This is a genomic window from Pseudomonas sp. NFIX10 (assembly GCF_900111955.1).
Classification (GTDB): Bacteria; Pseudomonadota; Gammaproteobacteria; order Pseudomonadales; family Pseudomonadaceae; genus Aquipseudomonas; species Aquipseudomonas fluorescens_AA.
The window spans coordinates 57237-172579 of sequence record NZ_FOKH01000001.1; the positions used below are offsets into that span (position 1 = coordinate 57237).

The following is a 115343-nucleotide window of genomic DNA, read 5'->3' on the forward strand; positions in this document are numbered from 1 at the left end:
TGTGATCGGTTTCGCTCAAGACAACGGCGAGCAGCTTGCCGTAAGGACGATCAATCCAATTGAAACCAGGTCTTACCCAACACCTGCGCGCCGCCCTCTGAATTCGCGTTTGAATACCCAGAAGCTGCGTGACAACTTTTCTCTACACTTGCCGGATTGGCAAAGTGGCGTAACCCGAATGCTTAGGGAAGTTTTGAATAAATGAGCACCACAAATCGTAAAGGCATCATCCTCGCTGGCGGTTCGGGCACGCGTCTGCATCCGTTGACCCTAGGTGTCTCAAAGCAGATGCTGCCGATCTACGACAAGCCGATGATCTTTTATCCGCTGTCGGTCTTGATGCTCGCAGGTATGCGGGAAATTTTGATTATCTCCACGCCGGAAGACTTGCCATGTTTTCGCAAGTTGCTGGGCGACGGCAGCCTGTATGGCATCAAGCTCACCTACGCCGAGCAACCTAGTCCTGATGGCTTGGCGCAAGCCTTTATCATTGGCGAAGAGTTTATTGGCGAAGATCCTTGCTGTCTGATTCTGGGTGACAACATCTTTTATGGTCAGCATTTCTCGGATAACTTGCGTTCCGCCAGTACTCAAGAGCACGGCGCGACTGTATTTGGTTACCATGTATCGGATCCGGAGCGTTTTGGTGTCGTCGAATTCGATTCTGCCGGTCGCGCGTTGAGCATCGAAGAGAAGCCGCTGAAGCCAAAATCCAGCTATGCGGTGACTGGCCTTTACTTCTACGACAACCAAGTCGTCGAAATTGCCAAGAACATCAAACCATCCGAACGTGGCGAGCTGGAAATCACCGACGTTAACCGTGCCTACCTTGAGCAAAAAAACCTAAACGTCGAAATGCTCGGCCGCGGCTTCGCCTGGCTCGATACCGGTACCCACGACTCCCTACTTGAAGCCAGTCACTTCGTGCACACTATCGAGCAGCGCCAAGGCCTGAAGGTTGCTTGCCTGGAAGAGATCGCTTATCACAACGGCTGGATCACAGCCGAGGAGTTGAGGGCTCAGGCTGATGCACTGAAGAAGACGGGGTACGGGCAGTATCTGCAAAAACTGCTGGACTCGCCTTCCCACTGATTCGAAAGCTTGAACCTTTCGAGCGGTAGCGTTTAACCAGTGCGGGCAGGTACGGCAATGCCAGTAAAACATCCCAAGGTTGCGGTTTTGCTGGCTGCCTACAATGGCATGCGGTGGATCGAGGAGCAGATGGCCTCGATCCTAGGCCAGTCGGCTGTCGACGTAACTGTTTATATCAGTATCGATCCCTCCACTGACGGTACCGAAGCTTGGTGTGCTGCTTATGCGGCTGCGCACCCCGAAGTTTTCGTCTTGCCGACCGCTGGTAGTTTTGGCGGTGCCTCCCGCAATTTTTTCCGTCTCGTCCGCGATGTTGATTTTGAAGGCTACGACTTTGTCGCCTTTGCCGACCAGGATGATATTTGGCATTCGAATAAACTCCAGCGTGCGACTCAAGCCATCCAGACCCGTCGTGTAGAAGCCTATTCCAGTAATGTCACGGCCTTCTGGCCAAATGGCAGCATTCACGTGCTGGACAAGGCGCAGCCTCAGGTCGCATGGGATTTTCTATTCGAAGCGGCTGGGCCTGGCTGTACCTATGTGATGAGCAAAAAATTCACGGACTCACTAAAGGCTTCGATGCTTGCCAATTGGCATCAGCTGCAGGATGTCAGCTTGCATGACTGGTATTGCTACGCCTTCGCACGTAGCCATGGTTATCGCTGGTATATCGACCCTGAGCCGTCCATGGACTACCGCCAGCATGAGCGTAACCAAGTAGGCGCCAACAAGGGCTTGAGCTCATTAGTTGCTCGGTACAAAACCATTCATGACGGTTGGTGGTTCAATCAGGTTCGGTTGATTGCGCTGTTGGTGGGACAGGAGGACGATCCTTTCGTGCAGACGTGGCTGAAACTGCGACGCAGACAGCTCATTACGCTTTCCTTCAGCGCCTGGCGTTGCCGGCGGCGAGTGCGGGATAAAGTGTTTTTCTTTTGTATTTGCTGGGCTACAGCATTGATAGGGAAGAAGGCCAAATGACCGTCCCAAAGGTGTTGGTCACTGGGGCAAGTGGGTTTGTTGGAGAGGCGTTAGTCTTGAAGCTGTTGGTGGACAAGAAGTTCAGCCCGATCGCAGCTGCTCGCGGTGTTACGCGGTTGCATGGGCTGTGTCCCGTGGTGCCATTCGATCTCACTCATGCAAAGGTCTTGCCTGCACTCGACGATCTTCAAGTAGTCATTCATGCCGCTGCTCGAGTGCATGTCATGAATGAAACGGCGGGGGATGCATTGGCCGAGTTTCGCAAGGTTAACGTGGAAGGGACGGTCAAGTTGGCTGAGTACGCCGCAGCATCGGGAGTAAGACGATTTATTTTTATCAGCTCGATCAAGGTCAACGGCGAAATCACTCTCCCAGGTAGGCCATTCAAGGCTGACGATCATCCGAATCCGCAAGATTCTTACGGTGTGTCCAAGTGCGAAGCTGAAGAGGCTCTGAAGCAGCTGGGCCACGACACCGGTATGGAAGTAGTGATCATCCGTCCGCCCTTGGTCTATGGACCAGGAGTGAAAGCTAATTTTCTGAGCATGCTGGGCTGGCTGAATAAGGGCATGCCACTGCCACTGGGTGCGATTCGAAATCAGCGAAGCTTTGTAGCGATCGACAATCTAGTGGACCTTATCGTGACATGCATCGATCATCCTGCAGCAGCTAATCAGATCTTTCTGGTCAGCGACGGCGACGACCTATCCACTACCCAGCTGTTGCGTCGGTTATCCAAGGCGCTGGGCAAATCTGCCCGACTGCTGCCTATTCCCGAGTGGCTATTGAAAGTCGTGGCCACAGCACTCGGTAAACAAGCTATTGCTCAACGCATTTGTGGCTCCCTGCAAGTCGATATCAATAAAAATCGTGAGCTACTGGGATGGACGCCACCCATCAACATAGAAAAAGCCATGAGTCAGACAGCTGGCCATTATCTGGAAAAGCAAACGAAATGATTGTTTGGTGGTTGTTGTTGGCGGTATTCGCTACCTCTTGGCTGTTGACGCTTGGGTTGCGTCGTTATGCCTTGGCCAGGAGTTTGATGGATATACCTAATGAGCGCAGCGCCCATTCAGTACCAACTCCGCGTGGAGGAGGGGTGGCAATAGTCGTCTCCTTTCTGTTGGTGTTGCCCGTACTTGCGGAGCTGGACCTGCTTGGCACTGCGGCATTGTACGGGTTGCTGGGCTCGGGGGGGATCGTTGCGCTGATCGGCTTCGTCGATGACCATGGGCATATAGCCGCCAGATGGCGCTTGCTCGGTCATTTTATCGCCGCAGCTTGGGCACTTTTTTGGCTGGATGGTCTCGCCCCGATGGAATTATTCGACACAACTATTGCGCTCGGGTGGTTTGGTCATTTACTGGCATTGATATATTTGGTTTGGATGCTGAATCTCTATAATTTCATGGACGGTATCGATGGTCTGGCCAGTGCTGAAGGAATCAGTAGCTGCCTGGGCATGTGCCTAGTTTATTGGTTTAGCGACGGCGTTGACTTGACTTGGGCGCCACTCATGCTGGCAGCTGCCATGGCGGGTTTTTTTTGGTGGAACTTCCCTCCGGCGCGGATTTTTATGGGCGACGCTGGAAGTGGTTTTCTGGGTCTAATCCTTGGGGTGTTTGCGTTGGAGGCCGCTTGGCATAAACCTGAATTACTTTGGAGCTGGATTATTCTGTTGGGTGTGTTCATTGTTGATGCGACATGGACGCTAGCTCGCCGGTTGATTCGGGGTGATAAGGTGTACCAAGCTCATAGCAGCCATGGCTATCAACATGCAGCGCGCCGTGTAGGACATAAAAGTGTCACGCTGACAGTCGTCGCGATAAATGTAGTATTTTTGCTTCCTGTTTCAATTATGGTGGCGCTGAATCAATTGAGCGTAGTGGTTGGCTTGCTTGTTGCTTTTGTTCCTCTGGCTTTCATAGGGTATCTATCTGGGGCGGGTGAAGCCCAAATCGTATAGTTGCATCAGCCTGGCTGGTCTAGAATTGCTGCTCAGGTCAGTATTCTTACCAGTCGACGTAGTGCGCCACTTGTTATGGTCAAGACATTAATGATGAGAAATTATGCAGAATAATCTCACCTCCCAGCGTATCTCGACGACCGGTCGTATACGGGGCGAGCAAAAGAACCAACGTCCAGTAGTGATTTGGCTGACCGGTCTCAGTGGCTCAGGGAAGTCTTCCCTTGCAGACGCCCTCGAGCAACGACTCGTAAGCAAGGGGTGCCATACTTATCTGTTGGACGGTGACAACGTCCGGATGGGGTTGTGCAAGGATCTTGGTTTCGGTGATCGTGACCGCGAAGAAAACATCCGGCGGGTTGCTGAGGTGGCGAATCTGTTTGTGGATGCAGGGCTTATTGTCATCACCTCCTTTATCTCTCCCTTTCATCGTGATCGAGCCTTAGCACGCAGTGTGATTGGTGATGAGTGTTTTATTGAAGTTTATGTCGATACACCGCTCAGCGAATGTGAACGACGAGACCCCAAAGGGCTTTACAGCAAGGCACGGCAAGGTCTGATCAAAAACTTCACCGGTATTGATTCACCCTACGAGGCCCCTGACTCTCCACAGATTATAATCGATACATTGACTCATTCAGTGGACGACGGCGTGGACGCTGTCATGGCCTATCTAGAACAATGGAATGCCAAGTGAAAAGGCTAGTCATTATCGGTGCAGGTTTTAGTGGGGCCGTAACAGCTATCGAGTTTCTAAAGCGTGCGCCTGAAGGGGCGCACCTTACCATCATCAATCGATCAGGGAAAATGGCGCGGGGTTTGGCCTATGGCACAAACAGCGCTCATCATTTGCTGAACGTGCCTGCGGGAAATATGTCCGCTCTGGTTGATCAGCCAGACTCATTCCTTGCCTTTTGCCAAAAAATTGATCCTGAAACTCATTCTGGCAGTTTCGTTTCGCGAAAGCTGTACGGCACCTATCTAAGTGAATTGTTGAGCCAGGCCGAAACGCAGTCGAGGGTAAAATGTTCGCGCATTACAGGAGAAGTCCTCTCGATCCAGCCTGAGGGCGCAGGTGCGATAATAGATGTTAGTACCGGTGAGCGAATTATTGCCGATCACGTTGTGCTGGCGTTCGGCAACTTTTCTCCCGCCAGACCTCAAGGGTTACAGCAGCTCGATACCTGCTCGGCCTATACAGAAGATCCTTGGTTACCGTCGATACAGGGCCCTTCTAATCAAGCACCACGCGTTCTGCTGGTCGGTAGTGGTCTGACGGCGGTCGATACCCTGGTCTCCTTGCGTCAATCCCATCCGGAGGCCAAAATTACAATGGTTTCGCGTCGGGGATTATTGCCTACAGCGCACCGTGATCGGATGCCTCCTGCAGGTTTTTCGACAACTATTTGCGCGGAGTTGTTGGTCGCTGCGCCTAAAATCTCCTCGTATATGAGACTGGTTCGTCAAGAGGTGGCCCGATCGCCGGAGCACTGGCGGGAAGTTGTAGCCGCACTCAGACCGATTACGTCCGAGTTGTGGGGGCGTTTGCCTCTTGATGAACGTAAACGTTTTTTACGCCACGTACAGCCCCATTGGGATGTTTATCGGCATCGAGTGGCACCACAGACTTTTCGTATTTATCAGGAGGCGTTTTCGACCTCCAATGTCAATTTGATCGCGGGACGGATTCTTTCAATATCGGTTGAAGAGGCATGCGTTTCGGTGCATATCAAAACAAGAGGCACAGATAATATTGTGGAAGGTAAGTTTGATCAGATTATTAACTGCACCGGGCCATGCACGGACATCAGTAAGATCAACGATACTTTCATTTCCTACTTGTCGAAAAAAGCAATAATTTGTCCTGATGAGTTGAATATCGGAATTAATGTTGATAAACACTATGGGGTAATTGATCATTCTGGAAAAAATCTGAATTGGCTAAGTTATGTAGGCCCTATGCTCAAGGCTCAATTATGGGAAGCCACGGCCGTTCCCGAGCTTCGCCAGCATGCTCGTGCACTGGCCATTGAAGTTGCTAAAAGCTTCGCGCCAGTTAAATCTGATTCGATATAAATCTATCCGAGGTTGGTTAGCGCACGCTCGGCGGAAAGAGGCTCGCCTTAGTAAGCCCACCTCAACATCCAAAGTCGTACCTATTGCTTTTGACAAAAGTGTGAATGAGTTGAAACAAAATCCGCTTTGACCTGTGGCCCCATTACCATCAGCTCTCTAGACACAAAATACGAGCCCGCGCAAGTCTCCAACACTACGACCCAGGTAGGTAGATTGCCGAGGAATCTGTAAAGTAGTTCGTAAGCTCCATAAACCCCACCGATTTGAAGGTGGTCGGCGCAATCAGCTAGATGACGTCGGCGAACAGTTCCGTGGCAGTAGGGCCTCGTAATCCTCAACCGAGGACGCCATTGGCAAGCGCTCAAGTGCGTGGCGCAGCCACGCATAAGGCTCTTGGCCGTTGGCTTTGGCAGTCTCGACCAGGCTGTAAAGTTGAGCGCTGGCTTTCACGCCTCTAGGCGTGTCGCTAAAAGCCAGTTCTTTCTCTCGATCACGAAGGGGCGGATGGCTCGTTCGGCGGCGTTATTGTCCATAGGCAGGTAGCCTTCCTCGACATACCGTTCAAGCTTGTCCCAGTTGTTTGCCAGGTAGGTAACTGCTTTGCCAAGTGCATTCTGCGTAGTCACATAGGGCAGTGTTTTGCGCAGCCACCCTCTGAGTTGTCCCATTACGTGGAGGCTCAAGTCCTGGCGAGCATTTTTGCGCGCCTCATCGCTTTTCTCTTTGTAAGCGATTTCGATACCGTACAGTTTGCTGATCAGTTCAACGCGATATCTGCGCGTCCCGTCTTGCCTTTGGGTTGCACTTTTTGTGCTTCAACGAACTTGCGACGAGCATGGGCCAGCATCCCAGGCGCTCAACGCCAAGTTGAGCACCCAGCGCGTTGTAACCGGCGTAATCATCGGTCATGAGATAGCCACGATAGCCATCAAGCAGACGTGCAGGTACATCCTGCGCTCGGCTGGTGGAGTAGTCGAAAAGAATCACAGGCTTATCGGGCGGGCCGCCGGTTTGAACTCACATCCATGACTGGCAGCTCGGCTCTCGGTCAGGCTCTTTCAGCACCTGCACGCGATTTTTATCGCAGTGGATGACACGGCTGGCCAACAGGTTATCGCGCATTAAATTCAGGAGTGGCTGGAAGTGCTCGACGCACTGGAGAACCCAGCGTGCCAAGGTCTGACGAGGGATATCGATGCCATGGCGACCCAGTACATTTTCAAAGCGGTGGAGCGGCAAGCCATCTACGCATTTGGTGGTCAGCTGCATCGCCAGAACGCTTGGACTGGCCATCCTTTTTTCAATCAACTGGGCTGGTTTATCCGCAGTGACCGGCACCGTTTCGCAGTCACGACAGCCGTAGACTTTACGAACGTGTTTGATGACACGAATCTGCATTGGCACGATTTCAAGTTGCTCGCTGACTTCATCGCCAATCGCGTGTTTAGGGCAGCCGCAGACGCAGGTCAGTTCATGCTCGGGAAGTTCGTGGATGGCTTCGATACGTGGCAGGTCAGCAGGCAGCGGCTTGCGTTTATCCTGACGTTTGATGGGTGAGACGACCCCTTCATCAGCATCTTCGCCGGCAGGTTCGGCAACGCTTTCCGCTTCGTTGAAAAGGGCCATCTGTGGCGTAGCAGGGTCGGCCGCTTGCTCGGACTTGCGGCCAAACAAACGCTGACGTAGCAGCGCGTTTTCCTCCTCTAGCAAACCGACCCGCGACTGCATCTTCGCAAGCATTTGCTTGAGCAATTGGGGATCGTCGGGGAGGTTTTCGGGCATGGAGTGTATGCCCTGAATTATACCGAATCAGGCCACAAATCGCGGCGTCAAAACCTGATGAGGGCGGTTACGCCAGAGGTCAAAGCCGTCGAGCATCCAGTTGAGTTCCTGAACAGTCAGGACAATCGCCGCGTCGGTGGCATCTGGCGAAGTTTTGAATCGCTCGGACTCCAGGCGTTTTAGCCAAAGGCAGAAGCCGTTGCGCTCTCAGTACAAAATTTTCACTCGATTACGTGGCTTATTGAGGAAGACGAAGAGCGCCGGGTCGAACACGGCGACCTTGATGTCCAGCTCGACCAAGGCAGCCAGGTCGTCGATGGATTCTCGGAAGTCGACCGGCTTGGGGTACAGATACACTTTTTTGACTTTGACGTCGGGTCGCATCATGGCGAACGGGCTCCTGAGAGAATTGGGAGCACAGCATCCGACATCAGCTTAGCGCTTTGAATGTGGGGTTCATGGAGCGCTTACAGAAAACTCAGCCACAAGTGACGGCGCAAAATGCACTGGCCAAAGCCATCAGCTACCTGGCCAGCAACTGGACCAAGTTGATGCGCTACACCGAAGCCGGTTACTTGCTGATCGGCAACAACGCCGCCGAGCGTGCGATCCGGCCCTTCCTGATCGGACGTAAGAATTGGCTGTTCAGCGACACGCCCAAAGGCGCGACGGCCAGCGCTCAACTTTACATTTGGTCGAGACGGCTAAAGCCAACGGCCAAGAGCCCTATGTATGGCTGCGCTACGCACTTGAGCGCCTGCCACGATCCTCGAACGTAGAAGACTTCGAGGCCTTGTTGCCGTGGAACTGCACGCCGCAAATTTCAAGATGGTCGTAGATCTTACCTTAAAATGTGGGGTTCATGAGCGCTTACGATTCAGGTAGGGCAGAATAAGACCCGCCGTAGCGGGTCTATCATAACTATTCGATCAGTTTGTTGTAGTCGGTGCCTGGCGTCTTTGCCGACCGCCCAAATAAGCAAAAAAATTCTTCAACTGTACTTGAGCAGGCAATTCGATAAGTCTCCAGATCATGTATGAGGAAGCAATAACTATCGTTAGAAGAAACGGAAAAGTCGCGTCTTCAGAGAGAAAAGAAAAAGTCGGACGGTGAGAACTGTAATACCTGAAAATAATTTGGTGAATCATATACATCGAAAAGCTAATCTCACCCAAAATTATGAAAACGCGAAGTTGCAGCAGCTTAGATACCAAACCTTTGTTGATGGCAAAAAACAAGATAATAAAGCCAAACAGTACACCCATTGAACAGTGACTCCAGAACTCAGCCGTTGCACTGTTGCCCGCGCCAGCAAGGGCGTAAGGGATGCCGACAGCTTTTTGCGTCCATAACATAACGGCCAAAATGCAAAATATTTCAAGCACTGTGCAAGAAATTAAACCGAATACACGCCAGACTTTGATGTGGTCGAATAACTTGAAAAACAGCATGCCGATGAAAAATTCTTGGATTCTGGATAGTGGGCTTATATAGGAAAGACCATGCCCTGAAAACGCTGTTAATTTGTCAGGGGAGTAATAGTTAGCATTATGGATGTCAAATAAATAAGCTATCGCGCCGCCTAGAAACAGCAAGCTAACGAGTTTGAAAATCCAGTTTCTACTAAGTCCCAGTAGTAGGAAAGGAAACGCAGCATAGAAAAAGAACTCCGAGGATATGCTCCAGGAAACGCCATTAAAGGAAAAATAATAGGCTGGAACCGGTACAAGGGATTGAAGTAGAAAGCCATTGAGTAATGTGACAATCCAAACATTCTGCGCGCCGAGCGTCCATTCGAAGGGCGGGAATAGAGCGATCACCAACATCATAGTGAAAATATGGGCGGGCCATATTCTCGAAAAACGTGAAGTGTAAAATTTATAAAGACCTACGGACTCCATTTTTCCAGTGTACACATAAGCCAAAATAAATCCGGATAATACGAAGAAAAAACTGACTCCTGCAGATAACGGAACTCCCGGTAAAAACTCATTCGGGAAAACCAAACCTCTAGCGTGGTGTAATACAATAGCAAATGCTGCGAAAAATCTAAGAGAAGTCAGGCTCTCAATAACGCCTTTTTGTTCCATTTAGCCCTACTCCCTAGCAGGTGTTACAGTTTATTGTGGGATTTTACTGGATTTTTCTGCTGCTTTGGCTAAATTGTTTGCTCCTATCCTCCGATGTCAGGATAGTTATCGCCTCTCAGCACTGTCCTGAAAGCAGATCAGGGGCGGAAAGAGACTGCCGGTGCCCATAATAGGGCTGCAGGTCAGCAACAACTCGGAGTCAGAGTCAGTGCCCTAGACGCCACGCCATATCCGAACCGTGCGTGATCGTAGGGTATTACCTACGCTCGCTTAGCCTTATGTGGTAAGCATTACTATTTTTATCGGATCGAGGATATGTATAGCCGCAAGGCCGTGGGTTGGGAGATTTATGAGGAGGGAAAGCGGCGAGAGAGCGGCTGCGCTACTCTAACGTAGCGTGATCAGCGAGCAGTGTTTGGATGAGGCCGTTGGCATAACTAGGAGCATTGGCATACTGAATTCGCTTCGTGACACGGTCCGAACGTACCTTGTTCAGGATTATCAGATCCTGGCTCGGTGCCTCATAATTGGTAGGAGCAAGGCTGAGAGGGATGCCCGAAGCGCTGGTTTGGACAGCATGAAGCTGGTAGCTGATAGGCGGCGGTGCGGCTGGGACCCGGATCAGGAACAGCAGGTTGAGGAAGCAGCGGGTTGGTTAGACGGTGAAGCGACAGATACCTTGAAAAAAGTCGCTATAGATATAGGTGCCGGGTGATACGAAACACTTTTCAGGTTCAAGACTCGATCTGCAACAAAGGAGGTCCGTTTTCCTTCCTTCGGTGTGCCAACCCCATATGGGGCTAGGTAATTTCAGCTGGAGCCTTAACTGGACGGAGTCTTTTGTTGACGTACGAGAGGGGGACTGACCCTAGAACAGAGGTCACGCTATGAGTAGGAAATTTTGGTAAAAAGGTGCTGCGTGAGTCGATCCTTTTGTACCGCTTTCTAAATATTCACGCTGATGAAGATGTCGTACAATACATCTATATTTAAATGGATTTGTGGCGGGAGGCAATAAAAAGTTAAAATCGAAAGTTATAATTCCAGTTTGTCACGAGGATGTAAGTTACAGGGGGGGGCGATAACAATCTTAAATGTAAGAGGCGATCAGTCGAATGCCATTGTTTTGCAAGTGGAAATTATTAAAATTTAGATGTGTATGGGGTGGGACATTGAAATACGGTTTTTTTTCAGAGGAAGGTTCGGCGAGAGATATGCTTTTAAAGTCAGTAGCAGCTCTGGCTTTTTTATATGCATTTTTCATTGCGATATATTACGCTGGTCAGCCAGTGTTGGAGCAGTATGGCTTTAGACAGACGCAAACAGCGTTGACGTCTTTATGGTTCGTAAAAGAAGGTTTTAAGCTTGCGTATGAGACCCCCGTTGCTGGCGCTCCATGGTCAATACCGTTTGAGTTTCCAATTTATCAGTTTCTAGTGTCTTTAATATCGAAGTGGTTTGGCTTTGGGTTGGATGCGACAGGACGAGTAATATCTTTTCTGTTTTTGACTGCTTGCTTGTTTCCGGTAAGAGATATCTGTCGACAACTATCCCTTCCGAAGTCTGCATTCTTTATTTTTGTGGGGCTTTTATTTTCCAGTCCTATTTATTTAGAATGGGGTAGAAGCTTTATGATGGAAACGGCAGCGGTTTTCTTTGCTGTGGTTGCAATAAAATATTTTATTGAGTTCCTAGGGTTGGCAAAAAGAACCAGCGTGTTGCTTTTTGTATTCTTTGCTATTTTGTCCGTTCTTCAGAAGGCTACCACTGGGCTTCCGGTCCTAGCGGTGATGGCGTTGTTGTTTCTTTTTCATGAGGTAAGTAATAAAGGTGTGGTAAAAGCTATTACCATAAAAAACGTTTTTCTCTCTGTTGTGTTGTTCGGGTTGCCTATAATTGTAGGGGCAGGCTGGGCCTTTTATACCGACATTGTAAAAGCACAAAATGAGTTTGGCGCTTATATCACGTCAAGTGCCCTATCTCAATGGAATTGGGGCACGGCTTCACAGCGTCTTTCTGAGGCGTTGTACCTTGATGTTATTTGGAAGCGACTTTTGAAGGATAACTTAGGTGGTATCTTGGGTCTGGCGATAATGCTGGGCGTGATGTTCGTGTCTAAAAATAGCAAGCTTAAGTTAGTAGTGGGTGTATCTGTCCTGTTGGGTGTTTTACCGCTGTTCATTTTTACTAATCTTCATTTGATACATTTGTATTATCAATCTGCTAACGCGATTTTCCTAATTTTTGCCTTGTCGGTAGCCCTGGCTGCTATTTATGAGTCGGTGCGCTCGACAGGGGTGCTGCTCGGTTTATTTCTGGTTTTGATGATGAGCAACTATATTGCATTTAGTGGAAGTTATTATGGTGATATAAAAACTTCTTTTAATGTGAGCAATAGTCAAGATCTGGCTGTCGCATCGATATTAAAAAATAATGTAAAACCAAGTGAGGCATTTATTGCATTCGGGTACGATTGGAGTTCCGCCTTATCCTACTATTCTGAACGTAAATCTTTCACTGTTCCGAATTGGTTTAAAAACTATAATAATGCGCTCGCTAATCCGGAAAGCTATCTGGGTGGATTACCGCTCGGCGCTATCGTCGTATGCCAAGCAGCCCCAAGACCAAAAGGTCGTGATTTATTAGATTTTTCCGTTAATAACGAAAAACTCAAGCTCATGGAGACGGCTGGGTGCTTTATAGGCACACCAGAGCATCCGATCGACCTCAGTATGAAGAAGCTTGCCGCTAACTGTGAGGGCTCTCTCGACTACATAGCGGAGCTCGAAAGCATCCCCCAGACTTTGTCAGTAAGTGGTTGGACAACGGTTTCTGGTGCTAAAGCCGAACTGGCTGACGATGTTTACGTTACCCTGACGGACTCAAAAGGGACGATTAACTATTACGAAGCTGCTTCCGTTTTAAGGCCCGACGTAAGCGCATATTTCAATCAGTCCAGTCTTGGACCAGCAGGGTTCAGTCGAGTGATTGACGTAAAATCTTTAGCAGGGGATTATTCTGTAGGGGTTGCAAGGGTTGTCAAAAGTTCGCTTGAACTTTGCCAGTTCAAGACAAGCTTGAAAATCAATCATTGAGTGTGTAGGCGTTTTGATGAAGCCTCCTGCCAATCACTGGCAGGAGGTGCAATCTCAATTTTTAACCTAATGTGGAAGTTGTATCAATCCGGATAAACCAAGGCGACTTACGCAATAGAGGTAGTCGGATGAGGCTACGCAGTCCGCAAAGTTTATTGCGATATATTAGCGGAAGGACCATCGTTTATGTCCAAGATAACTTGTGAACACCGGTACAACTACACCTATGGCATGGGCTATTTCCGGTGCCAGTGTAGTGACTCCCAGTTTCGGTAGGACGTAATACGCGAGTCCTATGCTGATCAAAAAGGTTTGCAGTACTGCAACCAGATTAACCAGTACAAAGAACATCGCAGATTTATGTACCGATTGTTGGCTATCCGAAAAGACAAAAAGTCTTGAGAGTATAAAGGCGGTAATCATTCCTGTGATGTAAGCCAGAATAACTGCGGTGGAAAAACTCATCCACAGGTTGTATATCACCCTGGAGCCAAAATTTACGGCCGCTGCAGTGCCTCCTGTCAGTAGAAAGGTCAGGAACTGTTTGGACACAAATTGGTGTATCACGAAGTTATATCCCGCGCCATTTTACGACCAAAATCGATACTTTCGGAAATCCCACGATCTTCTGGGTAGTAATAAGAAGTATCAGCAACCCACAGCCCTTCAACAGGAAGAGAGACGGGAGGTAGCTTTTCCAGATAGCCCGGATCACAGATAGGTTGTGCGTATCTGTATCGGCTTGCACGCAGCTCAATGAAGTCGTCATCCTGCAGTGCAGGGTTGATTTTTTTCAAATAGCGCTGGACTTTGTCCAAGAAAGCCTGGTCCGGCTCAGAGAATAATGGGTGTTCTCCAGGTACGTAGAATGGAACATATACAATATGCTGATCCAGTGGTCGTAGGTTTGAATACTCCACTAAACCAGGAATATCCATCTCTGGATCGTTAGTATTAAGCCAGAAGTTTTCCGTTACAGACTTTCGCAGTTTAGCGATAACGCAAACAACTGCAATGTTTTTCACAGCTTTGAATTTGGTCAAAATCTCACTTGGCAGATCTGGCATTACTCGAGGCACATAGGGCAGTGGAATCGTGCTGATAACCTTATCAAATGCTTCCACGGTGCCGCCCACTTCGAGGCCTTGTACTTTTCCATCGCTAAGTACCACGCGGGTTACCGGCGTTTTCAACCGGATTTCACCACCATGTGTTTCGATATCGGCTTTCAGTGCATGTAAAAGGGTATCTGATCCGCCTTCCAGATAGCCGAGCTTTTCTTTGAAAAGACTGTATCGAGAGCGTCCAATCCTACGGATACGGCTCCAGATCCAGGCAGCCGAAAGATTGCTGCTGTATTCATAGAATTTGTAGTCGAACAAGCGCTGCCAGAGCACTTCCCAGGCTTCTGGCCCAACCCATCGCTTGATCCATCCAGTGGCCTCGACATTGTCCAGAGGCTTCCAGTCATTGCGTTTGGTGCAGAGAAACGCATGCAACCCGTAGCGTACTTTAGCTATCAGGCTGAGCCCGCGGAATTTCAGCAAGGCCACAGGGTTGCCCCAAGGCTGGAGGCGGTTCTGGTACCAGTACCCCATCTTCGTTTCGACCCAGCGCATTTTGTCCGCCAGGCCTAGTTCAGAAAGAACAGTAAGGAATGCGTGGTCGGAAATGCAGTGGAAGTGGTAGTAGCGTTCAATGCTTAGCCCAGAAAAATCAAATGAGGCGGTCATGCCTCCTACGCGGTCGTCAGCTTCGAACAGAACCGGGTGGTGGCCGTCACGCGCCAGTTGATAGGCAACCGCCAGCCCCATGGGCCCCGCGCCCAGTACCGCAATACGCTGGCCCATGGTTAAAACTCCAGAATGAATTTACTGTATTTAGGATCGTTGAAAGTTTCATCCACCGCTTTAGCAAACGGAGTGAATGGCACATTGAAAATAGTTGGCCAGTCAATCACCTCAAACTCATCTTTAGCGCTGAGTGCGGCCAGTTGTTGAGTGGTAAAAGGAGGATTTTTATCAAATTGGCCCCAGATCCAGATCAACGCGTAAAACAATGCATAAGGAATTTTCACAATAGGGGTCTTGACCCGAGTGGCTTTCTTGATCTCACGAATTATATCAATGTAGTCAACTTTTTCATGGCCGGAAATATTGTAAATACCGTTATGAGCGCGATTTTCCATGCAGTTGATAATTACGTTGCAAAAATCACCCGCATACAATGGCTGTCGCATGTATCGGCCATGACCGGGGATCGGAAAGACCGGAACTTTTTTCATGAATCGAGAGAGCCAGCCTAAATGTTTGCGGTCGAACCAGCCAAACATCAGGGTGGGGCGCAGAATCGGGCATGAAATATCGCTTTCTAGCACTATGCGCTCTTGATCTTTCTTGGTTCTGGTATAGAAGTCGTCCGCAACAGATTCTACAACGGAGGAACTGATGTGTATGAGTCTAGGCACATTATTTCCTTTAATAGCTTCAAGGATCAGACGCGTAGAATCGACATTGTTGCGGACAAATTCCTGATAGTCATTACCGCCAATTTGCGCCTGAAGCATAACAACCACATCGGCGTCGATAAAGTACTGCTGCCATTGGCCCGGCTCTGCCAAATCAGCATATTCTACGGTTATGTCAGGTTGCACCTGCTTTAATACTTCGATGTTTTTCTTATGCTTATCTAAAACAACAATATTGGTGTAGCCTTTGGTTTTCAATCTGGCAACGAGATTCTGCCCAACTAGACCAGCGCCACCAGGTAGAACAATCTTATTTGTATGCATAATATAACCAATTATTTATAGTTGCGATGTTCCGAAGTTGTAGGCAAATGTACACTTGGTCTAAGTGCTCGGATGCCAAGCTTGAAGTGTATTCGTCATCGGGTTTTGTAACGTTCGCCATTGAAGCATTCCGCTGGCTTAAAATGCAGTGATTCTGTATTCAGAGATTTGCTCTTTTGAATAAGAAGTTAGGTATACTTTTAATAATCAGCATGATGAAAGCCCAGAACCCCGGTGCATAAAGAATATCCACTTTGCGTTCAATACCCATCACAATGCGCAGGCCGACCTGTTCGGGCTTGCTGACCAATGGTCCCGGCAAAGGCAAACCTTTAGTCATCGGGGTATCAACAAAGCCAGGCTTGATGTCAATCACGTGTACGCCAACCTTGAACATGCGCGCACGCAAGCCTTCACAAAATGTCGACACAGCTGCTTTGGCCGTGCCGTACAAGTAGTTCGAAGGACGGCCTCGATCTCCCGCAACGGACGAAATGATAGCCAGTGTGCCGCAATGCTGCTGTTCAAAATGATTGGCCAGCAGTGTCAGCAATGCAATGACGGATGTACCGTTGTTAACAAGCTCTTTAAGCGCAACCTGAACATCTTTTTCGCAAGCCTTCTGGTCTGGAAGAGTACCGTGGGCAATCAAAGCAATATCTATCTGGCGTAGGGCTGCCAAGCAGCTTTCCAGCATCGAGGCATGGGCCGAGAAATCAACTGCATCCATTATGTATATAGTCACTGCCTTAGCGCCCTGCGCGAGCAGGTCGGCACGAGTCTGTTCAAGTTTCTCGGCATTACGGGCAACCAGGAAGAACTCACCTCCTTGTTGAGCCCACAGGCGTGCGCAGGCGCTGGCAATGGACGAGGTTGCTCCGACAATCAAAACCTTTTTCATGAAATGACTCGTTTCCAAAAACGGGATATTAGGGACGGATCGCGCAGTGCTTCCAGCTGTTCCCAGGCCGGATAGGCTTGGCGGAAGTCGTCGCCTTTCATATGTGCATCCTTTGCGGGATAAAGTCGACCGCCAGCCTGATGCACGATGGCGTCCATACGTTTGAACAAGGCAGCCAAATCCGCTTTTTGCGGGAAGTCCAATGCTAGTGAAGTGCCCGGCAGCGGGAACGACAACAGTCCCGGTGAGATAGCATCGCCACAGCGCTTGAGTACGGCCAGAAACGACCCCTGCCCGGAAGCTGCAATTACGGCCAATAACTCATCCATGGCGACCTCGGCCACAGCGTCAGGTATGACGCACTGATATTGTTGAAACCCTTTGCGTCCGTAAATACGGTTCCAATCGAGAATACGATCCAGCGGATAAAAGAACGGCTCGTAACTCCCCCATCTACGTGAAGGGGTCGTGGGGTGCACGCGCCAGTAGGCTTCATTAAACGCGTGTAAAGAGAGGTTGTTGATCAGGGAAAGTGGCGGCGTTATCGGCACCTGCAGTTTCTTACGCTTTTCAATGCTCAGTGAGCCGTAAGATGCATGGTCGCCAACAATGAACACTCCGCGCCCTGTTTTAGCGCCTTTTGCCAGGCAGTCGATCCAGGCCACGCTATATTCATGTTGATGATCCAGTTCCGCAGAAAGCTTGAAGAATTCGGCGAGGTTATCGAAGCGCACTACCGTGCTGTCGATTTGGCTCGAATGTATTGGCATCAACTGGATTTTCGCCCAAGTAATAATACCAGTTAGACCAAGCCCTCCGATGGAAGCTGCAAAAAGCTCTGGATTCTCCGAAGGGGAGCAGGTCAGCAGATCTTGGCCGTGTCGAAGTAAACCGAAACTGTGAACGTGATTGCCAAATGTTCCTCGAAGATGGTGGTTTTTGCCGTGGACGTCGTTTGCGATAGCGCCGCCCAAAGTGACGAATTGAGTTCCAGGAGTGACGGACAGGAACCATCCTTGTGGGATGCTCAATGCCAGAATGTCCGCGAGGGTGACACCCGACTCGGCGACTACCACGCCTTGCTCCCAATCGACTTCAATAAAACGATCTAAAGTGCGGAGTTGCACGACCTGATCGCTAGTCGCCAGACAGCTGTCTCCATAACTGCGTCCATTGCCAAACGGAAGGGTGGAGCCATGGTCGGAAATCACCCTACTCATCAAGTCGGATATTTCACTACGCCAGCTGCAGGTGTGCGCATTTTGAGGGGCGCAGGGGTAGTGTCCCCATGAATAACGACTGTTGCTCATGCCGCAACCCAGAACACTAAGGCGAACAATGCGCCGACAATCAGACTGATTCTGTCACGAACAGCAAATACTACTGGATCATCATGCATCTGTCCGCGGTGGGTCAGCATCCATATCCGAGTAATCCAGAAAAGCAGTAGAGGGCAGGCAAGCCAGATTACCTGTGGATGGGCATAGAGCGCATTAGTCGACTGATCATGAATGTATAGAGCAAGCACCATCACAGCCAAGTAGCCGGAAGATGCACCAAGCGAGGAAATCATTTCTAGGTCGTCTGGATAATAACCACGACCGCGGGTTTTTTCAGTATGTCCCTTTTTGCGCGCCTCGCGTAGCTCTGCGTAGCGTTTGACAAGCGCCAAGCTGAGGAAGATGAACATCGAGAACGCAAGGATCCAGAAGGTGAGGTCAAGGCTAGTAGCGGCGGCGCCTGCAATAATCCGCAGGGTATAAAGTATGGCGAGTGAGATGACATCAATTGCCATGTGCCGTTTTAGTGACAAAGAGTAGGCCAGTGTCAAAATATAGTAAGCAGCTAGGACTCCAGCAAATTCCCAAGGTAAAAGCATTAGCGCGCCAGTAAACGCAGCAACAAGCAGTGCTGGAAATGCGATAAGCCCCGATTTTATTGAAAGGTGGCCTGCCGCGAATGGGCGATTGCGTTTGGAAACATGGTGGCGATCATCAGCGAGGTCGAGAAGATCATTTAATAGGTAAACACTTGACGCGCATAAGCCGAAGAGGAGGAATGCCAGAATGCCTTGCCAGATCAACTGCAGGTTGGTTATCTGGTGCGCGGCGAGCAATGGTACAAAGACAAGGGCGTTTTTCATCCACTGGTGTAGGCGAAGTGCCTTCATCCAGTAATTCAATCTTGCAGGATTAGACTTAATGACTTGTTTAACATTACCCTGTGCTGCAGCGCGCCGTTCCACACCGGATTCAGGGTTTACGACATAGGCTTCACGGGCGGACTTCCATACCGAGATATCATCGAGCGAGTTTCCAATGTAATCGAAACCTTGATCCCCATAGAGTGTAACTAACAGTGCCCGTTTTTTATGGGATGATAGATTTCGATCACTGTCAGAGGCTAAAACGCTGTCAAACAATTTTAGGTGGGCGGCGATACGTTCAGCCAGCGAGTGGTGACTGGCGGTCGCCAGAACTATGGTTCGTCCTTTTTCACGTTCGCCCTCAATGAGAGCGATCACCTCTGCGTCATAAGGTAAATCGGCCACGTCGAGATTGGTCGCGTTTGCAAGTCCTTCTTTTAGGGTGGCTTTGCCTTTGAGTAGCCAATAAAGAGGTTTGAACAGACTCATCGGCTTATGCCTGACGAAAGCCATTCCGGTTTCCAATAGCAGGTCGGAACGCAGCAAGGTGCCATCCAGATCGACAACGAGTGGAGGCAAGGAGGGGATTAGATGGGCAGTCACAGGAGTTCTTCCCTGAATACTGGGCAGACAACTGTCCCAGCAAAGTGAATCTAGGAAAACAACAGGCTCTTTAGTAAACGCTACCAAGGTGCAAGCAGGCTTTCAGGTGCGCAAAAATTTAGCATAAACGTCGCCTTTTTCATAGCAAACACTTATCTCGGACGAGTCTAAAGGCTTATGCAATGCGGCGAACCCCCGCTACCCTTGCTCAACTTGGTACGGCATCGACTGCTAGAACGTCGGCCACCCACTGCCGGAAAACGCGAGTACGGGGCGATGCTTTGAGATCCTCGGATTCGAGATGCCTACGACGAAGGCAGCAACCGTTGCGCTCCAAGTACAAAGTCTGGACGCATTATTACGTGCGGGCTGCTTATAGAGGCCCGGACCCCAGCATCAACCTTCAGCTTAGGCTTAGGATGTGTGATTCAGGCCAATGCCAGCGTTGAAAAAGTGCACTTACCTTGCCCGAGCATTCAGCTAGAGGTCGTACGCAGCACCTCGACGACGCGATCCTGCTGCTCATCCGACAAACCAACCCACATCGGTAAGCGAACCAGTCTTTCAGACTGCTGGGTAGTGACTTCTAAGTCACCGTACGTACGACCATAGCGCACTCCCGCAGGGGATGAGTGGAGGGGTACATAGTGAAAAACCGACCAGATTTCGTTTCGCTTAAACTCATCGAGAACTTTTTGGCGGTCTATTTCTGGCGACAGCAGTACATAGTACATGTGGGCATTGTGCTCGCATTCCTCGGGCACTACTGGGCGCCTTAACAGCCCCTCGGCTTCAAGCGGTCGGAGGATATTGTGATAGCGCTGCCAGCTCGCCAGCCGGGCGCTTGTGATTCGATCTGCTTCTTCAAGTTGCGCCCAAAGAAAAGCAGCGATCAGTTCACCCGGAAGGAATGACGATCCGACCTCTTGCCAGGTGTACCTATCCACTTCACCCCTAAAGAACCGGCTGCGATCAGTGCCTTTCTCACGGATGATCTCGGCGCGCAATGCCAGTTCAGGGGTATTGACCAGTAGCGCTCCGCCTTCACCCGAAATCACATTTTTGGTTTCGTGGAAGCTATAGGCACCCAAGTCACCGATACTGCCCAGAGCGTGTCCTTTGTAGCTCGCCATCACCCCCTGCGCCGCATCCTCAACGACTTTCAAACCGTGCTGTCGGGCTATAGCCATGATCGTATCCATCTCGCACGCAACACCCGCGTAATGGACCGCTACTATCGCGCGGGTGCGGGGCGTAATTGCAGACTCAATCAGTTTTTCGTCTAGATTCAGTGTGTCTTCTCTGATATCAACGAACACCGGAACACCACCGCGGAGCACAAAAGCATTGGCGGTAGAGACGAAGGTGTATGACGGCATGATGATCTCATCGCCCGGCCGGATGTCTAATAACAAGGCAGCCATCTCGAGTGCAGCCGTGCAAGAGTGGGTAAGTAGCCCCTTGTGACAACCAGTGCGATCCTCTATCCAGCTATGGCAGCGCTTGGTAAAAGGCCCGTCGCCAGCCAAACTGCCGTTAAAATGCGCCTCAGCAATATAGTAGAGCTCCTTGCCCGTCATGTGAGGCCAATTAAACGGAATGCGGTTATCTGTCTTTTTCATAAATTCCTATTCATCGTATAGCCTGTAGAAATCCACATCCAACCAAGAGCGTCAGTCAAAAAAAATATACTTCCATGCCGTGCAGACTCAGACTTTTCGTGCCGCAATAAGTCTGGAACCGCCAACAGGATATTTTAGTCCAAGCTTAATCCCGAAAAGCTCGAGCATCATTAGTGAGTAAAATAATTTATTAAAAAACGGATTAATTTTTAGCTCATCAGTAGGGTTGGAACTACCTGGGTTTCTTTTTTGCAATTCTCTAGAAAGCATCATTGCCGGAAGAAGAGTCGTTACAAACGATGTGCTATGTAAAAGCTCAAAACCACAGGTTCGAACTTTGGCCTCTATTTCCAGGCGAGTGTATCGTCGTACATGGCAGGCGTACTCATCGGAAGCGCTCCATAGCCAGGGATGTTGGGGTACAGTCAATAACAAAACTCCATTAGGCTTCAAGGCTTTATGAAGTTGAGCGAGGACAGCTTCATCTTCTTCAATATGCTCCAGCACATCAAAGACTCCTATAGCATCGAACTCATTCACGAACGGCACATGGCGCGCGTCCATTTGCATGAAGTTCGCAGAGTTTATTCGTTTAGTAGCATGGGATAAACCAGTAGCGAAAATTTCACTGCCACTCAATGCTACTTCCGGATGCGCTTCAGCGATGCCAGACAATACAAAGCCAGTGCCGCATCCAACCTCCAAAAAATTTTGAAGTTCTGGCATGTATGTACGGAGGGCCCAAAGAATAATTTTGTTGCGGGCCCGAAACCAGAAGTTAGTAGCTTCTAATCTGGCTAGTTCAGAAAAATACTGGGGCTTGAAACCGCCACCATCATTTGCTAGGTCTGGTGCATGAGCCACCACGCCGTTCAACAAGACCGGAGCATAATCGCATACTGGACAAATCCATCCGTCCGAAGAAAAAACATGTTCGCACTTAAGGCAGCATCTCATGACTGTGTTACTTCCTTTTCGGTCGGTTGCGGTGCGAACACGAATACTCGCGACAACACAAACAAGAAGACGGCAACCACAATGATAGATACCGCTTGGACGAGTTGATGTGTAAAACCCATCCAGTCCACAAACAGCGTCAGTAATAATAAATTCAGTAGATAACCTGTTAGTTGTACCAACAGGTAGCGGCTACCGGCTATGCCAATGTGCCCGTCATGTCGAAAGGTAAAGCGTCGGTTAGCAATGAAACCGATCAGAGCACCCACCGAATATAACAATGTCATTGTTAGCTTAGGAGCGCCCCATAAATAGGTCAGGAAAAGGTAGACGGCATAACCACAGAAATTAGTCAGCACACCAATCATTGCATATCTAAAAAACTGCCGAAAAACCATCTGAGACGGTGAACCCGATTCAGCACTCATCGCGGACCGCCAAACCAAAACCAGTTTTACCATACCCATTGCCGTTGTAAAGCATGTACAAAGCTCCTGAGTGATAAAACGCAAATGGGTATTCGATCATCTCAGAGTCCCACCCACTCGATGAGACGTCAATCCTCGCACTGTTCAGGTCCAATTCCCACTTTTTTCCATCCATGGAGCGTGCGTGTCCTATGCGGTACTTCTCGCCGGCGCCGCTACGATATGAAAACCACATCTCAAAATCCCCGCACTCGCTCATCACTACGGTAGGCCGTGAAAAGGCTTGAGCTCGTCCAAGCTCGTAGGGGACGGCTAAACCATTTCGATTCCAGTTTCTCCCGTCATCAGATGAAGCGTGCTGGATTACATGCAACATCTCGCTGTTACCGGCATCCCAAGTAAGCGTAGATCCGTACCACATATGGAAACCACCTGATGGCCTCGCAAGTACCCAAGGATAGGACAAGCTGATAGGATCGACTGGATTGTTGCCCATGAAGGGTTCAAGGCTATCCAGTTCCAGCGTGAGTTGTGTGGTTAGGATCAGGCGGCCAATATCTCCCCGCCAATGTCCGTTTGTGGGATTTTGCCAGCCCATGAACAACATATATCGGACGCCATCAGCTTCGTAACAGTTGCCAATGCTTACGCCATCAGAAAAAAAACTCCCGGTCGGACCGTGCTCAAAAAATGGGAAGTGGTGTTCTTTAATAACTTTACGCTGGACAATATCGACATCGACAGCACCTACAGAGGAGCGATTGAGCTCATCACGGCCACTGAAAAATATACGATAAACATCGCCTTCCATATATACAGGCAAAGGATTCGCCGCATGCGAAATTAGTTTAGGGTGCCGGCCGCCTGGCTTGGGGGTGTAAAGCTGACCTAGCTTTTTCCAATATTTTGTCATATGCCCCTTAACCTTGTGCTCGGCACCCTTGAGCGTTCTGTAGGTACACCGATATAAACTCCATCGGGAGCTGCGTTCTCGAGCAACAGGGTCCCTGCTCCTACAACACAACGATCTCCAATTTTAATATGGTCCCGTAATGTGGCGTTTACCCCGACAAAACATTGCTCGCCAATTTCTACACCGCCTGAGACAACTACATGTGACGCAATGAAAGTATGATCACGAATAATCGAGTGATGGCCTATGTGATTACCGCTCCACAACGTAACATTGTTACCAATTTTCACAAATGGTTGAATCGTATTGTCTTCAAAGATGAAACAGTTTTCGCCGATTTCTCCGCTGTTGAGCACTGTTGCGTGAGAGCTGACGAAGCTCGCTAGCTTGTAACCTTTTTCTTTCGCAGAAAGGAATTTCTCCTTGCGGATGGCGTTAAGCTTCGAATAGCTCAGTGCAACGAAAAAATCATTATTTTCGGGCGGATATTTCTTGGTAATGTCTTCAAATGCGACGATAGGTAAGTGGCAAAAGTTAGATTCCTTGATATAACAGGAATCGACGGTAAAGGCGACAACCTGATAGTCGGAGTCAGCGCTGAAGTAGTAATGTGCAAGTTGTGCGATTTCTCCAGAGCCAAAAATTACGAGCGATCTTTTCATGGCGTTTTCCTGACTAGGATAGTGAACTCATAAAGCCCATAGTCATGGATCAGGGCGACCTGTGGGGAATAGCGGCGCTTGCATAAATCAAAAAGCAGGCACGGGTCAGCGTAGTACAAGTAGTCGCGTTTCTTGTCCTCATCGGAGTATGAGGTCAGGCAGTTGAAAGAGAATCCCAACCTGCTGGTGCTATCCAGCACGTCCAGGGTGCTTTGCAGGTAGTCATACCATTCGGCATTTGATCGACCTTGACGCACGTTGAAGATCCCGCTGGCCACGCCATAGTCGGATACGTGGTCTGGCTTTGCTGAGGAGATGAACCTGGCGCGAGGTGCAGCAGCATGCCTTTGGCCCGCAGCGCGGATCATTTCGGGGGAGACGTCTACTCCAAGGTACGTAAGAGTCGAGTACTTGTCCTGCAAATAATCCAACAAGGCGCCGTAGCCGCAACCAAGGTCGTTCAGTGTGAAATTGTTTTTATCAGAGCCAATTATTTTGCAAAGTTGTTCAAATCGTATGGTTTGACTTTCTTCACCATTCCAATCGACGCCACGAGGTGTATCTCCATGCTCTGCAAGTTTTTCGGCATAGTAAGTCGCTACCTCGTTGAGCAAATCAATCTTGTTGTTGTGCATAGATGTGCCTCACAATGGTATAAGGACGTTGCTTCGTTTCGGAGAATATCTTTGACAGGTAGATTCCAACCACGCCGATAAAAGATATGACCATGCCGCCAAGTAGCCAAATTGAAGCCATCACAGAGGTCCATCCACTTAACGGCTTTGAAAGGAAGAGCCAGTGCGTAACCAAGTATGCGATATATGCTAAGGAAAATAACGAAATCGAAACGCCGATGTAAAAAATACTCACCAATGGTGCATTGCTGAAAGACGTCACCGAGTTGACCAATAAGGACATTTTGCTACGAAAGGTATATGTGGTTTCGCTGGTATTATGTTTTTTTATAGCATGTGGGCGCTGATCAAAACCAGTGATATGCCACAAACCTGCCATGAAAACTTCCCTCTCTTCATGGAGTAACAGTGATTCAACATAGCGACGTGTCATCAAACGAGCAGTGACAATATTTTCCGCTAATGCTAGACCTGTCAGTGCCTTAAAGAAACGATAGTACCACTGACCGCTCCAGCGCTCGAACCAGCTTCCTTTCCTGCGTTCCTGAACGCCGTAGACCACATCGCAGCGCTCGATATCCATCTGTTCACCAAAGCACATTAGCCATTCAGGTTCTTCCTCAAGATCGCTGTCAATTAAATAAATTCGCTCCCCTTTGGCGTGCGCTAAGCCAGTCATCATCGCTTTGTGATGACCGAAGTTGCGCGATAAGTCGACGACTACGACGTGTACATCCTGCTCCGTGAGTTTAACGGCCAGATCCAAGCTATTGTCTGGCGATCCATCGTTTACAAGAACAATTTCAAAATCTTCTCCAACCAGCTGCTGTGCGGTGGTACTTGCCCGCTCATAAAACTCGTTGAGATAAGGCCCAGATTTGTAGAGAGTTGCAACGATTGAAAGCTTCATGCCACGTACCTCATGTATCGAGGGGCATCTTTGCCACAGTTGAATAAGAGATCGAGGATGGTAACACCATGTGTAAACTCACCCCACATTTGCTGATATTCCGGATAATTCGCATAATTGAACCAGGTGAGTTTAAGGCCTTTATCTAAAAAGATTTTTTCGTCGACATAGTCCTTTGCCGCAGGTCCTGAAATGTACTCAGTGCCGCCGGCCTGTATACAAAGATCGGCAAGTCGCTCGGTCTTACCTTCTTGTAGGCTGTAGTCCCATGAATTGGTGATTACAGTACTGATTCCTAAGTAGTTACAAATAGCTTCAATAAAACGACGGTTCAATTGTGAAATGTGAGTGAAGGTTTCCTGAATGTAGATCGGCTCCAGCCACGCGGCAACTTCAGCAAAATGTGGTGCGCGGCGATAATTCTGTACCAGCGCTTTCCAATGCGCGGCCGCCCATTCAACCCCGTCGATTTCTGTCTCGCGGATCTTTTGGTGGTACTTGCCCTTCACCATAACAGGAACCGTCAGCCACTGAACACCCTGTGGTGTTTTAATTTGGTTGCGGTTACGCCAGTCGCGCCGCGTGTACTGCATGTCGTCGTAGAGAATAAATTCATCCACTGCGGCGATCATGTCAAAATAGCCCTTCCACGGAATATAGTTAGATTGCAATATCGCTACAATTTTACTCACTTACTTACTCCAGGTCTGATAATCAAATCCATCGATTGCGTCCGAGGAATAACCACGCACAGCCAGATAACTGCCTGCCTCGGCACTGTTTGAAGCGTGCGGATTTAGTATTAAGTAATCAGGTTTGTATTGGTCGACAAATTTATGAAAAGCGTCCCTCGCAGCGGGATCCGTTGAGCTACCGTACAAATAGCTGGCAGTTAAATTGCGTTCCAGGGCATTGCTTTCACCTGAATACTTACTAACAATAAGTCCTAGGTAGTCTTCTCTAAGGTAATACTGTGGGAATTTTGATGAATAAATAATAAGATTGCCAGAAATTTCAAGCGGAGCAAAAACACTTCCAGGTTTCATTGAGTTTGCGAACTTGCTCACATAGGAACGAATTGGCTCGTGGATTTTATAACTAAAAAGATCAAACTCGGCACCGTTTCCTGGCCTGAAGACTGACGAAGGTGAAATAAATGTCAGTCCGCCGAGCAAAAGAAATGTCGAAGAAACTAGGAGTTTGAAATTCCGGGCCTTGTGACTTAGAGAGCAAAATGCAATTGCCGAGATAAGCGGAAATGGCAAAAGGTAAAACATTCGCCAATAAGCATTTTCTGTAGTTATGTATCGTATAACAAAGCCCGAGACAACGGGGTTTAAAAGTACTACAAAGGGAATTAACGTCCATAAAATAAACAATTTTCTATGGGGTGAGAATAGGCCTACAAAAATTAATGAAAGGAAAAAAACAAATGGTGTCAACGGGAACTCGCTGTTTATAAGATAACCAATCTGGTCAAGAAAGTCGGCCGAGAAGCCCGAGTTGATCGAGCTTCCGGCAGGCATTACTTTCTGAGCTTCTTGCCTGAAATCCAAAGCCAGCATTGCAGTTGGGAAAAGCGCAATAAAATAACCAATTCCCACCGTCAAAGTGCTTTTACTAAATAATTCCCCCCTTGATAGAAAAAAGGCAAGGTAGACAGTTAATGCTAGAAATGGAACATAGATAAAGCTGGTTGTCGTCAATGTGGTTAATGCAATGGAAACTATAGATAGATGTAAAATTTGTCGCACTTTTTTTTCGTTGAAATACTTAATTGAAAAATAGACCCAGCTATAAAAACCAAGATAAAACAAGACAAACTTTCCGTGAAATGCCCGGGCGATACTTAAATTGCCGTATGTCCGATGAGTTTCCCCGAGTAACAGTGCTAACATTACAAGGAAAATAGCCCCTGCTAGCCTGATACGAGTCTCCCGATGAAAAAGGCCTAATAGAAGATAGATGGAGCAAAATGCAAGAAAGCCAACTAAGAAGGGGAATATTACATGATATGCAGTAAGAAAATGGACCCCTAGCAACCAAGATGAAGATGCTTGTAGCACTTCGTAATACTGAAAGACAAAAGAGTTTGCTTCGGTCGGAATTCCGGCCACCCAGGTTATTGAGTTGTTTATAAGGCTGCTCGGATTTTCCGTGTAAAAAACCGCTTTCGGAGCATAGACTGAATCATCGATATCAGGTCTATTGATGGATGATGTTATAATTCCAGTTGTGAGCGCACAAAAAAATATCAAGATCGAGCTTTTTTGTTTGAGTGCGCTGGCCACATAACTTTCTTTGTGAGAGAAAATAAGCCCCCAAACAACTGCTAATAGGATAAACACTGCGCCTAAGATATTGGATGCTAATCCGAAAGAAATAGGGATTTTTGCTCCAATTGAAAATACAAAAAATCCTGCTGCCAGAAAAACATAGAAAGATGTCAGCATCAACTCAATCGTTTTGTCCTCTGGATTTACAATAATTTTCATTGTTTATCGGCTTTTTAGTGCTGTCGCAGTTGTTTGGGGTTATTGGCGCCATTTTATCCTTTGGAAGGGTGGGCGTCACCCTTATACCCTTTACGCCATTTCTTTTTCGGATTGGCATGCTAGCAGAGGGGCCTAGCGTACGCCTGCCTTCGAGGGGCAACCCCGGGAAGCGTTTTCCAGATGCCCGTTCCATTCATCATCTCTTAGAGGCTGACTTCGTGCTTACCCGGAGCAATCCCTCATCGAGGTTGAGGCGAGAAAAACAAGAGGAAAGTCGTTCGTCACGATACGAGGAGCCAAAGTCTGATGTGGGACGGCTGCGCCACAGAATAAACCTGTCAAATGGCCGATGCAGTTTCTGACTGCCAGGACAATAGCCCCCATCCGTATCGTCAGGAGATGTTTTGAATTGTTCGAGGTCGATGAGCCTGAGCCGAAGACAGGAACCGTTGCGCTCAAAAGGCGTTTTCCTAGGATGCTACATAGAGTATTTTTCTGGGGCCGCCAAGTGCCGGATAAAAGTTTGACTAGATCTGGCCACCTGTAATGGTGGGGCTGGTTATGCACTTTTGCGGCCCGACTATCAATCGATACAGGTGCAGTTGGGCTACGAGGATTGCGGGCCGGACAAAATCTCCTCAAGTCTTCGAGCCATTTTGTCCCCTTCCACCGACCACGAAGCTGATGCTGCAAACGCGAAGGCGTTTTCCTTGATTTGTCGTGCCAGTTGTGGCGATCGCAAGACCTTTTCCAAGGCATCCGCCAACGTGTTGACTGTAGGTTCAGCCAGCATCGCGATGTCATCATTGAGTAGCCATTCGGTGCATTCAGCGCGATTGCTAACAACCGGTACACCACAGGCCATGATTTCGAGGGGTAACAGCGACAGATTCGTTAGCGACAATACCAGCGCTGCATCGCAAGCACTGTACAGCTCAGCAAGTTGTGCGGGATTCTTCAGCCCAGCGTGATCGCAGGCAAACGGGAATGTGTAATGGTGTACGTCCCATCCTGCCATCACAATTGTTACATCAGGAACCCGCTGAGCAAGCTCTGCCAGAGCCAATACGCCGAGGTCAAAAGCCCTTCGCGCTGTCGGTGGTCGTACATAAAAGAAGACGCGTTTGGCAGCCCCTCGATCAGCCGTGGTATGAGGCTTGTATAGCGCTCTATCATATGAAAAACCAAGTGCAGTCGCCTGCATGCCAAATTGTTGGTTCAGCAGGCTGGACAGCCAGCTTCCAGCTGTAAAGCCATGGAAGCCAAATCGATAGGTTTGCTCTGCTAGCGCGTACTCGGTGCCCGCAGGGTAGAACCAAGGTTCATAATCTTGCACAAAATAGCACTTATGGGTTGTGGCGCTGATGTTCTTTACTGCATAAGCGGTTTGCCACGAAGTAGCGATTGATATGGCAGCTGAGGGAACCACCCCATTGACGTAGTAAATCTCTACATTGTCGACGTCGAACCAAGACCGGATCGTCGATTTGATTTTGGCAATGGATTGTTCGCCATCGTCCTCAACAATGATGACCCGATTTATGAAACCGAGGTTTCCGATATGTTGCATGAACCTGAAAAGATTGAGATGCCCGCCAGAGCCTTTTCCAATGGGAGGTATATACCAATTGACGGTTTTGTCGCCGTTGGCCAAGGCATTGTCTGGTTGCTGAACGGCCGGTGCGAATTTCAGGAAGCGATAGGAATGTACGACGTCAGGCTTGGTGAACAGCGAGCGCGAGCTTCTGAAACGGCGTGACAATATGCTGAGGAAAGAGGAGAGGCCTTCTTGCCTGATGTGGTTCAGAGACTTTTTGATTTGAGCTGCAAGCAAATGAGCATTCACAGTTAACGTTTCACCCGTTTAAGTTTTTTGTCACGCGAGCAAAACGCAATAAGCGCTGGAGATTTGAAGGCAGCCCGGACTCCCAGCCAACTGCCAGATACTCGCATGAGATTATCGATGGGCATTCTGATTGCCAGCAGTATCAACCTCCATCCCTCTTCAGGGAGGTGTTGACGTACCGATTTGAGATCCCTCAGTGTCAATCCGATCCAATTTCTCAATAGCACCAGCAAACCTTTGGGCTGGTTGTAATGAAAGAGTTGATCCAGTGCCATGCTTTCATCGAAGCTTCGTTGGAAGCGTTCCCAAAGACCATAGTTATGCGAGTGATAGACGACGGCATCGTGGCTGTAGGCTTTCTTAAAACCGGCCTCAATGATGATGCGCGCCCATGCCTGATCTTCGGAAAAGTCTACCTCCGGGTAAGGGTGACGCTCCCAGACCGAGCGCCGGATAAGTGCATTGTTGTCGGAGAAGAAGTACAGGAATTGCCGGTAACCAGTGTCGGTCCGGTAACGCTCCGTATCTGTCAGTTGCGATACGGGCTGTTTTTGAAAGCCCGAGAAATGCAGGACCAACTCCTCGCGCGTGAAGATAGACGCATCGTCGTAGGCGATATGCCTGCCGAAGACTCCGGCGATTTGCGCATCTGCTTCGATTGCGTTGACCAGACAGCGCAGCCAGCTATCTGTAACTGGCTGCGCATCCTGAGTAATCATGGCGATAAATTCGCCTTTTGCATGCTTGATAGCAATATTGCGTGTGCGTCCGTGCTGGAAGTCAGTCGGTTCGACATCAATGATGCGAACTGTGGGGTTCGACCGAACAATGGCCAAGGTTTCATCGCTCGATCCGGAATCAATCACAATGACTTCAAAGGGCCAGTCCGTCTGCTGTGCCAGAACAGCCCTTAAGACTAAACGGAAGCGGCTTCCACCATTTTTCGTGGGAATGACGACCGACACTTTGATATCGGGAGATGCCATCATTTCCCCATCGTTCTCTTCATCCAGGCGCTGGTCAGCATCAGGCCTTCTTCAAGACGAACCTTGGGTGCCCATTTCAATTCCCGGGCCGCCAAGCCATTGTCAAGAACGCTCACCGGTACGTCATACGGTCGGCCAGGAAGGTATTGCTTATCTATCGTGTCACCGACGACAGTCTCGATCCTTTCAATCAGCTCATTGATGCTGACACCGGAGCCAGAGCTGATGTTAAAAACGCTGTGGGGACCGTCGTATTTGAGAGCCAAGGCAAAGGCTTCCGCGACGTCCGAAACATAGACGTAGTCGCGAGTGACGCTGCCGTCCCCCCAAATCTGGATCGACTCGTTTTTTAATGCGCGGCTCAAGAACACCCCGACAGCGCCTTGGGCGGTTTCGACACGCTGGCGCTCGCCGTATGGATTGGTCACCCGCAGCACGGTCGCCTTGATGCCATGAAGGTGTTGGTACATAAGAATGTACTTTTCGATGGCTAGCTTGGTGATGCCGTACGACACCTGCGGATCGGTAGGGTGCGCCTCATCGACTGGCAGGTAGTTCGGAGCACCATATACGGTGCCGCCGGAGGAGATGAACAGGATGCGAGAGATGCCCTTCTCAACCATAGCGTTGAGCATTTGCAGCGTCGCGACCAGATTAGTCTGGACATCATAAATCGGATCGTCGTTCGAGGTTTTCGGCAGTGTGGTGGACACCAAGTGCAGTACCGCGTCCATTCCGTCGACGGCTTCGCTGACGTCATGTGTACTCATCAGGTCGCCGGTCACCCATTCTACGGATTCGGTCGGTTCGAATTTCCGATAGGGCTCCACCCTCGGTCGTTCGAAGATGCGCAGCGAATGACCATCAGCCAGCAGGCGGTCGGCGATTGCCGAGCCAATGAAACCACCACCACCAAAGATTAATATTTTCATTTTATCTCGTAATGCTTTTAACGTTGGTCAATGCAATGTCATAGCCATTGCTTTGCACGATGAGTGGAAACAAACGCTCCAGCGCATGCAGCATACTGCCATCGTACGGCAGTGGCTCATCGGGATAGTCCGACCAAGTTAGCTCCAGCGCGTCTAGCGAGCGAAGGCTTTCGGTCCGCGCCCAGAACATAGTCCCAACTGGAAATATGATATTTTCCGGCAAAGGATTCAGGCCAAGGCGCTCTTGGAGCGCTTCGGCGTAAGGACGATTTTTACCCCAGCAGACAATATGTGGGTCATCCGCAAACACCATGCCCATGCGCGAATCACTTAGCAGTCTGGAAGTGATGACATCGGCCATCGGATTGGTTCGTCCCAACAGGTTTTCGATCAGGAAATCGTACCAGACACTGCCTACCTCTGGATTACTCTGATCCTTGCTCTTTTTGGTGTGCAGGTGGCCGACAATGTCATATTCACGTAGATGACGATGATTGAATGCGCTCAAGAAAGGACCAATATCACGGCCTTTGTTCGGCACCACTTCGATTGCGATCACATTGCCAGGGTAATTAGCGCTCACTACGTCCAGTTCTGCCTTGACCTTTTCGTCTGGGGCACTCAGGAATAAGTCAGGACGTACCCTATTAACGGATAGGCAGTCGAGGATATGTCCGAACAAGTCAGCATAGAAGACGTGAACATGTAGCGCAATCCGGCCGCCTTCAACTTCAGCATTGATCGGGGAGGCGGGGGTCAATACCTCATGAATCCAGGGGCCTTCAGGTTTGCCAGCCCGTAGGTAGCAGGCGAGAGGGTTCTGGCCAGCCTTGTAATCGTCGGATTGCTCGGCGAAAACGGCTGGGTGGAAGCCAGGAAACAATCTCCGTTCCTTGATGTTGTTGGCCCAGGATCGGCCATGCATGCGCAATGTGTCGAAGTCGGAAATTGTTCTATGATAACGCGGGATGAAGTCGTCTCTATAGACGCCCGCTTGCTCGATGGTGGTGTGGTCGAGCTTTTCTTGCGCCGCCTGAGCAATTGCTTCCTGCGCAATTGATTCCAAGCCATCCATGTAGGTTTGCATGGCGAATTTACGCGTCGATGCTTCCTTGAGAGTCTCTCCGATAGACGAGGCGACGGCTTCGTTGGCCATCAGGACGCTCAGCTTCTGCGCCATATCCGGGACATGCAGATAGCGTGCTACACAAGCCTCTCGAAGGCCGCACTCAGTGAGGAAGTCAGCGATGCCCGTTGTTTTGTCGAAGCAAAGCACAGGAAGTCCCAGGCTCATCACATCAATGGCCACGTTCGGCAGCGGATCTAGGCGCGAGGTGATCAAGACTGCCGAGGACTCATCGTAAACCACATGAATCGCCGAAGTTTCAGGAATGAACGTAACGTGATCTTGAAGGCCCGCACGCATAATCTGGTCGTGGAGATATGCTGAATACTGCACATCATTTTCCGGGTCATAGCCTTTGCCGACCCAGACAAAGTGCAAACCGTCCATATCACCGTTTTCAAGAGTGCGGGCAGCGCAGTCAATAAAAAGATCCACGCCCTTGCGCAATTGAACCAATCCCGCGCCAAGAACGATTCGTTTATTTCCCTTCTTCAGCGCTTCAAATGTGTTTCTCAGCCGCGCTTCTTCCGTTGCAACTTTCTCTTCGTCCAAGTTGGCAAATTTAACCTCGCAACGCCCCTGAGGAAGAATATGTACTGGATAGGTCGCCAGATTCGGAAAGTCCCGGACAGCGCTCTGATGAATCACCGAGGAAGAAAACACGGTGCGTGTTGACCAGAACATGGTTTCCACAAAAGCTGTTTTGGGGCGGGTGTAGGCGGAAAACTCATGAAGCAAACTGATCGTCGGAACGAAGTTGGCCGCCAGTCCTTGCAACACGACACGGGATTCAATGCTATTGATCAACGCGAACTTGATCTTGTTGAGGCTGCAGATTTTATCGATCAGTACGCGTGCGTGATCTGGATTAAATCGCAGCCCTGAGCAATCAATAAACACAGCGCCGGAGTCCTTGAACTCGTCTGTCAATTCGCCACCACCCAACACCATTGCAATAACGTTGTAGTGACGTTTGAGCATCATGATCAGATTTAAGCTCAGGATCGGGGCTCCGGTCCTGGAGGCCTCATGGCTGACAACAATTACGGTATCCCGTGAAGGATCAAGCTGCACAAGTTCGAGACTGCTCTGATGCAGTACTGGGGAGTGACCGACACGTCCTTCTTTACGACCATGAAAAACGTAGTGACTAAAAGGGTCGGTGCCCGAGTTTTTAATGTCCGGGTACTGGTTAAGATAAAAAACCGGGTCGAAGCCGAGGGCGTCTCCCTTGGCTTTAATGTAGGCTCGCGCATAAAGGCCTTGAGCTATCCTTAAAGCCAATTGCTTCACCTGGCGACCTTTATTGCGCATCTTGTTCTTCAACTGGTTCATTCCATGGACTGCATTAAGTTAGTAGGTGATGCCAGTAACGACAGTTGTGTTTATGAGCATGTTTTTGCTGGCGCAAGCCAACGGTAACATATGCGCCAGAATGCGATCTTCGACCAACGGGGAAAGATGCATTGCCTTGATGGTTGATTTCAGACGCGGTAATTGGTTGACGAGGGGTGATAATGCCGCAGGGACACTCCAGAATACGCCATTTACCGGATACGGCAGGTGTTTATATGGCGCCGGCTGCAATCCAATTGCCCTGCAAAGATTATTGATCAGTGCTGAGTCCTCTGATAAATGGCTGATCGTTGGGTCCTCGGGAAATACAAGTCCAATGGGGGAAACGCTGTCGCGTTCGGTCAGGTGGTTGGCGATGGATCTCAGAGCCAAGTGCTCGCCACCGATCATGTTTTCTATCAGGTAGCGGTGATAGGCAACCTTGCTCGTGAACTCCGAATCAAAAGGTTCGGCTTGTAGGTCGAGGTGTCCGATCAAGTCGAACTCCTGATAGTTGGCAGCCGTCAGCTGACTCAGCAATGCAGACAGCGTCCCTCTTTCGCATACCTGTATATCGAGGGACGGATTGCGATCTTTACTCAGGACGTTTCGCAGGGCAAGCCGAGTGGCTTCGTCGTTTGTCTGGACGATCACCGTCACATCAATGCCGGATAGCGCGATCCGATCAAGAACGTCCAGTAGTTGCTCTATCAACTTGACGCTGACAAACAGAAGTGATCTGTATGTATCTGACGTCTGGTGCGGTTTTGCCCAGTCGAGTTTGTTCGAGTTCCATGGGCCCTGAGGCTGGCCAGCCCGAATGAAATGCGCGAGTGGATCGTGTTGACCCACAGCATCTGCGTTGAGTTCGTGATAGAGGCTTGGGTCAAACCCTGGAAACGGTTTGCGACGGAGTACACCGCGGCTCCACGAACGAACATACCGACGGATCGCCGAGGCCTCATCTTCCAGTACCACTTTTGCAGGGGTGTAGAAGCTGATGTCCAGTAGCCCGGCTTCTTCTATCGTCGCGGTATCCAGTTTTTCACATCGGCTCAACTCGCCCAGATCAGTTGCGATATCAACAAGTTTTTCAACGTAGTCGGCCATATTGAATTCACGTGCTGCAATGGCTTTCATCTGCTCGCCAACGTTCGCCCTGGCACTGCAGGACGATGCCAGCCGAATGATTTTATCCGCCATGCTGCCGGCGTCTAGGTACGGTGCTATGCAGTCTGTTCCCAGATCATTGCGCTTGAGAATGTCAGCGATGCCAGTGGTTCGGTCAAAGCACAGGACAGGCAAGCCGCGAACCATCGCATCAATGGCCACGTTGGGCAAGGGATCCAGCCTGGAACTCAGCAGTAACATGTCGCTCATTGCATAGACTTCTTCGATCTGCGCTGTCTCGGAAATGATTGTAAATTGCTCGGCAATGCCGCTGCGCTGTATCTGATCGTAGAGGTAAACCGAATAAGCGATATCCGTTTCTGGATTGTAATTGTCGCCGATCCAGACAAAACGACATTTGTGGCCAATCGGGGATTTGATGACCCGCGTGGCGCACTCGATAAAGATGTCGACACCTTTGCGGACCTGTACGCGGCCAGCTCCGAGGATGATGATAGTGTCCGCGTCTTGATCCTGTGGGCGCATGGCATGCTGTAGCCGTAATCTTTCGGCTTCGACTTGAGCTTCGTTTTGTGCCTCGGCTGGCACAATGCTTTTACCCTGCGCGAGCACGGGGATGCGGCAGTCGTTGAGCTGCGGCAATACTTGTACAGCGCTGTCCAGTGTGACATTTGAAGAGAATACCGTCTGACTCGCCCACAACAACGCATTCTGGATTGCTGAACGAGGTCGGGTATAAACCGCAAACTCATGGATGAGACTGACCGAGGGGATGTAGCGGTCGGCTAATGGTTTGAGGGCAAGATTGGATTCCAAGCTGTTAACGATCGCGAAATCGATTGGATATTTATCCAGGAATTCGGCTATCGCCCAAGATGTGCCAACGGCGTTGTTGCGATCCAGAGGGCCAGCAACGAGCGCCCCCGCGTCAACGAAAGCATCTGTCAGCGAGCCGGAGCCTAAAAGTAGCGCAACGACATTGAATCGTTCTGTCAACTGCTGGGCGATGTTAAGGCTAAGGATGGGGGCTCCGGTACGAGACGCTTCATGACTGACCAGCAACACGGTCTGCTTGCTGTGGTCCAAGGTATCGATGGACCGGCTTAGTGTGATTGTCGGAACCGATCCAATGCGACCTTCATGCTGGCCGTACATCAGAAAGTGTTGTTGCGGATCCATACCGCAATTTGCGATATCGGGGTACATAGTGAGATAAAAGTTTGCGTCGAACATTCCGCTGGTATCGTTCTCGCAAATTTCCGGCATTTCAATCGAGGCAGATGATGAAGCAGATTCGATCGGGGGTTGAGATTCGCGGTCACTCGTCGAACGATGCACCTCACAAGTCACATTGGCTACCGATTCCGCCCAAGCGGTACGGCCTTCGCGTAGGCCAGCGCCAAGAAAGTGCTCTCGCGCAGACATGCCTGAGGCTGCCACATCCGGATAGCGGCTCAAATATAGATGGTCGTCGAACTGGCTGTCATTAGGCAGCATGATGATCGGCTTGCCTATACCGAAGAGGCGAAGCGCTCGCCAGGTTTTCGATACAAAGAAAGTAGCCCAGGTATTGCTAAGCGTATTGATATGTTCAGTCGCGCTCAGAAGACTATTTTGAGCAGCGTTCAGTGAGCGGGTGAGGTGATTCGCGTGATGCTCCAGCTCTTGCTTCTGGGCAATGACGAGATCAAGCGCAGACTGACGCTCTTCGAGTTCCGACTTAAGCGCAGCATTTATGGCAGTCTGCTTAATCAGAGACTGCTCGAGTGCGGACTTGAGGCTGGTCTGCTTAGTGTGAGATGTAACGAGTGTAATGTAGCGTGAAGTTTGCTCAATCTGGAGTGCGGTGAAGCGCGCGCGCTGTTCGGCATGAGACGCTTCGAGGGCAATATAGCTGGTAGCCTCCTCCTGGTCCGGGGACAAATTGTTGATGTGCGCGTTTAGCGCTTCGATCTGGCGATCTCTGGCGACAATTCCTTCGTTAGCCGTTACGGTGGCGGCTTCGGCCTGCGATATGAGCTGCAGCATAGGCAACATTCTTCGCAAAGCGGACATCAAAGGATCAAGTTGTTGGGCGAACTCGGTACTGTTTATGTCCAACTTATCAAGTGCGCATTCACGCAACAGTTGATAGGTTTGTGCAAGGATGGCTGGGTCGATGTTGCTATTGAGCAACTCATCGTCGTTGTGCTGGCCATGTCGGAGCCCTTTATCCAGAAACTCATCCACATAAATGTCTAACTGCTCTTGTGTAGGAGTGTTGAGGTCCAGTGCTACGGAAATCCGTTGCAACTGCTTGTAGGGATTACTCAGGAGATTATCGTAGCCTACCACCAGGCGATTTTCCGACTGTGTATAGGCTACCGCCTGCAACATATGTTCCAGCCATAATATGTAAGATTTGACAGGAGCGATTTGGTTGCGAGCCGTCAGCGACGCCGCGACATTTAACGGGTTGCGCAAGGCAATTACGTAACCGACTTTGAATCCAAGTTCATTCAGCAGCTTTTTCCAGAATGGCAGCAGCCGCGTAATACGTGGATCCTTCAGGCCCCAAATCGAGGTCGAAGCAGTCTTTTGCTCGACCAGCTCCTTGGCGGTTTGATAAATCTGCTGAATGTCAGGCAAATTGAAGACATCGGCATCAATCACACCCGTGCGGTCATATGTCGCGCCAAGAAGACCGAGAATCTGATTGTTGATCGCGATGACATCGCTGTCTTCCCAGAATCCTGTAGGGTTGTCGGGCCCGGCGGGGTGCAATGTGTCGCCCAAGGCGACGCCCAGGGTGTTCAGACCTCGGGTCAGGGCGCTGGTGCCGCTGCGGTGCATGCCCAGTACGATGATGATTTTTTTAGTACTCATCAATTTAAAATGCCTTTAGAAAATGTCAGCGTCGGCACGCAGTGGAAGTCCACGATGCTGGTGGCCAGGCAGCCAGACTCCGTGATGACGCGGAATGCCGCAACGTCCAGGGCACGATGCAAAAATGTTTCGACTTGGTCGGAAATTCCGGTTACACCAGCGTTTAGAAAGTACAGGCCGGGCGTCAGGTTGCAGGCAAACTCAAACTGAACTTGCACGCTGCTGCCAGCTTCAACCCACTCGACCGATTGCGCTACCGACGGTGCGGAAACCGCGCCACCTAGTTCCGCGCCGCTTACAGTTTTGATCAACATACCGAACCGTACGCGCTCGGCGGTGCTGGCAAAGTCAACATTGTAACGGTAGAAGTAGCTGCGTCCGCGAACCAGATTGTTTACCCTGACGTTAGACAGGGTGTAAATTCCGGCGTCGCGAATTCGTGCGCCTTTGTCTTCGTATTCAATCGTGCTGTTGGGCTTCAGGTCGGGGTCGAAGCTCTCTTCAATGTTGTGTTCGACCTCGATAAGTGCAGATTCTTCTGTGTCCGGTTCCACACCTGTCGGTGCCTGCCCCGAGATGATTTGCTGGCGAATGATCGATCTGCGATCCGCAGCTGCGTACAGCATTTTCTGGTAGTTGCCGACTACCTGCTTCGGCGCCCCTTCGGTCAACTTATCGCCGCTATCAAGCAAAATCGCGCGGTCACAGAGTTCCACAATAGCGCTGCCGGCGTGGGATACGAACAGAATCGTCGCCCCTTTTTGCCGAATGGCTTCAATTCTGGAAAAGCATTTACGCTGGAATAACTCATCCCCGACAGACAGTGCCTCGTCAACGATAAGAATCTCCGGATCGGCGTTGATCGCCACCGCGAATGCCAAGCGAACTGCCATGCCACTGGAATACGATTTGATTTGCTGATCAATGAAGTCGCCAATGTCGGCAAACGCTTCGATTTCGGCGAAGCGCTCATCAATCTCCTGACGACTCAAGCCCAATATCGAACCGTTGAGATAGATATTCTCTCGGCCTGTGAAGTCTGGGTTGAAACCGGAACCCAGTTCCAGAAGAGCAGCGATTCGACCATTGACCTCTACTGAGCCTTCAGTGGCCGTCAGGGTTCCGCAGATAATCTGCAGCAAGGTGGATTTACCGGATCCGTTTTTACCGATAATACCAACTGTTTCCCCGCGGTGTACTTCGAAATTGATCTTCTTGAGTGCCCAGAACTCTCGATAGTATTTGACGTCTGCGTCTTTGATCCGGCTTTTGATAGGCGCCAGCAGCAGTTGCTGTAAACGCTGGCGAGGGCGATCGTAAATATGAAAGCACTTGCTCAGGTTCTCGACACGAATGGCAAGCGTGGATGCAGGTGCCAATGCGGCGGAGTGATCTGCTGTAATCATTTCAGAGGACATCTGCGAAACCCGATCTTGTTTTCTGGAACCACGCATATCCGGCCGCGGCGATAAATACGGAGACGATTAAGTAGACTCCGAGCCCCATGAAGTCAGGTAATCTCCCCCAAATAACGATCTCCCTCATTTGTTCGATAATGAAGGTTAGGGGGTTGAGCAAAATAATGGTCTGATACTGCGCGGGCAGAGAGCTCAGCGGGAAGAACACCGGTGAGAGGAATAGCATGATCGTCGTTATGATGCCCGTAGTTTGTCCCACGTCCTGAAGGTAAACTCCCAAAGATGCCAGTATCCAAGCCAGGCCCAGTGTCAGGATAATCAGAGGGAGCATCACCACTGGGGTCAACAGAATGGTAAGGTGGGGAATCCCTTGAAAAATGGTGTAAGCCAGAATCAATACGGACAGACTGATCAGTCCGTGGAACAAAGCTGCTCCGAGCGTTACGATTGGCAGGATCTCCAGAGGGAAAACCACTTTTTTGACGTAGTTGACATTGCTTAAAACGATGTTCGGAGAGCGGTTGATGACCTCCGCGAACACTGCGTGAACAATCAGCCCGGCAAACAGCATGATCGCAAACATGGTTTTGCTCTCTTCGGTGCCGGGAGGTGAAATTCCCCAACGCGATTTGAACACCACCGAAAATACAAATGTGTAAACGCTCAACATCATAAGCGGATTAAGGAATGACCAAAGCAAGCCCAGTACTGAGCCCCGATAACGGCCAATTACTTCACGTTTGGTCATCTGAAATATTAGATGGCGATGCAATATCAAGTTTTTGGATAGGCCATACAGGCTTGATGTCTTTTGCGGAACACTCATTAAAATATCCAGACGAATAAAAATGATGGGGCGAAGGTACCATTGCTGAGCGGCGTCATTTTAGCTGTGGAGCGTCGCTTCGGCGGCTGGTTGCGCATTTTTCCAGAGGAGGGGGCGCACCACTAGATCCTTTTGACCAGAACAGCCAGGGCCAGACCGAGGTTGCCCAAGAAGGTCTGTCGATAGAAGCGACTACTCACCATGAGTTTTACCCTTGTGACAAGCGGAGCATTGCGAGCCCGCTCAAGACGCTTGAGGGTCACCGCATTGCTTGGAGTCAGCCGGGACAAAACTGTATTAAGCGCTGAGATGTTCGTAGTGTTCCATTCGCTGAGGGAGCCTTTGAGCATGTGATCAACACGGTCCAGTCGGTCCTTGAATGTAGTATTTGCGCCAATGACGTTCTGGTTATGCTGGCGATAATCAAGAGTTGGCATGGGGTCGTAGTAAACGTTTCCACCACAACCGGTCACTAGCAAATACGCCCACCAGTCATGGCATACCAAGGGCGTGTCTGCCGGGGTTTCTCTCAGAAGGGAGCATGCTGCCTGGTTGATCATCATCGTGTTGCCACCTGCCAAGCTTTGCATCAAAGCATTCTCGAAGCTTGGTCGTTTGTTGAACAATGGCGAAAAACCTAACGCTTTTCCGGTGACGTTAATGATTCTCGTACGACCGCAATAAAGCGAGGGTTGTTGGACGGGCTGCTGTTCCAGCCAGTTCAGGGCCTTTTGCAGCTTGGCGGGATGCCAGTAGTCGTCCTGATCACAAAAAGCGTAGTACGCATGTTGCCCGCAAGCCCGTCCCAAAACAGCCAGGAAATTTTTGGTGAATCCAGACTGTGGCCCTTGGCTGAGTACTAGGCGGTCTTCGCCCCACATTTGCTGGTATTGCTGCAGGATTTCGACTGTTTCGTCCGTTGAACCGTCATCCGAAGCATAAATCACCCAGTTCGAATGAGTCTGGGCGGCAATCGACTCCAATTGATCCCTGAGGAAGCGGCCACCGTTAAACGTACACAGCAGTACGGCCACGCTACTGGCGTTTTTTGTCAGGCTGTTCAACGGTGTAGCGGCAGCGGAACGCGAGGGGGTTGACACAATTTTGAACGCTCTTTCCGTGGTGGAGAGTAAGGTATGCAGCAAGCGCGCTAGTTTACCGGCTTTATCAATGTTTTACACGACGCAGTAGTCGATGCCAGAATCCCGTGCTCGTCGAAACATTCCGTGCAGATACGAACGGGTGCGTTGATTTTATTGATTTTACAATACTGATGCTGAAGGTGAAGGGAGAAACCTGGGTGGGGGAGGGATTTATGGATAAGATCAGGGCCTTGCTATTAGGCCTCCCAAGGCGGCACAAGCGACTGATTCAGGTCACCACGGATATCGTGCTTGTTTGGGTAGCCCTCTGGCTAGCCTTTATCGTCCGTCTCGGCGTCGACGATATGTACAACCCCTTGAAGGCCCATTTTTGGCTCTTCGCCTGTGCGCCGATTGTAGCCATCCCCTTATTCATCCGCTTCGGCATGTACCGCGCCGTCATGCGCTATTTCGGCAACGACGCCCTCATTGCCATCATCAAAGCCGTCAGCCTTTCCTCCCTGATCCTGGCCGTCGTCGTCTATTGGTACAGCAACCACCAAGCCGTCGTCCCGCGCTCCATCATCTTCAACTACTGGTGGTTGAGTCTGGTCATCATCGGCGGCCTGCGCTTGTGCATGCGTCAATATTTCATGGGGGATTGGTTCACCGGCGGACAGCATATTCCCTTCACCAACCGTGACGATGGCCTGACGAAGGTCGCGATTTACGGTGCTGGGGTTGCAGGTAATCAGCTCGTCGCCGCGTTGCGCATGGGTAAAGTGATGCGACCGGTGGCGTTCATTGATGACGACGCAAACATCGCTGATCGATCGATTTCCGGACTGCTGGTCTACAAACCCAAGCACATCCAGCAGATGATCGACGTGACAGGCGCACAGGAAATCCTCCTGGCCTTGCCCTCGTCAACCCGTGCTCGCCGTAGGGAAATTCTCACAATGTTGGAGCGCTTCCCTTTACACATTCGAAGTGTCCCCAACTTTACCGACCTCGCCAGCGGTCGGGTGAAAGTCGACGACATCCAGGAAGTGGATATCGCCGACCTGCTCGGTCGCGACGCTGTGCCTGCGCAGCCGGATTTGCTCCAGCGCTGTATCAAAGGCAAGACAGTCATGGTGACGGGGGCAGGAGGGTCAATCGGCTCTGAACTCTGCCGGCAGATATTCGCGTTGGGGCCCACCACGCTTCTTCTGTTCGACCACAGTGAGTTCAACCTCTACAGCATCTTGTCTGAGCTGGAACAGCGTGTCGATCGGGAGTCTGCCCCGGTCAAACTGTTGCCCATCCTGGGATCGATTCGTCACCCGGATAAATTGCTCGATGTCATGAAAACCTGGAAAGTCGACACCGTTTACCATGCAGCTGCGTATAAGCATGTGCCGATTGTGGAGCACAACATTGCCGAGGGCGTGCTCAACAACGTCATCGGTACGCTGAACACCGCGCAGGCTGCGCTGCAATCCGGGGTTGCCAACTTTGTGCTGATCTCCACGGACAAGGCTGTGCGCCCAACGAACGTGATGGGCAGCACCAAGCGTTTGGCGGAGCTGACGCTGCAAGCGTTGAGCCGGGAGATTGCGCCGGTTCTGTTTGGGGAAAAGGCCAACATATCCCGGGTCAATAAAACCCGTTTCACCATGGTTCGTTTTGGCAACGTGCTGGGTTCGTCGGGGTCTGTGATTCCTTTGTTTCACAGTCAGATCAAATCGGGTGGCCCGCTGACGGTCACTCATCCGAAGATCACTCGATACTTTATGACGATCCCAGAAGCCGCGCAGTTGGTCATCCAGGCGGGATCCATGGGGCAGGGTGGGGATGTGTTCGTGCTGGACATGGGCGAACCGGTGAAAATTGTCGAGCTGGCAGAGAAAATGATTCACCTGTCGGGCCTGAGTATTCGCTCGGAGCGTAATCCCCAGGGGGATATTTCCATCGAGTTCACTGGCCTGCGGCCAGGCGAGAAGTTGTATGAAGAACTGTTGATCGGCGATAACGTCGCCGCAACCGAGCATCCGATGATCATGACGGCTAGTGAGGATCATCTGCCCTGGGATGTATTGAAGCTCAAGCTGGGTAACTTGCTCGACGCTTTGGAGAGGGACGATTACGCACGGGTGCGTCAGCTGTTGCGTGAAACTGTCCACGGTTATACCCCCGATGGTGAGATCGTTGACTGGCTCTACCAACAACGCCGACTGGATCCGTGATTGTTACACACCCTGTAACGTAGACATTTTTGACAGCGAGTCATCATCGCCTAAGTTTGAGAAGCAGCTTCGGAAAAGCTGCTTTTCTCTTAACGATGTCATGGAGCGTCACTTATGCGTACAGGCTATTTCTACTCTCTGGTTTTTGCACTGCTGACCAGCGCTTCTATAGCGGTCATCGCTGCGCCTGCGGTCAAGCCCGAGACGACGTCTGCACCGCAGGCATTGAATGTGTCGGCGAATTCGCAAAGCGCCAAGGTGGATCTTAACGGGGCGGATGCTGCGACGCTGCAACGCGAGTTGGCGGGGATAGGCAAGGCTAAGGCTGAGGCGATTGTTGCGTATCGTGAGAGTAATGGAGCGTTTTCGTCTGTGGAAGAATTGCTTGAGGTCAAGGGGATTGGCAAGGCGCTTCTGGACAGGAATCGCGACAAGCTGGAAGTGAATTGAGGTGAGGTAGTGAAGGAGGCCGGTCGAGACGACTGGCCTTTTTTGTTTCTGGCGGATGAAAAGGATACGGCGATGATTGTGGCTGGGCCCCGTAATTCTGAGTTCAGCATGCCGACATGGTACAAATCGTGATAATTCATTGCCATCGATAGTCGCGCAGATGCGCTTGGTGTTTTGCGTTGCGCCCCATGAAGCGATGAGTCTTTATCTCAACGATTCCGAGCACTGCTTTTGCAGTTCTGACCCCGCTATCCATCACTGATCGAGGATGTGTGCCATGTACAAAACTATCCAGCCGCCTATCAGGTCAGCAAAGGATCAGCCCTGCAGATGGACAAGCTCTTCTACGACCGCATACGCGCCGAGCAGGACAAGCGCACCTTGATCGAACAGTTCGAAGTGCCAATCCGCACCGGCCGCGCTTGGCACGTACCCGCCGGTCATGTGTTCCGAGTCACGACTCCGGTGGGCCCGCAGGTGGGGGACTTCAACGTCTGGAACGCCCACGACCCACGGGAGCGCCTGTGGGCGGCGCGCACGCGCCAGCTTCAGGGCGCTCATGTCAGCACTCATGATCGGTTGTGGTCTAACCTGCCATTCCTGCGGCCGCTGGTGACCATCACCGATGACAGCCTGGCCGGCTACGGCATCGATGAGCATGGCGGACGACTGCACGATCTGCTGGGTACGCGCTGTGATCCATACGTGAACAAGATGCTGACCGGCGAGGATTTCCATCATCACTGCCATTCGAACCTGACCCGTGCCGTGTTGCCCCATGGCCTGACGGAGTTCGATGTGCACGACGTGCTGAATATTTTCCAGTGCACCGGACTCAATCATGACGATATGTACTTCATGAAGGCCTGTCCGGCGCAGAAGGGTGATTACCTGGAATTCTTTGCCGAGATCGATCTGTTGTGTGCCCTGTCTACCTGCCCGGGGGGTGACCTGTCGCTGGCGATGTGGGGGCCGGATGCGCAGGATCCTCTCAGCGTCTGTCGTCCGCTGGGGGTGGAGATCTATCGGTTGGAGGATTCATTGCTGGAAGGCTGGAGCCAGCCTGAGCGGGCGGCGTACAACGGGATGCATGGCTTGCACATCGCCAAGGCGGATTGGGAAAAGTGATGCAGCAGGCGCTCTTGTGGCGAGGGAGCTTGCTCCCGCTGGGCTGCGCAGCAGCCCCCAAATCATGACTCAATCAGCCTGGCCCACCGCGTCGGCAGGTTTGAGGGGCCGCTTCGCGCCCCAGCGGGAGCAAGCTCCCTCGCCACGAGATCGGTGTGTGAGGCCGCGGTTAACGATCCTTGGCCTCCTTCGCATCCATTTCCGCGTTGCGCTCAGCCACACGCTTGCGTTGTTCATCCGTCAATTCGACCTTGTTGGCGGTGTCGCGCAGCATCATCAGACCACCAACGATCGAGCCGATTGCAACAATCAGAATCAACCAGGCATACCAGGGCATAGGGCTCTCCTTGAGGGTGCGAGGGACGGACGAGCCTTTCGCCGATCCATCGCACCTACCACTTATGAGCGAAGGTTGTTCGCAGTGGTTCCATACTACGCCCGTTCGGCCGGCTTCACCTTAAAGCCCGGTCAGCATCGCATCGGCGGGCGCGTCCGCACGCAGTTGTGCGGTAAGGATGAAGTAGACGAAGCCTACCGCCATGAACCCGAGGAAGATCAGCCCGATCAGTGCGTTGAACCAGGCCATCGCCACCAGGCACACCAGCGCCAGCAACAGGGCGATCCCCGGTACGATCGGATAACCCGGTGCGCGGAAAGTACGTTCCAGGTTGGGCTCGGTTTTACGTAGCTTGAACAGGCTGAGCATGCTCATGATGTACATGACGATGGCACCGAACACGGCCATGGTGATCATCGCCGCGGTCAGGCTCATGCCGCCGAGGTTGATCAGACCGTCGCTGTAGATCGCGGCAATGCCGATCAGTCCACCGGCAATGATCGCCCGGTGCGGGGTCTGGAAGCGTGACAGTTTGGCCAGGGAGGCGGGCAGGTAGCCGGCGCGGGCCAGGGCGAAGAACTGCCGCGAGTAGCCCAGGATGATCCCGTGGAAACTCGCCACCAGGCCGAACAGGCCGATCCAGACCAGCATGTGCAGCCAGCCGGAGCTTTCGCCGACCACGGTTTTCATGGCTTGGGGCAAGGGATCGTTGATGTTCGACAGGGTGCGCCAATCGCCGACGCCGCCGGCCAGGAACATCACACCCATCGCCAGGAACACCAGGGTCAGGATGCCGCTGATGTAGGCCTTGGGAATCGTGCGTTTCGGGTCCTTGGCTTCTTCGGCGGCCATGGCCGCACCTTCGATGGCCAGGAAGAACCAGATGGCGAAGGGAATCGCGGCGAACATGCCGGCAATGGCTGGGGCGCCGAACACATCCGAACCGGCCCAGCCGTTCAGGGCGAAGCTGCTGAAACTGAACGCCGGGGCGACGACGCCCATGAACACCAGCAGTTCGGCCACCGCCAGGACGCAGACAATCAGCTCGAACGTTGCCGCCAATTTGACCCCGAGGATGTTCAGGCCCATGAACACGATATAGGCGCCGACCGCCGCGTGTTTCGGGTCCAGCGCCGGGAACTGCACGTTCAGGTAGGCGCCGATGGCCAGGGCAATGGCCGGCGGCGCGAAGACGAATTCGATCAGCGTCGCCAGCCCGGCAATCAATCCGCCTTTCTCGCCGAAGGCGCGACGGCTGTAGGCAAACGGCCCACCAGCATGGGGAATGGCGGTGGTCAGCTCGGTGAAACTGAAAATGAAGCAGGTGTACATGGCCGCCACCATGAAGGATGTCACCAGGAAACCTAGCGTCCCGGCCACGCCCCAGCCATAGCTCCAGCCGAAATACTCGCCGGAAATCACCAGGCCAACGGCAATGCCCCATAAATGCAGGGTGCCCAGGGTGGGTTTGAGTTGTGTGTTCATCGGTGGCTCCCCTCGATCCATAGCAAAAGCGCTGGAGAGGGGTAGTGCAGTGGCCGTGCCAGTGTGGCGGGGGCGGTCGTAATGGGTGAAATCGTGTCGTATCGGGGATGTTCGCTGCTGGATGGCCTGGTTTTGTGCCCCAGTTCAGAGCATCGGCACCTGTCCGGGCCTCATCGCGAGCAAGCTCGCTCCCACAGGGTGGACACAGATTCTGTATTCACAACAGACCAAAATGTGGGAGCGAGCTTGCTCGCGATAGGCCAGCCCAGCCAACCAACCCCTCATTTTTTACACTTTCTTTATCCCCCAAGCCCTCTCTCGATCTCGTTCCTTTACAGCCTCCCTGCCGACAATCACCTCCACACGGCACGACGCCGTACCACGGAGAAATCCCATGAGTGTTCTGGACGGGGTGTCGCTGCTGCTGGCAGTGGCGCTGTTCATTTATCTGCTGGTTGCGCTGTTGCGCGCCGATCGGAACTAGGAGCGGCTATGCACGGTTATGACTACGGGCTGATCCTCGCCTTTTTCGCCCTGGTGCTGATTCCGGCACCGTTTCTGGGGCGTTTTTACTACCGGGTGATGGAAGGCCAGCGCACCTGGCTTTCCCCGATCCTCGGCCCGGTGGAGCGCGGTTGCTATCGCCTGGCCGGTGTCGATTCCAGCGCTGAGCAGAGCTGGCAGAAATACACCCTGGCCATGCTCGCGTTCAACCTGGCGGGTTTTGTGTTGCTGTTTGCGATTCTGCTGCTGCAGGGACATCTGCCCCTCAATACCGAGCAACTGCCCGGCATGGAGTGGACCCAGGCCTTCAACACGGCCGTGAGTTTCATGACCAACACCAACTGGCAGTCCTACAGCGGTGAAGCGTCCCTGAGTTACCTGAGCCAGATGGTCGGCCTGACCGTGCAGAACTTCGTCAGCGCCGCCACCGGCCTGGCCGTGCTGGTGGCGTTGTGTCGCGGGATCGGGCGCAAGTCCGCCTCGACGCTGGGTAATTTCTGGGTCGACATGACCCGCGCCACCCTCTACGGGTTGTTGCCGCTGTGCCTGCTGCTGGCGTTGTTCCTGGTCTGGCAGGGCGTGCCGCAGACTTTCGCGCACTATGTGCACGGGGTCACGATGCAGGGCGCCGACCAGGTCATCCCGCTGGGGCCGGCCGCCAGCCAGATCGCGATCAAGCAACTGGGTACCAACGGCGGCGGTTTCTTCGGCGTCAACTCGGCGCATCCGTTCGAAAACCCGACGGCCTGGAGCAATCTGTTTGAGCTCGCGTCGATCATCCTGATTCCCGCCGCGCTGGTGTTCACGTTCGGTCATTACGTCAAGGACCTGCGTCAGAGTCGCGCGATCATCGCGTGCATGCTGGCGCTCTTCCTGATCGGTGGCGCGACGTCGCTGTGGGCCGAATACCAGCCCAACCCGGCCCTGAACGACCCTGCCGTCGAACAGACCGCGCCGCTGGAAGGCAAGGAAACGCGCTTCGGCACCACCGCCACGGTGCTGTGGTCGGTGACGACCACGGCAGCGTCCAACGGCTCGGTCAACGCCATGCATGACAGCCTCAACCCGCTCAGTGGCATGGTGGCCCTGGTGAACATGATGGTCGGCGAGGTGATCTTCGGCGGCGTCGGGGCCGGGCTCTACGGCATGCTGTTGAATGTGTTGATCGCCGTGTTCCTGGCCGGCTTGATGATCGGTCGCACCCCGGAATACCTGGGCAAGAAGCTGGGTGCCCGAGAGGTGCAACTGTTGGTGGCGACCCTGCTGGTGATGCCCGTCAGCGTGTTGGTGCTGGGTGCCGTCGCCGCGAGCCTGCCCGGGCCTGCCGCAGCGGTGAGCAACCCGGGTGCCCACGGTTTCAGCCAGTTGTTGTACGCCTACACCTCGGCGGGAGCGAACAACGGTTCGGCATTCGGCGGGTTCGGCGCCAATACACCCTTTCACAACCTGATGCTGGGCCTGGGCATGTTGATCGGCCGGTTCGGCTACATCCTGCCGGTGCTGGCATTGGCTGGCAGCCTGGCCTTGAAGAAAACCGCACCGATTGGCCAGAACAGCTTTCCTACCCATGGCCCGCTGTTCGTGACCTTGTTGACCGTGACCATCCTGCTGGTGGGCGGCTTGACCTTCCTGCCGACCCTGGCGCTGGGGCCGATTGCCGAACACTTGAGCATGGGCTTCTGAGGATTTGATGATGAATATGCCGATGAGCAAAACCGTCGCCGCCAAGGCGCCGGAGCAACCGAAGACCCACCTGTCAGCCCTCTGGCGGCCAGCGTTGGTGCAAGCCTTCGTCAAGCTCGATCCTCGCCAATTGCACCGTGCCCCGGTGATGCTGGTGGTGGAACTGACCGCGATCCTCACCACCGTGTTGTGCTTCATTCCCGACACTACGGTGCCGACCTTTGTCGCCGCGCAAATTGCACTGTGGCTGTGGTTCACCGTGCTGTTCGCCAACTTCGCCGAAGCCTTGGCCGAAGGGCGCGGCAAGGCCCGGGCCGACAGCCTCAAGGCCGGCAGCGAAGGCCTCAACGCCCGTCGCCAGACTGCCAGCGGGTTCGAAACAGTCCCCGCCACTCGTCTGCGCAAAGGCGATGTGGTGCGCGTCGAGGCTGGCGACATGATCCCCGGCGACGGTGAGGTGATTGAAGGCATCGCTGCGGTCAACGAGGCGGCGATCACCGGCGAATCGGCGCCGGTCATCCGCGAGTCCGGCGGCGATCGCTCGGCCGTCACCGGCAATACGCGGCTGGTCTCCGACTGGCTGCTGGTACGCATCACCAGCAATCCCGGCGAGTCCACCCTGGACCGCATGATCGCTTTGGTGGAAGGCGCCAAGCGCCAGAAAACGCCGAACGAGGTGGCGCTGGATATCCTGCTGATCGGCCTGACGCTAATCTTCCTGTTGGTGGTGGTGACGCTGCAACCGTTCGCCCATTTCGCCAACGCCAGCCTGCCGCTGGTGTTTCTGGTGGCGCTGTTGGTCACCTTGATTCCCACCACCATCGGCGGGCTGCTGTCGGCCATCGGCATCGCCGGGATGGACCGGTTGGTGCGCCTGAACGTGATCGCCAAATCCGGCCGTGCGGTCGAGGCGGCGGGGGACGTGCATGTGCTGATGCTGGACAAGACCGGCACCATCACCTTTGGCAATCGGCGTTGTACGGCGGTCTATGCCGCCCCGGGTGTGAGTGCCAAGGAACTGGCCGAAGGTACGCTGTTCGCCTCGTTGGCTGACGACACGGCCGAGGGCAAGTCCATCGTCGAGTACCTGCGAGGCTTGCACCCACAGCCCGAGCCGGGCGTCGACGCACTCACGGCCGTGCCGTTCAGTGCCGAAACCCGTCTGTCCGGGGTCGACTATCAGGGGCGCATCTACCGCAAGGGCGCCGTGGACTCATTGCTGGATTTCATCGGCCTTGCACGCAATGAGTTGCCGCCGGCCCTGGCACGGGAGGTCGACAAGATCGCCCAGAGCGGCGGTACGCCGTTGCTGGTGTGCGCGGACGGCAAGCTGCTCGGTGCTATCCATCTCAAGGACGTGGTCAAGCCCGGCATCCGTGAGCGTTTTGCCGAGCTGCGCAAGCTGGGGATTCGCACGGTGATGGTCACCGGCGACAACCCGCTGACTGCCGCCGCGATTGCCGCCGAGGCCGGTGTCGACGACGTGCTGGCGGAGGCCACGCCGGAGAAAAAACTGGCGCGTATCCGTCACGAGCAAAATGATGGTCGGCTGGTGGCCATGTGTGGCGACGGCGCGAACGACGCTCCGGCCCTGGCCCAGGCCGATGTCGGCATGGCGATGAACGACGGCACCCAGGCCGCGCGGGAAGCGGCCAACATGGTCGACCTCGACAGCGACCCGACCAAATTGCTGGACGTGGTGCAGATCGGCAAGGAGCTGTTGGTGACCCGTGGGGCGCTGACCACCTTTTCCATCGCCAACGACATCGCCAAGTATTTCGCCATCCTGCCGGCACTGTTCGCGTCGATTTATCCACAGCTCGGCGTGCTGAACGTGATGCACCTGAGCAGCCCGCAGAGCGCGATTCTGTCGGCCATTGTCTTCAACGCCTTGATCATCGTCGTGCTCATCCCTCTGGCCCTGCGCGGCGTGCGCGTGCAAGCGGCAAGCGCGGCGGCGCTGTTGCGGCGCAATCTGTTGATCTATGGCCTGGGCGGGATTCTGGTGCCGTTCGTGGGGATCAAGGCGATCGATATGTTGCTGACGGCGTTGCACCTGGTTTGAGTTCACCATTTGTGGGAGCAAGGCTTGCCCGCGATGAACGATGACGCGGTCTTGCTTGGGATCGAAGTGTCTGCATCGCGAGCAAGCTTTGCTCCCACAAGGCGATTCCCAGGATTTACTTCAATCGAGGATTTTGAAATGTCCACTCTGATTCGCCCGGCCTTGAGCCTGTTATTGCTGATGAGCCTGATCACCGGCGTCGCCTACCCACTGCTGGTCACCGGCGTGGCGCAAGTCGCCTTTCCCACCCAAGCCAACGGCAGCCTGATCGTCGATGCCGCCGGCAAGGTCCGTGGCTCGACGCTGATCGCCCAGGATTTCACCGGCGATGCCTGGTTTCATCCACGGCCATCGGCCGGTGCCTTCGCCACGGTCGCCAGCGGTGCGAGCAATTTCTCCCCGAGCAATCCGGCCCTGGCCACACGAGTGATCGATGACGCCCGCAAGCTTCAGGTGCCTGGTCAGGGCCCGGTGCCGCTGGCATCGCTGACCACCTCCGGCAGTGGGCTGGATCCGCACTTGCCTCCGGCGGCAATTGCCTATCAACTGGCGCGTGTCGCCGCCGCGCGCAACCTGCCGGCCTCGACCTTGCAGCAATTGCTCGACGACAACACCGAGCAACCCCTGGTGGGCCCACCGGTGGTGAATGTGCTGGCGCTGAACCTGGCCCTGGAAAAACTGTAGAACCTGTGGGAGCGAGCTTGCTCGCGATGAGGGTGTATCAGTCACCATCAATGTTCGCTGAGCTGCCGCTATCGCGAGCAAGCTCGCTCCCACAGGGGGGCTGAACCTATCCGAAACAAGAGAATCCCCAGCATGAGCGACTCCGGCCGCGCCGACGCACTGTTAGCCAATCTGCCCCGTAACGGCCGTGGCCGGCTCAAGGTCTTTCTTGGCGCGGCCCCGGGTGTCGGCAAGACCTACGCCATGCTGCAAGCGGCTCACACCCAACTGCGCCAAGGTGTGACGGTCATCGCCGGGGTGGTGGAGACCCACGGCCGAAGCGAAACCGAAGCGCTGCTCGGCGGCCTGGCGCAGCAGCCGTTGGTGCGCTCGGAATATCGTGGCGTGATGCTCGAGGAAATGGATCTCGACGGCTTGCTCGCCGCCCGGCCACACCTGGTCCTGGTGGACGAACTGGCCCACAGCAACGCCCCCGGCAGCCGCCACGCCAAGCGCTGGCAGGACATTCAGGAACTGCTCGCGGCGGGCATCGACGTCTACACCACGGTCAATGTCCAGCATCTGGAAAGCCTCAACGACCAAGTACGCGGCATCACCGGCGTGCAGGTACGCGAGACGTTGCCGGACTGGGTCCTGCAGGAAGCCGATGAACTGCTGCTGATCGACCTGCCACCCCGTGAGCTGCTGGAGCGTCTGCGCGATGGCAAGGTCTACGTGCCGGAACAGGCCCGGGCGGCGATCGATGCGTTTTTCTCCCAGACCAACCTGACCGCGTTGCGTGAGCTGGCGATGCAGACCGCCGCCGCCCAGGTCGACAATGATCTGGCCCTGGGCTATCGACAACTGGGCCAGGCCGCGCCGGCGGTGCGCGGACGTTTGCTGGTGGGGGTGGACGGTGATGTGCAGGCTGAACGCCTGGTGCGCCATGCCAGCCGCGTCGCTCAGCGTCGGCATCTGCCGTGGAGCCTGGTGCACGTGGATAACGGCAGCGCCCGTGACGAAGCCTCGCGCCAGCGCTTGCAGAATGCCCAGCAACTGGCTGAACGCCTCGGCGGCGAAGTGGTGCTGCTGCGGGCCGGCGAGGTGGCCAGGACGCTGATCCAGCACGCCAGCGAACGTCGCGCTACGCTGGTGCTGGTGGGCCAGTCCCGGCCGCGCCTGCGCCGACGGCTGTTTGGCGGCGGCCTCGCTTCGCGCCTGCTGCGCGATGCCCGTGGCCTGGAAATCAATGTGTTGGACAGCGATGAGCAACCGCGTCCCGCTCGCGTGCACTCAGGCGCCGTCCAGACCAGGTTCGATTATGTGCTGGCGTTGCTGGCGACCGTGGTGGCTAGCGCATTGGCCTGGGGCATCTCGGGATTGCTGGCGTTGCCCAATATCTCTCTGGTGTTCCTGATGGCGGTGTTGCTGGTGGCCGTCCGCAGCAGCCTCGGCCCGGCGCTGGCCTGCGCGGCGCTGTCGTTCCTGGCCTACGATTTTCTGTTCATCCCGCCGAATTTTTCCCTGACCATCCAGCGCGAAGAAGACGTGCTGACGCTGGTGTTTTTCCTGCTCATGGCGGCCCTGACCGGCAACCTGGCCGCTCGCCAGCGCCGCCAGTTGCAGGCCCTGCGCGACACCCAACAGGAAACCGGAGAACTGCTGGACCTGTCCCGCAAGCTCACTGCCGCCACCGACCGCCAGGCCGTGATCAGCGCCGCCGCGCAGCACCTCAACGGTTGGCACGACTTGCAGCTCTGCCTGCTCGACCGCGACAGCCAGGGCGGTTGGAAGGTCGAAAGCGGTGAGCCGTTGACCCTCACCGAGGCCGAGCGCGCGGCGGCCGACTGGTCCTGGCAGCACGATCAGTCGGCCGGCGCCGGCACCGGGACACTGCCCTCCGGGCGTTGGTGGTGGTGGCCGTTGTCGGCGGAGGGCGGGCCGCTGGCCTTGCTGGGTGTCTGCCCGAAAGAAGGCCAGCCCCTGAGTGGTCAGCGCCGCCGTTTGCTGGCGGCCCTCAGTCAGCCATTGGCCCAGGCGCTGGCTCGGGCGCAACTGGCCCAGGACCTGGAAGCGGCGCGTCTGCATGGCGAAACCGAGCAACTGCGCAGCGCTTTGCTGGCGTCCGTGTCCCATGATCTGCGCACACCGCTGACCGCCATGCGCGGCAGCATCGACAGCTTGTTGGCGCTGGGGGAGGCGATCCCGCTGGCCGATCGTCGCGAGCTGCTCGAAGGCACCCGCGATGAAGCCGAGCGGTTGGATCGCTACATCCAGAACTTGCTGGACATGACTCGCCTGGGCCACGGCGCCCTGAAGCTGGCGCGGGACTGGGTGGCGCCGGCCGACATCGTTGGCAGTGCGCTGAATCGCCTGCGAGCGGTGTTGGCGCCCCTGGCGCTCACGGTCGAGGTGCCGGCTGAATTGCCCTTGCTGTATGTTCACGCAGCGTTGATCGAGCAGGCCCTGGTGAACGTGCTGGAGAATGCGGCGCGGTTCTCGCCAGCCCAAGGACGCCTGCTGCTGAGCGCCGGGGCGACCGCCAATGAGGTGTTTTTTGCGGTCGCCGATGAAGGCCCCGGGATTCCTGAAGAGGAGCGGGAGAAAATCTTCGATATGTTCTACACCGCCGCGCGCGGTGATCGGGGCGGGCAGGGCACAGGGTTGGGATTGGCGATCTGCCAGGGCATGGTCGGTGCCCACGGCGGGCGAATCAGCGTGGCCGATGGCCTCGACGGACGCGGCACCTGCATCACGTTGCACTTGCCGTTGCAGGCGCAACCGGGCATGGACGATGAAGCTTGAACCCGGCTGAGATACTCTCTTGTCACTTGCGTGCCTTTCCACTGGATTGCAACGAACGAACCCCATGAGCCAGACCGCGACCCTTTTGGTCATCGATGACGAACCGCAGATCCGCAAATTCTTGCGCATCAGCTTGAGCTCCCAGGGCTACAAGGTGCTGGAAGCCGGCACCGGCGCCGAAGGGCTGGCCCAAGCGGCGCTGAACAAGCCCGATCTGCTGGTGCTCGACCTGGGCCTGCCGGACATGGACGGCCAACAGGTGTTGCGCGAGTTTCGCCAATGGTCGACGGTGCCGGTGCTCGTGCTCTCGGTGCGGGCCAGCGAAGCGCAGAAAGTCGAGGCGTTGGACAATGGTGCCAACGACTACGTGACCAAGCCGTTCGGCATCCAGGAATTCCTCGCCCGCATTCGCGCCTTGTTGCGCCAGGCCCCGGCCGGCGAGCCACAGGAAGCCGCGCTGAAGTTCGGCCCGCTGACGGTGGACCTGGCCTATCGACGGGTGCTGCTGGACGGCACCGAAGTGGCCCTGACCCGTAAGGAATACGCCGTCTTGGCGCAACTGGCACGGCACCCGGGGCGGGTCATCACCCAGCAGCAATTGCTCAAGGACATCTGGGGCCCGACCCACACCGAAGACAGCCACTACCTGCGGATCGTGGTCGGTCACCTGCGCCAGAAGCTGGCCGACGACCCGACCCGGCCGCGGTTCATCGTGACCGAGGCGGGGGTGGGGTATCGGTTGTTGGGGGAGGGTGGGCTTTAGTTCTGTGTTGTCCGGGCCACCGCCATCGCGAGCAAGCTCGCTCCCACAGGGTCCACCACAGATTCAGTGTGGGAGCGAGCTTGCTCGCGATGAGGCCCCCACAGCCAGCGCAAATGCCTAGTTCTGTTCACGCTCATAGCGATCCAGGGTATCGCTGGCAATCTCCCGCCCCAGGGCGATCAACTCCGGCGCCTTGTAGAACTCGAAAAAACGGCACACCCGTTTCGGCACGTTGATCAGCACATCCGGCGGGTAACCGGCGATCTTGTACTGGGCCAGCGAGGTCTGCATCACTTCGAAACTCTGGTTGATCAAGTCCAGCAACGAAGCCGGGCCGACGTTATCGATGATGAATGAACCGGTGGCGGATTTCGGTGCGCCTTCGTTCTCTGGCGCGGCAGCCGGTTGTTGGCCCTCGGGCTCGGCCGAGTCGATCCACGGGTTGATCTCGGCGGCCTCGGCCTTCAAGGCTTCCTGTTCCAGCAGCAACAACTGCTCGGCCTGCTTGCGGCGAAACGGCAGGCGCGAGCCCAGGGAACTGACCAGGGTGTCGAAGCGACGCCTGAACGCGGCGGGGCGCGGGATCACCGGTAATCGGTACTGTTTCTGGTTGGTGGCGTTGAGGTTGACCGCGATGATCAAGTCGCAGTGGCTCGACACCACCGGCACGATCGGCAACGGATTGAGCAGGCCGCCATCCACCAGCATGCGATTGCCTTGCATCACGGGTGTGAACAGGCTGGGAATCGCCGCTGAGGCACGCATCGCCTGGTGCAGGCAGCCTTCCTGGAACCAGATTTCCTGCTGGTTGGTCAGGTCGGTCGCGACGGCGGTGTAGGGGATGCGCAGCTCTTCGATGTTGAGCTCGCCGACGATCTTGCGGATCTGCCCAAAGACCTTCTCGCCGCGGATCGCCCCCAGGCGAAAACTGACGTCCACCAGGCGCAGGACATCCAGGTAATCCAGGCTTTCGATCCAATTGCGGTACTCATCGAGCTTGCCCGCCGCATAGATCCCACCCACGACAGCACCCATGGAGCAGCCGGCGACGCAGGCAATGTCGTAGCCACGTCGTTCGATTTCTTCGATCACCCCGATATGGGCATAGCCCCGGGCGCCACCCGAGCCCAATACCAATGCGACACGTTTTGTCATGACCCGGCCTCTTGTCGAACAGACTTCAACAATGCACTCATCGACGGCTCGGCTCAATCGTTGTGGTGCAGACGTCGTTTTTTGACACGCTGCGACGGCATTTGCGTATGCTCGGCCACACTTGAATTTACGCGGTCAAGCAAGGCACTTTTCGCCGTTGCCACCGTCTTACCAGCACGACTGTTGACCTGACCTGAGGTGTTATTGATGAAAGCTCGGATCCGCCTGCCTTTGGTGGCATCTTTGATGATTTTGGCCCTGGCCGGTTGCGCAGGTAAAACCGCTTACCGCGACAGTTGCGGCAGCCAGCTCGACAGCGCCTGGCATGAACTGGACCTGGCCAAGGCCGAAGGTTTTGCCGGCACCGTCAGCTACTCCAAGGCCTTGTCCCTGCTGACGGGCGCCAAGACCCAGCAGCAATTCGAAGCGTTCGAAGGCTGCACCAAGAAAGCCGAGAAGGCGCGTTTCTACATCCGCGAATCCCGCGCGGGACGATAAAGGCAGCCGCAAGCTACAAGCTGCAAGAGGGCGATACCCGCTGCTCCCACTTGCAGCTTGCAGCTCAAAGATGCGTACGGAGTACGTTCCATGATCGATCGGCTGGTGGCCCGCATATTGGGCCTGGAAGTCCGCCTGTTGGCCTGTCAGGCCCGCTTGAATGCCCACACCGACAGCGAAGCGCTGCATGACCTGCGGACCACGGTACGCCGTTTGCGCAGCCTGCTTCGTCCGCTGCGTGGGTTGCCCGGTGTCGAACAACTGGAAACGGCGGCTTCGGCGGTGGGCACCCTGACCACGCCCCTGCGCGACCGGGAAGTGTTGGCGGCTTACCTTGAACAACATGGCCTGGCCGAGGCGGCGCGGCGACGCCAGATACAAATGGCCGATGCCTATCCCGCCGTGGCCGCGAGTGTTGAACTGGCCCAGTTGCTGATGATGCTCGATGCCTTCCCGCGCTTCGTTCGCGCCGCCCAGCGTGAGGGGCTGCTGAAGGGCTTGCGCAAACGCATCGAAAAGCGCCTGGACAAACAGTGGAAGAAACTCGGCGAAGCCCTGCGTGATCCCGCCCATGACCGCCACCGGTTGCGCCTGCTGATCAAGCGCGTGCGCTACGCCATCGAAGCTTACCCTGAGCTCGACCGCCTGCCCGAAGCCGCCATGCCACGGCTCAAGTCCGCCCAGGGCGCGCTGGGCGACTGGCACGATTGCTGGCAATGGCTGGCTAGGGCCAAGGAAGAAACCGATCTGCAAGCTTGCGTGCCCACCTGGCACGCCACGATGGAAAAGGCCGAGGCCAAGTCCGACAAGGTGCTCGACAAGCTGATTGCCAGTTGCTTCGAAAAATCCTGAATCCACCCCATTTCCTCTTGTGGGAGCGAGCTTGCTCGCGATGGCGGTGGGTCAGTTTGCATACCGGTTGACTGATACACCGCCATCGCGAGCAAGCTCGCTCCCACAGTGGGTTGGGGGGATTCAAGATCCTCGGCTTTTCTGCCAGCCTCTTTGGCCGGAATGAGCCCTGTGCCGCCCTGCCTGGGCTGGTTAAGATGCCGTCATCCTTTTCCCCCGTTTTCGAGGTCGTCATGCGCTTTTCCGAGTTGATCGATGCCGTGCGCCGGCAGCCAGGTGCGGTGACCATCGCGCCGGAGTGGGGCCAGGGCCGGGCCACTTTTGGCGGGTTGGTGGCGGCGCTGCAATATGAGGCGATGCGTGCCCAAGTGCCGGCGGATCGCCCGGTGCGTTCCCTGGCGATTACCTTCGTCGGCCCGGTGGAGCCCGACGTGCCGGTCAGTTTCGAAGTCGACGTGTTGCGAGAAGGCAAGGCGGTAAGCCAAGTGTCGGGGCGCGCGGTGCAGAACGGTCAGGTGGTGACCGTGGTACAAGGCAGCTTTGGTGCCTCGCGCTCGTCCGTGGTGGCGGTGCAGGCCGATCCCGCGCCGGAATTCAAGAGCGTGGAGCAATCCCAGGAGCTGCCTTACGTCAAGGGCATGACCCCGGAGTTCATGCGGCACCTGGCGATGCGCTGGAGCGTCGGCGGCGTGCCATTCAGCGGCAATAAATCCCGGAGCATGGGCGGTTGGGTGCGCTTGCGCGGCGATGTGCAGGAGGAGCCGCTGAACGAAAGCCATATCCTGGCCTTGGTGGACGCCTGGCCCCCGGCGTTGTTGTCTCACCTCTCGCAAATGGCCCCGGGCAGCACGCTCACGTGGACCATCGAGTTCGTCCAGCCGCTGCTGGACCTCACGACACTGGACTGGTGCAAGTACCTGGCCGAGATCGAACATGCCCAGAACGGCTACGGCCATGTTGCCGCGAAGTTCTGGAGCGCCGATGGCCGCTTGATCGCCCTGAGCCGGCAGACGGTAACGATCTTTGGGTAAGGCCGCTGCGGCTAAGGTTTACGGTTGTGACGGTGGCGATCACGCCAGGCGCGCCACCAACCACCGCTGAGAAAGAACCGCGGAAAAGTCAGGAACTGCTCCACCAACAGGCGTGATACGGCATCCTGGCGATCGCTGAACGGCTCGGAGGCCTGGGCCTCCAGGCTGTGTCCGTGACGCTGCAGGCCGAGTGCCGCGAGCAGGCCGATGACGCCGATGGCGATGTCCCCCAGGCTCAAGCTGAACACGCCCGTCACAATCAGCAGAAACGCGATGATGAACAGCGGCACGGCAATCAGGTGCAGCACCAGGTTGGTGGGGTGGCGATGATTGTCGGGGTAGGCGCGCCATTGCCAGGCTGGAAGATTGGGGTGACGTTTGCCCATGATGTTATTCCCTCGATTCGTGTGCACTTATGCTTGAAGAATAGGTGCCTGTCAGGGCGACTGCGAATCGAGGTTGGTTATCGAGGCGATAGCGTTTCAAAGGTTACATTTGAGTTGACTGTACTGGCCTCTTCGCGAGCGAGCTCGCTCCCACATGGGGTCTGTCGGGCTCACAAACTTTTGTGTCCGACTCGATCTCATGTGGGAGCGAGCTTGCTCGCGAAGGCGTCCTCAAAGTTTGAGCTGCCCGATCGCCTTGCTCAACTCGCCCGCCAACGTTGCCAATTCATCGCTGGTGGTGGCTGAATCGATGGTCTGGCGCACGGTGTTTTCGGTCACGTCGCGAATGCTCACCACTGCCCGGTTCATTTCCTCGGCGACGTGGCTTTGTTGCTCGGCCGCGACCGCGATCTGGGTGTTGCTCTCGCGCATCTGGGCCACCGCTGCGGTGATCTGTGCCAGCGCGTCGCCGGCCTCGCGGGCCTGTTGCACGCAATCGTCGGCCTTGAGCGAACTCTCCTGCATGAAATCCACCGCATCCCGGGTGCCGGCTTGCAGGGCCGCGACCATGAGGGTGATTTCATCTGTGGAGGCCTGTACCCGCTTGGCCAGGTTGCGCACCTCGTCGGCCACCACGGCAAAACCTCGGCCCATTTCCCCGGCCCGCGCCGCTTCGATGGCCGCGTTCAGGGCCAGCAGATTGGTTTGCTCGGCGATGCTATGGATCACATTGACCACGCCGTTGATCTTCTGACTGTCTTCGGCCAAGCGCTGGATCATTTCGGCAGTCTGCTGCACCCCCGACGACAATCCGGTGATCGACAGTTGCACCCGACCAACCACTTCGTGACCGTTGCCGGCCAGGGTGTCGGCGGTTTTCGACAGGTCGCGGGTGGCGCCGGCGTGCTGGGCGATGTGATAAACCGTGGCGGACATTTCGTTGATCGCCGTGGCTGCCTGATCGGTTTCGCTTTGCTGGCCGAGCATGCCGTGGCGAACATCGTTCATGCTCGACGCCAGGCGTGCCGCACCACTGTCCAACTGCCGGGCAGTGCTGGCGACGGTGTCGACCACCCGTTGATAGCCGGCCTGCATGGCGTTGAATGCCGCCGCCATCTGGCCCACTTCGTCCTCGCAGGCCAGCGGCACGCGGGCGGACAGGTCGCCGGTTTTTTCCACATGCAGCATCACGTCTTTGAGCGTGTTGAGCTGGCTGAGCAAAAAGCGGATCAACAGCTGCGACGCGCCCAACATTGCCAGCATCAGCACGAACACGGCCATGGCGTATTGGCTGAAGCGTTCACCGAACACTTGGCTCAGGCTTACACCTCGGGCCAACACCGCGAGTGACTGTCCGTCATCTCGACGGATCACTTGGGCACCCAGCAACGGATCGTCGCCAAGCAGCGGCCCGGCATCGAGTTCGACCCAGCCATCGGCCTGAGCCAGCGAAGGCAACGGTCGTTCGTTGAACACCGGAACCTGGTCGCGCCGGAAGGCCAAGAGACCGTCAGCCCTGGGCAAGGGTTGCCCGGCAGGCCAGGCATTGAGCACCTGTGCCTGGGACTGGGCGTTCGCCTGGGCTGCGTGGTTGCGCGCTTGCTGTTCGAGGTGCACCGCGTAGAGCACCAGCAGCAAGGTGGTGATAAAGGCGACCGCATTGACCGCCCAGAATTTGTATTTCAACGAGATATTGCTAAGCCAGGCACCCATGGAAGGTTTTCTCTGATAGCGGAAACAGCATTGGCAAGGTGCCATTATTCTGCCGCTATTCAGATGCCGGGGTTTTGATGTGGGTCAACAGACAACAGAGTCCCAGGGTTTGATGTGGGCCAACAGACAATGAAGTCCTCTTGTGGGAGCGAGCTTGCTCGCGATAGCGGTGTGTCAGTCAGCCAATGAGCAAGCTGGTGCGCCACTATCGCGAGCAAGCTCGCTCCCACGGGGATTTGCAGGGTTCAGGAGATCGTGGGCAACCCAAAGAACGCCTGGGCGCAGGCGCTGCTATGGGCTGCCAGGTCTTCCAGGGTTTCACCCCGGTGCAAGGCCACTTCACGCAGGACTTCCGTCAGGTAGGCCGGCTCGTTGCGCCCGTTCTTGGGTTTGGGCCGCAGCGTGCGGGGTAGCAGGTAGGGCGCGTCGCTTTCGAGCATCAGTCGGCCACGGGGTATTTCGCGCACCAATGGGTGCAGGTGCGTGCCCCGGCGTTCGTCGCAGATCCAGCCAGTGATACCAATATGCAGGTCGAGATCGAGGTAGTTGAACAACGCCTTTTTTTCCCCGGTGAAACAGTGCACCACAGCCGCCGGCAATTGATCGCGAAACTCCCGGAGGATGTCCAGCAAGCGCTGGTCGGCGTCGCGCTCATGCAGGAAGACCGGTAATTGCAGCTGGACCGCCAGGGCGAGGTGTTCCTCCAGAACCTTTTCCTGCTGGGGGCGGGGCGAGAAATCTCGGTTGAAATCCAGCCCGCATTCACCCACCGCGCGCACGCGGCTGTGCATCAGCAGGTCCTTGAGGTGCCGGGCGCTGTCGGCGGTCCACTCGCTTGCGCTGTGGGGGTGAATGCCAGCGGTGGAAAACAGTCGTTCCCCGGTCTCGTCGAGGTGTTGGCACAACTCCAGGGCCTGTTCGCTGCCCTCGATGCTGGTGCCCGTCAAGACCAATTGGCAGACCCCGGATGCATAGGCACGCTCGAGCACCGCCTGGTGTTTTTCGGTGAAACTGGGGTTGGTCAGGTTGACGCCGATATCGATGAGTTGCATGGTGCTACCTCGGCCCAAAGGCCGGAAAGCATATCAGAGCTGTAGATTTATAAGAAAAGCCAAGAACTACAATGAGTTGAGGCTGTCTGTTAAGGCCGCGAGACACATAGGGTTGGTATAGAAGCCATCACTGTGCCAGTCTTCCGCACTTTTTCAGCGTCCCAGGCGCTCTGTTTCTGTCGACTCAGCCTCGTTTTTCACGGAGGCGGTCCGCAGTGTTCCTTCCGGAGAGTGGATGACACGTCCCCAGGTATGGTTACTGTTGTGTTATTCGCTGCTGTTGCCGATACCGGCCGAAGCACGGCTGCCCGGGCCGGTGCAGGCGGCGGCGCCGGGCACGGTGCGCGACCTGGCGCAGATCCGCAGCAGCCGTGTGTTGAAGGTTTTGGTCAACCAGAGCCGCAACAGCTCCGGTGAAGTCCAGGGACAACCCATTGGCGTCGAATACCATCGGCTGCGCGCCTTCGAGCAATACCTCAACGGCCACGCCCGGGACGGCCAGGAAATTACCCTCAAGATCATTCCCAAGGCCAAGGACCAACTGCTCGGTGCCTTGCAGCGCGGGGAGGGCGACCTCGTCGCGCCGGGTGAGCTGCTTGAGCCTCAGGCCGGCCATGCCGTCAGCGCCAGCAATCCGATCCGTACCGACGTGCCTTTGCTGTTGGTGGGCATCAAGGGAGAGAAGCGTTACACGCGCGTGGAGCAACTTTCCGGCAAGACCCTGGCCCTGCCCAACGGCAGTGCGGCGGGGGATGCCGTGAGCCAGATCAATCAGAAACTGGCGCTGCTCAAGCTGCCGCCAGTGAAGATCGAATGGGTCGATCCTACCCTGGCTGTGGAAGATGTCCTGGAGATGGTCCAGGGCGGGATTTTCCATCTGACCATCGTCGAGCAACCCATTGCCGAGCGCTGGAGCAAGATCCTGCCCAAACTGCGCTTCGACCGCCAGGTGTTGATCGGCGAGCCGGGTGACGAGTATTGGTTCGTTCGCCGTGACGCCGACATGCTGCGGGCGAGCATCGACCGATTCCTGATGACCTACAAGGTGCCCTCCAACCAGGACGCGGCGTTCCTGCGCATCTACCGACGTTTGTACCAGGTCCACTATCCGCTGGCCCGGGCCAACCGCCAACGCTTGGAAAACCTGCGTCCGGTGTTGCAAAAACATGCCGATGCCCAGGGCATGGACTGGCTCAACCTGGCGGCCCTGGCTTTCAAGGAATCCGCCCTGCAACCCAATGCCCGCAGCGGTGCAGGCCCCACCGGCCTGATGCAGATCACCCCGGCGGCAGCCCAGCGGGTAGGGGTCGATAACATCCAGAACCTGGATGCCAACGTGCAGGCCGGCGCCAAGTACCTGGCCCTCATCCGCCGCAAGTTCTTTGCCAGCCCCAAGCTCAACGAGCGCGAACGCATGGCCTTCGTCCTGGCGGCCTACAACATGGGGCCCGAGCGCGTCCAAGGCATGCGAGCCGAGGCCCGGCGGCGGGGTCTGAACCCCAACCAATGGTTTTTCCAGGTCGAACGCATTGCCATGGAGCAGGTAGGAATGGGCGCCGTCAGCTATGTTAATAGTGTGAATAAGTACTACCTGGCGTTTGATCGTGAACGGGAGTCCTTGGAACCGAAGGAGCAAAAGGTTGCATTGCGTAAGTGATCGAATAAACTGATTGGTATTACGGATTTTTTCCGCTTTTAGCATGAATTTTATTGATTAATATAGCGGCCACTTTCTACTTACTCCCAAGGAATGACCTCATGAGCACTCTCATCAACAAAGTTCTGTTCACTCGCGCCGGCTATGGCTTGACTGTCCTGCGCATCGCCGTCGGTGTCATATTTGCCGCCCACGGCTCGCAGAAACTCTTTGGCCTGTTCGGTGGCTACGGCCTGGCAGGCACGGCGCAGTGGATGGAAAGCATCGGTCTGACCCCGGGCTATATGATGGCGACACTGGCGGGCGGTACGGAGTTTTTCGCCGGGCTGGCGCTGATCGTCGGTCTGCTGGTGCGTCCTGCGGCACTGGGCCTGGCCTTCCTGTCGCTGGTGGCGATTTTCGCCGTGCACATCGGTAACGGCTTGTTCATGGCCAACAACGGTTATGAGTTCGCCCTGGCATTGCTGGCGGGCAGTATGGCCGTGCTGATCGAAGGAGCGGGCAAGCTGTCGGTCGATCGCGCCATCGCGGGTTGAGTGCACGGTTGGAACCCAAGGCCCGTCTTGTACGGGCCTTTTTTATGGGGAGTGATTCTTGACACTGGCCGGTCAGCTTCTCTAGGATGCCGCTCATGCGCCGATTTAAACAGCTACTTGCGGGGCGCCAGGTGACTCATCCCGTTGCCGATAGAAGCCGGAAAGACACGGCTTCGAAATACCGCTAAAGCGCTGGTTCGGTGTTGCCTCTCACCTGCCATGCAGACTTTCGAGGCAGAGACACGACACGATGAACGCACCCAGTCCCCTTGTACGTCTTGCGCCGATCACGGCGAACCTTGTGCAACGCAACCCGAAAATTCTCCTGGGCGGCACTCACCAGCCAACACTCTTGCGTTACCTCGACGGCTGGCCGCGTCGCAACCATGGGCCTGCCGCTTTCCTGATCCAGTTTGTCGAAGACGGTGAGTCACTGGCGCGTTTTGCCAATGACAGCTTTGACCTGGCTGTCATCCAGTCCCCTAGCGCAGCGCACGCTCCTGAAATGATCCGGCAACTGACCCGTGTCGCACGGCAGGGTTTGATCACGCGCCGTTGAGGTGAGGGTCACGGATACGCGATATCCACGATGTAGACCCGTTTCTCGCCTGTGGGCGTCTGGACGCTGACCTCGGCGTCCAGGGCCTTGCCGATCAGCGCCCGTGCCAACGGCGAGTCGATGCTGATCAGGTTCTGTTTCAGGTCCAACTCGTCCGGGCCGACGATGCGGTAGCGCGATTCCTTGCCGTCCTCATCTTCAACCGTGACCCAGGCGCCAAAATATACCTTGTTCGGATCGCTGGGTTTTTCACTGACCACTTTGAGCGCTTCGAGGCGCTTGGTGAGAAAGCGCACGCGACTGTCGATTTCCCGCAGCATTTTCTTGCCGTAGGTGTATTCGGCATTTTCCGAACGATCACCCTGGGCCGCTGCCTCGCTGACCGCCTGGGTCACCTGGGGACGGCGCACATGCCATAGCTCATGGAATTCAGCGCGCATCCGCGCTTCACCCTCGGGGGTGATCAGCGCGGTGCCGGCGGTGCGGGGTGGGCGATAACGGCTCATGGCAACTTCTTGTGATAGCGAAGCCGGGAGTCTATCAACCCTCGCGCAATACTGTCAGCGGGCTGGCGTTGAGTGCCCGACGGGTGCCGAACACCCCGGCCGCGCCGATCAACAAAGCCCCCAGCAGCGGCAATATCAACAGCCAGGGATGCGGATGCCAGGGCAGGTCGAAGGCGTAGCGGTAAAGCACCAGGCTTACCAGTTCCGAACCCAGGGCCGCCAGCAGGCCACTGACGGCGCCCAGCAGGCCGAACTCGATGCGCCGGGCTTTTACCAGCAGCGGCCGTTCGGCGCCCAGTGCGCGCAACAGCGCACCCTGGCGGATCCGTTCGTCGAGGGTCGCCTGCAGGCCGGAGAACAACACCGCCATTCCCGCCGCCAGCACGAACAGCAACACGTACTCCACGGCCAGGGTCACTTGGGCCAGGATGCTGCGCAGTTGTTCGAGCAGGGCCTCGACTTGCAGGATCGTCACCGCCGGAAAGGCCCGGGACAGGTCGACGATCTGTTGGTCGTGGCCCGGCGCCAGGTAGAAACTGGTGAGGTAGGTCGCCGGCAGGTCTTTCAATGTCCCGGGCTGGAAGATCATGAAGAAGTTGGGTTGGAAATTGTCCCAGTTGATTTCCCGCAGGCTGGTGACCTTGGCTTCCCGGTTGACGCCGCCCACGCTGAAGACCAGGCGGTCGCCCAACTTGATCTTGAGGTTCTCGGCCACTTTGCCTTCCACCGAAACCCCCGGAACGTCGTCCGCAGGTTGCTGGGACCACCAGGTCCCTGCCGTGACGACGTTGCCCGCCGGCAGGTCCGCGGCCCAGGTCAGGCTCAGGTCGCGCTGCAGCGCCCGGTCACCCGCCGAGTCCTTGGTGACGAACTCCGTGGCCGGTTCGCCATTGATGCTGATGAGGCGCCCGGGGACCACGGGGTAGAGCGGGGCCGATTGTGCGGACAATTCCAGCAGTTTGTCGGTGAAGGTCTGTTTGTCGTTGGGCAGGATGTTCAGGGCGAAGTAATTCGGCGCGTTTTTGGGCAACTGGTTTTGCCAGGTGTCCAGCAGTTCACCTCGCAGCAGCGCGATCAACGCCATGGACAACAGGATCAGGCCGAACGCCAAGGCCTGACCGGCGGCGGCCAAGGGATGGCGCAGCAATTGGCCGAGGCCCAGCCGCCAGGGCAGGGCGGCGCGGGCCAGCAGGCGACGCAGGCTCTGGAGCAGCAGCAACAACAAGCCGCCCAGCACCAGCGCGGCAACGACGCCACCGCCCAGCAGGGCGAAGGTCAGGACCAGGTCCAGGCTCAGGCGCCACATGATCAGGCCCAGGGCACCCAGTGCGGCACCGTAGATCACCCAGGAGCTGGAGGGGATCGGCAGCATGTCCCGGCGCAGCACGCGCAACGGTGGCACTCGCCCCAGCGCAGCCAGTGGCGGCAGGGCGAACCCCGCCAGTGCCACCAGCCCGGTGCCGATCCCGGCGATCGCCGGCAGCAGGCCGCCCGGTGGAACGGTGGTGGGCAGCAGGTCATGCAGCAGGGCGAACAGGCCCAGTTGGGCGAGCCAGCCGAGCAGGGCTCCGCTGATACTGGCGAGCAGGCCCAGCACCGTCAATTGCAGGCTGAACAGTGCCATGGTTTCCCGGCGTGAAAGGCCCAGGCAGCGCAGCAGCGCGCTGGCATCGAAGCGTCGGGTGGCAAAGCGGTTGGCCGAAAGCGCGACGGCGACTCCAGACAGCAACACCGCCACCAGGCTGGCCATGTTCAGGTAGCGCTCGGCCTTGCCCAGGGCGCCGCCGATCTGACGGTTGCCGTCGCGGGCATCCTGCAGGCGCTGGTTGGCTTCAAGGCCAGGCTTGACCAGGTCGCGGTAGGTTTGCAAGGCCGGTGCCGGACCGCGCCACAGGTCGCGATAGCTGACACGGCTGCCCGGTTGCACCACGCCGGTGGCCTCCAGGTCCTTGAGGTTGATCAGCACGCGCGGGGTGAGGCTGTAGAAATTGCCGGCGCGATCCGGTTCATAGGTCAGCACTCGGGCCAACCGCAGGGTTTGGTTGCCAACGTCGATGCTGTCGCCGATCTTCAGGTCCAGTGCCGTTAGCAGCCGTGCCTCGACCCACGCCTCGCCAGGGTTCGGACGTCCGCCGGTTTCTTCCGGCGCGAACGGGGCGGGGCTGCTTTTCAGCTCGCCGCGCAATGGGTAGCGGTCATCGGCCGCCTTGACGCTGGACAGCTGGATGCCATTGTCGGTGGCCACGACACTGGAGAACTCCACCACCCTGGCGTGTTCCAGGCCCAGTTCAGTGCCGCTGCGGATCTGCTCCGGGCGTGCCGGCGAGCTGCCTTCGAGCAGCAGGTCGGCGCCGAGGAATTCGGTGGCGCGCATCATCATCGCGCCGTTGAGGCGGGCACCGAAGTAGCCGATGGCGGTACTCGCCGCCACCGCCACCAGCAGGGCGAAGAACAACACCCGCAACTCACCGGCGCGGGCATCGCGAAGCAATTGACGGACAGCGAGACTGAACAGGCGCAACAGCGGCAAGCGTGCCATCAAGGCTCCAGAGGGGCGACCATCTCGCCGGCTTCAAGTCGGATCAGGCGCCGGCAGCGATGGGCCAGGCGTTCATCATGGGTGACCAGCACCAGGGTCGTGCCGCGTTCCTTGTTCAGTTCGAACAGCAGGTCGCTGATGCGCTCGCCGGTGTGGCTGTCGAGGTTGCCGGTGGGTTCGTCGGCAAACAACACGTCGGGCTCGGCGGCAAAGGCGCGGGCAATCGCCACCCGCTGCTGTTCGCCGCCGGAGAGCTGGCGCGGTGAATGGGTCAGGCGCTGGCCCAGGCCGACGCGCTGCAACAGTTGCGTGGCGCGTTCACGGGCATCCTTGCGGCCGTCCAGTTCCAGCGGCAACATGACGTTTTCCAATGCATTGAGGCTGTCGAGCAACTGGAACGACTGGAAAACGAAACCGACATGCTCGGCGCGGATCCGCGCGCGCTGGTCTTCATCCAGTGCGCTGAGGGCCTGGCCGGCGAGTGTGACCTCGCCGCTGCTGGGCAGGTCGAGGCCGGCCAGCAGGCCCAGGAGGGTGGATTTGCCGGAACCGGACGCGCCGACGATGGCCAGGCTGTCGCCTTTGTTCAGTTCCAGGCTGAGTTCGTGCAGGATGGTCAGTTCACCTTCCGCGCTGGCGACCACTTTGCTAAGGTCCGTCGCGGTGAGAATGCTTGAGCCCATGGAGAATCCGATGCGTGTGTGGTTTTTGAGTGCCGGCCTGGCCTTGATGTGCATGGCCCAGAACGCAGCGGCGGGTACAGTCCTGATCGTTGGCGATAGTATCAGCGCGGCTTTCGGCCTGGATACCCGGCAAGGGTGGGTGTCGTTGCTCGAACAGCGGCTCAAGGCCGAGGGTTTTGACGATAAAGTGGTCAATGCTTCCATCAGCGGCGACACCAGCGCCGGAGGCCAGGCGCGGCTGCCAGCGCTGCTTGCAGCCCATAAACCGGACCTGGTGATCCTGGAACTGGGTGGCAACGATGGCTTGCGCGGGCAGCCGCCAACGCAATTGCAACAAAACCTTGCAGCGATGATCGACAGTTCCCGCGCAAGCGGTGCCAAGGTGTTGTTGCTGGGCATGCAACTGCCGCCCAATTACGGGCGCCGATACACCGATGCCTTCGCCCGGGTCTACAGCACCCTGGCCGAGGAGAAAAAAGTGCCACTGGTGCCGTTTTTCCTCAAGGACATCGGAGGTGTTCCCGGAATGATGCAAGGCGACGGATTGCACCCGTCCGTCGCGGCCCAGGGCAAGTTGCTGGAAAATGTCTGGCCTACGCTAAAACCGCTGCTCTGACGCTTTTCTACAGGCGGGCTTTCGGCTAATGTGGCGCCCCCGATTTGGAGCCCCCGATGCCGCGTCCCGCCTGGTCCCTGTTTGCCTACCAACTGATCGAGCCCGACGAGCAGCTGGATCTGTTCGCCTGCCAGGAAGTACGGGTGCATCTGGTGACCCGGCAGTTGGAACTCGGTGGCTCGGCCGACCGAACCCTCTGCGGTAGCCTGCTGCCGGCCCAGCCACGCTGGTCGAGCGTCGATCGCAAGATCTTCCAGGATCATCGCCTGTGCTCGCTGTGCCGGGCGATCCTGGAATCCCAGAAGCGCGGCACCTCGCCGATCTGGCCGGAGCTGCGGTTCGAGTTGTAATCGCGCTGTTCCAGTGTGGGAGCGAGCTTGCTCGCGATGACGGCGGCACATTCAACATCGGTGCCGGCCGACCCACCGCTATCGCGAGCAAGCTCGCTCCCACAGGGGGGCTTGCAAAGTCCTCTAACCTGTTGCACATCGGACGCTTGATTGCCGCTCTCCCCGAAATAACGGGTGGCAGTGTACAATCGCCGCTTTCATACCCCTTGTTCGATCTGCGAAGGATTTCCCGGATGTTGCCGCGCTTGCCTGCCGTCGCCCGCTGCCTGTCTCTTGCCGCCCTGTGTATGGCGGGCCCCGTTGCCGCACTCGAGCTGCCTCTGCCGCCACCGGGTGAAGACATCGTTGGCCAGGTGCAAGTCATCAAGGCCAAATACGAAGACACCTTCGCCGACCTGGGCACCACCTATGACCTGGGCTACAGCGAGATGGTCGCCGCCAACCCAGGAGTCGACCCCTGGTTGCCGGGCGCTGGCACCGAGATCGTGCTGCCCACTCGCTTCATCCTGCCGCCGGGCCCGCGCGAGGGCATCGTGATCAACCTGGCCGAGTACCGTCTCTACTATTTCCCCAAGGGGCGGAACGTGGTGTACACCTTCCCGCTGGGGATTGGCCGTGAGGGCTGGGGCTCGCCGATCGCCCACACCAGCATCATCGCCAAGACACCGAACCCGACCTGGACTCCGCCCGCGTCGATCAAGGCCGAACACGCTGCCGACGGCGACCCGTTGCCGAATGTCGTGCCCGCCGGCCCGGATAACCCGCTGGGCCCTTTCAAGTTCACCCTGGGCACCCCGGGCTACCTGATCCATGGTTCGAACAAGAAGTTCGGTATCGGCATGCGGACCAGCCACGGTTGCTTCCGGATGTTCAACAATAACGTACTGGAAATGGCCAGCATGGTGCCGGTGGGCACGTCGGTGCGGATCATCAACGACCCCTACAAGCTGGGCTTGAGCGGTGGCAAGGTGTACCTGGAGGCGCATACGCCACTGGACGACAAGGGCAACCCCTCGGTGGTGGACAAGCACACCGCGGTGATCAATGCGATGCTCAAGCGCGAAGACATCACCAGTAACCTGCGCATGAACTGGGACGTGGTGCGGGACGTGGTAGCGGCCGAAGATGGCCTGCCGGTGGAAATTGCCGTTCCCAATACCTCGGCACCGATGGTCTCGAGCGCGCCGATCGACTTGCAGCAGTAAAACTCGACAGCAACCCGCCGACGCTTTGCGATGTCGGCGGGTTTTTTATCGCCTGCTAAAACACCAGACAATAAAAAGCCGACCCAAAAATGGGTCGGCTCGATAACAATCCCGAAGGACTATTACTTGCGGCTAGCTTTTTCCAGCATGCGCAGAGCACGCTCGTTAGCTTCGTCAGCAGTCTGTTGTGCTTTTTGAGCAGCAGCCAGAGCTTCATCAGCTTTACGGTAAGCTTCGTCTGCACGAGCCTGGGAGCGAGCTGCTGCGTCTTCGGTAGCAGTCAGACGTGCTTCGGTTTCTTTCGATGCGCTGCTGCAACCGGTAGCCAGAACTGCGGCCAGGGCCAGAGCAGAGAATTTCAGAACGTTGTTCATCGTGTTCCCCTTCAAGGACTTTCTATTAGTGACTGTCTCCTCAGACTGAGGAGTTAGCCGGCGTATATACTACCCATTACTTGTAGTAAGTAAACTGACGTAGCGCAAGAAGCAAAAAAATTGTAGGCGGTGATTCTTTTTCGAGCAACTTTTCCAGGAGCTGTTGAAAAAATATGCAGCTTCAGACCTTGTCTGGAGCGCGTCGACGAAGAAAAGTTCCGTTCAGGGATGAACTCTTGCAGCCTGCGCTAACGTCGTTGTTTATTGATTCGTCTAAACTTTTGTTCATTTTTTGTGCAGCGACTCAGGCATCTTTATTGGTATTGGCGGTGACTTTAACTACGCACGCTCGTCTCAAGACTCAACAACTGGCGATGTTCAGCTATTGCACCGTGACCGACTACCGCTCGACGATGGCGCTCAATCGATAAACCCGACCAGGTTTACCTCTTCGTTGACAGGCGTGCCTTGAGCATTTGCGTCATTGGTGCCTACTATTCACGACGTGCTCGGGTTTGAGCGGATCGGTTTTGGCGCTCGGTGACCAAGAAGGCACGGGGTGGCGTAGATGTTCCTTCGCCGGAAAAACATCGGTAAGGTAGGGGTCGGCATTCAGACCCGCGAGGAGTAGTGATGAGCGAGGCGGTTACCATCCACCATGACCAGGCTGGTCATCAGTTCGAGACCAATGTGGACGGTCATCGTGCCTATCTGACCTATATGGACCTGGGCAAGCAGACCCTGGATATCTATCGCACCTTTGTGCCCAACGCCTTGCGCGGCCGGGGCATCGCGGCAGCGCTGACCGAAAGGGCGCTGCAGTACGCTGAAGAGATGGGCTACACGGTGATCCCGTCCTGCTCCTACGTGGAGCGTTACATGGAGCGTCACCAGCGGCACGCGGCGAAGCTCTGAGAAAACGGATTCCCCCATAAAAAAAACGCCGGACTGAAAAGTCCGGCGTTTTTTTATGCCTTAAAGATCGCAGGCTTCGCCAGCTCCTACATCCCCACCCAAATACGTGTAGGAGAGCTGTGTAGGAGCTGTCGAGTGAAACGAGGCTGCGATCTTTTTAACTACGCTGCCGCTTCGGCAGCACGTCCTTGAGTTTGGCGTGCATGCTGCGCAGGGTGTTCTCGGTCGCGCTCCAGTCGATGCAGGCATCGGTGATGGAGACGCCGTACTGCAAGTCGGCGAGGTCTTTCGGGATTGCCTGACAGCCCCAGTTCAAGTGGCTTTCGACCATCAGGCCGATAATCGACTGGTTGCCTTCCAGGATCTGGTTGGCCACGTTCTCCATCACCAACGGTTGCAATGCCGGGTCCTTGTTGGAGTTGGCGTGGCTGCAATCGACCATGATGTTTGGCTTGATCCCGGCTTTGTTCAGAGCCTGCTCACACAGCGCGACGCTGACCGAATCGTAGTTCGGCTTGCCGTTGCCACCGCGCAGCACCACATGACCGTAGGCGTTGCCCTTGGTGGTGACGATCGACACGCCACCTTCCTGGTTGATGCCCAGGAAACGGTGCGGGCTGGAAACCGACTGCAAGGCGTTGATCGCCACGGTGAGACCGCCGTCGGTGCCGTTCTTGAAGCCCACCGCCGACGACAGGCCGGAGGCCATTTCGCGGTGGGTCTGGGATTCGGTGGTGCGCGCGCCGATGGCCGACCAGCTGATCAGGTCCTGCAAGTACTGCGGCGAGATCGGGTCCAGGGCTTCGGTGGCGGTGGGCAGGCCCATTTCCGCCAGGTCCAGCAGCAACTGGCGACCGATGTGCAGGCCGTCCTGGATCTTGAAGGAGTCATCCAGGTACGGGTCGTTGATCAGGCCTTTCCAGCCGACGGTGGTCCGCGGTTTCTCGAAATACACGCGCATGACCAGGTACAAGGTGTCGGAGACTTCCGCTGCCAGCACTTTCAGGCGCTCGGCGTATTCGTGGGCAGCCTTGATGTCATGGATCGAGCAGGGGCCGATGACCACGAACAGGCGATGGTCGGTGCCGTCCAGGATGTTGCGAATGACCTCCCGGCCCTTGGTCACGGTACGCAGGGCAGCGTCGCTCAGGGGGATATCGCGCTTGAGCTGGTCAGGCGTGATGAGGGTCTCGTTGGAGGCGACGTTAAGGTCATTGATCGGTAAATCAGCCATCGTGTTACTCGTCAGGTCACGGGTGCCGGCCGCCAGCGATCCCCGCGCGGCGGTGCACAGCGGATTTTAAGCGCGTCGGGGAGCCGAACCTTATCGCGTTACGAGGTGGCTCGACAATGGGCTGGGACGGGTTAATGCCCTATAGGCTGGGGAAAAGCCCTTGTCGATGGCTCTGCAACAGATTCGTGAGCGGATGTAATGAAGATTGCATGCCATGCTGCTCGCGCCGATAGTGTGCAGGGGCTTTTTACCAGGGGAGTTGCAACGATGCAGGCAGGGGTTAAACCGCGGATCGGGATGATCGGCACCGGGGCGATTGGCGGGTTTTATGGCGTGATGCTGGCGCGTGCCGGTTTTGACGTGCACTTTTTACTGCGCAGCGAGTTTGCTGCCGTGGCCGAAGCCGGTTTGCGAATCGACAGCGCGGTCCATGGCGCGCTGGCCCTCGACCCCGTCCAGGCCTATCGCTCGGCAGCCGATATGCCGCCCTGTGACTGGCTGCTGGTCGGCGCCAAGACCACCAGCAATGCCGACCTGGCGCCGGCCATTGCCCAGGCTGCCGCTGACGGGGCAAAAGTCTTGTTGCTGCAGAACGGCCTGGACGTGGAGGACGATCTTCGACCGTTGTTGCCCGATTCGCTGCATCTGCTAGGTGGCCTGTGCCTGATCTGCGTGCATCGCATCGGTCCTGGCGTCATCGCCCACCAGGCACTTGGCGCGGTCAACGTCGGTTATCACAGCGGTCCCTGTGCCGATCAGGCGCAACGCATGGCGATCGTCGAAGAGGCGGCGACGTTGTTCCGCAGCGCGGGTATCGAGGCCCAGGCCATGCCTGGCTTGCAACAGGCCCGCTGGCAGAAGCTGGTGTGGAATGTGCCATACAACGGTCTTTCGGTTTTGTTGGGCGCCAGTACCACGCCGTTGATGGCCAACGATCATAGCCGCGAATTGATCCAGGCGCTGATGGCTGAGGTGGTCCGCGGTGCGCAGGCCTGTGGGCATCACATCGCACCGGGTTATGCCGAGTATCTGTTCATGATGACCGAGAAGATGCCCGATTACTGGCCAAGCATGTACCACGATTATTCCCACAAGCGAGCGCTGGAACTGGACGCGATCTACGGCCGGCCATTGGCGGCGGCGAAAGCGGCCGGGTGTGAGCTGCCGAAAATCGAAGCTTTGTATCAGGCGTTGGCGTTCATGGATCGCTGTAACCGCTGAGCGGGACGAAAGGGGAGTGGCATGGCAAACAACATCGACGACAAACTGGTGCTGGCGATTTCGTCGCGGGCGTTGTTCGACCTTAGGGAAAGCCACAAGGTGTACCTGTCGAGTGGCGTCGAGGCCTATCGGCAATACCAGATCGAGCATGAAGACGAAGTCCTGGCACCCGGTGACGCGTTCGCCCTCGTGCAGAAACTGCTGGACCTCAACGAACACCTGGGGCGTGCCCGGGTCGAGGTGATCCTGGTGTCGCGCAACAGTGCCGACACCGGCCTTAGGGTGTTCAACTCGATCCATCATTATGGGCTGGCGATTTCGCGCGCGGCCTTCGTTGGCGGCCGCAGTCCTTACCCGTACCTCAAGGCATTCGGCTGCGACCTGTTCTTGTCCACCCACGCTGAAGACGTGCGCAGCGCCCTGGACGCCGGATTTGCCGCGGCGACCATCCTGTCGGGTGGGGCCAGTCGCGCCGCCAGCGCAGAACTGCGCATTGCCTTCGACGGCGATGCCGTGCTGTTTTCCGATGAGTCGGAGCGTGTCTATCAGGCCGATGGTCTGGAAGCTTTCCAGGCCAGCGAGCGGCAGGCTGCCCGTGAACCGCTGCGAGGCGGGCCCTTCAAGGGCTTCCTGGCGGCGCTCAACGCGCTGCAGCGCGAGTTCCCCGAGGATGCCTGCCCCATCCGCACGGCCTTGGTGACCGCCCGTTCGGCACCGGCCCATGAGCGGGTCATCCGGACTTTGCGTGAGTGGGATATCCGCTTGGACGAGTCGCTGTTTCTCGGCGGCCTGACCAAATCGGCTTTCCTGGAGGCCTTTGCCGCCGATGTGTTTTTCGATGACCAGACCGGCCACTGCGAATTGGCCCGGGAGGTCGTCGCCACCGGTCACGTGCCCCATGGCATCAGTAACGAAATAAAGCCCTGACTGCCTCTGAGTCGGGACGCCAGGCCGCACGTCGCAGTCTCCAAGGCGCTGCTAAGCTGAATCAATCTCCGCCATTCTGGCACGTGAGGAGGTCACATGATTCGTTCGATGCTGTACGCCACAGACCTGGGCCTTTATGCCCCTTATGTGATGCAGCATGCCTTGGCGCTGGCACGGACGTTTGAAGCCGAGTTGTATGTGGTGCATGCGGTGGAACCGATGGGGCTGTTCGCCGAATCGGTGTTGCAAAGCTATCTCGATGAGCAGGCGCTGAACGAATTCCATCGCCAAGGTCTGAATACGGTGATGGCCAATATCGAACAGCGGGTGCTCGACAGTTTCCGTGAGGAATTGGGGGAGGGGCAACAGGACTTGAAACTGATCAGGTCGGTCAGGGTGTACCAGGGCGATCCTTCCCAGGTCATTCTGGAGCAGGCTGCGAAACTCTCCGTTGATTTGCTGATCGTAGGCAGTCATTGCCAAGGGGCGAACGGTGAAACCCCCTTGGGCAGGACCGCCGCCCGGGTATTGCAGTTATCCCGGGTACCGGTCTACCTGGTTCCGCTGGTCCAGCGTCGACGTCAGGGCGAGGCTTGAGGCTAAATGATGGCGTTTTATAAAAAGTTCTAGATTTATTGTCGTAACCTTCCATATAGTTATATACCGTCGCTGATGCCCGTGGCGTCCAACTGCTTTGAGGGATACATATGAAGCTTCAACAACTGCGCTACATCTGGGAAGTGGCGCACCACGACCTCAACGTTTCCGCTACTGCCCAAAGCCTCTACACGTCGCAACCCGGCATCAGCAAGCAGATCCGCCTGTTGGAAGACGAACTGGGCGTCGAAGTCTTCGCCCGCAGTGGCAAGCACCTGACCCGCGTGACCCCGGCCGGTGAGCGCATCATCACCACGGCCGGCGAGATCCTGCGCAAGGTCGAAAGCATCAAGCAGATCGCCCAGGAATTCTCCAACGAGAAAAAAGGCACCTTGTCGATCGCCACCACCCACACCCAGGCCCGCTATGCGCTGCCGCCGGTGATCAGCAACTTCATCAAGCAATACCCGGACGTGGCGCTGCACATGCACCAAGGATCGCCGATGCAGATCGCCGAGATGGCTGCCGACGGCACGGTGGATTTCGCCATTGCCACCGAGGCCCTGGAGCTGTTCGGGGACCTGGTGATGATGCCGTGCTACCGCTGGAATCGCTGCGTGGTCGTGCCCCAGGGCCATCCGTTGACCAAGCTGCCGAAGCTGACCCTCGAAGCCCTGGCCGAATACCCGATCGTCACCTACGTATTCGGTTTCACCGGTCGTTCCAAGCTCGACGAAGCCTTCAGTCATCGTGGCCTGACACCGAAAGTGGTGTTCACCGCCGCCGACGCCGACGTGATCAAGACTTACGTCCGCCTGGGCCTGGGCGTGGGCATCGTCGCGAAGATGGCCGTCGATACCAAGCTCGACAGTGACCTGGTGGTGCTGGATGCCAGCGAATTGTTCGAATCCAGCGTGACTAAGATCGGTTTCCGTCGTGGCACTTTCCTGCGCGGTTTCATGTGCGATTTCATCGAGAAATTCGCGCCACACCTGACCCGGGAAGTGATGGCCAAGGCCATCCAGTGCCACAACAAGCAGGAACTCGAAGAGTTGTTCGACGGCGTCGAACTGCCGGTGCACTAAAAACCGCTACCTGCCTAGATCGTCTCGGTGACAGTGAACTGTTGCCGGGCGCCGGCGACCACGATCTCCACCTCATCCCCTTCGAACTTGCCCAGCAGGCCTCGGCCCAGCGGTGAGCGAGGGGTGATGACGGTGATCGGCTGACCTACCAGCAAAACCTTCAAGCCTGCCGCATCCGGCCCGAGGAAGAGCCATTGCTGGCGGCCGTGCTCATCTTCCAGTCCGATCAATGTGCCGACCTGAATGCCGCGCTGCTCGTCGTAAGGCCTCAACGTCAGGTTTTGACAAAGGGTGAGCGCCTGGCGGATTTCTTCCACGCGCCTGGCTTGTCCGGCGGCGAGGTAGGACGCCTCGAGGCCCAGGGTGTCGTATTTGTTCTCGGCGATGTTTTCTTCGTGGGTCGCGGTTTCGTAGGCGGTTTGCGCGGCGCGTTCGGCGATATCGAGATCAATCTCGAGCTTGTCGAGAATCAACTGGTGGACGGTCTGTTTGTTCATGTCATTCGCAGAATTGCAGCACGTTGGCGCGGCTTTTTTCACTGGGCGCATTCTGGTCCTGTTGCAGCCAGAACTGGCACTTGGGGTTGGACAGGTTGCGAGGATTGCTGCGGGCCTGATCAAGCGCCTGACGCTGCTCGTTCCTCTGCAGGTTCTGCTGATACTGCTCGAACATCGGCGTGGGCGGCTCGGGGGCCGGTTGCACCGCCGGTGGTTGCGCCAGTTGATGGACGGCGGCGGCCACCGGTGCCAGTTGTTCGTTGAACAGGAATCTGGACAGTAGCCAGCCCGTCAACACGATGGCCAGGAACCCCAACCACAGGCCCAAGGCGATGCTGAAGGTCAATTGCACAGCCGTAAGGCGCGAGGGTGTCGAGTGATCGGGCATGGCTGCTTCCTGGCAGGGTCATGGGCAGGCGCTGATTGTCGCATGAAGATTAATCGCCGTCGGCTCTTCTGCGCGATCGGTTTATTCGGGACAATCGGGCCTTTGTCACAGGGAGTCGGGAATGGCTGTGCGCTGGGATATTTTTTGCACCGTCGTCGATAACTATGGCGACATCGGTGTCACTTGGCGCCTGGCTAGGCAATTGGTGGCCGAGCACCGATGCGCGGTGCGGCTGTGGGTCGACGACCTGCGTGCTTTCGAACGGCTGTGTCCGCAAATCGATATCGCCCTGTCCGAGCAATGGCAGCAGGGCGTGCAGGTGTGCCACTGGCCCGCGCACTGGCAGCCCACTGAGGCCGCCGAGGTGGTGATCGCCGCGTTTGCCTGCCAGTTGCCGAGTGCCTACATGGAAGCGATGGCCGAGCGCCAGACGACGCCCTTGTGGATGAACCTCGATTATTTGAGCGCCGAGGACTGGGTGATCGGTTGCCATGGCCTACCGTCAGTCAAATACAAACACGTGCAGAAATATTTCTTTTTCCCGGGCTTTCGGGAGGGAACGGGTGGCTTGCTGCGTGAGGCCGGTCTGCTGGAGCGCTGTCGGCAATTCCAGCAGGATGCCGAAGCGCAACGCAGTTTCCTGCAGGGATTGGGCGTCGAGCGGGCGCCGCAAGCCTGCCTGATCTCGCTGTTTGCCTACGAGAACGCCGGGCTGGCGAGCTGGTTCGACGCGATGGCAGCCGATACCCAGGCATTTCATGTGCTGGTTCCCGAAGGGCGAGTGTTGGGCGACGTCGAGCGTTGGCTCGGTGTCGAAGGCCTGAAGGTCGGTGCGCTGCATCGACGCGGCGCACTGACGGTGCAGGTGCTGCCGTTCGTTCGCCAGGATCAGTACGACCAGTTGCTGTGGTGCTGTGATTTCAACGCCGTGCGCGGCGAAGACTCCTTCGTGCGCGCGCAATGGGCCGGTCGGCCGCTGCTCTGGCATATCTACCAGCAGGAAGAAGACGTCCACCTGGAAAAGCTCGAGGCATTTCTCAGGCTCTACAATCAGGGGCTTTCACCGGCCGCGCAAAAAGCGACCAGTGGTCTCTGGCGGGCCTGGAATGCCGGCCAGGACATGGCCGAGCATTGGAAAAGCAGCCGCGAACACCAGCGGGAACTGGCCGAACATGCCCAGGCGTGGTGTCTGGAACAGGCCTCGCGACCCGATCTTGCCGCAGCGCTGGTGAAGTTTTATGTAAATTGGATATGATACGCGGCCTAGATTTTTGTAAATCCCATCCAAATTCGGATATTCGCAATGAAAACTGGTAAAGAACTGAAACCCGGGACCGTGATCCGTCTCGAAAACGATCCTTGGCTGGTTCAGAAAGCTGAGTTCACCAAGTCGGGTCGTAACAGCGCGATCATGAAGACCAAGCTGAAGAACCTGCTGACCGGTTACAAGACCGAGATCGTCTACAGCGCCGACGACAAACTGGACGACGTGATCCTCGACCGCAAAGAAGCGACCCTGTCCTTCATCAGCGGTGACACCTACACGTTCATGGACACCACTGACTACACCATGTACGAGCTGAACGCCGAAGACATCGAAAGCGTTCTGCCATTCATCGAAGAAGGCATGACCGACGTCTGCGAAGCCGTGTTCTTCGAAGAGCGCCTGGTTTCCGTAGAGCTGCCGACCACCATCGTGCGTCAGGTTGACTACACCGAAGGTTCCGCTCGCGGTGACACTTCCGGCAAGGTCATGAAGCCTGCCAAACTGAAGAACGGTACCGAGCTGTCGGTCGCGGACTTCATCGAAATCGGCGACATGATCGAGATCGATACCCGCGATGGCGGTTCCTACAAAGGCCGCGCCAAGTAAGCGAAGCCTTCTGTATGAAAAAGCCCGACCATTGAGTCGGGCTTTTTTATTCCTTTATTTTCGACCCGGAGCCTGTGGCGAGGGAACAAGCCTCCTCGCCGCAAAGGTTTCTCCTGGTTCCATCATCACTTCAAGTGCTGCTTGAGTTCTTCGGACACCTGCAACATCGCCGAACGCACCGCTGGCACCTGGCTGACCACGTTGAGCAAGCCATAGTCGTGGATCATGCCGTTGTAGCGCACGGCCGTGACGGGCACACCGGCCGCGTCCAGTTTGCGGGCATAGGCTTCGCCTTCATCGCGCAAGACATCGGCCTCGGCGGTCTGCACCAGCGCTGGCGGCAGGCCCTTGAGTTGTGCGGTGCTGGCCCGCAGCGGCGAGGCATAGATCTCGCCGCGTTGCCCGGCATCGGTGGTGTAGTTGTCCCAGAACCACTTCATCATGTTTTTACTGAGGAAGTGTCCTTCGGCGAACTGGTTGTAGGACGCCGTCTCGAAGCTGGCATCGGTCACCGGCCACAGCAATGCCTGGAAACGGATCGCCGGCGTACCTTTGTCCTTCGCCATCAAGGCCACGACGGCCGCCATGTTGCCGCCGACGCTGTTGCCCACCACGGCCAGGCGCTTGCCATCGACGTTGATTTGCTTGCCGTGCTCGGCCACCCATTTTGTCGCGGCGTAAGCCTGGTTGATCGCCACCGGGTAATGCGCCTCGGGTGAAGGCGTGTAGTTGACGAACACCGCGACGGCACCGGACCCCGCCACCAGATCCCGGACCAGTCGTTCGTGGGTCGGGAAGTCGCCCAGTACCCAGCCACCGCCGTGGAAGAACATGAACACCGGCAACTCACCCTTGAGCCCGGCGGGGCGAACGATAGTCAAGCTGATCGGCTGGCCATCGACCTGGATGGTTTTCTCGCTGACGTCGGCCTTGGGCAAGGTCAACTTTACTCCCGCCTGGGCGCCCACCAGGACGGCGCGGGCGTCCTTGGGCGACAGCTGCTCCAGTGGCTTGCCGGTGCCGGCATTGAGTACGTCGAGAAACGCCTGGGTGTTGTGTTCGACGATGCCGTCGGCGAAGGCACTGCTGACGCTGAGGGCGAGAAGGGTGCCGGTCAGGGCTTTGCTGAATGTGTTCATGTGCATCTCCTTAAGTTCGGGGTCAGGGGTAGGGGGTCAGACGGTCACGTGCAGGCGCACATCCACGTTGCCGCGGGTGGCGTTGGAGTACGGGCAGACGTGGTGAGCCGCGTCCACCAGGTTTTGCGCGTCGGCCTGGTCCAGCCCTGGCAGGCTGATGTGCAGGTCGATGTCGAGGCCGAAACCACCGGGGATCTGGCCGATGCCGACGTGGGCGGTAATCGAGGCGTCGTCCGGGATCTTGCGTTTGCTCTGGCTGGCCACGAATTTCAGGGCGCCGATGAAGCAGGCCGAGTAGCCGGCGGCGAACAATTGCTCAGGGTTGGTCGCCGCACCGCCCGCGCCGCCGAGTGCCTTGGGCGTAGCGAGTTTGACGTCGAGGATGTTGTCACTGGAAATCGCACGACCGTCACGGCCGCCGGTGGAAGTTGCGATTGCGGTGTAGAGCGTTTGCATGATGGGAGCCTCGTTGCTGGGTTGATTTGTTTGCGCTAAATGTTTGCGCGCCAAGTAGGTGTGAGAGAATGTATAGCGCTAATATTTTGTGCGCAATATAATTTTTCGAGGCTAGTGAAAAAAATTAAGCTGGAAAGGCTTTAAACTATTGATCTAGCGTGGTTTTTTGATGTTTAAATTTTTTCAGCTGTGGGCTGGTAGGGAGGCCGCTATCGCGAGCAAGCTCGCTCCCACAGGGGCTGTGAGCGCCGCAAATCCAATGTGGGAGCGAGCTTGCTCGCGATAGCGGTGGGTCAGTAGGCGCGGATACCGGATGTACCGGCGTCTTCGCGAGCGAGCCTGCTCCCACGGGGGGAGTCAGAGGCTGTCTTGCAAATGCCCGCGTAGCGCTTGCAGGTCATGTTGCAGCTTCTTCAGCTGTTCCAGGGTCTGGCCGCTGGCGGCGAGGATGCATTGGGGGATGTCGAGGGCTTTTTCCCGCAGGGCACGGCCCTGTTCGGTGAGTTCGACAATGACCACACGTTCGTCCTCACGGCTGCGGGTGCGGCTCAACAGGCCTTCGGCCTCCAGGCGCTTGAGCAATGGGGTCAACGAGCCGGGGTCGGTAAGCAGGCGTGTGCTGATTTCACCGACGGTCAATCCGTCCTTTTCCCACAGCACCATCATCGCCAGGTATTGCGGATAGGTCAGGCCCAGGGCCTGTAGCAGCGGCTTATAGACCTTGGTCATCAGCAGCGACGTGGAGTGCAGGGCGAAACAGACCTGGTTGTCGAGCAACAGGGCTTCGCAGGCTTCGGGGGTGTCGCGCAGGGTGTTCATGGCAAAACCTTCAATCAATGATGGTTACGAATCTAGCGGGCGAATCTTTAATGCGCCAGATAATTCTGACATTTCGGATAGATGTTACGTTTCCCCGCTGGCGCCGACTGCGTAGGATAAGCGCCTAAGGAAAAGGGGAGAGTCTTCTGTGTTCGAATTTGCACTGTTCTTGGTGTTTGGTGCCTTGTTGGGCACCTTGGGGGGATTGTTCGGGATCGGTGGCGGCCTGATTGCCATTCCGGTGCTGGGTGTCTGGTTCGGCCTCGACCAGCAAATGGCCCAAGGGACGGCGCTGGTCATGGTGGTGCCCAATGTCATGCTTGCGTTGTGGCGCTACCACCAGCGCAATCGCATCGAATTGCGCCATGTCCTGCCGTTGGCTTCCATGGGGTTCTGCTTTGCCTGGCTTGGCTCGATCTGGGCCGTGGGGATCGATGCCGATAGCATGCGGATCGGCTTCGTGGCGTTCCTGATCGCGCTGACGCTCTACAACCTGGTTCGCATGTTCGCCGCCACCGCACCTGCTTCGGCGCAAATGCGGTATGGCTGGCCGTGGCTCGGCGTGCTGGGCGCCGCATCCGGCACCATGGGCGGTCTGTTCGGTGTCGGTGGGGCCGTTGTCGCCACCCCGATCCTGACCAGCATTTTTGGCACCAGCCAGGTGGTTGCCCAAGGCTTGTCCCTGGCGCTGGCCTTGCCCAGTACCGGCGTGACCCTCGCCACGTATGCGTTTCACCACGAAGTGGACTGGAGCATCGGCCTGCCGCTGGCGGTCGGTGGCCTGCTGAGCATCAGTTGGGGAGTGAAAGTCGCCCACGCCTTGCCGGAGCGGCTGTTGCGCGGGATGTTCTGCGGTTTCCTGGTGCTGTGCGCGGTGTTGCTCGCCTTTAAAGTTTGAAACCTTCGACGATGTGTTCGGCCAGGCACTCGGTGATCGGCGACGGGTTATGCAGGTTGCGGATCAGCATGATGCTGGCCTCGGGCAGTTCCGGCAGGTCTTCGGCCTCGCCCAGTACGCGCATGTCCGGGGTCAGCAGGCTTTCCAGTTGCGCCGTGATTGCCAGGCCGGCGCCCACCACCGCCATGAGCGCCGACAGGCTCGAACTGTTGTACGCCACGCGATAATCGCGGCCCATGGCATCCAGGGCATTGCAGGCCCATTGCCGGCAGAAACAATCGCTGTTGAACATTGCCAGCGGCAGCGGCGTTTGTTCATGGACGTTGAAGCAGGCGGCTTCGGCCCAGACAAAACGCTCCTTGCGCAGCAACTGGCCGATTTCGTCCCCCGGTTTACGGGTGACGATGGACAGGTCCAGGTCCTGGCGCAGCAGCAACTGCTTGGACGACTCGCAGTGCACTTCGATTTCGATCAGCGGATAGAACTGGGCGAAGCGTTGCAGGATGCCCGGCAGGAAACGCATCACGTAATCGTCCGGCGTGCCGATGCGCACCGTGCCGACCATGTGCGGTTCGCGCAGGGTATTGAACACCTCACTGTGCAGCTTGAGGATCCGCCGGGCGTAACCCAGCAGCACCTGGCCTTCGGCGGTGAGCTTGACCTGGCGCCCGTCGCGTTCGAACAGCCGTCGCTGCAAGACGTCTTCTTCCAGCCGCTTCATCTGCATGCTGACGGCTGACTGGGTGCGATTGACCAATTCCCCGGCCCGAGTGAAACCGCCCTGGTCGGCGATGGCGACAAAGGTACGCAGCACTTCCGTATCGATGCTCGGGTAACTCGACAATTGATCAATCTCCGAGATGTATTGCATAAGAAACATTCGTTGGATTGATCTTAGCGTTAGCGCGAGACTTGAGCCATCCCCAACGGAGGACATCACGATGAAAGGTCAAAAAGGTTATCTACTGATAGACAAACTCTCCCACGGCTTTTCCATCAGCGCCTTGCTGCACAAGTTTAGCCGCTGGTACGAATTGCACCACGAACGCGAACTGCTGGCCGGAATGAGCGACGAGGCGCTCAAGGACATCGGCGTGAGTCGTGCCGACGTGGAGCAGGAAGTGGTTCGGCCATTCTGGGATGACCCAATGCACAAATGAGCCATCCTTTCCTACACAAACCCCTTATTGGTGAGGTAGGTTGCGAGCAGACAAGGAGATCTCCATGCCCGCGACTGTGTCCTTTACCCTCAAACAGGCCCGGCGTCTGGCGTTGGCCGCCCAAGGATTCGATGGGCGGTCGCCGCCGGCTCCGGTGCAACCCTCGCGCCTCAACCGTCTGATCGAACGCCTCGGCGTCCTGCAGATCGACTCCGTCAATGCGCTGGTGCGCTCGCATTACCTCCCGTTGTTCTCCCGCCTCGGCCACTACCCTCGCGATTTGCTCGATCAAGCCGCCTGGAGCCAGGGCCGACGCCGCACGCTGTTCGAATATTGGGGCCATGAAGCGTCGCTGCTGCCGATGTCCATGTATCCACTGATGCGCTGGCGCATGGATCGGGCGGCGCGTGGCGAGGGCATCTACCAGCAATTGGCGCGTTTCGGTCATGAACGCCAGGATGTCATCCGTCGCGTCCTGGCGTCGGTCCAGGAGCAGGGCGCCCTCGGTGCGGGCAGCTTGTCCACGCGCGAGGAGAAGGCCGGGCCGTGGTGGGACTGGAGCGCAGAGAAACATGCGCTGGAATGGCTGTTTGCGGCAGGCGAAGTCACGGTGGCGGGGCGGCGTGGGTTCGAGCGGCTCTACGACTTGCCGGAGCGGGTGTTCCCGGCCTCGGTCCTGCAACAGCCCCAGCCGGACGAGGCCCAGGCCCAGCGCGCCTTGTTGCTGCATGCCGCCGAGGCCTTGGGCGTCGCTACCGAGAAGGACCTGCGCGACTACTTTCGTCTGGGGCCGGCCGACAGTCGCGTGCGACTGGCCGAGTTGGAAGAGGCCGGCGAACTGTTGCGCTGTGAGGTGCAAGGCTGGAAGCAACCGGCCTGGTGCCGACCCGCGGCGAGGATCCCTCGCAAAGTAGCGGCCAGTGCCTTGTTGTCGCCGTTCGATTCGCTGGTCTGGGAGCGCAGCCGTACCGAGCGACTGTTCGATTTCCGCTATCGGCTGGAGATCTACACCCCTGTCCACAAGCGGATGTACGGCTATTACGTATTGCCTTTCTTGCACAATGAACGCATCGCAGCTCGGGTGGACCTGCGGGCGGAGCGGGCCCTGGGTCGATTGGCTGTGCATGCGGTGCACGAGGAAGAGCCAGGGCTGGACGAGGAGGGCGTGCAAGCCTTGGCGATTAACCTGCGGCGCATGGCCGATTGGCTGGGGTTGGAGCAGCTCCAGCTTAACTGCCAGCGGGTGGGTGGGGTTCGGTTGGCGGTGGTGTTGGCCCAATTAAGTGGTGACTGACTCGACGCTATCGCGAGCAAGCTCGCTCCCACATTGGATCTGTTGTGAACACAAAACCGTGGTCACCCGGGACCCCTTGTGGGAGCGAGCTTGCTCGCGATAGCCGTCCAACCGGCGAAGAAGAACCTACCGCCGAACCTGCTTCAATGTCTCGGCAATCAAAAATGCCAGCTCCAGCGATTGATCGGCATTCATCCGCGGATCGCAATGGGTGTGGTAGCGGTCCGACAGGCCGTCCTCGGTGATCGGTCGCGCGCCGCCGATGCATTCGGTGACGTTTTGCCCGGTCATTTCGATGTGAATCCCGCCGGCATAGGTGCCTTCGGCTTCGTGGACCTGGAAGAACTGCTTCACTTCACCGAGGATCTGCGCGAAGTCCCGGGTCTTGTAGCCGCTGCTGGCCTTGATGGTGTTGCCGTGCATCGGATCGGAGCTCCACAGCACCTGCTTGCCTTCACGTTGCACGGCGCGCAACAGCGGCGGCAAGTGTTCACCGACCTTGTTGGCGCCCATCCGGGCGATCAGGTTCAGCCGGCCGGGGTCGTTGTCCGGGTTGAGTACGTCGATCAGGCGGATCAGGTCGTCCGGGTCCATGCTCGGGCCGACCTTGACCCCGATCGGGTTGTTCACCCCGCGCAGGAATTCGACATGGGCACCGTCCAACTGACGGGTGCGGTCGCCGATCCAGAGCATGTGGGCCGAGCAGTCGTAATAGTCGTTGGTCAGGCTGTCACGGCGCACGAAGGCTTCTTCGTAATTGAGCAGCAGCGCTTCGTGGGCGGTGAAGAAACTGGTTTCGCGCAGTTGCGGCGAGCTGTCCATGCCGCAGGCGCGCATGAATGCCAGGGTTTCGTCGATGCGGTCGGCCAGGTGGCTGTATTTTTCCGCCAGGGCCGAGTTGGCGATGAAGTCCAGGTTCCACTGGTGCACTTGGTGCAGATCGGCGAACCCGCCCTGGGCGAAGGCGCGCAGCAGGTTCAAGGTGGCGGTGGACTGGTGGTAGGACTGCAACAACCGCTCCGGGTCCGGTACGCGGCTTTTTTCGTCGAAACCGATACCGTTGACGATGTCGCCTCGGTACGCCGGCAGGGTCACGCCGTCGATGGTTTCGTCGTTGGCCGAGCGCGGCTTGGCGAACTGCCCGGCCATGCGCCCGACCTTGACCACCGGGCAGCCGGCGGCAAAGGTCATGACGATCGCCATCTGCAAGAGCACCTTGAAGGTGTCGCGGATCTTGGCCGCCGAGAACTCGGCAAAGCTTTCGGCGCAGTCGCCGCCTTGCAGCAGGAACGCCCGGCCCTGGGTCACTTCGGCGAACTGACGGCGCAACTCCCGGGCTTCACCGGCAAACACCAATGGCGGATAACTGGCCAGGGTCTGCTCCACCTGCAACAGGTGCGCGGCGTCGGGGTAACGGGGTTGTTGCTGGATCGGCAGGGCGCGCCAGCTGTCAGGGCTCCAGGGTTGGCTCATCATGATCTCTAGGTGATTTACGCTCGGACGGCCATGTTATCAGCAAATTAGTACGTGACCTGTTCCGGTTGCTTCGCGGACAATCGCGTCCTTGTTCCGTATCCGCAGGCTCATGCCGGCACGGCAACCATCAGGAGATGAAATGACAGAGGAGCGCGTCGAGCATTTGCTCGCCGAGGTGCACGACGAGTTCGGCATGATTCGCGTATTCGAAGTGGCCGATTACCGGTTTCTGGAGTTTGGCGACGCCATCGAGCAAAGCTGCGTGTTCACAGCCGATCCGAGCTGGCTCGAATATGACTACACCCGCGCCATGCTCATCGGTGCGCTGTGTCACGAGCAGCCGGAAAGCGCGCTGTTCCTGGGGCTGGGTGCCGGTACGCTGACCCAGGCCTGCCTGAAGTTCCTGCCACTGGAAGACGTCGAGGCCATCGAACTGCGTCCCGACGTACCGCGCCTGGCCATCGAATACCTGGGGCTGGACGACGATCCGCGACTGTACATTCGCGTTGGCGATGCCTTGCAATTGCTTGAAACGGCGGAGCCGGCGGACCTGATTTTCGTCGACCTCTATACCGATGTCGGCCCAGGCGTCGGGCATCTGGCCTGGGGGTTCCTGGAAAACTGCCAGAAACGCCTCAACCCGGGCGGCTGGCTGGTGATCAACCAATGGGCCACCGACGACGGCAAGCCATTGGGCGCGGCGCTCTTGCGCGGTTTGTACCACCGGCACTATTGGGAACTGCCGGTGAAGGAGGGTAATGTGATCCTGATTGTGCCGGCGGACCTCGATCAGGAGCTGGACATGCAAGGACTGGTCGCCAGGGCCGAAGGGCTGGCGCCACGCTTGGGGTATTCGTTGCAGTCACTGATCAAGGCGATCCGGCCGGCGACCTGATCAAAGGCCCCCAAAACCTTTTTACAAGTGAGCTCCCTCGCCACAAGGGCAAAGTCGTCTGGAGATGAACCGTTTTAGCAGGTTGCCCCAAGGCCTTGTGACAGCGAGCCCCATAACGGGTCTGGCAATAAAAAAAGCTCCCTTTTCGGGCAAATTCCGGTATAGTGCGCGCCGGCCTTTAGCCGGGCCGCGTCAAGGTAGCGCAATTCTCCGAAGTCAGCTTCGGTTGCATGTCCGCACAACGGATGCTTCCACGACGTTCTTTTTCCATTCATTCGTTTTCGCAAATCCCCGCCGACAAAGCAGCCAGGGCGACTCTTGAGTCTCAACACGGCATGCGCAGCTTTGGAGCATGGGTCTTTGCGGATGCACTTAGAGGCAGACCCATGACCCAGGAAACCGGCGGCTTCGCCGCTTTTAATCTCAACCCGAACATTCTTGCTGCCGTCACCGCGACCGGCTACGAAGAACCTTCGGCGATTCAGCAGCAATCGATCCCGATCATCATGGCCGGCCACGACATGATCGGCCAGGCGCAAACCGGTACGGGTAAAACCGCTGCGTTCGCCCTGCCGATCCTGCATCGCATCGATCCTGCCAAGCGCGAACCGCAAGCCCTGATCCTGGCGCCAACCCGTGAGTTGGCGCTGCAAGTAGCCACCGCTTTCGAAACCTACTCCAAGCAAATGCCTGGCGTTACCGTTGTGGCCGTTTACGGCGGCGCCCCGATGGGCCCACAACTGAAAGCCATCCGTAATGGCGCGCAGATCGTTGTCGCCACTCCGGGGCGTCTGTGCGACCACCTGCGTCGTGACGAAAAAGTCCTGGCTACCGTGAACCACCTGGTTCTCGATGAAGCCGACGAGATGCTCAAGCTGGGCTTCATGGATGACCTGGAAGTCATCTTCAAGGCTCTGCCAGCGACCCGCCAGACTGTATTGTTCTCGGCCACCCTGCCGCAATCGATCCGTGCCATTGCCGAGCGCCACCTGCGCGATCCGCAACACGTGAAGATCCAGACCAAGACTCAGACCGTCACCGCGATCGAACAAGCTCACCTGCTGGTTCACGCCGACCAGAAGACTTCCGCCGTTCTCAGCTTGCTGGAAGTGGAAGACTTCGACGCCCTGATCATGTTCGTGCGCACCAAGCAAGCGACCCTGGACCTGGCCAGCGCCCTGGAAGCCAAAGGCTACAAAGCCGCCGCGCTGAACGGTGACATTGCCCAGAACCAGCGTGAGCGCGTGATCGACTCCCTCAAGGATGGCCGCCTGGACATCGTTGTGGCGACCGACGTCGCTGCCCGTGGCCTGGACGTTCCGCGCATCACCCACGTGTTCAACGTGGACATGCCGTACGATCCGGAATCCTACGTTCACCGTATCGGCCGTACCGGCCGTGCCGGTCGCGAAGGCCGCGCGCTGCTGCTGGTCACTCCACGTGAGCGCCGCATGCTGCAAGTGATCGAGCGTGTGACTGGCCAGAAGGTGGCTGAAGTTCGCCTGCCGGACGCCCAGGCCGTTCTCGATGCCCGCATCAAGAAACTGACCAACAGCCTGTCGCCCCTGGTGGCTGACGCCGAATCGACCCACGGCGAGCTGCTCGATCGCCTGACCGCCGACATCGGTTGCACCCCACGTGCCCTGGCCGCGGCACTGCTGCGCAAGGCCACCAATGGCCAGGCGCTGAACCTGGCTGCGATCGAGAAGGAACGTCCCCTGGTGCCGAACAACGCACCGCGCGGCGATCGTCCCGAGCGCACCGGTGATCGTCCGGACCGTGGTGATCGCGAGCGTCGTGCACCGATCCCGCTGGCCGAAGGTCGTGCGCGCTGCCGTACTGCGCTGGGTGCCCGTGACGGTATCGCCGCCAAGAACCTGCTGGGTGCCATCCTCAACGAAGGCGGCCTGGCCCGCGAAGCGATCGGCCGCATCCAGGTGCGTGACAGCTTCAGCCTGGTCGAGCTGCCGGAAGATGGTTTGGAGAAGTTGCTGACCAAGCTCAAAGACACCCGCGTCGCTGGCAAGCAGCTCAAGCTGCGTCGCTATCGCGAGGATTGATCGGCTCTTGGGCTGATTGATCTAACATGAAAAATCCCCGACGAGTTCGGGGATTTTTTTGCCTGTTGTTTGGAGTGCTTTCAGGGTGGAGGCCAATCGCGAGCAAGCTCGCTCCCACATTGGACTTGCGGCGCTCACAAAACCCTGTGGGAGCGAGCTTGCTCGCGATTGAAGCGACGCGGTCCCTCGGTCAATCGAACCGATAAATGTCCATCCCCAGCGTCCCCATCGCGAACCCCGTATGGGCAACACTGAATGTCCCACCGGCACCCCGGGCAAAATACAGCGGCAACAAGTGCTCATCACTGGGGTGGCTGCGCACGGCGTTGGGTGCCTGGCGACGGTAATCGTGCAGCGCGGGCTCGTCGTCGGCCGCCAGTTGCTCGACCATCCAATCGCGAAAGGCCTTGGCCCAGGGTTCGATGCTGTCAGGGCCGGCGTTCCAGTCCAGGTCGCGCAGGTTGTGGGTGATGCTGCCGGAGCCGATCAGCAAGACGCCCTCTTGGCGCAGGCTCGCCAGGGCCTGGCCGACCTGTGTCTGCAACACCGGTCCCTGGTGGCTGGGCAGGGAAACCTGCACCACCGGAATGTCGGCCTCGGGGTACATCAACGACAATGGCACCCAGACGCCATGGTCGGACGGCCGTTGAGGGTCGAGCCGGGCTGGCAGATGCGCAGCGTTGAGCATGTTCGCCACTTGCGTCGCCAGTCGCGGATCGCCAGGCGCAGGGTACTGCACCTCATACAGCGCCGGTGGAAAGCCGCCGAAGTCGTGCCAGGTGCGCGGCTGTGGATTGGCGCTGACCAGCAGTTCGTTGCTTTCCCAGTGGGCGGACACGATGACGATGGCCTTGGGCTTGGGCAACTGTCCGGCCAGGCGAGCCAGTGCCGGGCCGCTGGCGCCGGGTTCCAGGGCAAGCATCGGTGAGCCATGGGAGATAAACAGGCTGGGCAGCATGAACGGACTCCTGAGCGTTAAGATGGCTCATCTTCCGTCAGGTCTATGATCTAAATCTAATATAAGTTTTAGCCCGTTTTGATCGAATTTTTGGAGCGAATCATGGAGCCCGAGTTTTGGCACAAACGCTGGTCATCGAACCAGATCGGTTTTCATTTGCCGGAAGTGAACCCCTACCTGCAACATTTCTGGCCGCAACTGGGGTTGGAGCGCGGCAGTCGAGTGCTGGTGCCGTTGTGTGGCAAAAGCCTGGATCTGCTATGGCTTGCCCATCAGGGGTATTCGGTGTTGGGCGTGGAATTGTCGGAAAAAGCCACAACCGATTTTTTCCTTGAGCATCAGCTTGAGCCAAGTGTGAGCGAGGAGGGCGCATTCAAGGTCTTTCGTGCGGCTGATATCGAGATTCGCTGCGGTGATTTCTTTGCCCTGGATCGGGAGGATGTGGCCGATTGCACGGCGTTGTACGACCGCGCGGCGCTGATCGCCTTGCCGGCGCCGATGCGGGAACGGTACGCGGCTCATCTGCAGAGGATCTTGCCCAACGGCGTCGGGTTGTTGATTACCCTGGATTACAACCAGGATGAAATGCCTGGCCCGCCTTTTTCCGTGGGAAACGATGAGGTGCAGCGGCTGCTGGGAGATGCCTGGCGGCTGGAGATCCTGCAGGAGCAGGATGTGCTGGGGGAAAGCTGGAAGTTCTTGCAGGCTGGGGTGACACGGCTGGATGAGCGGGTGTATCGGATTTCCAGTCGTTGATGCTGTGCGTCTATGCTGGCGCCATCGCGAGCAAGCTCGCTCCCACAGTTGATCGGCAGTGAATAAAGAGTCTGCGTCCACCGAAGATTCCTGTGGGAGCGAGCTTGCTCGCGATGGGGCCAGCCTAGTCGCCCCATAAACCCCAGGATAAAAAAAGCCCGCATTGCTGCGGGCTTTTTTACAAGGCCTAGCGGTTAGCCGCGACGACGCAGTGCGTCGATACGCTCTTCCAGCGGCGGGTGGCTCATGAACATGCGTGCCAGGCCCTGCTTGATACCACCGTTGATGCCAAAGGCATTCAGGGTATCGGGCATGTGCACCGGCAGGCCTTGCTCGGCACGCAGGCGTTGCAGGGCGCCGATCATGGCGCCGGTACCGGCCAGGCGTGCACCGGCGTCGTCGGCGCGGAACTCGCGTTTGCGCGAGAACCACATGACGATGGCGCTGGCGAGGATGCCCAGTACCAGCTCGGCGAAGATTGTCGCCACGTAGTAGGCGATACCCTGGCCTTCTTCGTTCTTGAAGATCACCTTGTCGACGAAATTACCGATGATCCGGGCGAAGAACATCACGAAGGTGTTCACCACGCCCTGGATCAACGCCAGGGTCACCATGTCGCCGTTGGCGACGTGGCCGATCTCGTGGGCCAGCACGGCCTTGACTTCATCGGGCGAGAACCGTTCGAGCAGACCCTGGCTGACGGCGACCAGGGCGTCGTTCTTGTTCCAGCCGGTGGCGAAGGCGTTGGCCTCGTAGGCCGGGAAAATACCGACTTCCGGCATCTTGATACCGGCTTCGCGGGACAACTGCTCGACGGTCTGCAGCAGCCATTGTTCGTGACGCGTGCGCGGCTGGCTGATGATCTGGGTACCGGTGCTCATTTTCGCCATCCACTTGGAAATGAACAGCGAGAACAGGGAACCGGCGAAACCGAACACCGCACAGAAGATCAGCAGCTGATTGAGGTTGAGGTCAACCCCATTGGCCGCCATGAACCCGTTGAAGCCGAAGAGGCTCAGGGTGATGCTGGCAATCAGCACGACCGCCAGGTTAGTGGCCAAGAACAGCAGGATGCGCATCATGGTTGTGAAAATCTCCTCATGCTAAAGATGTAGCGTTATGCGGGGTATATAAGGTGCTGCCGCAGGCTATTCAACTCGCCGACTATTTCAAACTGTGTCCTACAGGCGTCCTAAAGGTTTGAAAGACTTTTCTGAAAGTGACCAGGGAAAAGAAATGCGCTGCCTGCCCCCCGTGAACGTTGAGCCCAGATGCACGTTGACCGTCCAATTCCCAGTGTAGAAGGCCCGACGGAGTCGGCCGAACGGATATGTTGCTGAATCAAACAGCGTGCGAGGTGAGGGCGCCTCGCACGCAGCCTGGCTTATTGACGGTAGGACTTGAGGAAGTTGCCGATCCGGCCAATGGCCTGGTCGAGGTCATCGACCCGCGGCAGGGTCACGACGCGGAAGTGGTCCGGCCATGGCCAGTTGAACGCCGTACCCTGGACCACCAGCAGCTTCTCGGACAGCAGCAGGTCGAGGACGAACTTTTCATCGTTGTGGATCGGGCAGACCTTCGGGTCGATCCGTGGGAAGGCATACAGCGCGCCCATCGGCTTGACGCAACTGACGCCGGGAATGTCGTTGAGCAATTCCCAGGTGCGATTGCGCTGTTCCAGCAGCCGGCCCTGGGGCAGGACCAGGTCGTTGATGCTCTGGTAGCCGCCCAGCGCCGTCTGGATCGCATGCTGGCTCGGCACGTTGGCACACAGGCGCATGTTGGCCAGCATGTCGATGCCTTCGATGTAGCTCTGGGCATGGTGCTTGGGCCCGGAGATGGCGATCCAGCCGGAGCGGAAACCGGCGACCCGATAGGACTTGGACAGGCCGTTGAAGGTCAGGCACAGCAGGTCCGGCGCCAGGGAAGCGGTGCACACGTGCACGGCGTCGTCGTAGAGGATCTTGTCGTAGATCTCGTCGGAGAACACCACCAGGTTGTGCTGGCGGGCCAGTTCCAGCATGCCCAGCAGTACCTCCCGGGAGTACACGGCGCCGGTCGGGTTGTTCGGGTTGATGATCACCAGTGCCTTGGTATTGGGCGTGATCTTGGCCTTGATGTCCGCCAGGTCGGGAAACCAGTTGGCCTGTTCGTCGCACAGGTAATGCACCGGGTTGCCGCCGGACAGGCTCACTGCGGCGGTCCACAGCGGATAGTCCGGTGCCGGCACCAGCACTTCGTCGCCGTTGTTGAGCAGGGCCTGCATGGACATCACGATCAGCTCGGACACGCCATTGCCCAGGTAGATGTCCTCGATGCCAATCCCTTCGACCTGCTTCTGCTGGTAATACTGCATCACGGCCTTGCGCGCACTGAACAGGCCTTTGGAGTCGCTGTAGCCCTGGGCGGTCGGCAGGTTGCGGATGACGTCCTGGAGGATTTCATCGGGCGCTTCGAAACCAAAGGGGGCCGGGTTGCCGATGTTCAGCTTGAGGATGCGATGACCTTCCTCTTCCAGGCGTTTGGCGTGCTTGAGCACCGGGCCGCGAATGTCGTAGCAGACGTTGGCGAGCTTGTTCGATTTGCTGACCTGCATGGCGATGTGTTCCCGAAAATGAACGATCCAGGCGGCGTATGAACTACCGTAACTGGGAATCCTGCGTCTGTGCCCAGGCCTGACGCGGTATAGGCGCCACAATCCGTTTGAATGCGCATGACGTGACTGCCAGACTGGCGTCTGACGAGGCGCAATCATACGTGCCGCCCGATCTGCGGAAAAGCGTCGGATCGGGCTTTTTCAATTGCCGAGGTAAGACGATGGAAAAGTTGGAAAAAACCCTTGATGAATGGCGCGCCATGCTCGACCCGGAGCAGTACAACATCTGTCGGTTGAAGGGCACCGAGCGGCCATTCTCCGGCAAATACAACGCCACCAAGACCGACGGTGTGTATCACTGCATCTGCTGCAACGAGCCGTTGTTCGATTCGCAGACCAAATTCGATTCGGGCTGTGGCTGGCCGAGTTTCTACGCGCCGATCGAAGGCAGCGCGGTGGTGGAGGTGCGGGACGTCAGCCATGGCATGATTCGCACCGAGGTGGTCTGCGCCAAATGCGATGCCCACCTGGGCCACGTCTTCCCCGACGGCCCGCCGCCCACGGGGTTGCGGTACTGCATCAACTCGGTGTGCCTGGATCTCGTGCCCCGCGATTAAATTGGCCGCCGCCCTTGTGGCGAGGGGATAAATCCCCTCGCCACAGGTCTGTTCGGCTGCAGCATCATCGATGCCCATACCGATCTCCATAATTAAATTGCACACAATTCAATTGATCGCTATCTTCAGCCTCCAACCTTTAACCGGAGCCTTGCCATGAGCGACAACCTGCTGAGCATCCCGTGCACCACCATCAAGGGTGAGCAAAAGACCCTCGCCGATTTCGCCGGCAAGGCCGTGCTGGTGGTCAACACGGCCAGCAAGTGCGGGTTCACCCCGCAATACAAGGGACTTGAGGCGTTGTGGCAGACCTACAAGGACCAGGGCCTGGTGGTGCTGGGCTTTCCCTGCAATCAGTTCGGCAAGCAGGAGCCGGGCAATGAAGGGGCAATCACCGAGTTCTGCGAGCTGAACTTCGGCGTGAGCTTTCCGCTGTTCAAGAAAATCGAAGTCAACGGCGCCAACGCCCATCCGCTGTTCGTCCAGCTTAAACAGCGTGCACCCGGCGTGCTGGGGTCCAAAGGCATCAAGTGGAATTTCACCAAGTTCCTGATCGGCAAGGACGGTCAGGTGGTCAAGCGGTTTGCCCCGACCACCAAGCCCCAGGACCTGACCGGCGAGATCGAAGCGCTGCTCAAATGAATGACCTGTCAGCCGATTCGCTGAAGCTCGACAGCCAGTTGTGCTTCAAGCTGTACGCCGCTTCACGCGCGGTGATTCGTGGCTACAAGCCGATGCTCGATCAGCTTGGTCTGACCTATCCGCAATACCTGGCAATGCTGGTGTTATGGGAATGGCAGGACACGGCTCCGCCACAGCCGACGGTCAAGGCCCTGGGTGAACGTTTGCTGTTGGATTCCGGCACACTGACGCCGCTGCTCAAGCGCCTGGAACAGTTGGACCTGGTCCAACGCCAGCGTTCGGCCCGGGACGAGCGGGAGGTGCACCTGAGCCTGTCGGCTGCGGGGCGGGCTTTGCGCGAACAGGTCGGCCCGCTCAAGGCGCGCCTGTTATGCGACAGCGGGGTCGATCTGGACCGCCTGGGCGCGTTGCGAGACGGTCTCGATCACCTGCTGGGCCAGATCAAAGCGCTGACGTAGTGCGTACCCACTGGTCCAGCACGGCAGCCAGCTCTTCGCGGCGGAACGGCTTGGACAGGTAATCGTTCATGCCAGAGGCCCGGCAGCGCTCGCGTTCTTCGGGCATCGCGTTGGCCGTCAGCGCAACGATCGGCAGGTCCGACCAACGCCCGCTGCGGCGAATCTGCCGGCTGGCTTCGTAACCGTCCATCACCGGCATGTTGCAGTCCATCAACACCAGGTCGAACACCCGCTGTTCCAGTTGATCCAGGGCCTCGACGCCGTGGGCCGCGACGGTGACCTCGCAGCCCAGTTTCACCAGCATGCCCTTGGCCACCAGTTGGTTGACCGGATTGTCTTCCACCAGCAGCACCCGTCCACGCTTGGATGGCGTCGGGGTTTCGATCTGTGCGTCGTTGATGGTGGTCGCCTCGCTTTGCATGGCGCGCCGCACAATCTGGTACAGCGCATGGCGCGCCAGCGGTCTGGCCTGTTGTATCAGCGGGGCGAGTGCGGCGGCCTCTTCGCCGGGCATGAAACTGCCATAGGCGGTCACCAGCAGGATCGGTGCGTCAAAGGTCGGCCGCAGGTTGAACAGGCATTCCGGGCAGTCGGTGATCAGCACGTCAGGCTTGAGTCCCAGCAGCCCGTCATCGATGGAACGCTGCACATAATCCAGGCCCCACCCCGGCAACAACATGCCCAGCAACTCGGCCAGGCCGCTGCTGCTGGCGGTGATGGCGACGACGTTGCCGCGCAATGGTTCGACCGGCGTTGCAGGGAGGTGGCAGGGCAGGGGCAGGTCTGCGCAGAACTGGCTGCCGAAGCCGGCTTCGGAACTGATCGTCAGTCGGCCCTGCATGGCTTCGCAGAGGTTGTAGGTCAGTGCCAGGCCCAACCCGGTGCCGCCAAACTGACGGGTAATCCCGGCGCCGGCCTGGGTGAACGGCTGCAGGATTCTCGCCTGGGCTTCCTGGGGAATGCCGATACCGGTGTCGCAGACTTCGATTCGCACGCCGCCTTCGTAATGGCTCAACTTCACGTCGACCCGGCCGAAGCGTGTGAATTTCAGTGCGTTGGACAGCAGGTTGCTGACGATCTGGCGTACCCGGGTCGGGTCGCCGAGCACCTGCGCCGGGAACCGGGGATCGATCAGGCAGGCCAGCTCGACACTGGGGGCCGCGTTCTGGGAAAGCAGGTTGGCGGTGTCCTCCACCAGGGCGCCGAGGTCGAACGGGATGCGTTCGAGCTCCAGTTGCCCGGCGTCGAATTTCGACAGGTCGAGGATGTCGTTGAGCAACTCGACCAATACCTTGCCCGAGTCATGGGCGATCGAGAGTTGCTGCTGTTGCTCGGCCGTCAGGGGACCGTCCAGGGACAGGGCGATCATTCCCAGCAGGCCGTTGAGTGGCGTGCGGATCTCGTGGCTCATGTTGGCGAGGAACACGGAGCGGGCTTCGGCCATATCCAGGGCCGTGCGCCTGGCCACCTCCAGTTCTTCGTTGGACTGGCTGAGGCGGGCGTTGATGGCCTTGAGTTCGGCGGTGCGTGCCGAGACGATGTTTTCCAGTTGCGCCAGGTATTCGGTGAGGCGATTTTCGGCGGTGCGCCGCTGTTGGATTTCCGTGGAGATATTTTCGAACTGCTGGTTGGCGACGGACACCAGCACGCCGATTTCATCGGACTGGTGGCCGGAAGGGCATTCCAGGCGGTTCTGTTCGCTGCTGCTCGGGTCGCGGCTGCTCAGTTCGCGGATGACTCGCACCAGGGGCTTGGTCAGCATCACGTAGAACAGTGCCAGCAGCAGGCCGGTCAGGATCAGGCTGCGGGCGAAGCCGTTGAGCAAGGTGACCTCGGCGCGGCGCAGGAAACGACTGCCGAACGCATAGGTGTCGACGTCCAGTCGCAGCAGGCCCAGGGATTCGCCGGGCAAGTGGTCCAGGTAGAGCCGGTCCTCGAACTGGCGCTGGGCACCGAACAGGAAGTCGCTGATGAACCGGTAGCTGCTTTGCAGCTCGGGCCGCTTGACGCTGGCCAGCACCGTATTGTTGTTGTCGAGCAGCTCGGCGCCGACGATGGCCGGTGAGCGCAACAGGCCCATGGCCAGTTCCTGGGCGAGTTCGGCGTCGATGTTGTAGGCGATGCGCGAGGCCGGGTTGTGGCTGATTTCCAGCAGCGACAGGATTTCACGGTTGATCGACGCGTCTTCGCTGGCATAATCGATGCCGATCTGCATCAGGCTGAGCAAAGTGCCCAACACGAAGCCCACGAGGACAGTCAGGCGGGCCTGCTTATAGGAAAGCCGTTGGGTGAATCTGATGTCCATTGAGTGATGAACCACTTACGTTTCCCTTCGCCGGTCAAGCATAGCTGATCATCTCTGAATTCCGGTGCGGCCGGTGTGTATTGTGTGAAGTAGACCCGCCATTGGATAAGGCGTTTCGTTGTTGGAGCGCCATCATTACTGTGAACCTTTCCGAGGAAAAGACGTGGACTCGCGATTGAATGCTTTTCTTGAGCGTGCCGATGCCGTGCTGGCCCGGATCGAGCCTTTGCTGCCGGCGCCCCGGCCCGCCATCGATTGGACCCAGACCCTGGCCGCCCGCTGGCAGCGTGACGGGCGCAGTGGCTACCTGCTGCCGCTGCAAGTCAGTCTCGACATGCGCTTGTCGGACCTGATCGGCGTGGATCGCCAGGTCGAACAACTGGGCCGCAACACCCGGCAGTTCATCGATGGCATGCCCGCCAACCATGCCTTGCTCTGGGGCTCGCGTGGCACCGGCAAGTCGTCCCTGGTGCGCGCCCTGCTGGCCGAACATGCCCCCCATGGCCTGCGGTTGATCGAGATCGAACGCGATCACCTGGCCGATCTGCCGCGGGTGGTCGAGCAGGTCGCGAAACTGCCGCAGCGCTTCGTGTTGTTCTGCGATGACTTGTCGTTCGAGTCCGGCGAAGGCGATTACCGCGTGCTCAAGAGTGTGTTGGATGGCTCCTTGGAACAGGCACCGGACAACGTGCTGCTGTATGCCACCTCCAACCGTCGCCACCTGGTGCCGGAAAAGGAGAGCGACAACGAGAATTGGAAGCGGGTCGACGGCGAACTTCACCCCAGCGAAGCGGTGGAGGACAAGATCGCCTTGTCCGACCGCTTCGGCTTGTGGCTGTCGTTTTATCCGTTTACCCAGGAGCATTTCCTCAACGTCGTGGAGCATTGGATCGGCGAACTGGCGGCCAAGGCCGGACTGGCCTGGCAGCGCGACGAAGCGCTGGATGTGCTGGCGGTGCGTTGGGCAACCGGTCGCGGCAACCGCAACGGACGTTGCGCTTATCAATTTGCCCGTTATTGGGTAGGCCTGAAATTGTTGGAGCACAAGGCATGATCGATTTGAAGGGCAGCGGTGTTGGCCTCGATGGCTACGACTTGTTATCGGCACAGTTGGAATCCTTGCTGGCCGATGAGCGTGACTTCATCGCCAACGCCGCGCAGTTCTCGGCCTTCCTGTCCAGTCAGTTGGACGACCTGAACTGGGCCGGCTTCTACCTCAATCGCAACGAAGAGCTGGTCCTGGGGCCGTTCCAGGGCCAGATCGCCTGTGTGCGGATTCCCTTTGGCCGTGGCGTGTGTGGCACGGCAGCAGCGACCCGGCAGACCCAGCGAGTCGAAGATGTTCATGCCTTCGCCGGGCACATCGCTTGCGACAGCGCGTCGAACAGTGAACTGGTGGTGCCGCTGGTCAAGGACGGGCGCCTGATTGGCGTGCTTGACCTGGACAGTCCGAAACTGGCGCGTTTTACCGAGCATGATCAAGCTGGCATTGAAGCATTGGCTGCGATATTCCTGCGCCTGACGGAGTGCTGATCATGCCTTCAGCCCGGCCTTGACCAGCAGGCTGTCGGGGTCGACCTCATCGATCTGGCGCGGGTCGAGGAATTGCTCGGCGTAGCTCAGGTAGATCTTTTCTTCGATGAACAGCCAGAACAGCTCGGGATCGATATGGGCGTCTCGGCACATGGTGGCCATGATGCCCAGGGCCTCGCTCAGCGTCTTGGCTTTCTTGTAGGGGCGGTCGGCCGCCGTCAGTGCCTCGAAAATGTCGGCGATGGCCATCATCCGTGCCGGCAGGCTCATCTCCTCGCGCTTGAGGCGCTTGGGGTAACCGCTGCCGTCCATTTTTTCGTGATGGCCGCCGGCGATCTCCGCCACGTTGTTCAGGTGGCTAGGGAAGGGCAACTGACTGAGCATCAGGATCGTCTGCACCATATGATGATTGATGACGTAGCGTTCCTCGCGCGTCAGCGTGCCTCGCATGATGCTCAGGTTGTAGAGCTCGCCGCGGTTGTATTTCCAGGCCGGCACATCGAGCTGGAAGCCCCACGGGTTGTCCGCCGGGATCAGCTCGGCCGCGTGGCGCTCGAACAGGTGTTCGGGCTTGTCCGCCAACAACGGCTCGGTGACCGGCAGTGTCGGCTTGGGCGTACGGGCCTGGCGCCGGTTTTCTTCCCAGGAAACCCCCAGGCGATCATCGAGGGTCCGGGTCCACGGGCGTTGCGCAATGTGTCGCAGGCGTTGCAGATCGGCCTCGGCCATGGCTTCCGAGCCCAGGTTGCAGCGGGCGATGAAAGCAAAGTCGTCATCCAGTGCCGTCAATGTCGCATCACGCTGTCGTGCCAGGGATGACGACTCGCCGCCGTTTGCCACGGCCTGCCAGTAATCGACCCAGGCGTCGCGCTTGAGTACTTCGAAACGGGTGCGTATCTCGTGGATCCGGTCGTTCAGGGTTTCCAGCTTGGTGGCTTTGTCGACGACGTACTCGGGGGTGGTGACCTTGCCGCAATCGTGCAGCCAGGAAGCGATGTGCAGGGCTTCCCATTCATCCTCCGTGGGCCGGTAGGCGCTGAACGCCGGGGCCTGGCTGGCGGCGGCGGCCTGGGCGAGCATCAGGGTCAGGACCGGCACTCGCTGGCAATGGCCGCCGGTGTAGGGACTCTTGGCATCGATCGCGCCGGCCAGCAGTTGGATGAAGGCGTCCAGCAGTTGCTTTTGCTTGGCTTGCAGGCGCTGGCCCTCGATGCTCACGGTGGCGGCGCCGGACACGGCTTGCAGGAAGGCGATACGGTCGGGCTGGAGTTTTTCCAGGTCGGCTTCGGTGCCGCTGTCGTTGATCAGCAACGCCAATACGCCGACGGTTTCCTGGTGGCGATTGCACAGGCGGATGCCGATCAGGTGGACCCGAGGCGAGTCCAGTGCCTGCAGGATGCCTTGCAGGTCCGCCGCCTGCTCGAAGCCCAGGGAGGTCACGAGATTGTCCGAGACGGCCAGTTGTTGGAGCCATTGCGGGCTGTCATCCGCCTGTAGCTCATGACTGCGCAGCTTGAAGGTGTCGAGGTCCCTGGGGATTCCATCGATCACCAATCCATGGGGCTTGAGCCGGTTTTCGTCGTTCTCGCGCAGATAGATCAGGCCGGCCTGGGCCTGGCCGATTTTCACGGTTTCGAACAACACCCGCTCCAGCAACGGGGCGAAGCGGGTTTCGGCGCGCAGGCTGGCGGTGATTTCAAAGAAACTTGCCAGGGTCTCTTTCATGCGTGCCATCGAGACGCTCAACTGATCGACCTCCAGCACCGGGGAGCGGCGGGACACCGGGTAGTTGAAGTCAAAGCTGCGAATGGCGTCGGCCTCCCGCACCAGTTCGCGCAAGGGCTTGACCAGGATCCTGGACGTCAGCCAGCCCAGGGGCAGGCACAGCAACAGGGTGGCAAGGGTGATGAGCGCGCCTTGCCAACGTATGCGATAAGCGTCGTCCAGCAGCTCGTCCTCAGGCACCAGCAACGCCAGTTCCAGGCCTTGGGGCCCGCCTTCCTGCATGTGGCTGCGCGAAACGATCCACTGGCGTCCGGCCGCTTCCAGGCGGGTCGTGTCAGTGTTGTCGTCGAGGACGGCGGCGATGGCCGGGTTGAGGTCGCGGGCCTTGATCAGGCGCGCCGACTGGGCGTCGGCGAGCAGCCGGTCGCTGTCGGGATAACCCACCGCGTTGCCCTTGGGATCGAGCAACACGATCTCGGTGCCGGTGGTCACCTTGTGCTTGGCCAGGGTCTGGGACAGGGCCGCCAGGGTCAGGTCGGCGCCGATGACCGCCTGCTCGCCGCTGCGCCGGGCCAGGGTGGTGCCGACGTTGTGCGTGGAGAAGAAAACGTAGGGCTCGGTGGTGATCTGCTCGGCGCTGCCGACGGCGCTGCGAAACCAGGCGCGGCTGCGCGGATCGTAGGTTTCGTCGGCCATGTCCCGGCGATCGATGAGTGTCAGGGTCTCGTCGTAGAACAGCGACTGGGAATGGACCGGGCCTTGCTCGGTGGCCCGCTCGACGGTCCAGACTTGATAGGCCGCCTCGGCGGGGGCCCGCAGGGCGGTTTTCAGGGCGGGGGTGCGCAATGGCCGGACCATCAGGAAATTGCCGCGCTGATCGCCCAGGTACAACGACGCCAGGTTCGGGTTGTCCCGCAATGCCTGGCTGAAGGGCACGAGCAGGGCCATGCGTTGCGCCATCTGCGGCGTGCGTATCGCCGGGTAGTCGGCCAGCAGGCCCAGCAGGTGGCGGATGGGCTCGTAGGTGTCATACAAGTCCAGGCGCACCTCCTGTTCAATGCGGTTGAACAGTTTCTCACTGCTGGACAGGATGATTTGCGTGGTTTGCCGGTAGTTGAAAATGCCCAGCACCACCCCGGTCAACAACAGAAGCAGGGTAAACATCACGCTGATGTGGACATGCAGGGGGAACCGGCGTTTGTCCGGACGCGGTGCGCTGGGCATTGCAGTCACTCCAAGTGTCAGGGGGGCTCGATGGGTGTTCCCGCGTGCAAGGGAAACTGATCGAGAACCCCCCAGGTACGCACTGCTGATCGAATAGCATAGTAAACACTGGATTATTTTGCCTTGGCGAGCTCCGTTTCCAGAGCCCGCTCCAGTTCGGTCATGGCGCGGTCGAGGGCGTCGATGCAGGCGCTGATTCGTTCAGGTGGCTGTGCCAGATGACACGCCTGCTCCAGCGCCTCGCACCGCTGGATCAGCGTGGTCGCCTGGACGATGCGGGCGACGCCTTTTATCTTGTGCGCCGTTTCGGTCAGCGCTTGGCGGTTTGCGCCCTGGGCGACATCGAGCAACTCCTGGCGGTCCGCGCGGCTGCTGCTGAGTAACTCCGCCAGCAGGCGCCGGTTGGACGAAGGGTCGCCGCCGGTCAACGCCTGGAGACTGTGCACGCTGAAAGCCGCTGGGTGACCGACGGGTTTGACCGTCTTGATCCACTGGCTCAAGGCGCTCAGGCTGATGGGTTTGAACAGGCAGTCATCCATGCCGGCGTCCAGACAGCGTTGTTTTTCCTCCGGTTGAGCATTGGCGGTGAACCCCAGGAGGGTGCAGGGCGGGCGTCGCTGTTCGGACTCATCGCGACGAATCGAGCGGGCCAGTTCGTAACCGCTCATGATGGGCATGTTGCAATCGGCAATGACCAGATCGAAATGGCTTTTGCGCCAGACCTCGAGCCCATGGGCACCATCGTGGGCGACCCGGTAGTGATGGCCGAGGTATTCCAATTGCTGGGACATCAGCAGGCGGTTGGCGGAATGATCGTCCACGATCAGGACGTTCAAGGCGACCTGGGCCGTTTCGATGACCGGTTCGAGTGCGTTGCTCACCGGCGCCGTCGCCAGGACGGTCAGTTGCAGGTGGACCTGGACCTGGGTGCCGACGCCGGGTTGGCTACTCATATGCAGGTCGCCGCCCATCATCCGGCACAGGTTGCGACTGATCACCAGCCCCAGTCCCGCGCCTTTGCGGGCCATTCGGCTGGTGTTATCGACCTGGGCAAACGGCTTGAACAAGCGTTGCAAGTCTGCCGGGCCGATGCCGATACCGCTGTCATTGACCTCCAGATGCATGTGCAGGACGTCGTCCCGCTCGGTTGGCGATAGCCGGACCTTGACCACGACCCGGCCCTGCTCGGTAAATTTGAGGGCATTGCTGATCAGGTTCGACAGCACCTGCTTGAATCGCAAGGGGTCTATCAATACGTCAGGGGGGCTCTCGGCGGCATCGAACTGCAGCGACAACCCCAGGTTCTTCTGCCGGGCCACGCCCTCGAAGACCCGTATGACCGATTGCAGCAGGGCCCTGAGATTGACGCGTTCGGGAGCCAGGCTCAGATGGCCGGATTCGATACGGGCGATGTCCAGGATATCGCCGATCAGTTCGAGCATGCCGGAGGCCGATTCGTAGGCGACTTCGATGGTCGAGCGGTCCACGTGGCCCTTGTCGGCGTGTTTCAGGGCCAGCTCGAGCATGCCGATCACCGCGTTCATCGGGGTGCGGATTTCATGGCTCATGGTGGCCAGGAACGTGCTTTTGGCGCGGTTCGCATCATCGGCCCGTTGCTTGGAGGCGCGCAGTTCCTCGAACAGCTGCCGTCGTTCACTGATGTCGATCCAGCCGCCGATGATGCCTTGCACTTGCGCGGCGGAGTTTCGGTAGGGAAGGATCCAGTGATAGATCGTCAGCTTCCGGTCGCCGATGTGCAGGGGACGGTCCACGATCAGGGGTGTACCTTCGGCCATGACGCGTTGGTAGTCCGCCTGGTATTCCTGCGCTTCGAAGGCGTTGCTCATGGAGCCTGGCATCAAGTCCTTGCCGATGACGTCTTCGCGCCTGGCGTTGAACGCTTCCAGGTAACTGTCGTTGCAGCTCTGCAGGATGCCGTTGCGATCCCTCACGTAGATGGGGTGGGGGGTGCCATTGAGCAGCGCATGCATGAATTCGAGTTGATCGTTGAGGGCCAGTTCCGCCCGTTGACGTTGCCTGATCTGGCGCTGCATGTAGGCGTTCCACGCCAGGGAAAGCAGCAGTAACAGGCCGACGCCCGCGACGACCTGGAAGAACAGGCGGTTGTAAGTGCGCCAAGTATGTTCCGAGGGCGAGACGTAACCGCGCCAGCGGTTGTTGATGATGCCCAGTTCGTCGGGGTCGATGCTGGTCAGGGCCTTGTCGAGGATGGCATTCAACTCGCTGGCGTGTTTGGCCGTGGCCAGCGCGAACAGCGCCTGTTGGGTGCCCACCGTGCTGCTGATCTGCAACCTGTCCCGCCACGCATGGGAGGAGATGAAGTAGTTGGCCATCACCTGGGAGTTCACGCTGCCGTCGACCTGGCCATGGGCGAGCATTTCCACGGCGCGCAAGGGGCCGTCCGTTTCGATGATCCGGATGCTCGGGTATTGGCTGCGTAGCCATTCAATGAGCGGATTGCCCGTGGCGATCGCCAGGCTGGCGTGGCCGAACTGATCGAGCGTGGTGGGCGTGTCGGACGACTTGCGGGTCAGCAGGACGAACGCGCTGTCGACGTAGGGGCGGCTGAATTTCAACTGACGTTGCCGTTCACTGCTGGGCAACAGCGCGGCGATCATGTCGGCTTCATCGTTCAGGATCGCGGTAATCATTTCACTGTCGTTCTGACGGCGCTGGATGTCCAGGCGCAGGCCGGTGCGCAGCCGGATCAGCTCCAGCAGGTCGGCGCTGATGCCGCGAAAATCGCCGTCCGGATCGAAGAAGGTGAAGGGGGCCGAGGTTTCGTTCACCACCACCCTGACCACCGGATGCCTGGCCAGCCAGCGTTGCTCGCGGTCGGTCAGTTGTACCCGGTGGTCCGTGAGGTACAGGTCGCTGCCTGCACTCCAGCGCTTGGCAATGGCCGTCTGTTCGGCGATGGGGACCTGGTTCAGCGTCGCGTTGATGACCTCCAGCAAGCGGGTATCGTCACGGCGTACGGCGAAACCGAATCCATAGGATTCATGTTTGCCGAAGCTGGCCATGCGGATATTGCTCAAGTAACCCTTGCTGATCATGTAGTGGGTGGACAGGGTATCGCCGAGAAATACATCGGCCTGGCCAAAGGCGACGGCATTGATGGCGTTCTGGTAGGACGGGTAGGTGGTGATGATTGCCTTGGGGTAGAGCTTTTCGATTTCCCGCAGCGGCAGGTAGTGATAAACCATGCTCAGCCGCAAACCCTCGAGGTCTTCATTCAGGGATCGGCTTTCATTCGTTCGGGTGACGAGAACGGGTTGGTCCACTGCGTACGGCGTCGAAAGCGCAATGTCGGGGTCGCGGGCTTCGAAACCGTTGGCGGTGCCAAGCATGTCGATTTGCCCGTTCTTGAGCGCCGCCATGGCTGCCTCGCGGGAGGCGAAACGCAGGACTCTCATGGGCAAGCCGGTGGACTTGGCGAGGATGTCGGCATAGTCGGCGGTCAGGCCTTCGTAGTCGCGTCCGCTGGCGGAGAGATCGAAGGGCGGGTAATCCGGTGCGGAAGTGCCCAGGACCAGTTCATGCCGGCTTTTTAGCCAGGCGCGGTGAACATCATCGAGCTTGATCTCGGCCTGAGCCATGGACGAGCGCCCCAACAGCGTGTATTGCCCGGGCGCATCCGGTGTCGCCGCGAGCACTCCTGTATATAACGCTGCGCTGATCAGCAGGAGACATTCGGTTATGCGTCTGAGCATCCTGTTTTCTCACACCAGCGCGTTGCGCTTCGCCATTTCAATCAGCTCGACCAAGGACTTGACCTTGAGTTTCTGCATCAGGCGTTTTTTATAAGTACTGACGGTTTTATTGCTGAGAAACATCCCCTTGGCTATTTCCTTGTTGGTTCGGCCCTGGGCAAAAAGTTGCAGTACCATCAGTTCCCGATCATTGACGCTTTTGAACAGGTCCAACTCTATACTGCGTGGATCATCCGGGCGTACCGGGTTCAGCGCCTGGCTGGGGAAATAGTTATAGCCGGACAGTACCGCTTTGATCGCGCTGACAAGTTCGCTGAGGTCTTCCTGTTTGCAAACGTAACCGGAGGCACCGGATTGCATGCATCGGATACCGAAGAGCGTCGGCGACTGCGCCGTGAGCACCAGTGTCTTGAGCGGCGTGGTCATGGCGTTGAAGCGTGACAGAATTTCCAGCCCGTCAAGTTTGGGGATGCTGATGTCCAGGATAACCAGGTCTGGCATGCATTCGCGCACCATTTGCATCGCGTCGACGCCGTTGTCAGTTTCTCCTACGACCTTATAGCCCTCATGTTCCAGGAGCATGCGAACGGCGAGGCGGATGACCGGATGATCGTCGACAATGAAAACGGAGTTCATGAATAAATTACCCTGCGAACTTGAATAAAGCGCGCACCTTAGCCCACTTACAGCAAGGCTCGTACGAAGAGACGGGCATGCAACTTCAATTTCAGAAGTTTCCTACAAAAAAAGAGGCAAGATATTACGATGTAATCGGTTTTTTAGTCGGTGGATGACAGTAAGAGAGGGAAGTGTTGGCAGTGTGTGAAGGGATATTTCTTTGATTGTGTTGTTTGTGCAAACAAAGGAAACGTTTTAATCGAGATTTGTGTAAGCCCTACATGTATTTATCTACTTCAAACTCCTGTGGATGGCGCTACAAAACCCACATGCACCGCTAATCCGCTGGTGGGAGTGAGGTGGCCACCGCAATCCCTGTGAGAGCGAGCTTGCTCGCGATGACGGTGGATCTGTGCGCATCGATGTCGGATGTGCCTCCGTCATCGCGAGCGGGCTCGCTCCCACATTTTTTCGAGGTGCTGCAAAGGGGGCCTTTTATTGGCGCGTGCGGCCTGTCATCTCCTGGGCCATTTCGCTGGCGTAGCTGTCGGTCATGCCAGCGATGAAGTCGATCATTCGCAGGAACGCGCCATGCAAAGGGCCATTGGGATCCGGCGCATTGTTCCCCAGCAGGTCGAGAATGCGGCGATTTTTGAACGAAGGCGTGCGGCCGCCGTGCTGTTCGAGGGCTGCGCCGCAAAAGCCGTTGAGCAGGATTTCCAGCGTGGTGTAGGCGCCGATTTCATGCAGGGTCTTGCGCTTGTCCTGGAAGATTTTCCGGCGCGCCATGTCCTTGGCATTCAACACGCAGCGTTTTGCCGGGCCGTGCATATGTTCCACCAGGTCCCCTGACAGCGTGCCGGCAAGCAACGCTTCCTGCTGCTCGACAAACGCCCGGGCGGCGGCGTTGGTCAGGTGCTCGATGGCCTTGCCTCGCAGGATCGCCAGTTTGCGCCGTCGCGAGTCCAGCGGCCCCAGTTGCCGATAGGTGTCCGGAAGATCGTCGCCCACCAGGTCCAGGAGCAGCGATTCCACCTGTGGGTATTCCAGAAGATCCATTTCCACGCCGTCTTCCAGGTCGATCAGCGCATAGCAGATGTCATCGGCGGCCTCCATCAGGTACACCAATGGATGTCGTGCCCAACGTTGATCCTCGATCTGCGGCAAACCGAGCTTGTGGGCAATCTGCTCCAGCAGTGGCAGTTCGCTCTGGTAGCAACCGAACTTGTGCTTCTTGTAGCCCAGGGAATCGGCGTGGCGGGCAGTCCAGGGGTATTTCAGATACGTACCGAGGGTGGCGTAGGTCAGTCGGGTTCCGCCGTCGAACTGATGGTATTCAAGCTGGGTGAGGACGCGGAAGCCTTGGGCGTTGCCTTCGAAATTGAGGAAGTCGTTGCGCTCGGCTTCGCTCATCGCATCAAGCCAACCTCGCCCGGCTGCCTGCTGGAACCAATAGCGAATGGCGTCCTCGCCGGAATGACCGAACGGCGGGTTGCCAATGTCGTGGGCCAGGCAAGCCGATTGCACCACCATGCCCAGGTCGCTGGGCTCGCACCAGTCGGGCAGGGCATTGCGGATGGTTTCTCCCACGCGCATGCCCAGGGAGCGCCCGACGCAACTGACTTCCAGGGAATGGGTCAGGCGCGTGTGGATGTGGTCGTTGCTGGAAACCGGATGCACTTGCGTCTTGCGCCCCAGGCGGCGGAAGGCACCGGAAAAGATGATGCGGTCATGGTCCTTGTGGAAGGGACTACGGCCCAGTTCCTGCGGGCTGTGCAGCGGTTTTCCGAGACGTTCGCGAGTCAGCAGGGTATGCCAATCCAAGGCCGGTTGCTCCGTTCGATGATGTCGATGCCCTAGCTTCCCGGTTCGTGAGTCGCCCTGCAAGGCCTATGGGCCTGCACGGACCGGATACATAACCCTGTGGCGCGCGCCACAGGGTGTCGGTCGTCAGGGTTTGCGCAGGTCCTTGGCCAGCTTGACCAACGGCAGCAATGTCGTTGCCAGACGGATCAGGCCTGTCAGGCCACCGCCACCGCCATGGCGGGTCCGCTTGCCGGTGAAGAAGCCGAGCAGGGACACTGCCGCCACGCCCCACAGTGGCGCATGCTTGATGCCGAAACCTTCGTGCCAGCTTTGCGTCAAGCCGCGCACCCGATGCAAGGGTTGCAGCAATTGGCGTGTCTCCTGACGGATTTCCTGGCGATGCATTTCCATGCGCAGGCGCACCAGTGCCTTGCGCATTTCCTGTCGTGTCCGGGCTTGAGGAATATCAGGCAGGCTCATGGCAGCAGGCGCTCCCGGTCATTGGCCAGTTCTTCGAGGGTGGCGTTGAAAGGAGAGGACTCGTCGTAGATCGCTGCCTTGAGCCGCAGACCGCAGAACAGGGCTGCCAGCAGGTAGAACAGGCACAGGCCGATAATGCCCGATAGACGATAGGTGTCCCATACCAGGATCAGCACCAGCGCCGAAAGCCCGACCAACAGCAGCAGGCCGAACACCAGCGCAAGGCCGGCGAACAGCAGGAGGCTGACGGTGCGTGCCTTCTGTTCCTGCAACTCCATGCCGAACAATTCGACGTGGCTGTGCAGCAAGCCAAGAAACGCGGCGCCCAGGCGGCGCGCTGTGGGTTGTGTGCCCGCTTCGGACGAGCCGGATTCGTCGATACCCATGATCAGCGCCGTGTCGCCAACAGACCGATCAGAAAACCAACGCCCGCGGCAATGCCTACAGATTGCCAAGGGTTGGCCTGTACGTACTCCTCGGTGGCGACTACAGCAGCCTGGCCGCGTTCGCGCATGGAGTCTTCGGTCAGCTTGAGCGTTTCGCGGGCGCGCAGGAGGGTTTCGTGGATCTGGCCGCGCAGCGCATCGGCCTGATCGCCTGCCAGCGTCGCGGTGTGATCGAGCAAGCGCTCCGTGTCGCTGACCAGCGTCTGAAAATCTTCCATCAGGATTTCTTGAGCAGTCTTTGCCTGGGTTCTGGCCATGGGTGGATCTCCGTAAGTGACGTCTGAAGCGTTCGAGTATGAGCCTTGTCGGAAGGTTCAGTGCAAGTGGCTGGTACAACTTTTGCTCAGGCTTCTGCCATGTACTGGTGCGTCAGCCTGTGCCGGTGCGCTGAAGCTGGGCGAAAGCCCGTAAAACCTTAACCAAATAATCAAAACCCGCGAAGCACCTCGAAGCGGGACCTCGCTTTTGCCCGATCTGCGCACCAAAGCAGTTCATTGGCCTGCTCGCGGCCAATGAATCGTTTCAACTTGGTGCGTTCGTGGGGCGAGCGAACCGGTTTGGTGCTTTTTTCAACTTTTTCAGGTCTGCCAACACCATGGAAAATATGCAAAGTGCCGTGGACAGTCTGGTCCACAGCTCCAACACGCTGTTCATCCTGCTCGGCGCGGTCATGGTCCTGGCCATGCATGCCGGCTTCGCGTTCCTTGAAGTGGGAACGGTCCGACAGAAGAACCAGGTCAATGCGCTGTCGAAAATCCTCAGCGATTTCGCGGTCTCGACCCTGGCCTACTTCTTTGTCGGATATTGGATTTCCTACGGCGTGACCTTCCTGCAGCCAGCGTCGGTACTCAGCACCGATCATGGCTACAGCCTGGTGAAGTTCTTCTTCCTGTTGACCTTTGCCGCCGCGATCCCGGCCATCATTTCCGGCGGTATCGCCGAGCGTGCGCGGTTTGCGCCGCAGTTGTGCGCCACGGTGTTGATCGTGGCGTTTGTCTACCCGTTTTTCGAAGGCCTGGTCTGGAACGGCAATTTTGGCTTGCAGGCTTGGTTGCAAGCTCGGTTCGGCGCCAGTTTCCATGACTTCGCCGGTTCCGTGGTGGTGCATGCCATGGGCGGCTGGCTGGCGTTGGCCGCGGTGCTTTTGCTCGGCCCGCGTAATGGCCGCTACCGGGACGGTCGCCTGGTGGCGTTCGCGCCTTCGAGCATTCCATTCCTGGCCTTGGGCTCGTGGATCCTGATTGTCGGCTGGTTCGGCTTCAACGTGATGAGTGCCCAGACCCTGCCTGGGGTGAGCGGGCTGGTGGCGGTCAATTCGTTGATGGCCATGGTGGGCGGTACCGTGGCGGCATTGATTGTCGGGCGCAATGACCCAGGCTTCCTGCACAACGGCCCGCTGGCCGGGTTGGTGGCGGTCTGTGCCGGTTCCGACCTGATGCACCCGGTGGGGGCGCTGGCCACCGGTGCCATTGCCGGTGCCTTGTTCGTCTGGTGCTTCACGGCGGCCCAAGGCAAATGGAAGATCGACGACGTGCTCGGCGTCTGGCCGCTGCACGGGTTGTGCGGGGTCTGGGGTGGCGTTGCCTGTGGCGTCTTCGGCCAGGGAGCCCTGGGCGGCCTGGGTGGGGTCAGCCTGATCAGCCAGTTGATCGGCACGGCACTGGGTGTTGTCGTCGCCTTGGTCGGTGGGTTCGCGGTCTATGGCGTGATCAAGGCCGTGCTGGGGCTGCGCCTGACCCAGGAAGAAGAGTATTACGGCGCCGACCTGTCGATTCACAAGATCGGCGCGGTCAGCCAGGACTGATCGTTGCACAGTATTTGTGATGCAGGACACTAGGGCTCCTTGTCCTGGTTGCCAGGGTAAAAACCGTGGAGCAGGCGATAACGATCATGACGGACCTGATCCACATGATGCCGGACTTGTTGTTCGGGCAGGCCGAGCATGATCAGGGCGTGGGACGCCAGCATCAGGCTCGACTCCAACAGCTCCGGGACCACTTCGCTGGCCCCGGCTGCCTGCAACTCGGCCAATTGGCTGTCGTCTCGGGTGCGCACCAGGATCGGCACCTGTTGGTTGATCCGTCGGGCTGCCTTGAGCACGGTGATGGCGATGTCGGTCTTGTCCACCGCGATCACCAATAACCTGGCGCGGCTCAAGCCAACGGCGGCGAGCAGGTCACTCCGTCGCGAATCGCCGTAATGCACGCAGTTTTCCCCGACGGTGGCTTCCCGGATGATCACCGGGTCGTCATCCAGGGCGACGAACGCCTGGCCTTCGCGGCCCAGGAAGCGCCCGATGGACTGGCCGACGCGCCCGTAGCCGCAAATCACCACGTGATCCGACAAGCCGGCATTGAGTGCGCTGATCTGGTCCAGTTGCGCCTCTTCGTTGGGTTTGCGATGCAAGCGCGCGGCGATGCGTGGCGCCGCACGCAGCAACAGCGGGGTCAGCAGCATCGAGCAGAATGTCGCGGCCAGCAGCAGGCCGCTGATCTCGGCGGGCATGAGGCGGTTCTGCTGCATCAGCGCCATCAAGGCAAAACAGAATTCGCCGCCCTGGGCCAGGGCCAGGCCACTGCGCCAGGCAGTTTCCCCGTCACTGCCTCGCCATTTCACCAGGGCGGCGACCACGCAGCCCTTGAGGAGCATCAAGGCGAGGGTCAAGCCCAGGATCAAAAGGCCGTCATCGAGGAACAGCCGCAGATCGATCAGCATGCCGATGCTGACGAAAAACAGCCCCAGCAGGATGTCGCGGAACGGGCGTATGTCGGCTTCGATCTGATGCCGGTAGTGGCTTTCCCCCAGCAACATGCCCGCCAGGAAAGCCCCCAGGGCCGGCGACAAGCCGAGCAAGTGGGTCAGCCATGCCGTCAGCAGCACGATCACCAGGGCCAGCAGCACGAACAGTTCTGCGGACCGGGACGCCGCCACCTCATGGAACAGCCGGGGCAACAGCAGCCGGCTGGCCAGCAGCAGGCCACCGAACAGCACCAGGGTCTTGCCCAGGGTCAGCGGTAGCGCCCAGTACCACGGGTGTTCGCTGCTGCCGGCGAAGACTGGCACCAGGGTCAGCAGCAGCACCGCGACGACGTCCTGGAACAACAACACGCCAATGGCGTTCTGGCCGTGGCTGCTGAAGATCTCGCCCAGGCTGGTCAACTCCTTGCTGACAATGGCGGTGGAGGACAAGGCCAGCCCCGCACCGAGCAGCAGCGCGGCGATCACCGGCGCGCCGCACACGGCCAGCAATCCCGCCAGCAGCGCCCCGGAACACAACACCTGCAGGCTGCCGAGGCCGAACACGACCCGACGCAGTTCGAGCATTTTCGACAGGGAAAACTCCAGCCCCAACGAGAACAACAGGAACACCACCCCAAGCTCGGCCAGGTCTGGCAGTTCTTCGCTGTCGTTGACCCAGTCCAGCGCGGTAGGCCCGACCGCCAGCCCGACACAGAGATAGCCCAGCACGGGCGGCAGGCGCAGCCGCCTGAAGAGGGCGATGACCACCAGGGACGAGGCAAGGATGATCAGCAGGTTGGCAAACAAGGGGAACTCCGCTTCAAGGCGACAACGCACAGCGTAGAGGGGAAAACGTGACCAGCGTCGCTGGAAAAGCATTTATGTTCAGTGATTTGCATCAGCGTTTTACCGAAACACCCGGAAGCGAGCCAGCGACTCGACGGTTTTCCGAGGCGGGCCTAGAATGACCGTCTATGTTTTTTGGGTCTACCCGCCATGCTTCCTGAATGCCAGTTGTTCGGCACCCTGGGGTGTCATCTTTGTGAGGTCGCCGAAGGGGTGCTGATGCCTTTCGTCGAACATGGATTGTTGGTGGAGCTGGTGGACATTTCGGAACGTCAAGCCTGGGTGGACGATTATGGTCTGCGTATCCCCGTGTTGCGCAGGCTGGATACCGGTGCCGAGCTGGACTGGCCCTTCGAGGCTGAACAGATCGTGACCTTCCTCCGTTGAGCGACTCGTCCGTCGGTTCCCAAGACAGCGGTTGGCGAAAGTAGCAAGCTTCGGTTACTGTATGTTCATACAGTTATCTGGAGTGCATCCCCTTGGTCAATGTCGAACAACTGAAAAGCAGCGTAAACAGGATGTCCGCGGACGTTGTGCGTGAGGCGGTCCTGGAGCTACGCCTGGATGGCTTGGTGACCGAAGGCAAGACGCCCTTCAATAAACTGCATTTCAACACCTGTTTCGCCGAGATCGAAGCGTTGTTCCAGCGTGCCGGCTATCACAAACAGTTGGATGTGGTGGGTTACCAGGGGTTGCTGTACGCGCTGTACGATCCAGGGCGCTGGGAGGCGGTGGACGTGCTGCGCTGGTTGAAGGAATTCACCGAAGCGGCGGCCAAATCGACGTCAGTCACAGCGTAGAGCAATCATCGCTGGGCTGAGCGGTGCGACTGTCGGATAATGCCGCCCTGCAAAAAACGCCTGAGAGTTTTCAATGTCCGGTTCATCGTTTTCCGCCGCTCATCATCAGGCCAGTACGCTGTATCTGCCGCCCGGGTCCTGGCCGACGGTGCTGGAGTGCCTGTGCGAGCATTTCAGCGCCATCAGTCGCGAGCAGTGGCTGGATCGGATCGCCCGGGGCCGGGTATTGGACGGGGAAGGCAAGGCCATCCATGTCGATTTGCCGTACCGCGAAGGCCTGCGCATCCACTACTTCCGTGAGGTCCGCGACGAGAAGCCGATCCCGGTGGTGGAGTCGATCCTGTATGCCGACGAGCATCTGGTGGTGGCAGACAAACCGCATTTTCTGCCTGTCACTCCGGCGGGCGAATACGTCGAGCAAACCTTGTTGCGACGGCTGATCCGGCGGCTGGACAACCCGCATCTGGTGCCCCTGCACCGCATCGACCGGCACACGGCCGGGCTGGTGTTGTTTTCCGCCAATCCGCACACCCGTTCGGCGTATCAGTCGTTATTCCCGACGCGGCAGATCGAAAAACGCTACCAGGCCATTGCCCGCGCGTTGCCTG

102 protein-coding genes and 3 pseudogenes (2 of these 105 cut by a window edge) are annotated in these 115343 nt (G+C 57.2%); 49 read left to right on the plus strand and 56 right to left on the minus strand.

Annotation, left to right across the window (positions count from 1 at the left end):
* The 7 genes from rfbD to BM321_RS00295 all read left to right on the plus strand — a co-directional run.
* A protein-coding gene (gene rfbD, locus BM321_RS00265; protein ID WP_092441161.1) for a dTDP-4-dehydrorhamnose reductase crosses the window boundary here: on the plus strand, positions 1-205 show its end. The gene continues 689 nt to the left of window position 1, outside the view; only the last 205 of its 894 coding nucleotides appear in the window; its start codon lies beyond the left edge, outside the window; the stop codon is at positions 203-205.
* Positions 202-1092, plus strand: coding sequence for a glucose-1-phosphate thymidylyltransferase RfbA (gene rfbA / locus BM321_RS00270; protein ID WP_092441162.1), 891 nt, complete (start codon positions 202-204; stop codon positions 1090-1092). Before rfbD ends, rfbA begins: the two co-directional genes overlap by 4 nt.
* A 57-nt stretch (positions 1093-1149) precedes the next feature.
* Positions 1150-2073 (plus strand): glycosyltransferase, encoded by a 924-nt coding sequence (locus tag BM321_RS00275; RefSeq protein WP_092441163.1) that lies wholly within the window; start codon positions 1150-1152, stop codon positions 2071-2073.
* Positions 2070-3032 carry a UDP-glucose 4-epimerase family protein gene (locus tag BM321_RS00280; protein WP_092441164.1) on the plus strand — a complete coding sequence of 321 codons (963 nt, stop codon included), beginning with the start codon at positions 2070-2072 and terminating at the stop codon, positions 3030-3032. Before BM321_RS00275 ends, BM321_RS00280 begins: the two co-directional genes overlap by 4 nt.
* Positions 3029-4042 (plus strand): MraY family glycosyltransferase, encoded by a 1014-nt coding sequence (locus BM321_RS00285; protein WP_092441165.1) that lies wholly within the window; start codon positions 3029-3031, stop codon positions 4040-4042. Before BM321_RS00280 ends, BM321_RS00285 begins: the two co-directional genes overlap by 4 nt.
* A 103-nt stretch (positions 4043-4145) precedes the next feature.
* A complete protein-coding gene (cysC, locus tag BM321_RS00290) occupies positions 4146-4739 on the plus strand; it encodes an adenylyl-sulfate kinase (RefSeq protein ID WP_092441166.1) in 594 nt (197 codons plus the stop codon).
* Positions 4736-6118 carry an FAD/NAD(P)-binding protein gene (locus BM321_RS00295; protein ID WP_175534882.1) on the plus strand — a complete coding sequence of 461 codons (1383 nt, stop codon included), beginning with the start codon at positions 4736-4738 and terminating at the stop codon, positions 6116-6118. The genes cysC and BM321_RS00295 overlap by 4 nt, the downstream gene beginning before the upstream one ends.
* Before the next feature lie 282 nt (positions 6119-6400).
* Here the strand turns inward: BM321_RS00295 and BM321_RS00300 are convergent.
* Together BM321_RS00300 and tnpB are read right to left on the minus strand one after the other, a co-directional pair.
* Positions 6401-7909, minus strand: a pseudogene (locus BM321_RS00300) (IS66 family transposase).
* An 18-nt stretch (positions 7910-7927) separates the two neighbouring features.
* Positions 7928-8287 (minus strand): annotated as a pseudogene (tnpB, locus tag BM321_RS30720) (IS66 family insertion sequence element accessory protein TnpB).
* 80 nt (positions 8288-8367) lie between these two features.
* Here tnpB and BM321_RS00310 point away from each other — a divergent pair.
* Positions 8368-8738 (plus strand): annotated as a pseudogene (locus BM321_RS00310) (transposase); the annotation flags it as partial.
* Positions 8739-8829: 91 nt separating this feature from the next.
* Here the strand turns inward: BM321_RS00310 and BM321_RS00315 are convergent.
* The gene (locus BM321_RS00315; protein WP_092441168.1) at positions 8830-9990 is read right to left on the minus strand and encodes an acyltransferase family protein; all 1161 of its coding nucleotides are present in this window, start codon (positions 9988-9990) and stop codon (positions 8830-8832) included.
* 1172 nt (positions 9991-11162) lie between these two features.
* Here BM321_RS00315 and BM321_RS00325 point away from each other — a divergent pair.
* Positions 11163-13085 (plus strand): ArnT family glycosyltransferase, encoded by a 1923-nt coding sequence (locus tag BM321_RS00325; protein ID WP_139230433.1) that lies wholly within the window; start codon positions 11163-11165, stop codon positions 13083-13085.
* A 165-nt stretch (positions 13086-13250) separates the two neighbouring features.
* Here the strand turns inward: BM321_RS00325 and BM321_RS00330 are convergent, their stop codons facing one another.
* The 23 genes from BM321_RS00330 to BM321_RS00435 all read right to left on the minus strand — a co-directional run bounded on the left by BM321_RS00330 (position 13251) and on the right by BM321_RS00435 (position 41647).
* The gene (locus tag BM321_RS00330) at positions 13251-13652 is read right to left on the minus strand and encodes a GtrA family protein (RefSeq protein WP_092441171.1); all 402 of its coding nucleotides are present in this window, start codon (positions 13650-13652) and stop codon (positions 13251-13253) included.
* Entirely contained in the window at positions 13649-14935 is a 1287-nt protein-coding gene (locus tag BM321_RS00335; RefSeq protein WP_092441172.1) for an NAD(P)/FAD-dependent oxidoreductase, read from the minus strand. Before BM321_RS00335 ends, BM321_RS00330 begins: the two co-directional genes overlap by 4 nt.
* Positions 14936-14937: 2 nt before the next feature.
* Positions 14938-15876, minus strand: coding sequence for an NAD-dependent epimerase/dehydratase family protein (locus BM321_RS00340; RefSeq protein ID WP_092441173.1), 939 nt, complete (start codon positions 15874-15876; stop codon positions 14938-14940).
* Between the two features lie 160 nt (positions 15877-16036).
* Positions 16037-16777 carry an SDR family oxidoreductase gene (locus BM321_RS00345; RefSeq protein WP_092441174.1) on the minus strand — a complete coding sequence of 247 codons (741 nt, stop codon included), beginning with the start codon at positions 16775-16777 and terminating at the stop codon, positions 16037-16039.
* Positions 16774-18087 carry an FAD-binding oxidoreductase gene (locus BM321_RS00350; protein ID WP_092441175.1) on the minus strand — a complete coding sequence of 438 codons (1314 nt, stop codon included), beginning with the start codon at positions 18085-18087 and terminating at the stop codon, positions 16774-16776. The genes BM321_RS00345 and BM321_RS00350 overlap by 4 nt, the downstream gene beginning before the upstream one ends.
* A complete protein-coding gene (locus BM321_RS00355) occupies positions 18084-19553 on the minus strand; it encodes a UbiA family prenyltransferase (RefSeq protein WP_371856602.1) in 1470 nt (489 codons plus the stop codon). Before BM321_RS00355 ends, BM321_RS00350 begins: the two co-directional genes overlap by 4 nt.
* Positions 19554-20002: 449 nt before the next feature.
* Positions 20003-21148 carry a dTDP-4-amino-4,6-dideoxygalactose transaminase gene (gene rffA / locus BM321_RS00360; protein ID WP_092441176.1) on the minus strand — a complete coding sequence of 382 codons (1146 nt, stop codon included), beginning with the start codon at positions 21146-21148 and terminating at the stop codon, positions 20003-20005.
* Positions 21149-21235: 87 nt separating this feature from the next.
* Positions 21236-22027, minus strand: a complete 792-nt coding sequence (locus BM321_RS00365) for a class I SAM-dependent methyltransferase (RefSeq protein ID WP_256573352.1) — start codon at positions 22025-22027, stop codon at positions 21236-21238.
* 74 nt (positions 22028-22101) lie between these two features.
* Entirely contained in the window at positions 22102-22533 is a 432-nt protein-coding gene (locus BM321_RS00370; RefSeq protein ID WP_092441178.1) for a GtrA family protein, read from the minus strand.
* Complete coding sequence (locus tag BM321_RS00375; RefSeq protein ID WP_092441179.1) at positions 22523-23446, minus strand: glycoside hydrolase family protein; 924 nt, start codon at positions 23444-23446, stop codon at positions 22523-22525. Before BM321_RS00375 ends, BM321_RS00370 begins: the two co-directional genes overlap by 11 nt.
* On the minus strand, positions 23443-24108 hold the full coding sequence (locus BM321_RS00380; protein ID WP_092441180.1) for an acetyltransferase: 666 nt from the start codon (positions 24106-24108) through the stop codon (positions 23443-23445). Before BM321_RS00380 ends, BM321_RS00375 begins: the two co-directional genes overlap by 4 nt.
* Positions 24105-24743, minus strand: coding sequence for a class I SAM-dependent methyltransferase (locus BM321_RS00385; RefSeq protein ID WP_092441181.1), 639 nt, complete (start codon positions 24741-24743; stop codon positions 24105-24107). The genes BM321_RS00380 and BM321_RS00385 overlap by 4 nt, the downstream gene beginning before the upstream one ends.
* Complete coding sequence (locus BM321_RS00390) at positions 24724-25653, minus strand: glycosyltransferase family 2 protein (RefSeq protein WP_092441182.1); 930 nt, start codon at positions 25651-25653, stop codon at positions 24724-24726. The genes BM321_RS00385 and BM321_RS00390 overlap by 20 nt, the downstream gene beginning before the upstream one ends.
* Positions 25650-26345 (minus strand): WbqC family protein, encoded by a 696-nt coding sequence (locus BM321_RS00395; protein WP_092441183.1) that lies wholly within the window; start codon positions 26343-26345, stop codon positions 25650-25652. Before BM321_RS00395 ends, BM321_RS00390 begins: the two co-directional genes overlap by 4 nt.
* Positions 26346-28148, minus strand: a complete 1803-nt coding sequence (locus tag BM321_RS29270; RefSeq protein ID WP_139230432.1) for a hypothetical protein — start codon at positions 28146-28148, stop codon at positions 26346-26348.
* 607 nt (positions 28149-28755) lie between these two features.
* Positions 28756-29994 carry a rhamnosyltransferase WsaF family glycosyltransferase gene (locus BM321_RS00400; protein WP_092441184.1) on the minus strand — a complete coding sequence of 413 codons (1239 nt, stop codon included), beginning with the start codon at positions 29992-29994 and terminating at the stop codon, positions 28756-28758.
* 2 nt (positions 29995-29996) lie between these two features.
* Positions 29997-30983 carry a glycosyltransferase family 2 protein gene (locus tag BM321_RS00405; RefSeq protein WP_092441185.1) on the minus strand — a complete coding sequence of 329 codons (987 nt, stop codon included), beginning with the start codon at positions 30981-30983 and terminating at the stop codon, positions 29997-29999.
* Positions 30980-31912 (minus strand): NAD-dependent epimerase/dehydratase family protein, encoded by a 933-nt coding sequence (locus BM321_RS00410; RefSeq protein ID WP_092441186.1) that lies wholly within the window; start codon positions 31910-31912, stop codon positions 30980-30982. The genes BM321_RS00405 and BM321_RS00410 overlap by 4 nt, the downstream gene beginning before the upstream one ends.
* A gap of 1 nt (position 31913) precedes the next feature.
* Positions 31914-34373, minus strand: coding sequence for a rhamnan synthesis F family protein (locus BM321_RS00415; protein WP_092441187.1), 2460 nt, complete (start codon positions 34371-34373; stop codon positions 31914-31916).
* Between the two features lie 18 nt (positions 34374-34391).
* Positions 34392-38369, minus strand: coding sequence for a glycosyltransferase (locus BM321_RS00420; RefSeq protein WP_092441188.1), 3978 nt, complete (start codon positions 38367-38369; stop codon positions 34392-34394).
* Positions 38369-39787, minus strand: a complete 1419-nt coding sequence (locus tag BM321_RS00425) for an ABC transporter ATP-binding protein (RefSeq protein ID WP_092441189.1) — start codon at positions 39785-39787, stop codon at positions 38369-38371. Before BM321_RS00425 ends, BM321_RS00420 begins: the two co-directional genes overlap by 1 nt.
* Positions 39777-40613 carry an ABC transporter permease gene (locus BM321_RS00430; RefSeq protein ID WP_092441190.1) on the minus strand — a complete coding sequence of 279 codons (837 nt, stop codon included), beginning with the start codon at positions 40611-40613 and terminating at the stop codon, positions 39777-39779. The genes BM321_RS00425 and BM321_RS00430 overlap by 11 nt, the downstream gene beginning before the upstream one ends.
* 122 nt (positions 40614-40735) lie before the next feature.
* The gene (locus tag BM321_RS00435; RefSeq protein WP_256573351.1) at positions 40736-41647 is read right to left on the minus strand and encodes a glycosyltransferase family 2 protein; all 912 of its coding nucleotides are present in this window, start codon (positions 41645-41647) and stop codon (positions 40736-40738) included.
* Positions 41648-41928: 281 nt separating this feature from the next.
* On the opposite strand from BM321_RS00435, the gene BM321_RS00440 reads away from it, so the two are divergent.
* From BM321_RS00440 to BM321_RS00450, 3 genes are all read left to right on the plus strand, one after another.
* Complete coding sequence (locus BM321_RS00440; RefSeq protein WP_092441336.1) at positions 41929-43923, plus strand: polysaccharide biosynthesis protein; 1995 nt, start codon at positions 41929-41931, stop codon at positions 43921-43923.
* 114 nt (positions 43924-44037) lie between these two features.
* Positions 44038-44373, plus strand: a complete 336-nt coding sequence (locus BM321_RS00445) for a ComEA family DNA-binding protein (protein ID WP_092441191.1) — start codon at positions 44038-44040, stop codon at positions 44371-44373.
* A 330-nt stretch (positions 44374-44703) separates the two neighbouring features.
* Positions 44704-45501 carry an urea carboxylase-associated family protein gene (locus BM321_RS00450; protein WP_092441192.1) on the plus strand — a complete coding sequence of 266 codons (798 nt, stop codon included), beginning with the start codon at positions 44704-44706 and terminating at the stop codon, positions 45499-45501.
* A gap of 169 nt (positions 45502-45670) precedes the next feature.
* Here the strand turns inward: BM321_RS00450 and BM321_RS00455 are convergent, their stop codons facing one another.
* Positions 45671-45838, minus strand: coding sequence for a DUF2897 family protein (locus tag BM321_RS00455; RefSeq protein WP_003183831.1), 168 nt, complete (start codon positions 45836-45838; stop codon positions 45671-45673).
* Between the two features lie 120 nt (positions 45839-45958).
* Positions 45959-47323, minus strand: coding sequence for an ethanolamine permease (eat, locus tag BM321_RS00460; RefSeq protein ID WP_092441193.1), 1365 nt, complete (start codon positions 47321-47323; stop codon positions 45959-45961).
* Between the two features lie 394 nt (positions 47324-47717).
* On the opposite strand from eat, the gene kdpF reads away from it, so the two are divergent.
* From kdpF to BM321_RS00490, 6 genes are all read left to right on the plus strand, one after another.
* Positions 47718-47807 (plus strand): K(+)-transporting ATPase subunit F, encoded by a 90-nt coding sequence (kdpF, locus tag BM321_RS00465; RefSeq protein ID WP_003218754.1) that lies wholly within the window; start codon positions 47718-47720, stop codon positions 47805-47807.
* Positions 47808-47815: 8 nt separating this feature from the next.
* Positions 47816-49510: a potassium-transporting ATPase subunit KdpA gene (gene kdpA, locus BM321_RS00470; RefSeq protein WP_092441194.1), complete on the plus strand. Its 1695-nt coding sequence runs from the start codon at positions 47816-47818 to the stop codon at positions 49508-49510.
* A 10-nt stretch (positions 49511-49520) separates the two neighbouring features.
* Positions 49521-51575 (plus strand): potassium-transporting ATPase subunit KdpB, encoded by a 2055-nt coding sequence (gene kdpB, locus BM321_RS00475; protein ID WP_092441195.1) that lies wholly within the window; start codon positions 49521-49523, stop codon positions 51573-51575.
* 138 nt (positions 51576-51713) lie between these two features.
* On the plus strand, positions 51714-52259 hold the full coding sequence (gene kdpC / locus BM321_RS00480; RefSeq protein ID WP_092441196.1) for a potassium-transporting ATPase subunit KdpC: 546 nt from the start codon (positions 51714-51716) through the stop codon (positions 52257-52259).
* A 132-nt stretch (positions 52260-52391) separates the two neighbouring features.
* Entirely contained in the window at positions 52392-55043 is a 2652-nt protein-coding gene (locus BM321_RS00485; RefSeq protein WP_092441197.1) for a sensor histidine kinase, read from the plus strand.
* Between the two features lie 64 nt (positions 55044-55107).
* Entirely contained in the window at positions 55108-55806 is a 699-nt protein-coding gene (locus tag BM321_RS00490) for a response regulator (protein WP_060738564.1), read from the plus strand.
* Between the two features lie 117 nt (positions 55807-55923).
* On the opposite strand, the gene BM321_RS00495 is transcribed toward BM321_RS00490, so the two are convergent.
* Positions 55924-56961: a patatin-like phospholipase family protein gene (locus BM321_RS00495; protein ID WP_092327122.1), complete on the minus strand. Its 1038-nt coding sequence runs from the start codon at positions 56959-56961 to the stop codon at positions 55924-55926.
* 207 nt (positions 56962-57168) lie between these two features.
* Here BM321_RS00495 and BM321_RS00500 point away from each other — a divergent pair, with 207 nt between their 5' ends.
* The 3 genes from BM321_RS00500 (at position 57169) to BM321_RS00510 (ending at position 59342) form a co-directional block, all read left to right on the plus strand.
* Positions 57169-57459 carry a hypothetical protein gene (locus BM321_RS00500; protein WP_092327121.1) on the plus strand — a complete coding sequence of 97 codons (291 nt, stop codon included), beginning with the start codon at positions 57169-57171 and terminating at the stop codon, positions 57457-57459.
* 90 nt (positions 57460-57549) lie between these two features.
* The gene (locus BM321_RS00505; protein ID WP_092197651.1) at positions 57550-58311 is read left to right on the plus strand and encodes a CHAD domain-containing protein; all 762 of its coding nucleotides are present in this window, start codon (positions 57550-57552) and stop codon (positions 58309-58311) included.
* 233 nt (positions 58312-58544) lie between these two features.
* The gene (locus tag BM321_RS00510; protein ID WP_092441198.1) at positions 58545-59342 is read left to right on the plus strand and encodes an acyl-CoA thioesterase; all 798 of its coding nucleotides are present in this window, start codon (positions 58545-58547) and stop codon (positions 59340-59342) included.
* An 11-nt stretch (positions 59343-59353) separates the two neighbouring features.
* Here BM321_RS00510 and BM321_RS00515 read toward each other — a convergent pair whose 3' ends face one another.
* The 3 genes from BM321_RS00515 to BM321_RS00525 form a co-directional block, all read right to left on the minus strand.
* Positions 59354-59728 carry a terminase gene (locus BM321_RS00515; protein WP_092441199.1) on the minus strand — a complete coding sequence of 125 codons (375 nt, stop codon included), beginning with the start codon at positions 59726-59728 and terminating at the stop codon, positions 59354-59356.
* A 231-nt stretch (positions 59729-59959) separates the two neighbouring features.
* Positions 59960-61441 (minus strand): methyl-accepting chemotaxis protein, encoded by a 1482-nt coding sequence (locus BM321_RS00520; protein ID WP_092441200.1) that lies wholly within the window; start codon positions 61439-61441, stop codon positions 59960-59962.
* A gap of 245 nt (positions 61442-61686) precedes the next feature.
* On the minus strand, positions 61687-62493 hold the full coding sequence (locus BM321_RS00525; protein WP_092441201.1) for a TatD family hydrolase: 807 nt from the start codon (positions 62491-62493) through the stop codon (positions 61687-61689).
* 235 nt (positions 62494-62728) lie between these two features.
* Here BM321_RS00525 and BM321_RS00530 point away from each other — a divergent pair, with 235 nt between their 5' ends.
* The 3 genes from BM321_RS00530 to BM321_RS00540 all read left to right on the plus strand — a co-directional run bounded on the left by BM321_RS00530 (position 62729) and on the right by BM321_RS00540 (position 65245).
* Positions 62729-64150: an MltF family protein gene (locus BM321_RS00530; protein WP_092441202.1), complete on the plus strand. Its 1422-nt coding sequence runs from the start codon at positions 62729-62731 to the stop codon at positions 64148-64150.
* Between the two features lie 101 nt (positions 64151-64251).
* Positions 64252-64686: a DoxX family protein gene (locus tag BM321_RS00535; protein ID WP_092327113.1), complete on the plus strand. Its 435-nt coding sequence runs from the start codon at positions 64252-64254 to the stop codon at positions 64684-64686.
* Positions 64687-64936: 250 nt separating this feature from the next.
* On the plus strand, positions 64937-65245 hold the full coding sequence (locus BM321_RS00540; protein ID WP_092197641.1) for a hypothetical protein: 309 nt from the start codon (positions 64937-64939) through the stop codon (positions 65243-65245).
* A gap of 8 nt (positions 65246-65253) precedes the next feature.
* Here the strand turns inward: BM321_RS00540 and greB are convergent, their stop codons facing one another.
* From greB to BM321_RS00555, 3 genes are read right to left on the minus strand one after another with little or no spacing between them, the layout of a single operon-like run.
* Positions 65254-65751, minus strand: a complete 498-nt coding sequence (gene greB / locus BM321_RS00545) for a transcription elongation factor GreB (RefSeq protein ID WP_003199337.1) — start codon at positions 65749-65751, stop codon at positions 65254-65256.
* 34 nt (positions 65752-65785) lie between these two features.
* A complete protein-coding gene (locus BM321_RS00550; protein WP_092441203.1) occupies positions 65786-68290 on the minus strand; it encodes an ABC transporter permease in 2505 nt (834 codons plus the stop codon).
* On the minus strand, positions 68290-68973 hold the full coding sequence (locus BM321_RS00555; RefSeq protein WP_060738553.1) for an ABC transporter ATP-binding protein: 684 nt from the start codon (positions 68971-68973) through the stop codon (positions 68290-68292). The genes BM321_RS00550 and BM321_RS00555 overlap by 1 nt, the downstream gene beginning before the upstream one ends.
* 10 nt (positions 68974-68983) lie before the next feature.
* Here BM321_RS00555 and BM321_RS00560 point away from each other — a divergent pair, with 10 nt between their 5' ends.
* The 3 genes from BM321_RS00560 (at position 68984) to BM321_RS00570 (ending at position 71144) form a co-directional block, all read left to right on the plus strand.
* Positions 68984-69589 carry an arylesterase gene (locus BM321_RS00560; protein ID WP_092177109.1) on the plus strand — a complete coding sequence of 202 codons (606 nt, stop codon included), beginning with the start codon at positions 68984-68986 and terminating at the stop codon, positions 69587-69589.
* 56 nt (positions 69590-69645) lie between these two features.
* Entirely contained in the window at positions 69646-69939 is a 294-nt protein-coding gene (locus BM321_RS00565; protein ID WP_003199347.1) for a hypothetical protein, read from the plus strand.
* Between the two features lie 233 nt (positions 69940-70172).
* Positions 70173-71144 (plus strand): L,D-transpeptidase family protein, encoded by a 972-nt coding sequence (locus BM321_RS00570; protein WP_092197634.1) that lies wholly within the window; start codon positions 70173-70175, stop codon positions 71142-71144.
* Positions 71145-71266: 122 nt separating this feature from the next.
* Here BM321_RS00570 and oprI read toward each other — a convergent pair whose 3' ends face one another.
* Entirely contained in the window at positions 71267-71518 is a 252-nt protein-coding gene (gene oprI / locus BM321_RS00575; protein WP_003183784.1) for an outer membrane lipoprotei OprI, read from the minus strand.
* A gap of 633 nt (positions 71519-72151) precedes the next feature.
* Between oprI and BM321_RS00580 the strand changes: the two genes are divergently transcribed.
* Positions 72152-72433, plus strand: a complete 282-nt coding sequence (locus BM321_RS00580) for a GNAT family N-acetyltransferase (protein ID WP_053120470.1) — start codon at positions 72152-72154, stop codon at positions 72431-72433.
* A 157-nt stretch (positions 72434-72590) separates the two neighbouring features.
* Here BM321_RS00580 and BM321_RS00585 read toward each other — a convergent pair whose 3' ends face one another.
* On the minus strand, positions 72591-73667 hold the full coding sequence (locus tag BM321_RS00585; RefSeq protein ID WP_092197632.1) for a 3-deoxy-7-phosphoheptulonate synthase: 1077 nt from the start codon (positions 73665-73667) through the stop codon (positions 72591-72593).
* 267 nt (positions 73668-73934) lie between these two features.
* On the opposite strand from BM321_RS00585, the gene BM321_RS00590 reads away from it, so the two are divergent.
* The 4 genes from BM321_RS00590 (at position 73935) to cysB (ending at position 77497) form a co-directional block, all read left to right on the plus strand.
* Entirely contained in the window at positions 73935-74888 is a 954-nt protein-coding gene (locus tag BM321_RS00590; protein WP_092441204.1) for a putative 2-dehydropantoate 2-reductase, read from the plus strand.
* A gap of 21 nt (positions 74889-74909) precedes the next feature.
* Complete coding sequence (locus BM321_RS00595; RefSeq protein ID WP_092327107.1) at positions 74910-75815, plus strand: 5'-nucleotidase; 906 nt, start codon at positions 74910-74912, stop codon at positions 75813-75815.
* 96 nt (positions 75816-75911) lie between these two features.
* Positions 75912-76412 (plus strand): universal stress protein, encoded by a 501-nt coding sequence (locus BM321_RS00600; RefSeq protein WP_060738547.1) that lies wholly within the window; start codon positions 75912-75914, stop codon positions 76410-76412.
* A gap of 110 nt (positions 76413-76522) precedes the next feature.
* Entirely contained in the window at positions 76523-77497 is a 975-nt protein-coding gene (cysB, locus tag BM321_RS00605; RefSeq protein WP_003199376.1) for an HTH-type transcriptional regulator CysB, read from the plus strand.
* A gap of 14 nt (positions 77498-77511) precedes the next feature.
* Here cysB and BM321_RS00610 read toward each other — a convergent pair whose 3' ends face one another.
* Together BM321_RS00610 and BM321_RS00615 are read right to left on the minus strand one after the other, a co-directional pair.
* Positions 77512-77994 carry a GreA/GreB family elongation factor gene (locus BM321_RS00610; RefSeq protein WP_092441205.1) on the minus strand — a complete coding sequence of 161 codons (483 nt, stop codon included), beginning with the start codon at positions 77992-77994 and terminating at the stop codon, positions 77512-77514.
* A 1-nt stretch (position 77995) separates the two neighbouring features.
* Positions 77996-78382: a hypothetical protein gene (locus tag BM321_RS00615; RefSeq protein ID WP_092327105.1), complete on the minus strand. Its 387-nt coding sequence runs from the start codon at positions 78380-78382 to the stop codon at positions 77996-77998.
* A gap of 121 nt (positions 78383-78503) precedes the next feature.
* Here BM321_RS00615 and earP point away from each other — a divergent pair, with 121 nt between their 5' ends.
* Positions 78504-79637 (plus strand): elongation factor P maturation arginine rhamnosyltransferase EarP, encoded by a 1134-nt coding sequence (earP, locus tag BM321_RS00620; protein WP_092441206.1) that lies wholly within the window; start codon positions 78504-78506, stop codon positions 79635-79637.
* A 48-nt stretch (positions 79638-79685) separates the two neighbouring features.
* A complete protein-coding gene (locus tag BM321_RS00625) occupies positions 79686-80255 on the plus strand; it encodes an elongation factor P (RefSeq protein ID WP_092327101.1) in 570 nt (189 codons plus the stop codon).
* A gap of 125 nt (positions 80256-80380) precedes the next feature.
* Here the strand turns inward: BM321_RS00625 and BM321_RS00630 are convergent, their stop codons facing one another.
* The 3 genes from BM321_RS00630 to BM321_RS00640 all read right to left on the minus strand — a co-directional run bounded on the left by BM321_RS00630 (position 80381) and on the right by BM321_RS00640 (position 82669).
* Positions 80381-81394, minus strand: a complete 1014-nt coding sequence (locus tag BM321_RS00630; RefSeq protein ID WP_092441207.1) for an alpha/beta hydrolase — start codon at positions 81392-81394, stop codon at positions 80381-80383.
* Between the two features lie 36 nt (positions 81395-81430).
* Positions 81431-81850: an organic hydroperoxide resistance protein gene (locus BM321_RS00635; protein ID WP_092441208.1), complete on the minus strand. Its 420-nt coding sequence runs from the start codon at positions 81848-81850 to the stop codon at positions 81431-81433.
* Positions 81851-82207: 357 nt separating this feature from the next.
* Positions 82208-82669 (minus strand): MarR family winged helix-turn-helix transcriptional regulator, encoded by a 462-nt coding sequence (locus BM321_RS00640; RefSeq protein ID WP_060738541.1) that lies wholly within the window; start codon positions 82667-82669, stop codon positions 82208-82210.
* 148 nt (positions 82670-82817) lie between these two features.
* Between BM321_RS00640 and BM321_RS00645 the strand changes: the two genes are divergently transcribed.
* The gene (locus BM321_RS00645) at positions 82818-83567 is read left to right on the plus strand and encodes a sulfite exporter TauE/SafE family protein (protein ID WP_092441209.1); all 750 of its coding nucleotides are present in this window, start codon (positions 82818-82820) and stop codon (positions 83565-83567) included.
* On the opposite strand, the gene BM321_RS00650 is transcribed toward BM321_RS00645, so the two are convergent.
* Complete coding sequence (locus BM321_RS00650) at positions 83557-84411, minus strand: LysR substrate-binding domain-containing protein (protein WP_027912697.1); 855 nt, start codon at positions 84409-84411, stop codon at positions 83557-83559. The two genes, BM321_RS00645 and BM321_RS00650, sit on opposite strands and share 11 nt — an antisense overlap.
* A 97-nt stretch (positions 84412-84508) precedes the next feature.
* Here BM321_RS00650 and BM321_RS00655 point away from each other — a divergent pair, with 97 nt between their 5' ends.
* The gene (locus BM321_RS00655; RefSeq protein WP_053120494.1) at positions 84509-84727 is read left to right on the plus strand and encodes a DUF1127 domain-containing protein; all 219 of its coding nucleotides are present in this window, start codon (positions 84509-84511) and stop codon (positions 84725-84727) included.
* A gap of 64 nt (positions 84728-84791) precedes the next feature.
* Positions 84792-86021, plus strand: a complete 1230-nt coding sequence (locus BM321_RS00660) for a winged helix-turn-helix domain-containing protein (protein ID WP_092441210.1) — start codon at positions 84792-84794, stop codon at positions 86019-86021.
* A 126-nt stretch (positions 86022-86147) separates the two neighbouring features.
* Here the strand turns inward: BM321_RS00660 and BM321_RS00665 are convergent, their stop codons facing one another.
* Positions 86148-87494, minus strand: a complete 1347-nt coding sequence (locus tag BM321_RS00665) for a class II 3-deoxy-7-phosphoheptulonate synthase (RefSeq protein WP_092441211.1) — start codon at positions 87492-87494, stop codon at positions 86148-86150.
* A 142-nt stretch (positions 87495-87636) separates the two neighbouring features.
* On the opposite strand from BM321_RS00665, the gene BM321_RS00670 reads away from it, so the two are divergent.
* Both BM321_RS00670 and BM321_RS00680 read left to right on the plus strand, forming a co-directional pair.
* Positions 87637-88392 (plus strand): spermidine synthase, encoded by a 756-nt coding sequence (locus BM321_RS00670; RefSeq protein WP_092166839.1) that lies wholly within the window; start codon positions 87637-87639, stop codon positions 88390-88392.
* 386 nt (positions 88393-88778) lie between these two features.
* A complete protein-coding gene (locus tag BM321_RS00680; protein ID WP_092327093.1) occupies positions 88779-90452 on the plus strand; it encodes a DEAD/DEAH box helicase in 1674 nt (557 codons plus the stop codon).
* A 190-nt stretch (positions 90453-90642) separates the two neighbouring features.
* On the opposite strand, the gene BM321_RS00685 is transcribed toward BM321_RS00680, so the two are convergent.
* The gene (locus tag BM321_RS00685; RefSeq protein ID WP_092441212.1) at positions 90643-91410 is read right to left on the minus strand and encodes a DODA-type extradiol aromatic ring-opening family dioxygenase; all 768 of its coding nucleotides are present in this window, start codon (positions 91408-91410) and stop codon (positions 90643-90645) included.
* A gap of 102 nt (positions 91411-91512) precedes the next feature.
* On the opposite strand from BM321_RS00685, the gene BM321_RS00690 reads away from it, so the two are divergent.
* Positions 91513-92166, plus strand: coding sequence for a thiopurine S-methyltransferase (locus BM321_RS00690; RefSeq protein WP_092441213.1), 654 nt, complete (start codon positions 91513-91515; stop codon positions 92164-92166).
* A 194-nt stretch (positions 92167-92360) separates the two neighbouring features.
* On the opposite strand, the gene htpX is transcribed toward BM321_RS00690, so the two are convergent.
* Together htpX and BM321_RS00700 are read right to left on the minus strand one after the other, a co-directional pair.
* The gene (gene htpX / locus BM321_RS00695) at positions 92361-93248 is read right to left on the minus strand and encodes a protease HtpX (RefSeq protein ID WP_092197608.1); all 888 of its coding nucleotides are present in this window, start codon (positions 93246-93248) and stop codon (positions 92361-92363) included.
* A 302-nt stretch (positions 93249-93550) separates the two neighbouring features.
* On the minus strand, positions 93551-94762 hold the full coding sequence (locus tag BM321_RS00700) for a pyridoxal phosphate-dependent aminotransferase (protein ID WP_018603142.1): 1212 nt from the start codon (positions 94760-94762) through the stop codon (positions 93551-93553).
* A gap of 221 nt (positions 94763-94983) precedes the next feature.
* Between BM321_RS00700 and msrB the strand changes: the two genes are divergently transcribed.
* The 3 genes from msrB to BM321_RS00715 all read left to right on the plus strand — a co-directional run bounded on the left by msrB (position 94984) and on the right by BM321_RS00715 (position 96479).
* Positions 94984-95379: a peptide-methionine (R)-S-oxide reductase MsrB gene (gene msrB, locus BM321_RS00705; RefSeq protein WP_092441214.1), complete on the plus strand. Its 396-nt coding sequence runs from the start codon at positions 94984-94986 to the stop codon at positions 95377-95379.
* Positions 95380-95535: 156 nt separating this feature from the next.
* Positions 95536-96021 (plus strand): glutathione peroxidase, encoded by a 486-nt coding sequence (locus tag BM321_RS00710; protein WP_092197604.1) that lies wholly within the window; start codon positions 95536-95538, stop codon positions 96019-96021.
* A complete protein-coding gene (locus BM321_RS00715; RefSeq protein ID WP_072408019.1) occupies positions 96018-96479 on the plus strand; it encodes a MarR family winged helix-turn-helix transcriptional regulator in 462 nt (153 codons plus the stop codon). Before BM321_RS00710 ends, BM321_RS00715 begins: the two co-directional genes overlap by 4 nt.
* Here BM321_RS00715 and BM321_RS00720 read toward each other — a convergent pair.
* A complete protein-coding gene (locus tag BM321_RS00720; protein ID WP_092441215.1) occupies positions 96463-98784 on the minus strand; it encodes a hybrid sensor histidine kinase/response regulator in 2322 nt (773 codons plus the stop codon). The two genes, BM321_RS00715 and BM321_RS00720, sit on opposite strands and share 17 nt — an antisense overlap.
* 163 nt (positions 98785-98947) lie before the next feature.
* Here BM321_RS00720 and BM321_RS00725 point away from each other — a divergent pair, with 163 nt between their 5' ends.
* Both BM321_RS00725 and BM321_RS00730 read left to right on the plus strand, forming a co-directional pair.
* Positions 98948-99838 (plus strand): ATP-binding protein, encoded by an 891-nt coding sequence (locus BM321_RS00725; RefSeq protein WP_058543216.1) that lies wholly within the window; start codon positions 98948-98950, stop codon positions 99836-99838.
* Positions 99835-100317 (plus strand): GAF domain-containing protein, encoded by a 483-nt coding sequence (locus tag BM321_RS00730; RefSeq protein ID WP_092327082.1) that lies wholly within the window; start codon positions 99835-99837, stop codon positions 100315-100317. Before BM321_RS00725 ends, BM321_RS00730 begins: the two co-directional genes overlap by 4 nt.
* Here the strand turns inward: BM321_RS00730 and BM321_RS00735 are convergent, their stop codons facing one another.
* The 7 genes from BM321_RS00735 to BM321_RS00765 form a co-directional block, all read right to left on the minus strand.
* Entirely contained in the window at positions 100318-103266 is a 2949-nt protein-coding gene (locus BM321_RS00735; RefSeq protein ID WP_092441216.1) for an HD domain-containing phosphohydrolase, read from the minus strand.
* Positions 103267-103379: 113 nt separating this feature from the next.
* Positions 103380-107000 carry a transporter substrate-binding domain-containing protein gene (locus BM321_RS00740; protein ID WP_092441217.1) on the minus strand — a complete coding sequence of 1207 codons (3621 nt, stop codon included), beginning with the start codon at positions 106998-107000 and terminating at the stop codon, positions 103380-103382.
* 9 nt (positions 107001-107009) lie between these two features.
* Positions 107010-107636, minus strand: a complete 627-nt coding sequence (locus BM321_RS00745; protein WP_014337291.1) for a response regulator transcription factor — start codon at positions 107634-107636, stop codon at positions 107010-107012.
* Between the two features lie 477 nt (positions 107637-108113).
* Positions 108114-109442: a deoxyguanosinetriphosphate triphosphohydrolase gene (locus BM321_RS00750; protein WP_092441218.1), complete on the minus strand. Its 1329-nt coding sequence runs from the start codon at positions 109440-109442 to the stop codon at positions 108114-108116.
* A gap of 126 nt (positions 109443-109568) precedes the next feature.
* Entirely contained in the window at positions 109569-109904 is a 336-nt protein-coding gene (locus BM321_RS00755; protein ID WP_072408007.1) for a hypothetical protein, read from the minus strand.
* Positions 109901-110290: a phage holin family protein gene (locus BM321_RS00760; protein ID WP_060738527.1), complete on the minus strand. Its 390-nt coding sequence runs from the start codon at positions 110288-110290 to the stop codon at positions 109901-109903. Before BM321_RS00760 ends, BM321_RS00755 begins: the two co-directional genes overlap by 4 nt.
* 2 nt (positions 110291-110292) lie before the next feature.
* On the minus strand, positions 110293-110607 hold the full coding sequence (locus BM321_RS00765; RefSeq protein ID WP_060738526.1) for an ElaB/YgaM/YqjD family protein: 315 nt from the start codon (positions 110605-110607) through the stop codon (positions 110293-110295).
* A gap of 338 nt (positions 110608-110945) precedes the next feature.
* On the opposite strand from BM321_RS00765, the gene BM321_RS00770 reads away from it, so the two are divergent.
* Positions 110946-112154 carry an ammonium transporter gene (locus BM321_RS00770; protein WP_092441219.1) on the plus strand — a complete coding sequence of 403 codons (1209 nt, stop codon included), beginning with the start codon at positions 110946-110948 and terminating at the stop codon, positions 112152-112154.
* A 29-nt stretch (positions 112155-112183) separates the two neighbouring features.
* Here BM321_RS00770 and BM321_RS00775 read toward each other — a convergent pair whose 3' ends face one another.
* Positions 112184-113896 (minus strand): cation:proton antiporter, encoded by a 1713-nt coding sequence (locus BM321_RS00775; RefSeq protein ID WP_092441220.1) that lies wholly within the window; start codon positions 113894-113896, stop codon positions 112184-112186.
* Between the two features lie 189 nt (positions 113897-114085).
* Here BM321_RS00775 and BM321_RS00780 point away from each other — a divergent pair, with 189 nt between their 5' ends.
* The 3 genes from BM321_RS00780 to BM321_RS00790 form a co-directional block, all read left to right on the plus strand.
* Positions 114086-114322, plus strand: a complete 237-nt coding sequence (locus BM321_RS00780) for a glutaredoxin family protein (protein WP_092327073.1) — start codon at positions 114086-114088, stop codon at positions 114320-114322.
* Positions 114323-114414: 92 nt separating this feature from the next.
* On the plus strand, positions 114415-114735 hold the full coding sequence (locus BM321_RS00785) for a hypothetical protein (RefSeq protein ID WP_060738522.1): 321 nt from the start codon (positions 114415-114417) through the stop codon (positions 114733-114735).
* Positions 114736-114808: 73 nt separating this feature from the next.
* Positions 114809-115343, plus strand: the 5' portion of a protein-coding gene (locus BM321_RS00790) for a pseudouridine synthase (protein ID WP_092327072.1). The gene runs 356 nt beyond the window's last position; only the first 535 of its 891 coding nucleotides appear in the window; it begins with the start codon at positions 114809-114811; the stop codon falls past the right edge of the window.

What these genes read in the sequence shown, in the direction of transcription:
- rfbA (WP_092441162.1), top strand. Translation starts at nt 202, where the DNA reads ATGAGCACCACAAATCGTAAAGGCATCATCCTCGCTGGCGGTTCGGGC.
- BM321_RS00275 (WP_092441163.1), top strand. Translation starts at nt 1,150, where the DNA reads ATGCCAGTAAAACATCCCAAGGTTGCGGTTTTGCTGGCTGCCTACAAT.
- BM321_RS00280 (WP_092441164.1), top strand. Translation starts at nt 2,070, where the DNA reads ATGACCGTCCCAAAGGTGTTGGTCACTGGGGCAAGTGGGTTTGTTGGA.
- BM321_RS00285 (WP_092441165.1), top strand. Translation starts at nt 3,029, where the DNA reads ATGATTGTTTGGTGGTTGTTGTTGGCGGTATTCGCTACCTCTTGGCTG.
- cysC (WP_092441166.1), top strand. Translation starts at nt 4,146, where the DNA reads ATGCAGAATAATCTCACCTCCCAGCGTATCTCGACGACCGGTCGTATA.
- BM321_RS00315 (WP_092441168.1), bottom strand. Translation starts at nt 9,990, where the DNA reads ATGGAACAAAAAGGCGTTATTGAGAGCCTGACTTCTCTTAGATTTTTC.
- BM321_RS00335 (WP_092441172.1), bottom strand. Translation starts at nt 14,935, where the DNA reads ATGGGCCAGCGTATTGCGGTACTGGGCGCGGGGCCCATGGGGCTGGCG.
- BM321_RS00340 (WP_092441173.1), bottom strand. Translation starts at nt 15,876, where the DNA reads ATGCATACAAATAAGATTGTTCTACCTGGTGGCGCTGGTCTAGTTGGG.
- BM321_RS00345 (WP_092441174.1), bottom strand. Translation starts at nt 16,777, where the DNA reads ATGAAAAAGGTTTTGATTGTCGGAGCAACCTCGTCCATTGCCAGCGCC.
- BM321_RS00350 (WP_092441175.1), bottom strand. Translation starts at nt 18,087, where the DNA reads ATGAGCAACAGTCGTTATTCATGGGGACACTACCCCTGCGCCCCTCAA.
- rffA (WP_092441176.1), bottom strand. Translation starts at nt 21,148, where the DNA reads ATGAAAAAGACAGATAACCGCATTCCGTTTAATTGGCCTCACATGACG.
- BM321_RS00370 (WP_092441178.1), bottom strand. Translation starts at nt 22,533, where the DNA reads ATGAGTGCTGAATCGGGTTCACCGTCTCAGATGGTTTTTCGGCAGTTT.
- BM321_RS00375 (WP_092441179.1), bottom strand. Translation starts at nt 23,446, where the DNA reads ATGACAAAATATTGGAAAAAGCTAGGTCAGCTTTACACCCCCAAGCCA.
- BM321_RS00380 (WP_092441180.1), bottom strand. Translation starts at nt 24,108, where the DNA reads ATGAAAAGATCGCTCGTAATTTTTGGCTCTGGAGAAATCGCACAACTT.
- BM321_RS00385 (WP_092441181.1), bottom strand. Translation starts at nt 24,743, where the DNA reads ATGCACAACAACAAGATTGATTTGCTCAACGAGGTAGCGACTTACTAT.
- BM321_RS00390 (WP_092441182.1), bottom strand. Translation starts at nt 25,653, where the DNA reads ATGAAGCTTTCAATCGTTGCAACTCTCTACAAATCTGGGCCTTATCTC.
- BM321_RS29270 (WP_139230432.1), bottom strand. Translation starts at nt 28,148, where the DNA reads ATGAAAATTATTGTAAATCCAGAGGACAAAACGATTGAGTTGATGCTG.
- BM321_RS00405 (WP_092441185.1), bottom strand. Translation starts at nt 30,983, where the DNA reads ATGATGGCATCTCCCGATATCAAAGTGTCGGTCGTCATTCCCACGAAA.
- BM321_RS00410 (WP_092441186.1), bottom strand. Translation starts at nt 31,912, where the DNA reads ATGAAAATATTAATCTTTGGTGGTGGTGGTTTCATTGGCTCGGCAATC.
- BM321_RS00415 (WP_092441187.1), bottom strand. Translation starts at nt 34,373, where the DNA reads ATGAACCAGTTGAAGAACAAGATGCGCAATAAAGGTCGCCAGGTGAAG.
- BM321_RS00420 (WP_092441188.1), bottom strand. Translation starts at nt 38,369, where the DNA reads ATGAGTACTAAAAAAATCATCATCGTACTGGGCATGCACCGCAGCGGC.
- BM321_RS00425 (WP_092441189.1), bottom strand. Translation starts at nt 39,787, where the DNA reads ATGTCCTCTGAAATGATTACAGCAGATCACTCCGCCGCATTGGCACCT.
- BM321_RS00430 (WP_092441190.1), bottom strand. Translation starts at nt 40,613, where the DNA reads ATGAGTGTTCCGCAAAAGACATCAAGCCTGTATGGCCTATCCAAAAAC.
- BM321_RS00440 (WP_092441336.1), top strand. Translation starts at nt 41,929, where the DNA reads ATGGATAAGATCAGGGCCTTGCTATTAGGCCTCCCAAGGCGGCACAAG.
- BM321_RS00445 (WP_092441191.1), top strand. Translation starts at nt 44,038, where the DNA reads ATGCGTACAGGCTATTTCTACTCTCTGGTTTTTGCACTGCTGACCAGC.
- BM321_RS00450 (WP_092441192.1), top strand. Translation starts at nt 44,704, where the DNA reads ATGGACAAGCTCTTCTACGACCGCATACGCGCCGAGCAGGACAAGCGC.
- BM321_RS00455 (WP_003183831.1), bottom strand. Translation starts at nt 45,838, where the DNA reads ATGCCCTGGTATGCCTGGTTGATTCTGATTGTTGCAATCGGCTCGATC.
- eat (WP_092441193.1), bottom strand. Translation starts at nt 47,323, where the DNA reads ATGAACACACAACTCAAACCCACCCTGGGCACCCTGCATTTATGGGGC.
- kdpF (WP_003218754.1), top strand. Translation starts at nt 47,718, where the DNA reads ATGAGTGTTCTGGACGGGGTGTCGCTGCTGCTGGCAGTGGCGCTGTTC.
- kdpA (WP_092441194.1), top strand. Translation starts at nt 47,816, where the DNA reads ATGCACGGTTATGACTACGGGCTGATCCTCGCCTTTTTCGCCCTGGTG.
- kdpB (WP_092441195.1), top strand. Translation starts at nt 49,521, where the DNA reads ATGAATATGCCGATGAGCAAAACCGTCGCCGCCAAGGCGCCGGAGCAA.
- kdpC (WP_092441196.1), top strand. Translation starts at nt 51,714, where the DNA reads ATGTCCACTCTGATTCGCCCGGCCTTGAGCCTGTTATTGCTGATGAGC.
- BM321_RS00485 (WP_092441197.1), top strand. Translation starts at nt 52,392, where the DNA reads ATGAGCGACTCCGGCCGCGCCGACGCACTGTTAGCCAATCTGCCCCGT.
- BM321_RS00490 (WP_060738564.1), top strand. Translation starts at nt 55,108, where the DNA reads ATGAGCCAGACCGCGACCCTTTTGGTCATCGATGACGAACCGCAGATC.
- BM321_RS00495 (WP_092327122.1), bottom strand. Translation starts at nt 56,961, where the DNA reads ATGACAAAACGTGTCGCATTGGTATTGGGCTCGGGTGGCGCCCGGGGC.
- BM321_RS00500 (WP_092327121.1), top strand. Translation starts at nt 57,169, where the DNA reads ATGAAAGCTCGGATCCGCCTGCCTTTGGTGGCATCTTTGATGATTTTG.
- BM321_RS00505 (WP_092197651.1), top strand. Translation starts at nt 57,550, where the DNA reads ATGATCGATCGGCTGGTGGCCCGCATATTGGGCCTGGAAGTCCGCCTG.
- BM321_RS00510 (WP_092441198.1), top strand. Translation starts at nt 58,545, where the DNA reads ATGCGCTTTTCCGAGTTGATCGATGCCGTGCGCCGGCAGCCAGGTGCG.
- BM321_RS00515 (WP_092441199.1), bottom strand. Translation starts at nt 59,728, where the DNA reads ATGGGCAAACGTCACCCCAATCTTCCAGCCTGGCAATGGCGCGCCTAC.
- BM321_RS00520 (WP_092441200.1), bottom strand. Translation starts at nt 61,441, where the DNA reads ATGGGTGCCTGGCTTAGCAATATCTCGTTGAAATACAAATTCTGGGCG.
- BM321_RS00525 (WP_092441201.1), bottom strand. Translation starts at nt 62,493, where the DNA reads ATGCAACTCATCGATATCGGCGTCAACCTGACCAACCCCAGTTTCACC.
- BM321_RS00530 (WP_092441202.1), top strand. Translation starts at nt 62,729, where the DNA reads ATGACACGTCCCCAGGTATGGTTACTGTTGTGTTATTCGCTGCTGTTG.
- BM321_RS00535 (WP_092327113.1), top strand. Translation starts at nt 64,252, where the DNA reads ATGAGCACTCTCATCAACAAAGTTCTGTTCACTCGCGCCGGCTATGGC.
- BM321_RS00540 (WP_092197641.1), top strand. Translation starts at nt 64,937, where the DNA reads ATGAACGCACCCAGTCCCCTTGTACGTCTTGCGCCGATCACGGCGAAC.
- greB (WP_003199337.1), bottom strand. Translation starts at nt 65,751, where the DNA reads ATGAGCCGTTATCGCCCACCCCGCACCGCCGGCACCGCGCTGATCACC.
- BM321_RS00550 (WP_092441203.1), bottom strand. Translation starts at nt 68,290, where the DNA reads ATGGCACGCTTGCCGCTGTTGCGCCTGTTCAGTCTCGCTGTCCGTCAA.
- BM321_RS00555 (WP_060738553.1), bottom strand. Translation starts at nt 68,973, where the DNA reads ATGGGCTCAAGCATTCTCACCGCGACGGACCTTAGCAAAGTGGTCGCC.
- BM321_RS00560 (WP_092177109.1), top strand. Translation starts at nt 68,984, where the DNA reads ATGCGTGTGTGGTTTTTGAGTGCCGGCCTGGCCTTGATGTGCATGGCC.
- BM321_RS00565 (WP_003199347.1), top strand. Translation starts at nt 69,646, where the DNA reads ATGCCGCGTCCCGCCTGGTCCCTGTTTGCCTACCAACTGATCGAGCCC.
- BM321_RS00570 (WP_092197634.1), top strand. Translation starts at nt 70,173, where the DNA reads ATGTTGCCGCGCTTGCCTGCCGTCGCCCGCTGCCTGTCTCTTGCCGCC.
- oprI (WP_003183784.1), bottom strand. Translation starts at nt 71,518, where the DNA reads ATGAACAACGTTCTGAAATTCTCTGCTCTGGCCCTGGCCGCAGTTCTG.
- BM321_RS00580 (WP_053120470.1), top strand. Translation starts at nt 72,152, where the DNA reads ATGAGCGAGGCGGTTACCATCCACCATGACCAGGCTGGTCATCAGTTC.
- BM321_RS00585 (WP_092197632.1), bottom strand. Translation starts at nt 73,667, where the DNA reads ATGGCTGATTTACCGATCAATGACCTTAACGTCGCCTCCAACGAGACC.
- BM321_RS00590 (WP_092441204.1), top strand. Translation starts at nt 73,935, where the DNA reads ATGCAGGCAGGGGTTAAACCGCGGATCGGGATGATCGGCACCGGGGCG.
- BM321_RS00595 (WP_092327107.1), top strand. Translation starts at nt 74,910, where the DNA reads ATGGCAAACAACATCGACGACAAACTGGTGCTGGCGATTTCGTCGCGG.
- BM321_RS00600 (WP_060738547.1), top strand. Translation starts at nt 75,912, where the DNA reads ATGATTCGTTCGATGCTGTACGCCACAGACCTGGGCCTTTATGCCCCT.
- cysB (WP_003199376.1), top strand. Translation starts at nt 76,523, where the DNA reads ATGAAGCTTCAACAACTGCGCTACATCTGGGAAGTGGCGCACCACGAC.
- BM321_RS00610 (WP_092441205.1), bottom strand. Translation starts at nt 77,994, where the DNA reads ATGAACAAACAGACCGTCCACCAGTTGATTCTCGACAAGCTCGAGATT.
- BM321_RS00615 (WP_092327105.1), bottom strand. Translation starts at nt 78,382, where the DNA reads ATGCCCGATCACTCGACACCCTCGCGCCTTACGGCTGTGCAATTGACC.
- earP (WP_092441206.1), top strand. Translation starts at nt 78,504, where the DNA reads ATGGCTGTGCGCTGGGATATTTTTTGCACCGTCGTCGATAACTATGGC.
- BM321_RS00625 (WP_092327101.1), top strand. Translation starts at nt 79,686, where the DNA reads ATGAAAACTGGTAAAGAACTGAAACCCGGGACCGTGATCCGTCTCGAA.
- BM321_RS00630 (WP_092441207.1), bottom strand. Translation starts at nt 81,394, where the DNA reads ATGAACACATTCAGCAAAGCCCTGACCGGCACCCTTCTCGCCCTCAGC.
- BM321_RS00635 (WP_092441208.1), bottom strand. Translation starts at nt 81,850, where the DNA reads ATGCAAACGCTCTACACCGCAATCGCAACTTCCACCGGCGGCCGTGAC.
- BM321_RS00640 (WP_060738541.1), bottom strand. Translation starts at nt 82,669, where the DNA reads ATGAACACCCTGCGCGACACCCCCGAAGCCTGCGAAGCCCTGTTGCTC.
- BM321_RS00655 (WP_053120494.1), top strand. Translation starts at nt 84,509, where the DNA reads ATGAAAGGTCAAAAAGGTTATCTACTGATAGACAAACTCTCCCACGGC.
- BM321_RS00660 (WP_092441210.1), top strand. Translation starts at nt 84,792, where the DNA reads ATGCCCGCGACTGTGTCCTTTACCCTCAAACAGGCCCGGCGTCTGGCG.
- BM321_RS00665 (WP_092441211.1), bottom strand. Translation starts at nt 87,494, where the DNA reads ATGAGCCAACCCTGGAGCCCTGACAGCTGGCGCGCCCTGCCGATCCAG.
- BM321_RS00670 (WP_092166839.1), top strand. Translation starts at nt 87,637, where the DNA reads ATGACAGAGGAGCGCGTCGAGCATTTGCTCGCCGAGGTGCACGACGAG.
- BM321_RS00680 (WP_092327093.1), top strand. Translation starts at nt 88,779, where the DNA reads ATGACCCAGGAAACCGGCGGCTTCGCCGCTTTTAATCTCAACCCGAAC.
- BM321_RS00685 (WP_092441212.1), bottom strand. Translation starts at nt 91,410, where the DNA reads ATGCTGCCCAGCCTGTTTATCTCCCATGGCTCACCGATGCTTGCCCTG.
- BM321_RS00690 (WP_092441213.1), top strand. Translation starts at nt 91,513, where the DNA reads ATGGAGCCCGAGTTTTGGCACAAACGCTGGTCATCGAACCAGATCGGT.
- htpX (WP_092197608.1), bottom strand. Translation starts at nt 93,248, where the DNA reads ATGATGCGCATCCTGCTGTTCTTGGCCACTAACCTGGCGGTCGTGCTG.
- BM321_RS00700 (WP_018603142.1), bottom strand. Translation starts at nt 94,762, where the DNA reads ATGCAGGTCAGCAAATCGAACAAGCTCGCCAACGTCTGCTACGACATT.
- msrB (WP_092441214.1), top strand. Translation starts at nt 94,984, where the DNA reads ATGGAAAAGTTGGAAAAAACCCTTGATGAATGGCGCGCCATGCTCGAC.
- BM321_RS00710 (WP_092197604.1), top strand. Translation starts at nt 95,536, where the DNA reads ATGAGCGACAACCTGCTGAGCATCCCGTGCACCACCATCAAGGGTGAG.
- BM321_RS00715 (WP_072408019.1), top strand. Translation starts at nt 96,018, where the DNA reads ATGAATGACCTGTCAGCCGATTCGCTGAAGCTCGACAGCCAGTTGTGC.
- BM321_RS00720 (WP_092441215.1), bottom strand. Translation starts at nt 98,784, where the DNA reads ATGGACATCAGATTCACCCAACGGCTTTCCTATAAGCAGGCCCGCCTG.
- BM321_RS00730 (WP_092327082.1), top strand. Translation starts at nt 99,835, where the DNA reads ATGATCGATTTGAAGGGCAGCGGTGTTGGCCTCGATGGCTACGACTTG.
- BM321_RS00735 (WP_092441216.1), bottom strand. Translation starts at nt 103,266, where the DNA reads ATGCCCAGCGCACCGCGTCCGGACAAACGCCGGTTCCCCCTGCATGTC.
- BM321_RS00740 (WP_092441217.1), bottom strand. Translation starts at nt 107,000, where the DNA reads ATGCTCAGACGCATAACCGAATGTCTCCTGCTGATCAGCGCAGCGTTA.
- BM321_RS00745 (WP_014337291.1), bottom strand. Translation starts at nt 107,636, where the DNA reads ATGAACTCCGTTTTCATTGTCGACGATCATCCGGTCATCCGCCTCGCC.
- BM321_RS00755 (WP_072408007.1), bottom strand. Translation starts at nt 109,904, where the DNA reads ATGAGCCTGCCTGATATTCCTCAAGCCCGGACACGACAGGAAATGCGC.
- BM321_RS00760 (WP_060738527.1), bottom strand. Translation starts at nt 110,290, where the DNA reads ATGGGTATCGACGAATCCGGCTCGTCCGAAGCGGGCACACAACCCACA.
- BM321_RS00765 (WP_060738526.1), bottom strand. Translation starts at nt 110,607, where the DNA reads ATGGCCAGAACCCAGGCAAAGACTGCTCAAGAAATCCTGATGGAAGAT.
- BM321_RS00770 (WP_092441219.1), top strand. Translation starts at nt 110,946, where the DNA reads ATGGAAAATATGCAAAGTGCCGTGGACAGTCTGGTCCACAGCTCCAAC.
- BM321_RS00780 (WP_092327073.1), top strand. Translation starts at nt 114,086, where the DNA reads ATGCTTCCTGAATGCCAGTTGTTCGGCACCCTGGGGTGTCATCTTTGT.